At 71.6% G+C, this 89,716-nt stretch carries 80 protein-coding genes, 5 tRNA genes and 2 pseudogenes; 64 read left to right on the forward strand and 23 right to left on the reverse strand.

Going from position 1 to position 89,716, the window contains the following annotated elements; genetic code table 11:
- The first annotated feature begins 137 nt into the window (after positions 1–137).
- From ACZ4NT_RS27085 to ACZ4NT_RS27095, 3 genes and pseudogenes are all read left to right on the forward strand, one after another.
- Positions 138–2,473: pseudogene (locus ACZ4NT_RS27085) on the forward strand (polysaccharide lyase 8 family protein).
- 154 nt (positions 2,474–2,627) lie between these two features.
- Complete coding sequence (locus ACZ4NT_RS27090; RefSeq protein ID WP_121406156.1) at positions 2,628–4,220, forward strand: acyl-CoA carboxylase subunit beta; 1,593 nt, start codon at positions 2,628–2,630, stop codon at positions 4,218–4,220.
- Between the two features lie 57 nt (positions 4,221–4,277).
- A complete protein-coding gene (locus ACZ4NT_RS27095; protein WP_121406157.1) occupies positions 4,278–4,469 on the forward strand; it encodes an acyl-CoA carboxylase subunit epsilon in 192 nt (63 codons plus the stop codon).
- A 141-nt stretch (positions 4,470–4,610) separates the two neighbouring features.
- Here the strand turns inward: ACZ4NT_RS27095 and ACZ4NT_RS27100 are convergent, their stop codons facing one another.
- From ACZ4NT_RS27100 to ACZ4NT_RS27135, 8 genes are all read right to left on the reverse strand, one after another.
- Positions 4,611–5,192, reverse strand: a complete 582-nt coding sequence (locus ACZ4NT_RS27100; RefSeq protein WP_121406158.1) for a GTP-binding protein — start codon at positions 5,190–5,192, stop codon at positions 4,611–4,613.
- Positions 5,173–5,769 (reverse strand): DUF742 domain-containing protein, encoded by a 597-nt coding sequence (locus ACZ4NT_RS27105; protein ID WP_121406159.1) that lies wholly within the window; start codon positions 5,767–5,769, stop codon positions 5,173–5,175. The genes ACZ4NT_RS27100 and ACZ4NT_RS27105 overlap by 20 nt, the downstream gene beginning before the upstream one ends.
- Before the next feature lie 94 nt (positions 5,770–5,863).
- Positions 5,864–6,277, reverse strand: coding sequence for a roadblock/LC7 domain-containing protein (locus tag ACZ4NT_RS27110; RefSeq protein WP_030948713.1), 414 nt, complete (start codon positions 6,275–6,277; stop codon positions 5,864–5,866).
- A gap of 10 nt (positions 6,278–6,287) precedes the next feature.
- On the reverse strand, positions 6,288–9,500 hold the full coding sequence (locus ACZ4NT_RS27115) for a nitrate- and nitrite sensing domain-containing protein (RefSeq protein WP_467728063.1): 3,213 nt from the start codon (positions 9,498–9,500) through the stop codon (positions 6,288–6,290).
- A gap of 365 nt (positions 9,501–9,865) precedes the next feature.
- Positions 9,866–10,441, reverse strand: a complete 576-nt coding sequence (locus ACZ4NT_RS27120; RefSeq protein ID WP_121406161.1) for a GTP-binding protein — start codon at positions 10,439–10,441, stop codon at positions 9,866–9,868.
- Positions 10,422–10,820: a DUF742 domain-containing protein gene (locus ACZ4NT_RS27125; RefSeq protein ID WP_059131717.1), complete on the reverse strand. Its 399-nt coding sequence runs from the start codon at positions 10,818–10,820 to the stop codon at positions 10,422–10,424. Before ACZ4NT_RS27125 ends, ACZ4NT_RS27120 begins: the two co-directional genes overlap by 20 nt.
- Positions 10,821–10,930: 110 nt before the next feature.
- Entirely contained in the window at positions 10,931–11,344 is a 414-nt protein-coding gene (locus tag ACZ4NT_RS27130) for a roadblock/LC7 domain-containing protein (protein ID WP_010984127.1), read from the reverse strand.
- Between the two features lie 9 nt (positions 11,345–11,353).
- Positions 11,354–15,148, reverse strand: a complete 3,795-nt coding sequence (locus ACZ4NT_RS27135; RefSeq protein ID WP_121406162.1) for a nitrate- and nitrite sensing domain-containing protein — start codon at positions 15,146–15,148, stop codon at positions 11,354–11,356.
- A gap of 597 nt (positions 15,149–15,745) precedes the next feature.
- Here ACZ4NT_RS27135 and ACZ4NT_RS27140 point away from each other — a divergent pair.
- The 9 genes from ACZ4NT_RS27140 (at position 15,746) to ACZ4NT_RS27180 (ending at position 19,844) form a co-directional block, all read left to right on the forward strand.
- Positions 15,746–15,934 (forward strand): hypothetical protein, encoded by a 189-nt coding sequence (locus ACZ4NT_RS27140; RefSeq protein ID WP_183117016.1) that lies wholly within the window; start codon positions 15,746–15,748, stop codon positions 15,932–15,934.
- A 203-nt stretch (positions 15,935–16,137) separates the two neighbouring features.
- A complete protein-coding gene (locus ACZ4NT_RS27145) occupies positions 16,138–16,926 on the forward strand; it encodes a fumarylacetoacetate hydrolase family protein (protein WP_121406163.1) in 789 nt (262 codons plus the stop codon).
- Positions 16,919–18,394 carry a glutamate--tRNA ligase gene (gene gltX / locus ACZ4NT_RS27150; protein WP_467728064.1) on the forward strand — a complete coding sequence of 492 codons (1,476 nt, stop codon included), beginning with the start codon at positions 16,919–16,921 and terminating at the stop codon, positions 18,392–18,394. Before ACZ4NT_RS27145 ends, gltX begins: the two co-directional genes overlap by 8 nt.
- A gap of 118 nt (positions 18,395–18,512) precedes the next feature.
- Complete coding sequence (locus ACZ4NT_RS27155) at positions 18,513–19,247, forward strand: HAD family hydrolase (RefSeq protein WP_121406165.1); 735 nt, start codon at positions 18,513–18,515, stop codon at positions 19,245–19,247.
- 90 nt (positions 19,248–19,337) lie between these two features.
- A tRNA-Gln gene (locus ACZ4NT_RS27160) sits at positions 19,338–19,409 on the forward strand.
- A gap of 42 nt (positions 19,410–19,451) precedes the next feature.
- Positions 19,452–19,524 (forward strand) — tRNA-Glu (locus ACZ4NT_RS27165).
- A gap of 62 nt (positions 19,525–19,586) precedes the next feature.
- A tRNA-Glu gene (locus ACZ4NT_RS27170) sits at positions 19,587–19,659 on the forward strand.
- Positions 19,660–19,680: 21 nt separating this feature from the next.
- Positions 19,681–19,752, forward strand: a tRNA-Gln gene (locus tag ACZ4NT_RS27175).
- A 19-nt stretch (positions 19,753–19,771) separates the two neighbouring features.
- Positions 19,772–19,844 (forward strand) — tRNA-Glu (locus ACZ4NT_RS27180).
- A 115-nt stretch (positions 19,845–19,959) separates the two neighbouring features.
- Here ACZ4NT_RS27180 and ACZ4NT_RS27185 read toward each other — a convergent pair.
- Positions 19,960–20,604 carry a MerR family transcriptional regulator gene (locus tag ACZ4NT_RS27185; protein WP_467728065.1) on the reverse strand — a complete coding sequence of 215 codons (645 nt, stop codon included), beginning with the start codon at positions 20,602–20,604 and terminating at the stop codon, positions 19,960–19,962.
- Between the two features lie 79 nt (positions 20,605–20,683).
- Here ACZ4NT_RS27185 and ACZ4NT_RS27190 point away from each other — a divergent pair.
- Positions 20,684–21,178: pseudogene (locus ACZ4NT_RS27190) on the forward strand (DUF4188 domain-containing protein); the annotation flags it as partial.
- 203 nt (positions 21,179–21,381) lie between these two features.
- Here ACZ4NT_RS27190 and ndgR read toward each other — a convergent pair.
- Positions 21,382–22,098, reverse strand: a complete 717-nt coding sequence (gene ndgR / locus ACZ4NT_RS27195) for an IclR family transcriptional regulator NdgR (protein WP_028806673.1) — start codon at positions 22,096–22,098, stop codon at positions 21,382–21,384.
- A gap of 190 nt (positions 22,099–22,288) precedes the next feature.
- Between ndgR and leuC the strand changes: the two genes are divergently transcribed.
- The 4 genes from leuC to ACZ4NT_RS27215 all read left to right on the forward strand — a co-directional run bounded on the left by leuC (position 22,289) and on the right by ACZ4NT_RS27215 (position 25,635).
- Entirely contained in the window at positions 22,289–23,722 is a 1,434-nt protein-coding gene (leuC, locus tag ACZ4NT_RS27200; RefSeq protein WP_121406168.1) for a 3-isopropylmalate dehydratase large subunit, read from the forward strand.
- A gap of 6 nt (positions 23,723–23,728) precedes the next feature.
- Positions 23,729–24,322 (forward strand): 3-isopropylmalate dehydratase small subunit, encoded by a 594-nt coding sequence (gene leuD / locus ACZ4NT_RS27205; protein WP_121406169.1) that lies wholly within the window; start codon positions 23,729–23,731, stop codon positions 24,320–24,322.
- A 278-nt stretch (positions 24,323–24,600) separates the two neighbouring features.
- Positions 24,601–24,831, forward strand: a complete 231-nt coding sequence (locus tag ACZ4NT_RS27210) for an SCO5555 family protein (protein WP_121406170.1) — start codon at positions 24,601–24,603, stop codon at positions 24,829–24,831.
- Positions 24,832–24,969: 138 nt separating this feature from the next.
- Complete coding sequence (locus ACZ4NT_RS27215) at positions 24,970–25,635, forward strand: HU family DNA-binding protein (RefSeq protein WP_121406171.1); 666 nt, start codon at positions 24,970–24,972, stop codon at positions 25,633–25,635.
- A gap of 85 nt (positions 25,636–25,720) precedes the next feature.
- Here the strand turns inward: ACZ4NT_RS27215 and ACZ4NT_RS27220 are convergent, their stop codons facing one another.
- Both ACZ4NT_RS27220 and cofC read right to left on the reverse strand, forming a co-directional pair.
- Positions 25,721–25,924 (reverse strand): hypothetical protein, encoded by a 204-nt coding sequence (locus tag ACZ4NT_RS27220; protein ID WP_121406172.1) that lies wholly within the window; start codon positions 25,922–25,924, stop codon positions 25,721–25,723.
- Between the two features lie 99 nt (positions 25,925–26,023).
- Positions 26,024–26,692, reverse strand: coding sequence for a 2-phospho-L-lactate guanylyltransferase (cofC, locus tag ACZ4NT_RS27225; protein WP_121406173.1), 669 nt, complete (start codon positions 26,690–26,692; stop codon positions 26,024–26,026).
- Positions 26,693–26,835: 143 nt separating this feature from the next.
- Here cofC and ACZ4NT_RS27230 point away from each other — a divergent pair, with 143 nt between their 5' ends.
- The 3 genes from ACZ4NT_RS27230 (at position 26,836) to ACZ4NT_RS27240 (ending at position 29,906) form a co-directional block, all read left to right on the forward strand.
- Positions 26,836–27,606: a lysophospholipid acyltransferase family protein gene (locus ACZ4NT_RS27230; RefSeq protein ID WP_121406174.1), complete on the forward strand. Its 771-nt coding sequence runs from the start codon at positions 26,836–26,838 to the stop codon at positions 27,604–27,606.
- A complete protein-coding gene (locus ACZ4NT_RS27235) occupies positions 27,603–28,613 on the forward strand; it encodes an NAD(P)H-dependent glycerol-3-phosphate dehydrogenase (protein WP_121406175.1) in 1,011 nt (336 codons plus the stop codon). The genes ACZ4NT_RS27230 and ACZ4NT_RS27235 overlap by 4 nt, the downstream gene beginning before the upstream one ends.
- Before the next feature lie 135 nt (positions 28,614–28,748).
- A complete protein-coding gene (locus ACZ4NT_RS27240; RefSeq protein WP_121406176.1) occupies positions 28,749–29,906 on the forward strand; it encodes a D-alanine--D-alanine ligase family protein in 1,158 nt (385 codons plus the stop codon).
- A 15-nt stretch (positions 29,907–29,921) separates the two neighbouring features.
- Here ACZ4NT_RS27240 and ACZ4NT_RS27245 read toward each other — a convergent pair whose 3' ends face one another.
- Together ACZ4NT_RS27245 and ACZ4NT_RS27250 are read right to left on the reverse strand one after the other, a co-directional pair.
- Positions 29,922–30,413: a DUF3515 domain-containing protein gene (locus ACZ4NT_RS27245; protein WP_121406177.1), complete on the reverse strand. Its 492-nt coding sequence runs from the start codon at positions 30,411–30,413 to the stop codon at positions 29,922–29,924.
- A 20-nt stretch (positions 30,414–30,433) separates the two neighbouring features.
- A complete protein-coding gene (locus ACZ4NT_RS27250; RefSeq protein ID WP_121406178.1) occupies positions 30,434–30,667 on the reverse strand; it encodes an Lrp/AsnC family transcriptional regulator in 234 nt (77 codons plus the stop codon).
- Positions 30,668–30,873: 206 nt separating this feature from the next.
- On the opposite strand from ACZ4NT_RS27250, the gene ACZ4NT_RS27255 reads away from it, so the two are divergent.
- Positions 30,874–31,839 carry a thiamine-phosphate kinase gene (locus ACZ4NT_RS27255; protein WP_121406179.1) on the forward strand — a complete coding sequence of 322 codons (966 nt, stop codon included), beginning with the start codon at positions 30,874–30,876 and terminating at the stop codon, positions 31,837–31,839.
- Between the two features lie 186 nt (positions 31,840–32,025).
- Here the strand turns inward: ACZ4NT_RS27255 and rpmB are convergent, their stop codons facing one another.
- Positions 32,026–32,211, reverse strand: a complete 186-nt coding sequence (gene rpmB / locus ACZ4NT_RS27260) for a 50S ribosomal protein L28 (RefSeq protein WP_003993230.1) — start codon at positions 32,209–32,211, stop codon at positions 32,026–32,028.
- Positions 32,212–32,469: 258 nt separating this feature from the next.
- On the opposite strand from rpmB, the gene ACZ4NT_RS27265 reads away from it, so the two are divergent.
- Positions 32,470–34,296, forward strand: a complete 1,827-nt coding sequence (locus tag ACZ4NT_RS27265; RefSeq protein ID WP_467728117.1) for a DAK2 domain-containing protein — start codon at positions 32,470–32,472, stop codon at positions 34,294–34,296.
- A 9-nt stretch (positions 34,297–34,305) separates the two neighbouring features.
- Here ACZ4NT_RS27265 and ACZ4NT_RS27270 read toward each other — a convergent pair whose 3' ends face one another.
- A complete protein-coding gene (locus ACZ4NT_RS27270) occupies positions 34,306–37,398 on the reverse strand; it encodes a tetratricopeptide repeat protein (protein WP_467728066.1) in 3,093 nt (1,030 codons plus the stop codon).
- Positions 37,395–39,239, reverse strand: coding sequence for an HSP90 family protein (locus tag ACZ4NT_RS27275; protein WP_121406182.1), 1,845 nt, complete (start codon positions 39,237–39,239; stop codon positions 37,395–37,397). The genes ACZ4NT_RS27270 and ACZ4NT_RS27275 overlap by 4 nt, the downstream gene beginning before the upstream one ends.
- 162 nt (positions 39,240–39,401) lie before the next feature.
- Here ACZ4NT_RS27275 and recG point away from each other — a divergent pair, with 162 nt between their 5' ends.
- The 8 genes from recG (at position 39,402) to mutM (ending at position 46,774) form a co-directional block, all read left to right on the forward strand.
- The gene (gene recG / locus ACZ4NT_RS27280; protein ID WP_121406183.1) at positions 39,402–41,612 is read left to right on the forward strand and encodes an ATP-dependent DNA helicase RecG; all 2,211 of its coding nucleotides are present in this window, start codon (positions 39,402–39,404) and stop codon (positions 41,610–41,612) included.
- A gap of 91 nt (positions 41,613–41,703) precedes the next feature.
- Positions 41,704–42,291 (forward strand): 16S rRNA (guanine(966)-N(2))-methyltransferase RsmD, encoded by a 588-nt coding sequence (gene rsmD, locus ACZ4NT_RS27285; protein ID WP_121406184.1) that lies wholly within the window; start codon positions 41,704–41,706, stop codon positions 42,289–42,291.
- A 26-nt stretch (positions 42,292–42,317) separates the two neighbouring features.
- On the forward strand, positions 42,318–42,797 hold the full coding sequence (gene coaD, locus ACZ4NT_RS27290) for a pantetheine-phosphate adenylyltransferase (protein ID WP_183117046.1): 480 nt from the start codon (positions 42,318–42,320) through the stop codon (positions 42,795–42,797).
- A 110-nt stretch (positions 42,798–42,907) separates the two neighbouring features.
- On the forward strand, positions 42,908–43,984 hold the full coding sequence (locus ACZ4NT_RS27295) for an ATP synthase F0 subunit B (RefSeq protein WP_121406186.1): 1,077 nt from the start codon (positions 42,908–42,910) through the stop codon (positions 43,982–43,984).
- 132 nt (positions 43,985–44,116) lie between these two features.
- Positions 44,117–44,770, forward strand: coding sequence for a DUF177 domain-containing protein (locus tag ACZ4NT_RS27300; protein ID WP_121406187.1), 654 nt, complete (start codon positions 44,117–44,119; stop codon positions 44,768–44,770).
- Between the two features lie 2 nt (positions 44,771–44,772).
- A complete protein-coding gene (gene rpmF, locus ACZ4NT_RS27305; RefSeq protein ID WP_006139588.1) occupies positions 44,773–44,946 on the forward strand; it encodes a 50S ribosomal protein L32 in 174 nt (57 codons plus the stop codon).
- Between the two features lie 19 nt (positions 44,947–44,965).
- Positions 44,966–45,850 carry a ribonuclease III gene (gene rnc / locus ACZ4NT_RS27310; protein WP_467728067.1) on the forward strand — a complete coding sequence of 295 codons (885 nt, stop codon included), beginning with the start codon at positions 44,966–44,968 and terminating at the stop codon, positions 45,848–45,850.
- Positions 45,851–45,910: 60 nt separating this feature from the next.
- Positions 45,911–46,774, forward strand: coding sequence for a bifunctional DNA-formamidopyrimidine glycosylase/DNA-(apurinic or apyrimidinic site) lyase (mutM, locus tag ACZ4NT_RS27315; protein WP_467728068.1), 864 nt, complete (start codon positions 45,911–45,913; stop codon positions 46,772–46,774).
- A 61-nt stretch (positions 46,775–46,835) separates the two neighbouring features.
- Here the strand turns inward: mutM and ACZ4NT_RS27320 are convergent, their stop codons facing one another.
- A complete protein-coding gene (locus tag ACZ4NT_RS27320) occupies positions 46,836–47,261 on the reverse strand; it encodes a winged helix-turn-helix transcriptional regulator (RefSeq protein WP_467728069.1) in 426 nt (141 codons plus the stop codon).
- Positions 47,262–47,400: 139 nt separating this feature from the next.
- Here ACZ4NT_RS27320 and ACZ4NT_RS27325 point away from each other — a divergent pair, with 139 nt between their 5' ends.
- Together ACZ4NT_RS27325 and ACZ4NT_RS27330 are read left to right on the forward strand one after the other, a co-directional pair.
- Positions 47,401–47,991, forward strand: coding sequence for a flavodoxin family protein (locus ACZ4NT_RS27325; RefSeq protein WP_121406191.1), 591 nt, complete (start codon positions 47,401–47,403; stop codon positions 47,989–47,991).
- A 194-nt stretch (positions 47,992–48,185) separates the two neighbouring features.
- Positions 48,186–48,434 carry an SCO4226 family nickel-binding protein gene (locus tag ACZ4NT_RS27330; protein ID WP_121406192.1) on the forward strand — a complete coding sequence of 83 codons (249 nt, stop codon included), beginning with the start codon at positions 48,186–48,188 and terminating at the stop codon, positions 48,432–48,434.
- Between the two features lie 262 nt (positions 48,435–48,696).
- Here ACZ4NT_RS27330 and ACZ4NT_RS27335 read toward each other — a convergent pair whose 3' ends face one another.
- Positions 48,697–49,647, reverse strand: coding sequence for a CAP domain-containing protein (locus tag ACZ4NT_RS27335; RefSeq protein WP_467728118.1), 951 nt, complete (start codon positions 49,645–49,647; stop codon positions 48,697–48,699).
- A gap of 142 nt (positions 49,648–49,789) precedes the next feature.
- Here ACZ4NT_RS27335 and ACZ4NT_RS27340 point away from each other — a divergent pair, with 142 nt between their 5' ends.
- The 4 genes from ACZ4NT_RS27340 to ACZ4NT_RS27355 all read left to right on the forward strand — a co-directional run bounded on the left by ACZ4NT_RS27340 (position 49,790) and on the right by ACZ4NT_RS27355 (position 56,510).
- The gene (locus ACZ4NT_RS27340) at positions 49,790–50,071 is read left to right on the forward strand and encodes an acylphosphatase (RefSeq protein ID WP_121406194.1); all 282 of its coding nucleotides are present in this window, start codon (positions 49,790–49,792) and stop codon (positions 50,069–50,071) included.
- Positions 50,072–50,452: 381 nt separating this feature from the next.
- Positions 50,453–50,653 carry a hypothetical protein gene (locus ACZ4NT_RS27345; RefSeq protein WP_121406195.1) on the forward strand — a complete coding sequence of 67 codons (201 nt, stop codon included), beginning with the start codon at positions 50,453–50,455 and terminating at the stop codon, positions 50,651–50,653.
- Positions 50,654–50,866: 213 nt separating this feature from the next.
- Positions 50,867–54,715 carry an AAA family ATPase gene (locus tag ACZ4NT_RS27350; protein ID WP_467728070.1) on the forward strand — a complete coding sequence of 1,283 codons (3,849 nt, stop codon included), beginning with the start codon at positions 50,867–50,869 and terminating at the stop codon, positions 54,713–54,715.
- Positions 54,716–55,097: 382 nt separating this feature from the next.
- Complete coding sequence (locus ACZ4NT_RS27355; protein ID WP_121406197.1) at positions 55,098–56,510, forward strand: sugar porter family MFS transporter; 1,413 nt, start codon at positions 55,098–55,100, stop codon at positions 56,508–56,510.
- An 82-nt stretch (positions 56,511–56,592) separates the two neighbouring features.
- On the opposite strand, the gene ACZ4NT_RS27360 is transcribed toward ACZ4NT_RS27355, so the two are convergent.
- The gene (locus ACZ4NT_RS27360) at positions 56,593–57,573 is read right to left on the reverse strand and encodes an LLM class flavin-dependent oxidoreductase (RefSeq protein WP_121406198.1); all 981 of its coding nucleotides are present in this window, start codon (positions 57,571–57,573) and stop codon (positions 56,593–56,595) included.
- Positions 57,574–57,951: 378 nt separating this feature from the next.
- On the opposite strand from ACZ4NT_RS27360, the gene ftsY reads away from it, so the two are divergent.
- Positions 57,952–59,157, forward strand: coding sequence for a signal recognition particle-docking protein FtsY (gene ftsY, locus ACZ4NT_RS27365; RefSeq protein WP_121406199.1), 1,206 nt, complete (start codon positions 57,952–57,954; stop codon positions 59,155–59,157).
- A 157-nt stretch (positions 59,158–59,314) separates the two neighbouring features.
- On the opposite strand, the gene ACZ4NT_RS27370 is transcribed toward ftsY, so the two are convergent.
- Positions 59,315–59,977 (reverse strand): bifunctional DNA primase/polymerase, encoded by a 663-nt coding sequence (locus ACZ4NT_RS27370; protein ID WP_121406200.1) that lies wholly within the window; start codon positions 59,975–59,977, stop codon positions 59,315–59,317.
- Between the two features lie 448 nt (positions 59,978–60,425).
- On the opposite strand from ACZ4NT_RS27370, the gene nsdA reads away from it, so the two are divergent.
- From nsdA to ffh, 5 genes are all read left to right on the forward strand, one after another.
- Positions 60,426–61,901 carry a transcriptional repressor NsdA gene (nsdA, locus tag ACZ4NT_RS27375; RefSeq protein WP_121406201.1) on the forward strand — a complete coding sequence of 492 codons (1,476 nt, stop codon included), beginning with the start codon at positions 60,426–60,428 and terminating at the stop codon, positions 61,899–61,901.
- A 338-nt stretch (positions 61,902–62,239) separates the two neighbouring features.
- A complete protein-coding gene (locus tag ACZ4NT_RS27380; protein WP_121406202.1) occupies positions 62,240–63,580 on the forward strand; it encodes an ammonium transporter in 1,341 nt (446 codons plus the stop codon).
- Complete coding sequence (locus ACZ4NT_RS27385; protein WP_121406203.1) at positions 63,577–63,915, forward strand: P-II family nitrogen regulator; 339 nt, start codon at positions 63,577–63,579, stop codon at positions 63,913–63,915. The genes ACZ4NT_RS27380 and ACZ4NT_RS27385 overlap by 4 nt, the downstream gene beginning before the upstream one ends.
- Before the next feature lie 26 nt (positions 63,916–63,941).
- A complete protein-coding gene (locus ACZ4NT_RS27390; protein ID WP_121406204.1) occupies positions 63,942–66,395 on the forward strand; it encodes a [protein-PII] uridylyltransferase in 2,454 nt (817 codons plus the stop codon).
- Between the two features lie 227 nt (positions 66,396–66,622).
- Complete coding sequence (gene ffh, locus ACZ4NT_RS27395) at positions 66,623–68,173, forward strand: signal recognition particle protein (RefSeq protein WP_467728071.1); 1,551 nt, start codon at positions 66,623–66,625, stop codon at positions 68,171–68,173.
- Between the two features lie 122 nt (positions 68,174–68,295).
- Here ffh and ACZ4NT_RS27400 read toward each other — a convergent pair whose 3' ends face one another.
- Positions 68,296–69,147 (reverse strand): methyltransferase domain-containing protein, encoded by an 852-nt coding sequence (locus tag ACZ4NT_RS27400; RefSeq protein WP_121406206.1) that lies wholly within the window; start codon positions 69,145–69,147, stop codon positions 68,296–68,298.
- Between the two features lie 986 nt (positions 69,148–70,133).
- Here ACZ4NT_RS27400 and ACZ4NT_RS27405 point away from each other — a divergent pair.
- The 17 genes from ACZ4NT_RS27405 to ACZ4NT_RS27485 all read left to right on the forward strand — a co-directional run bounded on the left by ACZ4NT_RS27405 (position 70,134) and on the right by ACZ4NT_RS27485 (position 83,453).
- Positions 70,134–70,730 (forward strand): hypothetical protein, encoded by a 597-nt coding sequence (locus ACZ4NT_RS27405; RefSeq protein WP_121406207.1) that lies wholly within the window; start codon positions 70,134–70,136, stop codon positions 70,728–70,730.
- A gap of 435 nt (positions 70,731–71,165) precedes the next feature.
- Positions 71,166–71,594 carry a 30S ribosomal protein S16 gene (gene rpsP / locus ACZ4NT_RS27410; RefSeq protein WP_121406208.1) on the forward strand — a complete coding sequence of 143 codons (429 nt, stop codon included), beginning with the start codon at positions 71,166–71,168 and terminating at the stop codon, positions 71,592–71,594.
- Positions 71,595–71,596: 2 nt separating this feature from the next.
- Entirely contained in the window at positions 71,597–71,836 is a 240-nt protein-coding gene (locus ACZ4NT_RS27415; RefSeq protein ID WP_005479813.1) for an RNA-binding protein, read from the forward strand.
- 137 nt (positions 71,837–71,973) lie between these two features.
- On the forward strand, positions 71,974–72,582 hold the full coding sequence (gene rimM / locus ACZ4NT_RS27420) for a ribosome maturation factor RimM (RefSeq protein ID WP_121406209.1): 609 nt from the start codon (positions 71,974–71,976) through the stop codon (positions 72,580–72,582).
- Positions 72,582–73,415 carry a tRNA (guanosine(37)-N1)-methyltransferase TrmD gene (gene trmD / locus ACZ4NT_RS27425; protein ID WP_121406210.1) on the forward strand — a complete coding sequence of 278 codons (834 nt, stop codon included), beginning with the start codon at positions 72,582–72,584 and terminating at the stop codon, positions 73,413–73,415. The genes rimM and trmD overlap by 1 nt, the downstream gene beginning before the upstream one ends.
- A 132-nt stretch (positions 73,416–73,547) precedes the next feature.
- Positions 73,548–73,898: a 50S ribosomal protein L19 gene (gene rplS, locus ACZ4NT_RS27430; RefSeq protein ID WP_046258836.1), complete on the forward strand. Its 351-nt coding sequence runs from the start codon at positions 73,548–73,550 to the stop codon at positions 73,896–73,898.
- 45 nt (positions 73,899–73,943) lie between these two features.
- A complete protein-coding gene (lepB, locus tag ACZ4NT_RS27435) occupies positions 73,944–74,660 on the forward strand; it encodes a signal peptidase I (RefSeq protein WP_121406211.1) in 717 nt (238 codons plus the stop codon).
- Positions 74,653–75,729: a signal peptidase I gene (lepB, locus tag ACZ4NT_RS27440; RefSeq protein WP_121406212.1), complete on the forward strand. Its 1,077-nt coding sequence runs from the start codon at positions 74,653–74,655 to the stop codon at positions 75,727–75,729. The genes lepB (ACZ4NT_RS27435) and lepB (ACZ4NT_RS27440) overlap by 8 nt, the downstream gene beginning before the upstream one ends.
- Positions 75,617–76,576, forward strand: coding sequence for a signal peptidase I (lepB, locus tag ACZ4NT_RS27445; RefSeq protein WP_121406213.1), 960 nt, complete (start codon positions 75,617–75,619; stop codon positions 76,574–76,576). The genes lepB (ACZ4NT_RS27440) and lepB (ACZ4NT_RS27445) overlap by 113 nt, the downstream gene beginning before the upstream one ends.
- Positions 76,577–76,658: 82 nt before the next feature.
- Complete coding sequence (gene lepB, locus ACZ4NT_RS27450) at positions 76,659–77,402, forward strand: signal peptidase I (protein ID WP_121406214.1); 744 nt, start codon at positions 76,659–76,661, stop codon at positions 77,400–77,402.
- The gene (locus ACZ4NT_RS27455) at positions 77,392–77,922 is read left to right on the forward strand and encodes an NUDIX hydrolase (protein WP_121406215.1); all 531 of its coding nucleotides are present in this window, start codon (positions 77,392–77,394) and stop codon (positions 77,920–77,922) included. Before lepB (ACZ4NT_RS27450) ends, ACZ4NT_RS27455 begins: the two co-directional genes overlap by 11 nt.
- A gap of 55 nt (positions 77,923–77,977) precedes the next feature.
- Complete coding sequence (locus tag ACZ4NT_RS27460; protein WP_003965949.1) at positions 77,978–78,286, forward strand: DUF2469 domain-containing protein; 309 nt, start codon at positions 77,978–77,980, stop codon at positions 78,284–78,286.
- A 197-nt stretch (positions 78,287–78,483) separates the two neighbouring features.
- The gene (locus ACZ4NT_RS27465; protein ID WP_121406216.1) at positions 78,484–78,855 is read left to right on the forward strand and encodes a YraN family protein; all 372 of its coding nucleotides are present in this window, start codon (positions 78,484–78,486) and stop codon (positions 78,853–78,855) included.
- Positions 78,855–80,480, forward strand: a complete 1,626-nt coding sequence (locus ACZ4NT_RS27470) for a YifB family Mg chelatase-like AAA ATPase (protein ID WP_121406217.1) — start codon at positions 78,855–78,857, stop codon at positions 80,478–80,480. The genes ACZ4NT_RS27465 and ACZ4NT_RS27470 overlap by 1 nt, the downstream gene beginning before the upstream one ends.
- Positions 80,477–81,622, forward strand: coding sequence for a DNA-processing protein DprA (dprA, locus tag ACZ4NT_RS27475; RefSeq protein WP_467728072.1), 1,146 nt, complete (start codon positions 80,477–80,479; stop codon positions 81,620–81,622). The genes ACZ4NT_RS27470 and dprA overlap by 4 nt, the downstream gene beginning before the upstream one ends.
- Positions 81,623–81,893: 271 nt before the next feature.
- Positions 81,894–82,730 (forward strand): RNA polymerase sigma factor WhiG, encoded by an 837-nt coding sequence (gene whiG / locus ACZ4NT_RS27480; RefSeq protein WP_467728073.1) that lies wholly within the window; start codon positions 81,894–81,896, stop codon positions 82,728–82,730.
- Positions 82,731–82,895: 165 nt separating this feature from the next.
- Positions 82,896–83,453, forward strand: coding sequence for a TetR/AcrR family transcriptional regulator (locus ACZ4NT_RS27485; RefSeq protein ID WP_121406220.1), 558 nt, complete (start codon positions 82,896–82,898; stop codon positions 83,451–83,453).
- Between the two features lie 162 nt (positions 83,454–83,615).
- Here the strand turns inward: ACZ4NT_RS27485 and ACZ4NT_RS27490 are convergent, their stop codons facing one another.
- A complete protein-coding gene (locus ACZ4NT_RS27490) occupies positions 83,616–84,146 on the reverse strand; it encodes a murein hydrolase activator EnvC family protein (RefSeq protein ID WP_467728074.1) in 531 nt (176 codons plus the stop codon).
- A 748-nt stretch (positions 84,147–84,894) separates the two neighbouring features.
- Between ACZ4NT_RS27490 and rpsB the strand changes: the two genes are divergently transcribed.
- From rpsB to ACZ4NT_RS27515, 5 genes are all read left to right on the forward strand, one after another.
- Complete coding sequence (gene rpsB, locus ACZ4NT_RS27495; RefSeq protein WP_121406222.1) at positions 84,895–85,803, forward strand: 30S ribosomal protein S2; 909 nt, start codon at positions 84,895–84,897, stop codon at positions 85,801–85,803.
- Between the two features lie 96 nt (positions 85,804–85,899).
- On the forward strand, positions 85,900–86,736 hold the full coding sequence (gene tsf / locus ACZ4NT_RS27500) for a translation elongation factor Ts (protein ID WP_121406223.1): 837 nt from the start codon (positions 85,900–85,902) through the stop codon (positions 86,734–86,736).
- A 186-nt stretch (positions 86,737–86,922) separates the two neighbouring features.
- Positions 86,923–87,693: a UMP kinase gene (pyrH, locus tag ACZ4NT_RS27505; protein WP_121406224.1), complete on the forward strand. Its 771-nt coding sequence runs from the start codon at positions 86,923–86,925 to the stop codon at positions 87,691–87,693.
- 203 nt (positions 87,694–87,896) lie between these two features.
- Positions 87,897–88,454 (forward strand): ribosome recycling factor, encoded by a 558-nt coding sequence (gene frr, locus ACZ4NT_RS27510; RefSeq protein ID WP_121406225.1) that lies wholly within the window; start codon positions 87,897–87,899, stop codon positions 88,452–88,454.
- Positions 88,454–89,593, forward strand: coding sequence for a phosphatidate cytidylyltransferase (locus tag ACZ4NT_RS27515; RefSeq protein ID WP_121406226.1), 1,140 nt, complete (start codon positions 88,454–88,456; stop codon positions 89,591–89,593). Before frr ends, ACZ4NT_RS27515 begins: the two co-directional genes overlap by 1 nt.
- Positions 89,594–89,716 lie beyond the last annotated feature (123 nt).

Consider the following 89,716-nt stretch of genomic DNA (forward strand, 5'->3'; position numbering starts at 1 on the left):
CCCCCCCCCCCCCCCCCTCCCCCCCCCCCCCCCCCCCCCCCCCCCCCCCCCCCCCCCCCCCCCCCCCCCCCCCCCCCCCCCCCCCCCCCCCCCCCGCAACGCCCGGTTCCCCCGCGGGGGGTGAGGTGGTAGACGGCATGAGCATGACTTCGACTCGCCGCACGTTCCTGCTCGCGGCCGCCCTCGCGGCCACCGTCACCGCCGCACCCTCCGCGGCCGCGGCCGGCGCCGGCGCGACCGATGACGCGTACGGCGCCCTGCGGCTGCGCTGGCTGACCATCGCCCTCGGCGCGGGCTACGACGCACGGGCCGAGCCGTACGCCTCCCGGCTCCGCGAGACCGGTGGACTCGCCCGCGGATTCCGGGCGACGATGGCACCCACCCCCGCCTCCCTGTGGCCGGGACTCCCCTTCGACCCGCCCACGGGCATCACCCAGAGCTTCGGCAGGCTGTGGACGATGACCCAGGCCTTCGTCCAGGAGGGCACGGGCTCCACGGGCGACGAGACCCTCCTCGCGGACGTCCTGCGCGGCCTCGACCACGTCATGAGCACGGTCTACAACACCTCGACCACCCGGTACGGGAACTGGTGGGAGTGGCAGATCGGCAGCCCCCGGCTCCTCATGGACATCGTCGCCGCCCTGTACGAACGGCTGACGGACGTGCAGCGCACGGCCGCCTGCACCGCCGTCGACCACTTCGTCCCGGACGACATGCTCCGCGACTACTCGGGACCTCGACGGGCGCCAACCGCGTCGACCTCTGCCGTTCCGTCGCGCTCCGGGGCATCCTCGGCCGGGCCCCCGAGAAGATCGCCCTCGCCCGGGACGCCCTCTCGCCGGTCTTTCCCCACGTGACCCGGGGGGACGGGCTGTACGCCGACGGATCGTTCGTCCAGCACACCTGGGTCGCCTACTCGGGGACGTACGGGCAGGTCGTGCTCGACGGGCTCGGGCGGCTCTTCGCGCTGCTGGCGGGCTCGTCCTGGGAAGTGACCGACCCCGGTCGGCAGATCGTCCTCGACAGCGTCGAACGCGCCTACGCCCCGCTCATCCACGACGGCCTGGTGATGGACAGCGTCAACGGGCGGGCCGTCAGCCGCGGTTACCTCAAGAGCGACGACCGGCACGTCATGCGCAGCGACCACTTCCACGGCCAGGGACTCATCGCCGCGATCGCCCTGCTGGCGGAGGGCGCCGGACCGGCGGAGCGGGAGCGCTGGCACGCCCGGATCAAGGGCTGGATCGAGCGCGACACCGTCACCCCGCTCCTCACCGCCCCGCAGTTCGGGGTGGCCGACCTGGCGCGGCTGCACACCGTCGCCGCCTCCGCGGTGGAGGCCGCCCCCGAGCCCACCGGGCACCGGCTCTTCGCCGCCATGGACCGTGCCGTGCACCGCGGTCCCGGATTCGCCGTGAACCTCTCCATGGCCTCGGAGCGGATCGCGTACTACGAGTGCGGCAACGGCGAGAACCCGCGGGGCTGGCACACCGGCGCCGGGATGCTGCTGTGGTGGTCCGCGGACTCCGGGCAGTACACGGACTGGTACTGGCCCACCGTGGACTGGTACCGGCTGCCCGGAACCACCGTCTCCACCCGGCGGCTCGCCGACCGGGAGGGCGGCGAGTGGGGCGCGGCGCGGCCCCCGGCGGCCTGGGTCGGGGGCACGACCGACGGCGAGTGCGCGGTCGTGGGACAGCATCTGCTGGGCCTCGGCTCCACCCTGCGGGCCCGCAAGTCGTGGTTCTTCCTGCCGGACGGGGTGGTCTGCCTGGGCGCCGGCATCACCGCGGCGGACGGGGTCCCGGTGGAGACGGTGGTGGACAACCGGAACCTGGGGGAGGGCGGCACCCCGGAGTTCACCGTCGGCGGCGGCTGGGCGCATCTGGAGGGGCACGGCGGATGGGTGTTCCCCGGGCCCGGCGGTACGGCGGCGCTGCGCACCCTGCGCGAGGACCGCACCGGCGCCTGGTCCGACATCAACACCACGAGTACAACGGAACGGCGCACCCGGCGCTGGCAGACGCTCTGGCTCGACCACGGCACCGACCCGGTCGACGCCACGTACGCGTACGTGCTGATGCCCGGCGCCTCACGGCACGCCGTCGCCGCCCGCGCCGCCGACCGGCACCGGCTGTCGGTACTCGCCAACGACGCCGGGCGCCAGGCCGTGCACGTCGGCGCCCTCGGTCTGACGGCCGCGAACTTCTGGGCGCCGGGCACGGCGGGGCCGCTCACCTCCTCGGCCGGCGCCAGTGTGCTGGTCCGCCGCATGGGCCGCACCGCTACCCTCTGCGTGAGCGAGCCGCCCCGTACGGGGGAGCCGCTGGAGATCGTCTGGGACCGGCCGGTCCGCCGGGTCCTGAGAGCGGATCCCGCGGTCGAGGTCCTCGCGACAGGCCGCCGTCTGCGGCTGCGCGTCACTCCGGAGGGGGCATGTGCCACGCACAAATGTGAGGTGACTCTCAGCTGATGTCTTTGTGCGACCTCTACAAGCAGCAGGCCCCCTGAGCAGTCGGATTGCCTGCATCGGGCCAGGCTTCTGTTCGGTGGTACCAGGAAAACGGCCCGGAGACTGTACGGAGTCGACGGCCGCCTTTCCTTGGTGGACTTCGTAAGGTCGCTACATGACCGTTTTGGACGAGGCTGGACCTGCCGGGAGCGAACCCACTGACGCGCGCGGACGCGTGGCCGAACTGCACGCGATCCGTGCGGAGGCGCTGCGGGGTCCCAGCGACAAGGCGACCGAGGCACAGCACGCCAAGGGCAAGCTGACCGCACGGGAGCGCATCGAGCTGCTGCTCGACCCCGGGTCGTTCCAGGAGGTCGAGCAGCTGCGCCGGCACCGGGCGACCGGTTTCGGCCTGGAGACCAAGAAGCCGTACACGGACGGTGTGATCACCGGCTGGGGAACGGTGGAGGGCCGCACGGTCTTCGTCTACGCCCATGACTTCCGCATCTTCGGCGGCGCGCTGGGCGAGGCCCACGCCACCAAGATCCACAAGATCATGGACATGGCCATCGCGGCGGGCGCGCCGCTGGTCTCCCTGAACGACGGCGCGGGCGCCCGTATCCAGGAGGGCGTCTCCGCCCTCGCCGGCTACGGCGGCATCTTCCAGCGCAACACGCGGGCCTCCGGTGTCATCCCGCAGATCTCCGTCATGCTCGGCCCGTGCGCGGGCGGCGCGGCCTACAGCCCCGCCCTGACGGACTTCGTGTTCATGGTCCGCGAGACCTCGCAGATGTTCATCACCGGTCCGGACGTCGTCAAGGCGGTCACCGGCGAGGAGATCACGCAGAACGGCCTGGGCGGCGCGGACGTGCACGCCGAGACCTCCGGCGTCTGCCACTTCGCCTACGACGACGAGGAGACGTGCCTCGCCGAGGTGCGCTACCTGCTGTCGATGCTCCCGCAGAACAACCGGGAGAACCCGCCGACGACCCACTCCGAGGACCCCGCCGAGCGCCGCTCGGAGGTCCTGCTGGACCTGGTCCCGGCGGACGGCAACCGGCCGTACGACATGACCAAGGTCATCGAGGAGCTCGTCGACGACGGCGACTACCTGGAGATCCACGAGCGCTGGGCCCGCAACATCATCTGCGCGCTGGCGCGGCTCGACGGCCGGGTCGTCGGCATCGTCGCCAACCAGCCGCAGAGCCTCGCCGGTGTCCTCGACATCGAGGCGTCGGAGAAGGCCGCACGCTTCGTCCAGATGTGCGACGCGTTCAACATCCCGATCGTCACCCTTCTGGACGTCCCCGGCTTCCTCCCGGGCGTCGACCAGGAGCACGGTGGGATCATCCGCCACGGCGCGAAGCTCCTCTACGCCTACTGCAACGCCACCGTGCCGCGGATCTCGCTGATCCTGCGCAAGGCCTACGGAGGTGCGTACATCGTCATGGATTCCCAGTCCATCGGCGCCGACCTCACCTACGCCTGGCCGACGAACGAGATCGCCGTCATGGGCGCCGAGGGTGCCGCCAACGTCATCTTCCGCCGCCAGATCGCCGAGGCCGAGGACCCCGAGGCCATGCGGGCCCGCATGGTCAAGGAGTACAAGTCCGAGCTGATGCACCCGTACTACGCGGCCGAGCGCGGTCTGGTCGACGACGTCATCGACCCGGCCGAGACCCGCGAGGTGCTCATCCGCTCGCTGGCGATGCTCCACAGCAAGCACGCGGACCTGCCGTCCCGCAAGCACGGCAACCCCCCGCAGTAACCCCGCGGATCCTTCGCGGTACCACCGCGGAAACCTCTCTCACGGAGACTGACACCTATGAGTACCTCTGACATCCGCGTCGAGAAGGGCCACGCCGAGCCCGAGGAAGTCGCCGCCATCACGGCGATCCTCCTGGCCCGTGCCGCCGCCGCGCCGGCCGACGTCCCGGTCCACCGCGGTCGCGGCCGGGCCGGCTGGCGCCGCCTGGAGCGCGAGCCCGGCTTCCGCGCCCCGCACAGCTGGCGCTGAGCACGCGTCGTCCCACGAAGGGGCCCGTTCCGCACGGAACGGGCCCCTTCGCCGTGTCCACCACCGCGACGGGCACGCACACAAGGGGGCGCCCTCTCCTCGACGGAGAGGGCGCCCCCTTGATGCGCGGTGCGGGCGCGCCTACCGCAGGCGGGCCATCAGCGCGTGCTCCACAAGCGTGATGAGCGTCGACTTGGCGTCGGCGCGGTGCCGGGCGTCCGTCGTGATGATCGGGGTGTCGGGGCCGATCTGGAGCGCCTCGCGGACCTCGTCGGGTCCGTAGGGCTGGTTGCCGTCGAAGCCGTTGAGGGCGATGACGAAAGGCAGGCCGCTGTTCTCGAAGTAGTCCACGGCCGGGAAGCAGTCGGCGAGCCTCCGGGTGTCCACGAGAACCACGGCACCGATGGCGCCGCGGACCAGGTCGTCCCACATGAACCAGAAGCGGTCCTGGCCGGGCGTGCCGAACAGGTACAGGATCAGGTCCTGGTCCAGGGTGATACGGCCGAAGTCCATGGCGACGGTCGTCGTCGTCTTGTCTCCGGTGTGGGTGAGGTCGTCGATGCCCGCGGAAGCGGACGTCATGACGGCCTCGGTGCGCAGCGGGTTGATCTCCGAGACGGCGCCGACGAACGTGGTCTTGCCCACGCCGAAGCCGCCCGCCACCACGATCTTCGCGGACGTGGTGGAGCGGGAAGGCCCTCCGCTAGAGCTTGCGAAGTCCACTGAGCACCCTTTCGAGCAAAGTCACGTCTGGCTGACCGCCGGCGTTCTCGTCGCCGCCGGGCTGATGGATGGCGACCAGGCCCGCCTCCGCCAAGTCGGCGACGAGAATCCTGGCCACGCCGAGGGGGATCGTCAGGAGGGCCGAGATTTCGGCCACCGACTTGATTTCTCGGCAGAGATTGCAGATCCGCTGATGCTCGGGCAACTGGCCCTGCATCTGGTGCGGCTGAGCGGTGGTGTGCACCAGCGCCTCGATGGCGAGCTGGTAGCGGGGCCTGGTACGGCCGCCCGTCATGGCGTACGGGCGTACCAGCGGGTTGTTCGACGCCCCCGCGGGCGCCGGCTCCGGGGCGCGACGCTGCGGCTGCACGGGCTGGATGCGCGGCGCCGCCGGCTGGTCGTACGGCGAAGGCCCGGGACCCTGGGGGCCCTGGGGCGCGTACGGCTGACGCCGGTGGCTCGGTGCGGAGGGGAAGTTGTACCGGTTCGGGTTCTGCGAACCGTCACCCTGACCCTGCCCCTGGCCGGGGCCATAGGACCAGTTGCCCGAAGACGAACCGCCTGGGGGTGTTGCCACTTTCTCCTCCTCCGACTGTGCCGGGCACCCATCACTGTGGAGCCGCGTCCCGAAACCTTATGGCCTCGGGACGCCAAAACGCACCGTCTGTCTGCTAGTTGAGAAGGCTCCCCTGGAGCTCTGCACGAAGATCGGGGGTCAGGACCGTACCCGCACGGTCCACCAAAAGCGCCATCTCGTACCCGATGAGACCGATGTCCGCTTCGGGATGTGCGAGGACCGCGAGCGACGAACCATCGGAAATGGACATCAGGAAGAGGAATCCTCGCTCCATCTCCACAACCGTCTGGTTCACACTGCCACCCTCGAAGATGCGGGAGGCACCCGCGGTCAACGAGGTAAGTCCGGACGCGACGGCGGCGAGCTGGTCGGCGCGGTCACGCGGGAAGCCTTCGGACATCGCCAGAAGGAGTCCGTCGGCGGAGACCACCACCGTGTGCGACACCCCGGGGGTGTTGTCCACGAAATTGGTGATCAACCAGTTCAGGTTCTGTGCCGCCTGGCTCATCGGGCTCACACTAACGCTCCTGGTTGTAGGTGCTGTCAGGCCCACTGCGGTGATTCCCAGTGGCCTGGCCGTTCGTGTCACTACCTGCATTGCGTCCCCGCTCGACGCCCCGGCGCAGGTTGCTCAGCCTGCCCCGGACGTCCTCGGGGGCGCGGGAGACCTGAGGGCCGCCCTGGGGGGTCGATTCCGCGGTTCCCTCGACCAGGTTGGCCTTGGGGACCCGACGGGGCAGACCGGAGGACGTGACCCCGCCCGCCTTGGGCTTGCGGAGCTGCTCGGCGCGCTGCCACCGGTCGTCGTTCGACGAGCGCCAGTCACCGTTGCTCTGCGCGGCCGCGGGCGGATCCTGGTTCACGCGCTGCTGGCCGTCGTCCCCACCGGGGGTGGATCCGCGGCGGGGCAGCCCGGCGTCGGTCAGCTCGTGGACGGCGGAGGGGCCCGGTCCCGGACGTTCGAAGCCTACGCGGTCCCGCTCGCCCGCGTCAGCCTGTGAGGATTCCGTTTCCGGAGCGTACTCGGACCGGTATCCGCCCTGGTATGCGTCCTGCTGCGGCCAGTCGTCCTGGTAGGACTGCTCTTCGAAGGCCGAGAAGGTCTCCGAAGCGGTGCCCCTGGCGGCCGGCCGCTCCTCCTGGGCCGGCTCCTGGTACGCAGGTTCCGGATAGCCGCCGTTCGACGGGAAGTACGTCTCGTCGTACGCACCCTGCTGCCGGCCCTCGTACGACGTCTGCTGGTCGTACGTCGCCTGCTGGTCCTCGTACGTGCTCTGGCCGTCGTCGTAGCCGGGCTGGTTGTCGTACCCGGGCTGCCCGTTGTCGTACGGGTGCTGCTGGGCGTCGAAGCCGTCCTGGTACCGGGGGGCCTCGATGGCCTCCGGACCCTGTGCCTGGGCCTCCAGAGCCGCCCGGCGCTCCTCGCGCATCAGCGAGCGGCCCACCGGGTCCAGCTCCCTGATGTCGTCCGGGACCTCGTAGCGGCTGTCGTCGAAGCCCAGCTCGGCGGCCGTCCGCATCGGCTGGCCCTGGAAGGCATCGCCCTGGAACGTCTGCTGCTCCGGGATGATCTGGGAGACCGTGAACTCGTCGCGCTGCAGCTGCTGCTCGCCGCCGCCACCATGGGTGATCGCGTCGGGGAGCATGACGAGCGAGGTGGTGCCGGCCTGCTCGCCCGAGGGGCGCAGCTGGACCCGGATGCCGTGCCGGTCGGACAGCCGGCCGACCACGAAGAGACCCATGCGCTGGGAGATCGCGACGTCCACGGTCGGCGGGTTGGCCAGCTTGTGGTTGATGTCGGCGAAGTCCTCGGCGGTGAGGCCGATGCCCTTGTCGTGGATCTCGACCATGATGCGGCCGTCGGGCAGCCGGGTCGCGGTGACGCGGACCTTGGTCTGCGGCGAGGAGAACGTGGTGGCGTTCTCCAGCAGCTCGGCGAGCAGGTGCACGAGGTCGGTCACGGCGCGGCCGTGGATCTCGGCCTCCGGGACGCCCGAGAGCTCGATGCGCTCGTACTGCTCCACCTCGGAGGAGGCGGCGCGCAGCACGTCGACCAGGGGAACCGGCTGGTCCCAGCGGCGGCCCGGCTCCTCGCCGGCGAGGACCAGGAGGTTCTCGCCGTTGCGGCGCATACGGGTCGCGAGGTGGTCCAGGCGGAAGAGGTTCTCCAGCTGGTCCGGGTCGGCCTCGTTGTTCTCCAGGTCGGTGATCAGGGTCAGCTGGCCCTCGATCAGGGACTGGTTGCGGCGCGACAGGTTGGTGAAGATCGCGTTGATGTTGCCCCGCAGGAGGGCCTGCTCGGCGGCGAGCCGGACGGCCTCGCGGTGGACCTGGTCGAAGGCGCGGGCGACCTCGCCGATCTCGTCCGTGGTGGTGATCGGGATGGGCACGACGCGCGTGTCCACCCGGCCCGGGTCGGTCCGGGAGAGCTGGTCGACCAGCATCGGCAGACGCTGCTCGGCGACACCGAAGGCGGCGTTGCGCAGCTGGCGCATGGCGCGGCTCATCTGGCGGGCCACCATGCCGGCCAGGATGAACGCGGCGAGCAGGGCGATGACGACGGCGGCACCGGTGATGAAGGTGGACTGCTTGGCGTCGTCGGCGATGCCGGCGGCCTCGGTCACGGCCTTGTCGGCGAGATCCGACTCGATCGTGCGGTAGGCGTTGAACTTGGCCGTGTTGACCGCCCACCAGTTCTCGGCGGTGACGCCCTCCGCGGCGAGCGCCTCACGGGCGCTGGGGTCCGTGGACGACAGGTTCCGCAGCTTGCCGATCATCACGGCCGGGTTGGCCGGCGGCGGTACGTAGGTCTTGCCCTCGGCCTGGGCCGCCGCGGCGGCCTCCTTGGCCTGGGCCTCGCCGTCGATCTGCAGCTTCTTCTTGGCCGCTTCGAGCTTGGCCGCGTCGGCCTCGGTGCCGCCGCCGATGTACTCCTCGACGGCGATGCCCTCCAGGTACGCGTACGAGGAGAGGGCGACCCGCTGGCTGCTCAGGCTGCCGTTGCCCGGACCGGGCTTGACCAGCAGGTGCGTACCGATGGACCGCTCGAGCGAGAGGGCGGCCTTGGTGAGCGAGATCGCGTAGACGGTCCGGCCGTAGCTGGTGATGTTTCCGGTGCCCAGACCGAGCTCGTTGGCGAACTCCATCAGCGGGTGCTGGATCTGGACGTAGCCCTCTTCGGTCTTCACGCCGGAGAGCTTGGTCGTGTACGCGTTCTTCCGCAGGGAGACCAGACCGGGCTCGACCTTGCGGAACAGCGTGAGACGGCGGTTGAGGCCCGACTTGTCCGGCATGTTGCGCGCGGCCTCGTCGAAGGCGTCGGCGGCCTTGTCGGTGGCGGCGCGGGCCTTGACGACCGTGGCGTTCTTCTCGCCGGCACCGCCCAGCAGCGGGGCCGCGGTGACGTCGCGTTCCACGATGAGCTGGTTGGCGTAGGTCAGGGAGGCGCGCACGAGGCGTGCGGTGTTCTCCGCGTCCTCGGCCTCCTGCCAGGTGTCGATCGAGCTCTTCACCTGGAAGCCGCCCATGACCAGGCCGACCAGCACGGGTATGAGCAGGATCGCGTTCAGCCGGGTCGGCACGCGCCAGTTGCGCGGGGAGAAACGTCCGCCGCTCGGGGCGGGCGCCGCCGTCGGCTCCGGGCCGGACACTTGTGCGGGCGCCGCTCCGCGCGGCGGCGGGGTGAAGTTGCCCCGTGCCGACGGCTCGGGACCGTTCTTGCTTCGCCTCACTCGACCAACAACCTCTCGGCGTCGGCACCTACGTTGTGCCGCGGTGTCTCCAGCGCCCTTGTCTACTGGGCAGTTCAGGCATTCCAGCACGTCAGGCAGCGCTCTTCCAAACACTCGGAACCGAAGATTCCGTGTGATGTAAGCCCTAGATAAAACGGTCATAAAGAACGAGCCCCGTCAAATGGCGGGGCGTTCATGAGCACAGCGACACCAAGTGACCGCGACGCGTGGCGGCCGGACCGGATATCTCTGTCGAAACGTTATGAACACTGAGGCCGACCGTGTCAAAGGACACAGCCGGCTTCAGAGAATCTACGACAACTACCGTATGGCGCTTCCGACTTGAATGGTATGAGCCGGGACGGCTACCGGAGACGGGCCATGAGCGCGTGCTCCACCAGGGTGATCAGGGCACTCTTGGCGTCGGCGCGGTGCCGGGCGTCCGTCGTGATGATCGGGGCGTCCGGGCCGATCTGGAGCGCCTCCCGGACCTCCTCCGGCGAGTACGGCTGGTGCCCGTCGAAGCCGTTGAGGGCGATGACGAAGGGCAGACCGCTGTTCTCGAAGTAGTCGACCGCGGGGAAGCAGTCGGCGAGCCTGCGGGTGTCCACCAGGACCACCGCGCCGATGGCGCCGCGGACCAGGTCGTCCCACATGAACCAGAAGCGGTCCTGGCCGGGCGTGCCGAACAGGTACAGGATCAGGTCCTGGTCCAGCGTGATACGGCCGAAGTCCATGGCCACCGTGGTGGTGGTCTTGTCCCCGGTGTGGGTGAGGTCGTCGATCCCCGCGGACGCGGACGTCATGACGGCCTCGGTGCGCAGGGGGTTGATCTCCGAGACGGCGCCGACGAACGTGGTCTTGCCCACGCCGAAGCCACCTGCCACCACGATCTTCGCGGAGGTGGTCGCCCGGCCTCCGTCAGAGCTTGCGAAGTCCACTGAGCACCCTTTCGAGCAGTGTCACGTCCGGTGCACCGCCGTTGTTCTCGTCGCCGCCAGGCTGGTGAATGGCGACGAGTCCGGCCTCGGCGAGGTCCGCGACAAGAATCCTGGCCACGCCCAGAGGCATGGACAGCAGGGCCGACACCTCGGCCACCGACTTCACCTCTCGGCAGAGGTGGCATATTCGCTGGTGCTCGGGGAGCAGCCCCATCAGCTGCGCCGGGTCGGCCGTCGTGCTGATCAGTGCCTCGATGGCGAGCTGGTAGCGCGGCCGGGTCCGGCCGCCGGTCATCGCATACGGACGTACCAGCGGCTGGTCGCCCTCGTCCCCGTACGGCTCAGCGTACGGATCATGAGAGGCGGTGGGCGGGGTCATGAATCCTCCGGGCGGGACAGCAAGTCGGTCAGTCGTGCCGTCGGGAAGGGCCGGTGGGGGGATTGTGTCGGCCGGACGGTGATTGCGTGAGTTCGCTGGAACCAGGGCCGTCAGTGCAGCAGACTTCCCTGTAGTTCGGCGCGCAGGTCGGGCGTGAGCACGGCGCCCGCGCGGTCGACGAGCAGTGCCATCTCGTAGCCGACAAGGCCGATGTCGCACTCGGGGTGGGAGAGGACCGCCAGCGACGATCCGTCCGAGACGGACATCAGGAAGAGGAAGCCGCGCTCCATCTCGACGACGGTCTGGGCCACCGTGCCCCCCTCGAAGATCCGGGATGCCCCGGCCGTGAGCGAGGTGAGCCCGGACGCGACCGCCGCGAGCTGGTCGGCGCGATCGCGCGGGAAGCCTTCGGACATGGCCAGAAGGAGTCCGTCGGCGGACACGACGACGGTGTGGGACACCCCTGGGGTGTTGTCCACGAAGTTGGTGATCAACCAGTTCAGGTTCTGTGCCGCCTGGCTCATCGGGCTCAACTAGTGCTCCTGCTGGTGAGTGGGGCTGGGGAAGCTGCCGGTCTGGCCACTACCGGCCTGGCGACCCTGCTGGATGCCCCGTCGGAGATTGGTCAGCCGGCCGCGTACGTCATCGGGCGCACGCGATACCTGCGGACCGGGCTGGTGCTGTTGCTGCTGAGCCGTGCCCGCGACGAGGTTGGCGCGCGGGACGCGGCGCGGCAGGCCTGAGGTGGTGACCCCGCCTGCCGACGGTTGACGGACGCGCTCTGCCTGCCGGACGAGGTCGTCGTTCGGAGAGCTGCGCCAGGAGGATGCGGCCGGCGGGCCGGCCGGCCGCGAGGGGGCGGCCGGTGCCTGCGACTGCTGCTGGAAGGTCTGCTGGGAAGCCTGGGAGCCGTTGTGCCGACCGCCCTGGGCCTGCCCGCCCTGGGTCTGGCCGCCCTGAGGCTGAGCCGGACCGTTCTGGGGCTGCCCGCCCTGGGCCTGACCGTGGAACCAGTTGGTCTCCAGCGTGTCGTACAGCGGCGTGCGGCCGTCGCCCGGACCCGCCGGCGGCAGGGCCTCGGGCTCCTGCGGACGGCCGGGACGCTGCTGCGGCGCCTGCTGGCGCTGCGGGGCGGGCGGACGCGGGGCGCCGAAGTCGGAGGGCCCCCCGGCCCCGTTGACCTGCGGCCGCTCGAACTGGCCGGTGGACGACGGGTCCTGAGCACCGTAGCCGGGCATCGGGAACTGTCCCGTGGACGACGGCGACGCCGGGTTCGTGCTGCCGTAGTGGTCGGGGCGGGCGAAGGACCCGGTGTTCTGCGCGGGCGCCGTACCGGGACGCGGGGCGTCGTAGTCGGGACGGGCGAACTCGGAGGTGGAGCCGAGTCCCTGGCGGTCGTCGATCCGGGGGATCTCCGACGTCGCGCCGGGGCCCTGGCGGTCGTCGATCCGCGGCAGCCGCGAGGTCGAGGACAGCGGGTCCGGCTCCTCGTGGCCGCGCGGGGTGTCGAGCGAGGCACGCGGCACCGGCGGCTGGGCGTTCTCGTCGCTCCAGCTCGGACGCTGCTGGCTGTTGCCGCCCGGCAGCTCCGCACGTGCGCCGCCACCCCGCCCGGGGAGCTGCGGCCTGCGACGGCCACGGGACTCCTTGGGCTGCTGCTGCTGCGGCGGTACGGCCGCGGGTCCCGCCTGCTGCGAGCCGGAGCCCGCGTCGCCGAAACCGCCCTGGTGGGAGCCGGTCGCGGAGTCACCGAAGCCGCCCCGGCGGGTGCCGGTACCGCCCTCGTTGAAGTTCTGGGGCGCGCCGGTGCCGGCGGCCTGGAGGCCCTGGGGGGCGCCCGGCGCGCTCTGGCCGTAGCCGCCGGCACCGGCCGGAGCCGGCCTGCCCTGCGACGGGTTGCCCTGGTTGTGCTGCGGCGGGGCGGCCGGACCCTGCGGTCCGCGTGCTCCGCCCGGCGCCTGGGGGCGACCGCCCTGGTTGCTGCCGGGGAGTGCGGCGCGCGGCCCCTGGCCGGCGCCCACCTGCCCGCGCTGCGGGGCGGCACCGAGGAGTCCGCCACCGGAGGAGGGGGCACCGGCACCGAGGGCAGGTCCGCCCTGGCCGTTGCCGCGGCGGGCCGCGGCGACACCCGCGGCGGCCTGGGCCGCGGCGGGCCCGCCGGAGCCGGGGCCGCCCTGGCCGGGCTTGCCGGGGAGCTTCTTACCCTGGGCGACGTCGACGGGCAGCATGACGAGTGCCGTCGTACCGCCGGAGTCGGAGGGGCGGAGCTGGATGCGGATGCCGTGTCGCTGCGACAGGCGGCCGACCACGAACAGACCCATGCGGCGGGAGACCGACACGTCCACGGTGGGCGGCGACGCGAGCCGCTCGTTGATCTGGGCCAGGTCCTCGGGGGAGAGGCCGATGCCGGTGTCGTGGATCTCGATCAGCACCCGGCCGTCCGGCAGCGCGTGACCGGTGACCTTGACCTTGGTCTGCGGCGAGGAGAACGAGGTGGCGTTCTCCAGCAGCTCGGCGAGCAGGTGCACGAGGTCGTTGACGACCCGGCCGGCGACCTCGGTCGTCGGGACCGCGGCGAGTTCGATGCGCTCGTACTGCTCCACCTCGGAGGCCGCGGCGCGGAGCACGTCGACCAGCGGGACCGGACGGGTCCACCGGCGGCCGGGCTCCTCACCGGCGAGAACGAGGAGGTTCTCACCGTTGCGGCGCATGCGGGTGGCGAGGTGGTCGAGCTTGAACAGCGAGGACAGCTGGTCCGGGTCGGCCTCGCGGGACTCCAGTTCGGAGATGAGCGAGAGCTGACGCTGGATGAGGCCCTGCGAACGGCGCGAGAGGTTGGTGAACATCGCGTTGACGTTGCCTCGCAGGAGGGCCTGCTCGGCGGCGAGGCGGACGGCCTCGCGGTGCACGTCGTCGAAGGCCGCGGCCACCTGGCCGATCTCGTCCCGGGAGTGCACACCGACCGACTCGACGGAGGTGTCGACGTCCTGCGGGTCGGACTCGGAGAGCTGCTTGACCAGCTCGGGCAGGCGGTCCTGGGCGACCCGGGTCGCGGTGTCCTGCAGACGGCGCAGCGAGCGGATCATGGACCGGGCCACGACGAAGGCGCCGACGAGGGAGACGCCGAGGACGAGGAGGATCAGCACACCGGAGATGAGCGCCTCGCGCTCGGACTCGCTGCGCAGCTCACGAGCCTTCTGCTCCATCTGGTTGAGCAGGGTGAGCTCGATCTTGCCCATCTGCTCGATCTTCGAGGTGTCGGCGTCGATCCAGTCCTTGTACGAGCGCTTGTCCTGCGAGCGCATGCCCGCCTCGCTGCTCAGCACGCGGCTCGCGTACCGGTCGGCGGACTCGATCGTCGGGTTGTTCGCGTCGATCGGCTTCATGAGGTCTTCGGCGCCGTCGCCGTAGATGTTCTCGAAGCTGTCCAGCTCGGACTTCTGGCTGGTCTGGGCCGAGAGGGCGTACAGCCGGTCGTTCGGGGACAGCGAGCCGAAGGTGTTGTCGCTGACCGGCAGCGCCGCGGCGATGACGGCACGCTGGACGGACGCGTACTCCTTGGCGGAGGAGAAGGCCGACAGGGCGCGGGTGCGCTGGATCATCTCCGGGTTGCTGGTCGCCTCGGCCATGTCCTGGGAGAGGTCGAGCAGCTGGGTGATCAGGCGGTGGTAGGCCTCGACGGTCTGCGTCGAGTTCTTGCCGTCCTTGTAGGCGTTGTTGCGGATGGTGTTGAGCTTGCCCAGCTCGCTCGCGATGCCGACGATGCTGTCGCGGACGCCGGTGAGCTGGCCGTTGCCGCTCGCGTCGTCGATCTCCTGGGTGCCACGGAGGAACGTCTTGCTCGCGTCGTCCGTCTTGCTGCGGGCGCCCTTGACCGTGAAGTCGGTCGCCGAGCTGCCGTGGGCGAGGGGGCCGGCCGACTGGTCGCGTTCGTCCTGGAGCGCGGCGGCCAGCTCGGTCGCCTGCTTCGTCATCTCGGTCAGCAGCTTCATGTTGTCGAGCTGCTGGATGTCGTCCATGGACTGGTTGATGCGCAGCGCGCCGAGCGAGGTCGCGGCGACCACGGGGAGCGCGAGCAGCGAGACCAGGCGGGTCGAGATGCGCCAGTTGCGCAGCGCTATTCGCGAGCCGGGGCCCGTCGGTTCCTTCGGCTTCGCCGGAGCGCCCGAAGCCGTCGAGCCGGCGCGTGAGGAGCGGTCACCGCTGCCACCGCCGACCTCTGCCGGTCCCGGGTTCTGGGCGTGCTGGGGCGAGGAACCGCGGTCGGTCCCGCCGTGCGGCTCCGGCTCCGCCGAAGCGCTGCCATCCCTCTTGAAACGTCCCTGCACTAGCGTCGCAACCTCTGGACCAGGCGTCCCTCCGCACAGGCGGCGAGGACGGTGTCGGCGTCGTTCAAGGGCGCAGTGCGCCCCCTGGTGGTCGTGAGTGACCGGCGCTGGCTCCCCCTTCCCGCCGCCACTCGGCGCTGCGTTGCGCCCCTGCGCGCCGGTTCCATCCCGCGGCGGTCCGTGGAATTCCAGCACAGTGCCGGATCTCCAACAAGGCCCGAGTGCCAGCCTGTGACCACTGTGACACCTTGTGAGGGCCGCGTCACGAGACGTGCAAAGCGATCCCCTACATATGGGACGTATCCCCACGAGTCCAGGGGGTGGGCCCGGTGTCCCAGTCGCCATGATCAGGAGCGGAATACGCGCTTCAGTGGCGCAATGTCCGTTTCGCCGGTTGGGGTTGCCTGTCCACTTCGCCCCCTTTGCCCACTCCTCAGTGAGCAAACTCACACGGAAATCATGGCGTCTTCACGCCATCGCCAGGGAATTGCATGTTTAGCCTGACGCTTTACAGGGATGGCGAATCCGACAACCTGCGCTTCTGCGGCGCCCCTTGGGGCCCGCGCGGCGCCCGTACCGACAAGGTCACGAACAACAGTGAAGACCACGATGATGTTCCACAACATTGCCAACCCGCGACGCACGACGCTGGCGCACCTCGCCGACGCCGACGAGCTGCAGACGCCGGAACAGCAGGAGCACTCCGTGGAGCTTCCCGCGCAGACCGCCAACCCGCGGCGCACCGTCCTGATGGAGGCCCCGGTCGCGGCCGCCGTCGCCGAGTAGTACGCGGCGGGGCCGCCGTCCGCTCAACGGAGCCGGCCCGGGATCACCGAAGGTGTCCCCGGGAGCGCGGGCGAAGGCGCCGGAGCGAACCCGCGGCCCGGACCGGCCGGGGCACCGCTGACATGCGCGAGATGCCCGCCCCCTGCCGCGTTAGCCTGGAGCGTCAGACTTCAGCCGGCTCAGAAGAGGGGCGCCAGGATCCCGTGCGCATCGCCAGATTCTCCATCGACGGCAACGTCGCTTTCGGCGCGGTCGAGGGCGACAGGCCGGACGAGCTCGTCCTCGACATCATCAAGGGCATCCCGTTCGCGGACTTCGAGCTCTCCGGTACGAAGGTCCCGCTGAGCAAGGTCAGGCTGCTGCCGCCCGTGCTCCCGAACAAGGTCGTGGCCTTCGGCCGCAACTACACGGAGCACGCCAGGGAGCTCGGCAACGAGGTCCCCGAGGCGCCGTTCGCCTTCTTCAAGCCGTCGACCTCCGTCACCGGTCCGGGCGACGAGATCGCGTACCCCTCCTTCTCGAACGAGCTGCACCACGAGGCTGAGCTCGCCGTGGTCATCGGCCGCATGTGCCGGGAGGTTCCGCGCGAGCGCGTCAAGGACGTCATCCTCGGCTTCACCTGCGCCAACGACGTCACCGCGCGCGACGTCCAGAAGCGCGAGAAGCAGTGGGCGCGGGCCAAGGGCTTCGACTCCTCCTGCCCGCTCGGCCCCTGGGTGGAGACGGACCTGGAGCTGTCGGCGATCGCCGAGGGCATCACCATCCAGTGCACGGTCAACGGGCAGCAGCGCCAGCTCGGCCGTACCAGCGAGATGATCCACTCCGTCGAGGACCTGATCGTCAACATCACCGAGGCCATGACGCTGCTCCCCGGCGACGTGATCCTCACGGGCACCCCTGCGGGGGTCGGCCCCCTCAACGTCGGCGACGAGGTCGCCGTCACCATCGAAGGCATCGGCACTCTCACCAACAAGGTGATCAAGCGTGGCTAACGGCTCCGTCCGCGTACGTTTCTGTCCGTCCCCGACCGGCAACCCCCACGTGGGCCTGGTCCGTACCGCCCTGTTCAACTGGGCGTTCGCCCGGCACCACGAGGGCACCCTGGTCTTCCGCATCGAGGACACCGACGCGGCACGCGACTCCGAGGAGTCGTACCGGCAGCTGCTCGACTCGATGCGCTGGCTCGGCTTCGACTGGGACGAGGGCCCCGAGGTCGGCGGCCCGCACGCGCCGTACCGCCAGTCGCAGCGCATGGACCTCTACAAGGACGTCGCGCAGAAGCTCCTGGACGCCGGTCACGCGTACCGCTGCTACTGCTCCACGGAGGAGCTGGACACCCGCCGCGACGCCGCCCGCGCCGCCGGCAGGCCGTCCGGCTACGACGGTCACTGCCGCGACCTGACCGCCGAGCAGAAGGCCGCCTACGAGGCGGAGGGCCGTACGCCCATCGTCCGCTTCCGGATGCCCGACGAGCCGATCACCTTCACGGACCTGGTCCGCGGCGAGATCACCTACCTCCCGGAGAACGTGCCGGACTACGGCATCGTCCGCGCCAACGGCGCCCCGCTGTACACGCTGGTCAACCCGGTCGACGACGCCCTCATGGAGATCACCCACGTCCTGCGCGGCGAGGACCTGCTCTCCTCGACCCCCCGGCAGATCGCCCTCTACAAGGCGCTGCGCGAGCTGGGCATCGCCAAGGAGACCCCGGCCTTCGGCCACCTGCCGTACGTCATGGGCGAGGGCAACAAGAAGCTCTCCAAGCGGGACCCGCAGGCCTCGCTGAACCTCTACCGCGAGCGCGGCTTCCTCCCGGAGGGCCTGCTCAACTACCTCTCCCTGCTGGGCTGGTCGCTCTCCGCGGACCGCGACATCTTCTCCGTGGAGGAGATGGTCGCCGCCTTCGACATCGCGGACGTGAACCCGAACCCGGCGCGCTTCGACCTCAAGAAGGCCGAGGCGATCAACGCGGACCACATCCGCCTGCTCGACGTGAAGGACTTCACCGAGCGCTGCACGCCCTGGCTGAAGCCCCCCTTCGCCCCCTGGGCGCCGGAGGACTTCGACGAGGCGAAGTGGCTGGCCATCGCGCCCCACGCGCAGACCCGCCTCAAGGTCCTCTCCGAGATCACCGACAACGTCGACTTCCTGTTCCTCGCGGAGCCGGTCTTCGACGAGGCGCACTGGACCAAGGCCATGAAGGAGGGCTCGGACGCGCTGCTGCGCACGGCGCGCGCCCGGCTCGAGGCGGCCGACTGGTCCAGCCCGGAGTCCCTCAAGGAGGCCGTCCTGGCCGCCGGCGAGGAGCACGGACTCAAGCTGGGCAAGGCCCAGGCCCCGGTCCGGGTCGCCGTCACCGGCCGCACGGTCGGCCTGCCGCTCTTCGAGTCCCTGGAGATTTTGGGCAAGGAGAAGACCCTGGCCCGCATCGACGCGGCCCTGGCGCGGCTGGCGGCCTGACCGCACGGCGGACCGGAGGGGGCGGTGTCCTGGAGCGGACGCCGCCCCCTCCGGCGTCCCCGCGCCCTTTCGGTACGACCGACGGACACGTGCACCCGCCCGGAGTTACCGTCGGACCATGAGCATCAGGGCCGTGGTCTGGGACATCGACGACACGCTCTTCGACTACACGTCCGCGGACCGGTCCGGGATGCGCGGACACCTGGCCGCCGAGGGACTGCTCGACGCCTTCGGCACGGTCGAGCTGGCCCTCGCGCACTGGCGTGAGCAGACCGACGTGCAGTGGGCGCGGTTCGCGGCCGGGCAGGCCACCTTCGAGGAGCAGCGCCGGGACCGGGTACGGGCCTTCCTCGGCCGGGAGCTGACCGACGCGGAGGCCGACGCCTGGTTCCACCGCTACCTCGGGCACTACGAGTCGGTCTGGGCGCTCTTCCCCGACGCGCTGCCCGTCCTGGACGCCCTCGCCGCCAGCCACCGCCACGCGGTCCTGTCCAACTCCAGCCTGCACGTACAGGAGCGCAAGCTGCGCGTCCTCGGCGTGCGCGACCGTTTCGAGGCCGTGCTCTGCGCGGCCGAGCTGGGCGTCTCCAAGCCCGCCGCGGAGGCCTTCCACGCCGCCTGCGACGCACTGGGGCTGCCCCCGCACCAGGTGGCGTACGTCGGGGACCATCCGGAGATCGACGGCCGGGGCGCCGCCGAGGCGGGGCTGCTTTCCGTGTGGATCGACCGTGACGGCGCCCACACCGTCACGGCCGTGGCGGCCGCCGGGCCGCGCCGGATCGCCTCGCTGGCCGAACTCCCCGCGCTCCTCGGCGCCGATACCCGTTTTGGAGCGCCGTCCACCTTCGGGTAATGTTCTTCCTGCGCCGCCGGAGAGCGGGCCGAAAGGCCGGAACCCGGAGGCGCTAGCTAAAACAAAATCCCCACGGGGATTGCGTTTCAGTGGCCTATGGTGTAATTGGCAGCACGACGGTTTCTGGTTCCGTTAGTCTAGGTTCGAGTCCTGGTAGGCCAGCTCGCAGAGCTTATCTGCATCGCAGAGTCCAGTCTCTGCAAGGCCCCCGTTGTGTAGCGGCCTAGCACGCCGCCCTCTCAAGGCGGTAGCGCCGGTTCGAATCCGGTCGGGGGTACAGATCCTTCCCAGGGGGACAGTCCGGGTCGCACCCGCTGACTCTCATGCAGGATCGCTAGGGCCCCCGTTGTGTAGCGGCCTAGCACGCCGCCCTCTCAAGGCGGTAGCGCCGGTTCGAATCCGGTCGGGGGTACTCGGTGGTCTAGACCACCAGTGGGCTATGGTGTAATTGGCAACACGACGGTTTCTGGTTCCGTTGTTCTAGGTTCGAGTCCTGGTAGCCCAGCTGGATCCGCAAGATCCTTGCCCCCGTTGTGTAGCGGCCTAGCACGCCGCCCTCTCAAGGCGGTAGCGCCGGTTCGAATCCGGTCGGGGGTACGCAGACCGATGGGCCTCCACTCCGGTGGGGGCCCATCGGCGTTTTCCGTGGCGCCCGGCCGCCCGCCCCGCTGTCCGACGGGCGCGGCCCGCTCGCCCCGCGCGGGCCGGCTGCTCATTCGATGCCGTAGCGCCGGGCCGACTCCTCCTCCTGGGCCAGCCGGTGCAGCGCTTTCAGGACCGGCTCGAAGAGGATCGCGGCGGCGACCGCCGTCTCCACCTTCTCCGCCTCGGACGGATGTGTCTCCACGAAGTCCAGGTCGCGCACGGCAGCTCGGTGCATCAACTCCGCGTACGGCTCCATGAGTTGGGCGTCCCATGCGTAGCCGAGCCGGATGAGCGTGGCCACCGCCACCACCAGCGAGCGGTGCACGGGGGAGAGCGTGCTCAACTCCCGTGCCGTTTCCCAGCCGAGCATCTCCAGCAGCCGGTCCACCTCCTGCCGCGCGGTGACCACGGCCGGGTCCCGCTCGTCGGGCTCGGGTTCCTGCGGCAGCGCCCAGAGCGCGGCGCCCAGTCGGATCGTGCGGCCCAGGGAGTCGTCGTCGACATGGCCGAGGATCTCCCGGGCCGTCGCCACCGGGACCCGGCCGACCTGGATGAGGGCGCGGACCAGGCGCAGCCGGCGCAGATGGCTCTCGTCGTACTCGGCGGTCGTCGCGCCGACCCGGCGGCCCGGCGCCAACAGCCCTTCGCGCAGGTAGTACTTGATCGTCGCGAGGGAGACGCCGCTTCGCTCGCTCAGTTCGGTCAGCCGCATGTCTTGCGCCCCTCCATGGATAACGGCACTATCCAAGCATCGAGCACTTGGATAGTGCCGTTATCCAACGGGGGGCTTCATGTTCGCCAAGCCGATCGCGGGCCGGGTCACCGCAGCCACCGAGGGGGACGTGGTCGTCCTGCTGATCGGCATGCGGATCAACCACTTCCGGGCGGTGCACCACTGGCTGCCGGTACTGCTGGCGATGCCCCGCATGCTGCGGGAGCTGGCCCGTGACCGGAGCCGGGGGCTGCTGGGCCACGTCCTGCTGACCGCCTCCCCGCGGACGTACTACGTGGTCCAGTACTGGGAGTCCAAGGAGAAGCTCTACGCCTACGCCGCGGCGCCCGACATGTTCCACCACCGGGCGTGGACGATCATCAACCGCAAGGAGCGGGCGGGCAAGGTGCGCCAGCACGTGGGGCTCTGGCACGAGGCCTATGTGGTGCCCGAGGGGTCGTACGAGTCGATCTACGTCGACATGCCGTCCTTCGGCCTCGGGGCGGCGCACGGTGTCCTGCCGCTGGAGAAGCGGGGGCGGCGGGCGGCCGACCGGTTCGCGCACCGGTCGTCCGGTGCGGAGACGCCCGAGGCGGCCCGGGGCGGGGCGGCGGGGGCCGGTGAGCCGGAGGCGGCGGGGGAGCGCGGGCCGGAAGAGCGGGGGGCCGGTGAGCCGCGGGCGGCGGAGGCCTCGGCCGGTCGCGGTCCCGGGGAACGGGGTGCCTGAGTGGGGGAGGGCCTGCCGCGGCGTTGAGGCCGGCCCGCCCCCGGTTCGGGTCAGCCCGTGCGGCGCAGGGCCTCGGAGAGGCGTCCGGCGGCGTCGATGACCGCCTGGGCGTGCATCCGCCCCGGGTGGCGGGTCAGCCGCTCGATCGGTCCGGAGACCGAGACGGCGGCGACCACGCGGTTCGACGGACCGCGGACGGGCGCCGACACCGACGCGACGCCCGGCTCCCGCTCGCCGATCGACTGGGCCCAGCCCCGGCGCCGGACGCCCGACAGGGCCGTCGCCGTGAAGCGGGCGCCCTGAAGGCCGCGGTGCAGCCGCTCGGGCTCCTCCCACGCCATCAGGATCTGGGCCGACGAGCCCGCCTTCATGGTGAGCGTCGAACCGACCGGGACGGTGTCCCTGAGGCCCGAGAGGCGCTCGGCCGCGGCGACGCAGATGCGCATGTCGCCCTGCCGGCGATAGAGCTGCGCGCTCTCGCCCGTGATGTCGCGCAGATGCGTGAGCACCGGGCCGGCCGTCGCGAGCAGGCGGTCCTCGCCCGCGGCCGCGGCCAGCTCGGCGAGCCGCGGGCCGAGGATGAAACGGCCCTGCATGTCGCGCGCCACCATGCGGTGGTGTTCAAGTGCCACGGCAAGCCGATGTGCCGTGGGTCGTGCCAGCCCGGTCGCCGCGACCAGCCCTGCGAGGGTGGCCGGACCGGACTCCAGGGCGCTCAGGACAAGGGCTGCCTTGTCCAGAACTCCTACGCCGCTACTGTTGTCCATGAAACGATACTCGCGTCTCACTCTGTGAAACGCAAGTTCAATTTTCCGTGGAACGCGCCACCCTTGTAGACACAGCGGCCCGCAGACCAACGGGCCCGGTGGCAGACGTCCGGTACGAGGGGTACGCACGTTGCCGCCCCGGAGATCTCTAGTTGGGCCGGCGCCACACTGACCGGCCGGAGGGAAAGCGATGGGTAGGACACTCGCGGAGAAGGTCTGGGACGACCATGTCGTCCGGCGCGCCGAGGGCGAGCCCGACCTCCTCTTCATCGATCTGCACCTCCTGCACGAGGTGACCAGCCCGCAGGCCTTCGACGGACTCCGTCAGGCCGGCCGCCCCGTGCGCCGTCTCGACCTCACCATCGCCACCGAGGATCACAACACCCCGACCCTCGACATCGACAAGCCCATCGCGGACCCGGTCTCCCGGGCCCAGCTGGAGACGCTGCGCAAGAACTGCGCCGAGTTCGGCGTCCGGCTGCACTCGCTGGGCGACGTGGAGCAGGGCGTCGTCCACGTGGTGGGACCGCAGCTGGGCCTGACCCAGCCGGGCACCACCGTGGTCTGCGGCGACTCCCACACCTCCACGCACGGCGCCTTCGGCGCGCTGGCCTTCGGCATCGGCACCTCGCAGGTCGAGCACGTGCTGGCCACCCAGACGCTGCCGCTGGCCCGCCCGAAGACCATGGCCATCACGGTCGACGGCGAGCTGCCCGAGGACGTCACGGCCAAGGACCTGATCCTGGCGATCATCGCCCGGATCGGCACCGGCGGCGGCCAGGGCTACATCCTGGAATACCGCGGCTCGGCCATCGAGAAGCTCTCGATGGAAGCCCGGATGACCATCTGCAACATGTCGATCGAGGCCGGCGCCCGCGCCGGCATGATCGCCCCCGACGAGACCACCTTCGCGTACCTCGAGGGCCGCGACCACGCCCCCCAGGGCGAGGACTGGGACGCCGCCGTGGCGTATTGGAAGACCCTGAAGTCGGACGCGGACGCGGAATTCGACGCCGAGGTCGTCATCGACGCCGCCTCGCTGGCGCCGTTCGTCACCTGGGGCACCAACCCGGGCCAGGGAGCACCCCTTTCGGCGGCCGTCCCCGATCCGGCTTCGTACGAGGACGCTTCGGAGCGCGTCGCCGCCGAAAAGGCCCTGGAGTACATGGGGTTGACCGCCGGCCAGCCGCTGCGCGACATCAAGGTGGACACGGTCTTCGTAGGTTCCTGCACCAACGGCCGCATCGAGGACCTGCGCGCCGCCGCGGCGATCGTCGAGGGCCGCAAAGTCGCCGACGGCGTACGGATGCTGATCGTCCCCGGCTCCGCCCGGGTCGGCCTGCAGGCCGTCTCCGAGGGCCTGGACGTGGTCTTCAAGGAGGCCGGCGCCGAATGGCGGCACGCGGGCTGCTCGATGTGCCTGGGCATGAACCCCGACCAGCTGGCCCCCGGTGAGCGCTCCGCGTCCACCTCCAACCGCAACTTCGAAGGCAGGCAGGGCAAGGGCGGCCGTACGCATCTGGTCTCGCCGCAGGTCGCCGCCGCCACCGCCGTGCTGGGCCATCTGGCCTCCCCGGCCGACCTGTCCGACGCGCCTGCCGCCCGTACGCCCGCTGGAGTCTGAGACGTCATGGAAGCATTCACCACGCACACCGGCCGGGCCGTTCCGCTGCGCCGCAGCAACGTCGACACCGACCAGATCATCCCCGCCCACTGGCTCAAGAAGGTGACCAGGGACGGTTTCGAGGACGGGCTGTTCGAGGCCTGGCGCAAGGACCCGTCGTTCATCCTCAACCAGCCCGAGCGGGACGGCGCCACGGTGCTGGTCGCCGGACCCGACTTCGGCACCGGCTCCTCGCGCGAGCACGCCGTCTGGGCCCTGCAGAACTACGGCTTCAAGGCCGTGATCTCGTCCCGCTTCGCCGACATCTTCCGGGGCAACTCGCTGAAGAACGGCCTGCTCACCGTGGTGCTCGACCAGAAGATCGTGGACGCGCTGCAGGACCTCGCCGAGAAGGACCCCACGGCCGAGATCACGGTCGACCTGGAGGCCCGCGAGGTGCGCGCCGAGGGCATCACCGCCGCCTTCGAGCTCGACGAGAACGCCCGCTGGCGGCTGCTGAACGGCCTGGACGACATCTCCATCACCCTGCAGAACGAGGGCGACATCGCCACCTACGAGGCGAAGCGGCCCTCGTACAAGCCGAAGACGCTCCAGGTCTGACCCCGTGGACCGGATGAACGGCTGACACAAGACTGGTTTCGGCCACCCGCAACACCCCTCTGTACCCCCAATCGTGGACGGTTGGGGGTACAGCCGTGTCCGGACCCGATCCGCTGCGACGGCACCCTTGTGAGCTGCCAACTTCCCACGTTACGGCGGTGGTTGACGGGGTACGCGATCCTGGAACCCGCGCTGCGGCGGGGTGTTCGGGAGGCCGCCACAGGCCGCAGTTGCCCCCTGCGCAGGCGACAACTCGCCCCAGATGGCACAATCTGTGCATGGAACACGACGGCCAACTCGAGCTCTATACGGCGGTCGCGGCCCAACTCAAGGAAGCGCACACACAAGTGCGCGCACTGCAAGTCCCGGAGGGCGTACGGATGGCGCTGACCCGGAAGCTGCTGGTCATTACGGCCGCGGCCAAGCACGATCTCGCCGATGCGACAAGGCGTCTGGAGCGGTTCATGGCGGACCTCGACGAGGGTCGATTTCCGGAAGAGGAACGCTGAGGAACTCCGCGACAGCCCGAGTTCGTTGCGGCACAAGGGTGATTAGCCCGTTTCGTGTTTGATTTGCGGTATATATCTGCCTAACGTGCGAAAACGCCTGGACACTTTCGTTCGGGCAATGTCTCCGAAGGGGAAGACGTGAACAAGGCGCAGCTCGTAGAAGCGATTGCGGACAAGGTCGGCGGGCGTCAGCAGGCCGCTGACGCGGTCGACGCCGTACTGGACGCGGTCGTCCGTGCGGTCGTCAGCGGGGAAAGGGTCTCGGTCACCGGCTTCGGTTCGTTCGAGAAGGTCGACCGCCCGGCTCGCTACGCCCGCAACCCGCAGACGGGGGAGCGCGTTCGGGTCAAGAAGACCTCGGTGCCGCGCTTCCGCGCCGGTCAGGGCTTCAAGGACCTGGTGAGCGGCTCCAAGAAGCTGCCGCGCGGTGGCGAGGTCTCGGTCAAGAAGGCGCCCAAGGGCAGCCTGTCCGGCGGGGCTTCCGCGACGGTCAAGAAGGCCGCGGCCAAGAAGACCACCGCCAAGAAGGCCACGGGCGCCGCGAAGAAGACCACCGCCAAGAAGACGACGGCGACGGCGGCGAAGAAGACCACCGCCACGGCGAAGAAGACCACGGCGAAGAAGACCACCGCCAAGAAGGCCACGGGCGCCGCGAAGAAGACCACCGCCAAGAAGACGACGGGCGCCGCGAAGAAGACCGCCGCCAAGAAGGCCCCGGCCAAGAAGGCGACGGCCAAGAAGGCTCCCGCCAAGAAGTCGACGGCGCGCAAGACCACCGCCAAGAAGGCCACCGCCCGCAGGTAGCAGGGGCGCAGGGCACCTCACGCGCCGGGCCGGGCTCCCACCGGGAGCCCGGCCCGCGGCGTGTGCGCGGGCGGTCGGCGCGCGGTCAGAAGGTGTGCAGCGTGACGAGCGTGATCCGGCGGGACCCGCCCTCGCCCTCGACGTCGATGCGCACCCGCTGTCCCGGGCGCAGCAGCCGCAGGGCGCCCGCGTCGAACGCCGGTGCGTCGAAGGGCATCGGGGTGCCGTCGTCGAGCAGCACCTGGCCGCTGCGGGTCTCGGGGTCGTACGTGTACGCGGTCGCCTGCATGAGGGAAGCCTAGGGCCTGCACCGCACCTGCACTTCCCGAACCCGTACCGCACCGGGCGCCGCCGCCGGCCGGGGCGACCCGCGACCTGCGGTGCGGGGTCAGGGGATCAGCGGGCCCGGGAGCCCGGCGGGCCGGTCCGGGATCAGCAGCCGGGCCGCCGCCGCGGCCGTACGGGCGCCCACACCCAGTGCCAGCGCCGCCCGCAGGTCGTCGCCGGTGTCCACGTCCTGACGCACCGACTCCACCGCGTCGAGGCCCAGCTCCACGGCACCCGAGGAGCGGTGGCGCGCCCGGGAGGCGGTACCGAAGGCGGGCAGCAATTCCCGGCCCGGCGCCGCGGCCAGGAGAGTGGTGCCGATTGCCGCGGCATCGGCGAGAAATGCACGGGGGAATTCGGCGGCGGCGTCGAGTACCCGTTCCAATTCGGCGGGACGCAGCGCGGGGAGATCGGCGTTGAGTGCGGCCACCGCGCTGTCGGGACTTCGGGAACGCACGACCGCGGCCGCGTGCCCGAGGGCCGCGTTCAGGCCGCCCGCGGGTTCGTCGGGGACAATACGGGCCCCGAGCAGGGCCAGCTCGCGTCCGGCCAGGGGATCGTCCGTGACGACCGCCACATCCCCCACCGCGGCACAGGCCAGCGCGGCCGCCACGGTGTCCTGGGCGAAGGCGAGCGCGAGACCCGGGCGCAGCACGTCCCCTGCGGTGTCCGACAGCCTGCTCTTGGCCCTTGCCAGGGTTTTCAGCGGTATCACCAAGGTCCACTGCACGAGCGTTCCGTCCCCTCTTGTCGCGCCCATTGTGACCCGCGCCCCGGGGCGGGCCCGCGACCGGGGCGTACGGTGTTCTCGACAGACCGGCGGCCCCGGGTGACACTTGTGCGGGCCCCCAGGCCCTAGAGGAAGGTGTCCGCGTGTCCCGCCGCAGAATCGGCTTCTGGTACCGCTTCGCAGCGGTCCTGTGCAAACCGCCACTGGTGGTTCTGATCAAGCGGGACTGGCGTGGAATGGAGAACATTCCGGCCGAGGGTGGATTTATCACCGCGGTGAACCACAATTCGCACGTGGACCCGTTCGCCTACGCGCACTTCCAGTACAACACCGGACGGGTTCCTCGATTCCTCGCGAAGGCCGCGCTTTTCCGCAAGGGCTTCGTCGGTGCCGCGATGCGCGGCACCGGACAGATCCCCGTCTACCGCGAGAGCACCGACGCGCTGAGCGCCTTCCGGGCCGCGATCGAGGCTGTGGAGCGCGGCGAGTGCGTCGCCTTCTACCCCGAGGGAACGCTCACGCGTGACCCCGACGGCTGGCCGATGACCGGCAAGACCGGCGCCGCGCGAGTCGCCCTGCAGACCAAGTGCCCGGTGATCCCGGTCGCCCAGTGGGGCGCCAACGAACTGCTGGCGCCGTACGCGAAGAAGCCCGACATCCTTCCCCGCAAGACCCACCGGGTGCTGGCCGGACCGCCGGTGGACCTCTCGCGTTTCTACGGCAAGGACATGACCCCCGACCTCCTCAAGGAGGCCACCGAGGTCATCATGGCCGCCGTCACCGCACTGCTCGAGGAGATCCGCGGCGAGAAGGCGCCCGAGACGCCCTACGACCCGCGCCAGGTGCGCATCGAACAGCGCCGCAGGGCCGCGGCCAAGTCCAGAGCACAGCAGGAAGAGGGGCAAGGCGCGTGAGCAAGCCGGTCAAGGCGGCCGTCTTCGGGACCGGATCGTGGGGCACGGCCTTCGGCATGGTGCTCGCCGACGCGGGGTGCGACGTCACCCTGTGGGGGCGCCGCGCCGATCTCGCCGAAGCGGTCAACTCCACCCGTACGAACCCGGACTACCTGCCGGGCGTCGAACTCCCGGAGAACCTGCGGGCCACCACGGACGCCGCCGAAGCCGCGGACGGCGCCGACTTCACGGTGCTCGCCGTGCCTTCGCAGACCCTGCGCGGCAACCTCGCCGCCTGGGCGCCGCTGCTCGCACCGGACACCGTCCTCGTCTCCCTCATGAAGGGCGTCGAACTCGGCTCCGCGATGCGGATGAGCGAGGTGATCGAGGACGTCGCCAAGGTGGGCGAGGACCGGATCGCCGTGGTCACCGGACCCAACCTCGCCCGGGAGATCGCCGCGCGCATGCCGGCCGCCTCGGTGGTGGCCTGCCGCTCCGAAGCCGTCGCCCGCCGTCTGCAGACCGCCTGCCACACGCCCTACTTCCGCCCGTACACCATCACCGACGTGGTCGGCAGTGAACTCGGCGGCGCCGTCAAGAACGTGATCGGCCTCGCCGTCGGCATCGCGGACGGCATGGGACTCGGCGACAACGCCAAGGGCTCGCTGATCACCCGCGGCCTCGCGGAGACCACCCGGCTCGGCCTCGCCATGGGCGCCGACCCGTTCACCTTCTCCGGACTCGCGGGCCTGGGCGACCTGGTGGCCACCTGCTCCTCGCCGCTGTCGCGCAACCACACCTTCGGCACCAACCTGGGCAAGGGCATGACCCTGCAGGAGACCATCGCGGTCACCCGGCAGACCGCCGAGGGCGTCAAGTCCTGCGAGTCGGTGCTGGATCTGGCCCGCCGGCACGGCGTCGACATGCCCATCACCGAGACGGTCGTCGGCATCGTCCACGAGGGCAAGGCGCCGGTCGTCGCGCTCAAGGAACTGATGTCGCGCAGCGCCAAGCCGGAGCGGCGCTGACGGTCCCCGGACGGCTCCCGGGGCGACGCTCCGCTGTCACCGGCACGACGCTGAGCGACGGCCGCCGGACGGTGTCGGGCAACGCCGCCGTGGGGCGCTGACTCACCGCCTACCACCGGGTACTCTCAACGCGATATGAGCACCGAGAACCTCCCCCAGAGCCCCGGGCAGCCGCCTCGCAAGCCGCGTGTGGCCGTCGTCTTCGGCGGTCGCAGCTCCGAACACGGGATCTCCGTGGTCACGGCCGGCGCCGTCCTGCGCGCCATCGACCGGACCAAGTACGACGTCCTCCCGATCGGCATCACCCAGGACGGCCGTTGGGCGCTCACGGCGGACGAGCCGGAACGGATGGCGATCGTCGACCGGCGCCAGCCCAATGTCGACCAGCTGGCCGAGACCGGCGAGGGCGGCGTGGTGCTCCCCGTCGACCCCGCCAACCGCGAAGTCGTCTACAGCGAACCGGGTTCCGTCCCCAAGGCGCTCGGCGAGGTCGACGTCGTCTTCCCCGTGCTGCACGGCCCGTACGGCGAGGACGGCACGCTGCAGGGCCTCCTGGAGCTCTCCGGAGTCCCCTACGTCGGCGCCGGTGTGCTCGCCTCGGCCGTCGGCCAGGACAAGGAGTACATGAAGCGGGTGTTCACCTCCTTCGGGCTCAAGGTCGGCCCGTACGTGGTGATCCGGCCTCGGGAGTGGGACAACGACCGCGCCGCCGCCCGCAAGAAGATCATCGACTTCGCCGGTGAGCACGGCTGGCCGCTGTTCGTGAAGCCGGCCCGTGCGGGTTCCTCGATCGGCATCACCAAGGTCGACGGCCTCGCCGGTCTGGACGAGGCGATCGAGGAGGCCCGGCGCCACGACCCGAAGATCCTCGTGGAGGCGCTGCTGCGCGGCCGCGAGATCGAGTGCGGCGTCCTGGAGTTCGAGGACGGGCCGCGGGCCAGCCTGCCGGCCGAGATCCCGCCGGCGCAGTCGCACGCGTACTACGACTTCGAGGCCAAGTACATCGACTCCACGCCCGGCATCGTGCCGGCCCCGCTGACGCCCGAGGAGACCGCCGACGTCCAGCGGCTCGCCGTCGACGCCTTCGAGGCCGTGGCGTGCGAGGGCCTGGTGCGGGCGGACTTCTTCCTCACCGAGGACGGGGAGTTCGTGATCAACGAGGTCAACACCATGCCCGGCTTCACGCCGATCTCGATGTACCCGAAGATGTGGGAGGCGAGCGGCATCGGCTACGCGGAGCTCGTGGACCTGCTCATCGGGGCGGCGCTGCGGCGGCCGACCGGACTGCGCTGACCGTCCCCCCGTACGTCAGTCGGCGATCCCTTCGGGGATCGCCTTCTTGACGGGCTCGGCGAGGTCGACGAGTGCTCCCGCGCCCTTCTTGGACTGCTGCGTGCTGAGCCGCACCTCGACGTAGGCCCTGCGCAGGCTCGACGTGAAGACGTACGAACCGTCGTCCTGCTCCTGCACCAGCCAGCCCACTCCGTTCACCACGGTGGACGACGACTTCGGATCGAGCATCTCGGCGGGTCGCCCGACACCGCAGCGCAGTATGATCGCCGGGCCTCCCCAGCCCGCGGTCAACGCGGACCGGGGCTCGGGATCCCTACGCTCCAGACCGTCCACCCGCTTCGGCAGCACCTTGTCCAGGTTCCGGCACAACTCGGTGACCTTCGCGTCCGGGCTGGGAACCGCGGCGGCGGCGCTGTCGTCTGCTGAGGAGCAGCCAGTGGCGGCGATCAACAGGGCGAGCACGGACAGCCCGGGGGAAGCGTTGAGCCGGTGACGGGAGATGTTCACCGGCCAAGGGTAGACGGGGGCTACAGGTGCACGACCGGGCAGGTCAGGGTTCGGGTGATGCCATCCACTTGCTGGACCTTGGCGACCACCATGCGGCCCAGCTCGTCGACGGTGTCGGCCTGGGCGCGCACGATCACGTCGTACGGTCCCGTCACGTCCTCGGCCTGGATCACCCCCGGGATCTTGCTGATCGATTCGGCGACGGTCGACGCCTTGCCGACCTCCGTCTGGATCAGGATGTACGCCTGTACCACGGAACCTCCAGGGCGGCCACGAGGATCATGTGGGGAAAAGGAACGCCACGGTATCGCGTCGCCGCTCGCCACGGGGAGACCCGCGGGGCCTGGGGCTTGCGCGCCGGGGTGTACGGACTGCACAAGTTGACGGTCACATCGACCGTACCGAGTACAGAGACGGCTCGCGACCGGGCACCGGTCGCGGCAGAGGGAGCAGTACGACGATGAAGGGCACCGTGGGCGAGTTGGGGGAGTTCGGGCTCATCAGAGAGCTCACGTCGCGGCTTACCACCACCCCGGCGGTCCGGGTCGGTCCGGGCGACGACGCGGCCGTCGTCGCCGCGCCCGACCGCAGGGTCGTGGCGAGCACCGACATCCTCCTGGAGGGGCGGCACTTCCGCCGCGACTGGTCCACGGCGTACGACGTGGGACGCAAGGCGGCCGCGCAGAACCTCGCGGACATCGCCGCGATGGGCGCGGTACCGACGGCTCTGCTGCTCGGTCTCGTCGTCCCGGCCGAACTGCCCGCCACTTGGCCCTCCGAGCTGATGGACGGGCTGCGTGACGAATGCCAGGTCGCGGGTGCGGCCGTGGTCGGCGGCGATGTCGTACGGGGCGACACGATCACCGTGGCGATCACCGCGCTCGGCGACCTGCGCAACCACGAGCCGGTGACCCGGGCCGGTGCGCAGCCCGGTGACGTGGTCGCCGTGACGGGCTGGCTGGGCTGGTCGGCGGCCGGCTTCGCGGTGCTCTCCCGCGGCTTCCGGTCGCCGCGCGCGTTCGTGGAGGCCCACCGGCGCCCCGAGCCGCCGTACCACGCGGGTCCCGCGGCGGCCGGGCTGGGCGCGACCTCGATGACGGACGTCAGCGACGGGCTGATCGCCGACCTCGGGCACATCGCGGAGGCGAGCAAGGTGCGCATCGACGTCCGCTCCGGGGACATCGACGTTCCCTCGCAGATGAACGACATCGGGCAGGCCGTGGGCGTCGACCCGATCCAGTGGGTGCTCACCGGGGGCGAGGACCACGCCATCGTGGCGACCTTCCCGCCGGACGTGAAGCTGCCCGCCCGCTGGAAGGTGATCGGCGAGGTGCTCAACCCGTCGGCGCTGCCCCAGGTGACGGTCGACGGAGCGCCCTGGACGAACAAGGGCGGCTGGGACCACTTCGGGGACATCGAGTCGTGACGGGGAGGCGGTGCTCACCGAGGGGGCGGTGAGCACCGCGGCACTCCCGGCGGCGCCCCCGCGCGTGGGGACGGCAAAAAGCCGGCCCACTCGGAAGTGGACCGGCTCTGAGCAGCGAACCAGCAGTGGCCGCGCGCGACTGGGGTTCCCCCTGCCCCGGCAGGGCCGGAGCGTGGGGAAGATGCGTCAGCGCGAGACCTTGCCGGCCTTGATGCACGAGGTGCAAGCGTTCACGCGCTTCGGCGTCCCGCCCACCACGGTACGGACGCGCTGGATGTTCGGGTTCCAGCGACGGGACGTACGGCGGTGCGAGTGCGAGATGTTGTTGCCGAAGCCCGGCCCCTTGCCGCAGACGTCGCAGTTGGCAGCCACGGGTCACTCCAAAGACTTCAGATGCTCTTACGGTGGATCCCGGCATGCCGGGATCAAGATCTAGGATCTGAGTGGCGGTGCCAGGGGGAAGGCCCGATCGGATCGGGCAACCGGAGCAGCATACAACGACTGCGTCCGTACAACGAAACTACCATGGCCGCGCGACGCCCCTCCCCGGCCTCGGCAGGGCCCTCTTCCGCCGGGGACCCGTCCTGGGTCTACGCTGCGTCCCACGTCCGGCAGCTCAAGGAGGCGCAGGTGCCGCAGGTGCCGCAGACATTGGACGCATCCGCGGTGCGCACCTGGTGCGGTCTCGCGCTGGAGGCGCTGGGGCGGGCCCGCGAGGAGATCGACGCCATCAATGTCTATCCCGTGGCCGACGGTGACACCGGGACGAACCTCTATCTGACGATGGAGTCGGCCGCCACGGCGGTCGAGGCCGTCTTCGCCGGGCACGACGCGATGTCCGCGACCGGCAGGCCCCTCTCGGCCGGGGACGCGGCCACCGCCGGCGTCGCGGACCCGGCAGGGCGGCCCAGCCTGGCCGAGGCGGTACGGGCCATGGCGCACGGGGCGCTGATCGGGGCCCGGGGCAACTCCGGGACGATCCTCGCCCAGCTGCTCCGCGGGATGGCGCAGGTGCTCGCCGCCGACCGTGACCGCTCTCACACCGACGGGCGGGGACTGCGCCTCGCGCTGCGGCATGCCTCCGACTCCGCCCGCGAGGCCGTCGCCCACCCCGTCGAGGGCACGGTCCTCACCGTCGCCGCGGCCGCCGCCGACGCGGCCGCCGAAGCCGAGGGCGACTGCGGGACGGTCGCGAGGGCCGCGTACGGGGCCGCCCGGGAGGCGCTGGCGGCCACCCCCGGGCAGCTGGCCGTGCTGGAGCGCGCGGGCGTGGTGGACGCGGGCGGGCGCGGACTGCTGGCCGTCCTGGCGGCCCTGGTCGAGACGTTCACCGGAGAGCCGCCGGCCGGAGCGGCGATACCCGTCCTGGCGACGCGGACCGAGCCGGCACCGGGGGAGGACGCGGAGGCGGCGCGGACCGTCGCGGAACAGGTCGCGCGGGACGCCCTCCCCGCACGCGCGGACGACGGGGCAGCCGACCCGGAGGCCCCGCACGAGGTCTGCGCGGACGCGACGCCGGACGCGGGCGGACCCGCCTTCGAGGTGATCTACCTGCTGGAGGCCGAGGACGCGGCCGTCGCCCGGCTGCGGACGCGGCTCGACGGGCTGGGGGACTCCCTCGTCGTGGTCGGCGGCGACGGCCTGTGGAACGTCCATGTGCACGTCGACGACGCGGGCGCTGCCGTGGAGGCGGGCATCGAGGCGGGTCGGCCGTACCGGATCCGCATCACCCACTTCGGGCTGGGCGACGTCCACACGGGAGGCGCCGGGGCCGGACGCCCTCCACGGGAGCGCGCGCAGCGGGCCGTCGTGGCGGTCGTGCCCGGCGAGGGCCTGGCGGGCCTGTACGCGGAGGCCGGGGCCACCACCGTGCTCGCACGGCCGGGGGAGCCGCCGGCCAGCGGCGAGCTCGTCGAGGCGGTACGGCGGGCCCACGCGCTGGAGGTGGTGCTGCTGCCCAACGACGCGGAGCTGCGCCACACCGCGGCCGCCGCGGCCGAGCAGGCCCGCACGGAGGGCGTCCGCGTCGCGCTGATCCCGACCCGGTCCGCGGTGCAGGGCATCGCGGCACTCGCCGTCCACGAGCCGGACCGCCGTTTCGACGAGGACGTCGTCGCCATGACCTCGGCGGCCGGCGCGACCCGCTACGCCGAAGTCGCCGTCGCGGAGCGCCAGTCCTGGACCATGGCGGGCATCTGCCAGGCCGGCGACATCCTCGGGCTCATCGACGGCGACGTCGCCGTCATCGGCTCCGAGCTGACGGCCACCGCCGAGACCGTCCTGAACCGCATGCTGTCGGCCGGCGGCGAGATGGTCACCCTCGTGCTGGGCGACGACGCCCCCGAGACCATCGCCACCCACCTCGAGGCGTGCGTCCGGGAGTCGTACCTCGCGGTGGACACGGTCGTGTACCGGGGCGGCCGGCAGGGCGCGCTGCTGCTCATCGGCGTGGAGTAGCGGGCCTCCTCACCCGGCCGCCGCCATCAGCTCCAGCATCCTCTCCGCCTCGGCCCGCCGTGCCCGGGGCACCTCGCCGTCGAGCCCTTCGTACGCGGCCAGCACCTCACGCGCGCGGGCCGAAGCCGCCGCGGGGCGCCCCAGGTCGGCCTCCAGCCACCCGGCGGAGAGTTCGGCCCCCGTCCGGAGATCGCGTCCGCCCGCACCGAGCACGGCGAAGGCCGCGGCCGCCCGTGCGACCTGGTCCAGCGCCTCCTCGAACGCGGCCTGCGCCGAGTCCTCCGCCGCGCCGTCCGGGACGGACCGGGCGACGAGATCCCCGAACTGCCGGTGCGTGTGACCGAGTTCGGCCACCAGGCGGTGGTGGTTCTCCTCGTCCACCGCGGAACTCCCGGCTGCCGTGACGGCCGGGGAGGGGCCGTCCGCGCCGGACGCGGGGGAGTCGTCGGCGCCGGACGCGGCGGGGTGCGCAACGCCGGGGCCGGACGGGCCCGTGTCGGCGGTGCCGGGGCCGGACGCCGCGGTGACCTCCCGGAGGGCGCGCTCGCACTCCCGTACCGCCTCGGTCATCAGCTCCCGCGCGGCGTCGGGTCCCGCCTCGCCGCGCGCCGCGATCCACGCCCGGGCGCGCAGCGCGCGGACCAGGCCGTGGACGTTGCCCAGGGACCGCCAGAGGTCACCGGCGCGCTCGTACGCACGGTCGGCCTCGACGGGCAGTTCGGCGTGCCCGAGCGACTCGGCCGCGAGGTGGGCGAGCATCGCGTGATCGTGCTGATCGGGCCAGTGCCGGGCGATGTCGGCCGCCCGCAGCCGGCGTTCGGCCGCCTCCCGGTGCTCACCGAGCTCGGCGAGGCAGTCGCCGAGCCACCACTGCGTCTGCACGATCGCACCGTCGCCGTGCACCTCGGCCGTCAGGTCCGGCAGCGCCGACTCCAGCACCTCCGCGGCCTCCGCCCAGCGCTCCTCGCGGAGCAGGAAACCGCCCAGCTGGTGCCGCGCCCACGCGCCGAGGGTCTGCCCCTCGCCCCCTTCGTCGGCCCAGTGCGCCGCCTCCAGGGCGTGCTCCGCGGCGGGCCCGGCCCGTCCGGTGGCGTCGAGGATCTCCGCCAGTTGCAGGTGCAGCCGGGCGTGCCCGACGGCCTCCAGATGGGGGCCGCCGTCCTCCAGCGCGGCCCGTACCGCCCGTTCCGCCGTCTCCAAGTCCCCGAGGTGCCGCGCGATCCCGGCGAGCCGGGCCTGGTACTCCACCGCGAACCACGGCAGCCCGGCCGCCGTGAACTCCGCCACCGCCCGGGCGTACAGCTCGGCGGCCGTCCGTGCGTCCCCGTCGTGCGCGGCCAGTTCCGCGAGCATCGCCCGTGCCTCCGCGGCCCGCGCGGCGAGCCGGATCTCGCCGGTGTGCGGCTCGACGAGCGCCAGCAGCTCCCGTACGGCCGTCTCGGCGTCGACGGCGGCCGGGTCCGCGTCGCCGTCCCGCGCGCTCTCGCCGGGACCGGCGCCGGGTGCCGCCTCGTGCACCCGCTGCAGCAGGATGCGCGCGCGGGCCACCAGCACGGACGCCGTCTGGCGTACGCCCGTCCCGTCCGCCGCGAAGAGGGCGAGCACCTGCTCGTACGGCTCCCGGACGGCCGCCAGGGCCTCCTCGGTGCGGCCGGTTCCGGCGAGCGCGTACGCCCCGCGCGCGCGTGCGGCCAGCGCCTCGCCCGGGTCACCGGCCTCCGCGTACCACTCGGCCGCCCGCTCGAAGAGGGCGGCGCCCTCCGGGCCGCGGCCCATCGCCTCGTGATCGGCGATCTCCGCGCGGTCGCCGGGGCCCAGCTCCCGGCCCGCGGCAGCGCGGCCCACGGCGGCCCAGGCCTCGACGGCCTCGGGTGCCATCGCCGCGGACAGCCGCCGGGCCTCCCCGAGCAGCGCGGACAGGTCCGGCTCCGCGGACGACTGCGCGGACGGTCCGGCAGCGGGGACCGGCCGCGGTGCCGGGGCGGGACGGACGCTGCGTACGCCGAGGGGGAGCCGGTCCACCAGGGGGCGCCGGTCCATCCGGGCGCGGGTGCGGTCGCCGACGTGCGGGGTGCCGTTGCGTTCGTCGAAGCGCGCGGCCAGTGCCAGGGCCTCCTCGCGCGCGTGGACGGCGAGTTCGGCCGCCGTCCAGGTCCGCCCGGCCGGGCCGGGCACCGGCTGCCCGCCGAGTCCCAGCTCGGTCAGCCGGTCCATCAGCAGGGCCACCACGGCCATGAAGTCCAGCCGGCTGCGGGGTTCTCCGGAGTCCGTGAAGTACGCGGGACGCTCGGCGAGCAGTTCCAGGGCGCGCGCCTCGTTCCCGCTCAGCGCGCAGAACTCGACGTGGTCCGCGTAGGCGCCGCGCATGCTCTCCATGGCGCGCACCAGCCGCAGGCCCCTGAGGTGGTGGGAGCGCGCCTCGTCCAGGCGGCCCAGCCGCAGCAGCGGCAGCAGCGAGGACGCCAGGACGGCGTGCGGCTCGTGGGCGCACGTGTACGCGCCGTCCAGGACCGGCCGCCACGCCTCCAGCGCCGCGGCGTCCCCGTGGCGCGACACCTGCCACCACCCCTGGTCGTGCAGTTCGCAGGCGTGGCAGTCGGCCATGCCGTCCCGGTCGGCCGCCAGCCACGCGGTATACGCCCGCTCGGCGCGCTCCAGGTCGCCGACATGGTGCGCGACGCTGAACTCGGCGCTGCGCACGGCCCGTTCGGAGTGCCCGGCGAGGCGGTAGCGGTGCTCCATCTCGCCGAGCCACTTCTCGATGGCGGCGAGCGGGATGTGCGGCTGGCCCAGCATGCCGGCGGACATCCACTTGAAGACCCAGTGCAGCGAGTGCGTCTCGTACTCGTCGAAGTGCTCGGGGTGTTCGTCCCACATGCGCAGCAGGCGCGCGAAGGGGACGAACATCTTGTCCTTCTCGGAGCTGTAGTTGTAGACCTTCAGCTGGTGCCCGAGCGCCTCGATCACGGCGAGCGGGACGTTCAGCCCCTCGGCCTCGGCGAGCAGCTGCTCCGCACGCGCGTTGCGGGCGGGCCCCTCGGGCTGCGCCTGGTTCTCCGCCATCGCGTGGCGCAGCGCGTCGACGTCCGTGATCGGGCTCATCGGCGGCCGTCCTCCTCGGACTCGGGGTGCGTCGCCCATTCGAGGAGCCCGATGAACGCGCGGTTGAGCAGGGCGGAGTCCGCGGGCCGCAGCGGGCGCTGCGCCATCAGCAGGGCCTGGCCGTACAGGGACTCGGTGGCCGTGCCGATCAGTTCCGGGTCGCGCAGCGAACTGATCCGGCGGATCAGCGGATTGAGGTGGTTCAGCACCAGCCGGGCGCGCGGGGCGCTGCCGCGGAGCGAGCCGAGGATGCCCGCCCACAGGTCGTCGGCCTGCTCCTCGGCGTCGGCGCGGGCCTGTTCGTGGCGGGCCGCCCGGTCGTCCAGGTGGAGCGCCGGCACCGAGAGGGGGTGGAAGGACCGCAGGGCGACGTCGCAGCCCAGGGGGTCGAGCCTCGCCCGTGCGGCGGCCAGGAAGCCCGCCAGGGCCAGCTCCTCCGCCGGGTCGACGGTGTCCAGGTGCGCCGTCACGGTGTCCGCGTCCAGCTCGGCCACCACCGTGCCCGGACGCACCGACGGGAGGGCGGCGACGAGCTCGCCGTCGTACGTGTAGCCGCCGTTGACGACGCCCACGCCCTGCGCGGACGCGATGGGCGCGACCTGCCGGTACTCCTCCACGGTCCGCGTGAAGTGCACCACGGGGTGCCGCTGCGCGAACTCCTCCAGCGACAGCCGTCCGTCGGTCGTCTCGAAGGGCAGCCACGGCAGCATCGTGCGCAGCATCTCGCTGTCGTGCCGGGCCAGCGACTTCACGCCCAGGTGGTGCACCGAAAGGAAGGCGCCGAGCCGCTCCGGGTCGCCCGCGGCGAGACCGGTCAGCCACGAGCGGATCCGCTCGCCCAGCGCGTCCCGCACCCCCGCCAGCGTCTCGTCCTCGTACAGCGACTCGCGCGACGCCGTGGGCCGCAGGCTGTCCGTGTCCAGGACGCAGCGCACGAAGAACGCCCAGTCCGGCAGCAGGTGTTCGGCGCGCTCGGTGAGCAGCATCCCCTTCAGATGGACGCGGTGCCCGGCACGCTGGGCGGGGCTGACCGCCGACGGCAGCACGTAGGCGACCCCGCGGACCCCGGCGAGCGGCACGTCCAGGTCGATCGAGTCCAGCGGCGTGAACCCGAACAGGTCGTGGCAGTGCCGGGCCAGGGCGACCCTGCGGGCGGCGGGACTCGGGTGCGCCCGGTCCCAGGGGGCCGGCAGGTCCGTGACCGCCTCGTCGCCCACCCGGACGTCGTACGGCAGCAGCGACCCGAAGTCCCGGGCCAGCGTCCGCACCCGCTCCTCCGTCAGCCACTCGCCGGCTCCGGGGCGCGCCACCAGGTGCACGGTGGTGCCCGGTTCGGGCCGGGCCGCGTCGGGCAGCGTCCTGACCGTGTAGGACCCGTCGTCCGCCGCCGTCCACTCCACCGGCGGCGCCTCGGGCGTGCGGGCGCTGCGGCTGACGACGCGGATGCGCTCGGCGACGACGAAGCAGGCCAGCAGGCCGATGCCAAACTGCCCCAGGAAGTCGGAGCGGGCCGACTCCAGGCCCTCGCCCCGCTTGGAGCTGCGGCCGATCGTCGCCAGCAGGCTGTGCACGTCGGCCTCGGTGAGCCCGACGCCGGAGTCCTCCACCCGCAGGGCGCCCCCGTCGCCCTCGACGCGGAGCCGGATCACGGCCGGGGCGTCCGGCTGCTCGGCCCGGCGCGCGGTGACGGCGTCCACGGCGTTCTGCAGCAGTTCGCGCAGGTAGACCCGGGGGCTGGAGTAGAGGTGGTGGGAGAGCAGGTCCACGAGGCCGCGCAGATCGACCTGGAACGTGTGAGGCGACCGCGGTGCCTGGGATGACTGAGAAGTCTGTGAGTCCATCGTCGCAGCGCCGGTGGGGGGACGGGCGACGGCGCGGGGTCGGGCGGTCCCGGGGCACGGTGACCGCGAACAGGGCGGGGCGCGTCATCCTAGGCCGCGAACGACCCGCCTGACCAGCGGATTTCCCGGACGTTTGCGGCATTGTCGGTGCCGTGGTGTGCAATGGATCTCGTGCCCGCGCTCGAAGAACCACTGAAGAAGGTGCTCGGCCCCGCCACCGCGAAGGTGATGGCCGAGCATCTCGGCCTGCACACCGTCGGCGACCTGCTGCACCACTACCCCCGCAGGTACGAGGAGCGCGGCCAGCTCACCCACCTCGCCGACCTGCCGATGGACGAGCACGCCACCGTGGTCGCCCAGGTCGCCGACGCCCGCCTGCTCACCTTCGCCTCGTCCAAGGCCCCGCGGGGCAAGGGACAGCGCCTGGAAGTGACGATCACGGACGGCAGCGGCCGCCTCCAACTGGTCTTCTTCGGCAACGGCGTGCACAAGCCCCACAAGGAGCTCCTGCCCGGCACGCGCGCGATGTTCTCGGGCAAGGTCTCCGTCTTCAACCGCCGCCTCCAGCTCGCCCACCCGGCGTACGAGCTGCTGCGCGGCGACGGCGACGAGGCGGCGGAGACGGTCGACACCTGGGCCGGATCGCTCATCCCGCTCTATCCGGCCACCGCGAAGCTGGAGTCCTGGAAGATCGCCAAGGCGGTGCAGACGGTGCTGCCGAGCGCCCAGGAGGCCGTCGACCCGCTGCCGGAGTCCCTCAGGGAGGGCCGGGGCCTGGTCTCCCTCCCCGAGGCCCTGCTGAAGATCCACCGTCCGCAGACCAGGGCGGACGTCGAGGACGCCCGAGCCCGCCTCAAGTGGGACGAGGCCTTCGTCCTCCAGGTGGCCCTGGCCCGCCGTCGGTTCGCCGACGCCCAACTCCCCGCCGTCGCCCGCAGGCCACGGCCCGACGGCCTGCTCACTGCCTTCGACGCCAAACTGCCCTTCACCCTCACCGAGGGACAGCAGAAGGTCTCCGGGGAGATCTTCGACGACCTCGCGACCGAGCACCCGATGCACCGGCTCCTCCAGGGCGAGGTGGGTTCCGGAAAGACGATGGTCGCCCTGCGCGCCATGCTCGCCGTCGTCGACGCGGGCGGCCAGGCGGCGATGCTGGCGCCCACCGAGGTCCTCGCCCAGCAGCACCACCGCTCGATCACCGAGATGATGGGCGAGCTGGCCGAGGGCGGCATGCTCGGCGGGGCGGACGACTCGACCAAGGTCGTGCTGCTCACCGGCTCCATGGGCACGGCCGCCCGCCGGCAGGCCCTGCTGGACCTGGTCACCGGAGAGGCCGGGATCGTCATCGGCACACACGCGCTGATCGAGGACAAGGTGCAGTTCCACGACCTGGGCCTGGTCGTGGTGGACGAGCAGCACCGCTTCGGCGTCGAGCAGCGCGACGCCCTGCGCGGCAAGGGCAAGCAGCCCCCGCACCTTTTGGTGATGACCGCCACCCCCATCCCGCGCACCGTGGCGATGACCGTCTTCGGCGACCTGGAGACCTCGGTCCTCGACCAGCTCCCGGCCGGGCGTTCGCCCATCGCCAGCCATGTCGTCCCGGCCGCCGACAAGCCCCACTTCCTGGCGCGCGCCTGGGAGCGGGTGCGGGAGGAGGTCTCGGGCGGCCACCAGGCGTACGTGGTCTGCCCGCGCATCGGCGACGAGGAGGAGGGCGGCAAGGCCGGGAAGAAGTCCGCGGAGGACGACGCGGAGAAGCGTCCGCCGCTCGCCGTGCTCGACATCGCCGACCGGCTCGCCAAGGGCCCGCTCCAGGGGCTGCGGGTCGAGGTCCTGCACGGCAGGATGCCCGCCGACGACAAGGACGCCGTGATGCGCCGCTTCGCCGCCGGCGAGACGGACGTCCTGGTCGCGACGACGGTCATCGAGGTCGGGGTGAACGTGCCGAACGCCACCGCCATGGTGATCATGGACGCCGACCGCTTCGGCGTCTCCCAGCTGCACCAGTTGCGGGGCCGCGTCGGCCGTGGCTCCGCACCCGGCCTCTGCCTGCTGGTCAGCGAGATGCCCGAGGCCAGCCCGGCCCGCCAGCGGCTGACCGCGGTGGCGTCCACGCTCGACGGCTTCGAGCTGTCCCGCATCGACCTGGAACAGCGCCGCGAGGGCGACGTCCTCGGCCAGGCCCAGTCCGGCGTCCGCTCCTCGCTGCGCATGCTCACCGTCATCGACGACGAGGAGATCATCGCCGAGGCCCGCGAGGAGGCGGCCGCGGTCGTCGCCGCCGATCCGGAGCTGGCGCGCCTTCCGGGACTGCGCACCGCGCTGGACGCCCTCCTCGACGAGGAGCGCGAGCAGTACCTGGACAAGGGCTGAGCGGGGTGAGGGAGCGCGTCTCCGGCCGGGGCTGACAGACTGGAGCGGTCACCCCAGCCCCCGCAGGCCCCACGCACGAAGGACAGAAGAGATGACCCGCGTGATCGCCGGCCGGGCCGGCGGACGCCGTCTGGCCGTCCCGCCGGGCACCGGCACCCGCCCCACCTCCGACCGGGCGCGCGAGGGCCTCTTCTCCACCTGGCAGTCCCTGCTGGGCGGCCCCCTGGACGGTGAGCGCGTTCTCGACCTGTACGCCGGCTCGGGCGCCGTGGGCCTGGAGGCGCTCAGCCGCGGCGCCGGGCACACCCTCCTCGTCGAGGCCGACGCCCGCGCCGCCCGGGTGATCCGGGAGAACGTCGCATCGCTGGCGCTGCCCGGCGCCGAGGTGAGATCGGGCAAAGCGGAGCAGATCATCCGGGGTGCGGCTCCGGACGACCCCTATGACCTGGTCTTTCTCGATCCTCCGTACGCCGTCTCGGACGACGATCTTCGCGAGATCCTGCTCACACTCCGCTCTGGGGGCTGGCTCGCGGACGATGCGCTCGTCACCGTGGAGCGCAGCACCAGAGGCGGCGAATTCGGGTGGCCGGACGGCTTTGAAGCGCTCCGGGCCCGTCGCTACGGCGAGGGAACGTTTTGGTACGGTCGCGCCGCCTCTACGTGCGAAGACGCACGATGACCGGACCGGAGAGCGAGGGACCTCAGTTGCGCCGCGCCGTCTGTCCCGGGTCATTCGACCCGATCACCAACGGACACCTCGACATCATTGCCCGCGCCTCCAAGCTGTACGACGTGGTGCATGTCGCGGTGATGATCAACCAGTCCAAGAAGGGCCTGTTCGAGATCGAGGAGCGGATCGACCTGATCCGCCAGGTCACCGCCGAGTTCGGCAACGTGGAGGTCGAGTCCTTCCACGGCCTGCTCGTGGACTTCTGCAAGCAGCGCGACATCCCGGCCATCGTCAAGGGACTGCGCGCCGTCAGCGACTTCGACTACGAACTGCAGATGGCCCAGATGAACAACGGCCTGTCGGGCGTCGAGACCCTGTTCGTCCCCACGAACCCCACCTACAGCTTCCTGTCCTCCTCGCTGGTCAAGGAGGTGGCGGCCTGGGGCGGCGACGTCTCGCACCTGGTCCCGCCGCTGGTCCTGGAAGCCCTCACCGAGCGCCTCGGGCACAGCTGAGGCACCCTTCGGGGACTGACGGCCCGTCACCCGGTGTCGGACGCGGCGGGAGTGGTCGTACAGTCGACCCGTCCGTCTCCATCACAGCTGTAGAGAGTGGCGAGCACACGGTGGACGTGCAGAAGAAGCTCGATGAGATCGTCGCGTCGGTCTCCGGCGCCCGTTCCATGCCCATGTCGGCCTCGTGCGTGGTGAACCGCGCCGAGCTGCTCTCGATGCTCGAAGAGGTGCGCCAGGCGCTGCCCGGCTCCCTGGCCCAGGCCCAGGAGCTGATCGGCGGCCGCGAGCAGCTGGTCGAGCAGGCCCGCCAGGAGGCCGAGCGCATCATCGAGAACGCGCACGCCGAGCGCGGCTCCCTGATCTCCGACACCGAGGTCGCCCGCCGCTCGCAGAACGAGGCGGACCGCATCCTCGCCGAAGCCCGCCAGGAGGCCGAGGAGATCCGCGCGGAGGCCGACGACTACGTCGACTCCAAGCTCGCCAACTTCGAGGTCGTCCTCACCAAGACCCTCGGCTCGGTCGGCCGCGGCCGCGAGAAGCTCCTCGGCACCGGACCGGGCGTCGACGAGCAGGGCTACGAGGACGAGGACGCCCCCGAGCGCAGCCACGACCCGGAGACGCTGCGCCGCAACGCGGACGAATACGTCGGGGTCAAGCTCGGCGCCTTCGAGGCCGTCCTCGCCAAGACGCTGGAGGCCGTCGGCCGCGGCCGGCAGAAACTCCACGGCCGGATCGCCAGCGACGACCTGGGCTCCCTCACCGACGACGGGACGGGCGTCCAGCACACCAGCGACGAGGACTACCTGGCGGGCCTCGCGGACCTCTCCGGCGCCCCTGAGCAGCCCGCGCCGGCCCCCGAGGTACCGGCCCAGCCGTCCTACCAGCAGCAGCAGGAGGCCTACGCCTACCAGCAGCAGCAGGCCGATCCGTACGGCTACCAGCAGCAGTACGCGCAGCAGGACGCCTACGGCTACCAGCAGGCCGACCCCTACGCCTACCAGCAGCAGGGCTACGACCAGCAGCCCGCCTACGACCAGGACCAGCAGCAGCCCGGGTACGACCAGGACCGGCAGCAGGCCTACCAGCAGCCGCAGGCCCAGGCGCTCGACGAGACCAGCCTCTTCGACACCGGCATGATCAGCGCGGAGCAGCTGCGGGCCTACGAGCAGGGGCGCGGCGGTCACTGAGGGGCCCCGGGCACCGGATTGGGCCGAGAGCGAAAGGTCCAGTATCCTGGCTCTTCGGTCGCGCGTACATCCGCGATCACCGCTGCCCGGAAGGCCAGGGCGGCGCCCCCACATCGAAGATCGAAAGCAGGAATGGCTCTGAACGCCCGCCTCGACCACCGCAACCCTCTCGTGTTCGACACACACGAGCTGGGGCGGCGTCCTGGCGCGCTGCAGCGCCTGACTCGCTCGATCGACGCTCCCGCGGATCTGGGGATCCAGGGAGTCATCGGAGTGCCGGAAGGCGCCCCGGTGGAGCTCGACCTCCGTCTGGAGTCGGTCATGGAAGGGGTGCTTGTCACAGGCACCGCCCGTGCATCGGCCAAGGGGGAGTGCGTAAGGTGTCTGGAGCCGCTCGAGCTGGAGCTCGACGCGGATTTCCAGGAGATGTTCTCGTACCCTGACGCCGACGACCGGGGCCGTGTGAAAGCGGAGCCGGCCGACGACGCCGAGGAAGACGAGGACACTCTCTTCATCGAGGACGGCCTGTTCGACCTCGAGCCCGTGCTGCGTGATGCGGTGGTGCTCGCACTGCCGATGCAGCCGGTGTGCCAGGACGACTGCCCAGGCCTGTGTTCCGAGTGCGGAGCGCGGCTGGCGGACGACCCGGGGCACCACCACGACGCCGTCGACATCCGTTGGGCGGCACTGCAGGGACTCGCCGGTTCACTCGAAGATGGCGAGAAGGACGAGATGAGCGGCGGCGCGCCTCGATCAGCACGCGCCGACGAGAAGCAGGAGAAGTAGCCGTGGCTGTTCCGAAGCGGAAGATGTCGCGCAGCAACACGCGCCACCGCCGGTCGCAGTGGAAGGCTGCGGTCCCCACCCTGGTTGCGTGCGAGCGCTGCCACGAGCCCAAGCTGCAGCACATCGCGTGCCCGGCTTGCGGCACCTACAACAAGCGCCAGGTCCTCGAGGTCTGAGCGGCTGGTGAGAGGTCTGATGTCTGACGCCAAGGCGGATTCAAACGCCAAGAAAAAGGCGGACAACACAGCCTCGTCCCACACGCTTCTGGAAGGGCGGCTCGGCTACAAGCTGGAGTCCGCCCTTCTGGTGCGTGCACTGACGCACCGTTCCTACGCGTACGAGAACGGCGGCCTGCCCACCAACGAGCGCCTGGAGTTCCTCGGGGACTCCGTTCTCGGCCTCGTGGTCACGGACACGCTGTACCGCACCCACCCCGACCTGCCCGAAGGCCAGCTGGCCAAATTGCGGGCCGCGGTGGTCAACTCGCGTGCGCTGGCCGAGGTGGGCCGCGGCCTCGACCTCGGCTCCTTCATCCGGCTCGGCCGGGGCGAGGAAGGCACGGGCGGCCGGGACAAGGCATCCATCCTCGCCGACACCCTTGAAGCGGTGATCGGCGCGGTCTACCTCGACCAGGGTCTCGAGGCGGCGGGCGAACTCGTCCACCGGCTCTTCGATCCCCTGATCGAGAAATCGTCGAACCTGGGCGCCGGCCTGGACTGGAAGACCAGTCTCCAGGAGCTCACCGCGACCGAGGGACTCGGTGTTCCCGAGTACCTGGTCTCGGAGACGGGCCCGGACCACGAGAAGACCTTTACTGCTGCCGCCCGCGTCGGAGGCGTCTCGTACGGCACCGGCACCGGCCGCAGCAAGAAGGAGGCGGAGCAGCAGGCCGCGGAGTCCGCGTGGCGCTCGATCCGCGCCGCCTCGGACGAACGCGCCAAGGCGGCGGCCGAGGCTCAGGCCGAGGTCGTCAAGGCCGAGGCCGCAGCACAGGCCAAGGCCGCCGAGGCCCGGGTGACCGGGACCGAGGCCGCCGAGCATGCCGAGGGGAACGCCGACGCCTCCTCGGCGTCCGCCTGACAAGTCGACCGAGCGCCCGCCCCTGTCAGGGGCGGGCGCTATGGTGTGCGGGGAGCCGACATGCCCGAATTGCCCGAGGTAGAGGTGGTCCGGCGAGGACTGGAGCGGTGGGTCGCCCACCGGACCGTCGCCGAGGCCCACGTGCTGCATCCGCGTGCCGTGCGGCGCCACACCGCCGGCGGTGACGACTTCGCCCACCGCCTCAAGGGGCAGCGCATCGGTGTCCCCAGCCGCCGCGGCAAGTACCTCTGGCTCCCGCTGGAGACCACGGGGACCGCGATCCTCGCGCACCTCGGCATGAGCGGCCAGCTGCTCGTGCAGCCGCACGAGACCCCCGACGAGAAGCATCTGCGCATCCGCGTCCGCTTCGCCGACGCCCTCGGCACCGAACTGCGCTTCGTCGACCAACGCACCTTCGGCGGGCTCTCGTTGCACGAGACGTCCCCCGACGGGCTCCCCGACGTCATCGCCCACATCGCGCGCGACCCGCTCGACCCCCTCTTCGACGACGCCGCCTTCCACGAGGCGCTGCGCCGCCGCCGTACGACCGTCAAGAGGGCCCTGCTCGACCAGTCGCTGATCAGCGGAGTCGGCAACATCTACGCGGACGAGGCGCTGTGGCGCGCCCGGATCCACTACGAGCGTCCGACGGCCGGCTTCACGCGCCCACGCACGGCCGAACTCCTCGGCCACGTACGGGACGTGATGAACGCGGCCCTCTCCGTCGGCGGCACCAGCTTCGACAGCCTCTACGTCAACGTCAACGGGGAGTCCGGCTACTTCGACCGGTCGCTCGACGCGTACGGGCGCGAGGGCCTGCCCTGCCGCCGCTGCGGCACCCCGATGCGGCGGCGCGCCTGGATGAACCGGTCCAGCTACTTCTGCCCCACGTGCCAGCGGGCCCCGCGTCCCACCACGCGCTAGGCATCCTCCCGAGGGCCGCCGGAAACGCCCCGACGCGTGACCGGTGCGGCGCCGTGCGGGCTCAGACCGCGGCGGCGCCCCGCGTCTCGTCGTAGCGCTCGCGCGCCTGCAGTACGTCGTCCATGCGGCCCTCCACGAAGCGGATGAGGCCCAGCAGGCGCTCGGCGACCTCGCGGCCGAGCGGGGTCAGTTCGTAGTCCACGCGCGGCGGGTTCGTCGGCTGCGCGTCGCGGAGCACCAGGCCGTCGCGCTCCAGGGCGTGCAGCGTCTGGGACAGCATCTTCTCGCTCACCCCGTCGACGCGGCGGCGCAGCTCGTTGAACCGGAACGAGCCCTTGTGGAGCGCGCCGAGCGTCAGTGCGCCCCAGCGGCCGGTGACGTGCTCCAGCGTGCCGCGGGAGGGGCAGCTGCGGGCGAACACGTCGTACGCGAGACCCGCACTCGCGTCGCACTCCGCGCTCGTGACGGACCGGTCCAGGGATTCCATGCGCCCAGCATACTGCGCCGCAGCGCTAACGCATGGGTTGCGCTAACTAGAAGTTAGTGCTTTCCTTTCGTCATCGCCGGGGCGGTGCGGATGACGGCCGCCCCCTCTCCCCTTCTCCCTCCCTTCAGGAGCACCCACCGTGACGAGCCCTGTTGTCTCCATCGCCTACCACTCCGGATACGGCCACACCGCCGTCCTTGCCGAGGCCGTCCGCGCCGGTGCCGCCGACGCCGGCGCGGAGGTCCACCTGGTCAAGGTCGACGAGATCACCGAGGAGCAGTGGGCGCTGCTCGACGCCTCGGACGCGATCGTCTTCGGCTCTCCCACGTACATGGGCACCGCCTCCGGTGCCTTCCACGCGTTCGCCGAGGAGTCGTCCAAGCGCTGGTTCGGGCAGGACTGGAAGGACAAGCTGGCGGCCGGCTTCACCAACTCGGCGTCCAAGAGCGGCGACAAGCTGCACACGCTGCAGTTCTTCCAGACGCTCGCCGCGCAGCACGCCATGAACTGGGTCAGCCTCGGCCTGCTGCCGGGCTGGAACAGCACCACGGCCTCCGAGAACGACCTCAACCGCCTCGGCTTCTTCGCGGGCGCCGCGGCCCAGTCGAACACCGACCAGGGGCCGGAGGGCGTGCACAAGGCCGACGTGGCGACCGCCGAGCACCTCGGCCGCCGGGTCGCGCAGACCGCTCGGGTCTTCGCGCTGGGACGGGCGGCCGCCGCCGCGTAAGGCCGCCGCCCAGCCGGTACACCGAGGTCCTCGCCCTTTGCCGGCGGGAACGCCGTGTGCACCCGCCGCCCCGCCCGCGCCCGGCCGCCGGGACAGCCGGTGCGGGGCGGCACGGTCGCCCTCGCCGTCGGACAGGCGCAGGATGGATATGACGCAACCGGCGTGCTCAGAAAGCCGGGAGGAGGCGCGACACCATGCCCCAGTTCATGGACGTCCACCACGGGATGAAGGGCCTCACGGCCGACCAGCTCAAGGAGGCCCACCAGGCGGACTTGGCGATCGAGAAGGAGGAAGGCGTCCACTTCGAGAAGGCCTGGGCGGACCCGGAGTCAGGCACGGTCTACTGCCTCTCCGAGGCGTCCTCGGCCGAAGCGGTCCAGCGCATTCACCACCGGGCGGGCCACCCGGCCGACGAGATCCACCCGGTCCCCCTGACAGTCTGAAGGCCCCCGGGCGCCGCCCGGCCCGACAGCCGGCCGCGCAGGGCCGGTTTCTCGGCCCGCTCGCGGCGGGCCGTGCGCGTTCGCGGAAGAGGGATGCGGCTCCGAAGCCGGAGGGTGCTGCGCACATACCGCGCCGCCACGACCCCGGCCGTCGTCCGCAGCCCGGCGCAGGAGGCCGCGCGGGGGTGCAGGTCGCGCACCCGATGGCGCGAGCGAAAGCGGACCAGGGCCGTCAGCGAAAGGGCCCCGGTCCGCGGTCGGCTCAGTAGCCGAAGTCCTGCGTCCACCAAGGGCCGCCGGAGCCGAAGTGGGCGCCGACACCGAGCGTTTTGAAGTCGCAGTTCAGGATGTTGGCGCGGTGGCCGGGGCTGTTCATCCAGGCTTCCATGACCGCCTCGGCGGTGGCCTGGCCCCGGGCTATGTTCTCGCCGCCCAGGTCGGTGATGCCGGCCTTCGCGGCCCGGTCCCAGGGCGAGGCCCCGCTCGGGTCCGTGTGGTCGAAGAAGCCGCGCGTCGCCATGTCCTCGCTGAACGCGGCGGCGAGCTCGGACAGGCCGCTGTTCGCCGCCACCGGGCTGCAGCCGACCTTGGCCCGCTCCTCGTTGACGAGCTTCAGCACCGCGGTCTCGGCGGCGGTCTCGGCCGACACCGTCGCCGGAGCGGGCTTCTTGGGCGCCTTCGTGGCGGCCTGGCCGGGCTTCTTCGTCGCCTGGGACTTGCCGGGCTTCTCGGAAGGCTTCTCGGAGGGCGTCGCCGACGGCTTCTCGGAGGTCTTGGAGGGCGCGGGGGAGGGCGACGCCGAGCGCTCGGCGTCGCGGCTCGTGGCGCTGTCGTCGCGTTCCTCCGCGGCGCCCGTCGAACCGCCCTGCTCGGTCTCCAGGCCGGACGGCGAGTCGACGGCCTGGACCTTGTCCGAGGCGTTGCCGCCGCCGACCGAGTAGTTGTCGCTGCCCGGCAGTACGCCGGTGGCCACCGCGACCGTGCCCAGCGCGACGGCCGCCGAGACCCCGAGCAGGCCGGTGCGCACGGGCGTCGCGGCCTTCTTCTTGCGGTGCGAGCGGGCGGCGGCGTTCTGCGGGAGGTCGGCCAGTGCGGCGTAGCCGTACAGGTTCTCCGGCCCGTAGCTCTCCGTGGGTACCCGGTGTGCTTCCGTGACACCGGTGGCGCGGCCTGTGGCGGCGCGGCCGGCGGCAGCGCGTCGGTGGCGTCCCATCTCCTGGCCTTCCTCGTCCTTGCGGTCAGCATCACTCACTCGAACGAGTGAGTTTCACATGAGACTCATTGGGTCGGGACGGTACCCCATGGCGCAAGGGGAGGAAGTGCTCCAGGGGACATTGTCCGGTTAGCGTGCACCCATGAACGAGGATGTACGGCTCGTCGCGTGGGTCCGCGGCAGGGTCCAGGGCGTGGGTTTCCGCTGGTTCACGCGGGCCAGGGCGCTGGAGATCGGCGGGCTGAGTGGTTTTGCTCTCAATTTGGAGGACGGACGCGTCCAGGTGGTCGCCGAGGGCCCCCGCAAGGGCTGCGAGAGCCTCCTCGACTGGCTCCGCGGTGACGACACACCCGGACGCGTGGACGGAGTCACTGAGATATGGGACACGCCCCGCGGCATCTACGACGGCTTCGCCATCCGCTGACGGTGACGGCGGCGATCTTCGTGACAGGGCGTCGCGGAGTGGCCGCCGAAGCCCGTCCGGTGCGGAAACGACCAGGTGGTTGCCAAGAACGGCTCGTCATGGCAGGCTCCGCGGTTAACGATGATCTCCACGCCCTGAGGGCCCCGCAGGAGTCGCAGCGCCGCCCGGTCCGGGCCGCGCGCCCCCGGGTTGCCCGCCAATACGGGGCGTGATCGTGTTGACCGTCAAACTTTTTGGTGAGACTCTGAAAGCCCCGCGCACCTTAGCTGTTTGGCATGTAGGAACGGCAGCAAGAACTCAAGAGTGTCAAGCATCGCGGGTGCGATTCCCTCACGACCCACACCGCTTCGGTCGGTCACTCAGTGTGGAGGACCATCCATCATGGCAAAGGCGCTTCTCGGTTACGTCGGCGGCTCCGACCCGCGGCTCATCGCCGAGATGCGACGGCTCCAGCAGCGCGTCCAAGACCTCGAATCCGAGCTCGTACGGATCCAGGCCGAGAACGACGCGCTCGCGGCTGCCGCTTCTCACGACTCCTTCGAGAGCATCGACGTACCCCAGGCGGAGCCTGCGCTCACCTGATCGCTGGACCGCACTACGGCAGCAGGGGCCGGAGCACTCCGGTCGGTCACCGCGCTGTCAGAATTGCAAGGGACGCCTCTTCGGCGTCCCTTCTTTTTGCCCCCCGGCGCACACCCGCCCCCCTCTCGTTAACGGATGGTGTGCCCTGCACGTTCATGGGTGAAACCGCGCGTTCATGGAGTGAGACGGGCGTGAAAGGTAGAGTCCGGCGGCGTGCACCTCAAGGCCCTGACCCTCCGCGGGTTCAAATCGTTCGCCTCGGCGACCACGCTGCGGTTCGAGCCGGGCATCACCTGCGTCGTGGGCCCCAACGGCTCGGGCAAGTCCAACGTCGTGGACGCGCTCAGCTGGGTCATGGGCGAGCAGGGCGCGAAGTCGCTGCGCGGCGGCAAGATGGAGGACGTCATCTTCGCCGGCACCACCGGGCGTCCGCCGCTCGGCCGGGCCGAGGTGTCCCTCACCATCGACAACTCCGACGGTGCGCTGCCCATCGAGTACGCCGAGGTCACCATCACGCGGATCATGTTCCGCAACGGCGGCAGCGAGTACCAGATCAACGGGGACACCTGCCGGCTCCTCGACATCCAGGACCTGCTCTCCGACTCCGGTATCGGCCGCGAGATGCACGTGATCGTCGGCCAGGGCCAGCTGGACTCCGTGCTGCACGCCGACCCGATGGGCCGCCGCGCCTTCATCGAAGAGGCCGCCGGCGTCCTCAAGCACCGCAAGCGCAAGGAGAAGGCGCTGCGGAAGCTGGACGCGATGCAGGCGAACCTCGCCCGCGTGCAGGACCTCACGGACGAACTGCGCCGCCAGCTCAAGCCGCTGGGCCGGCAGGCCGCCGTCGCCCGCCGCGCCGCCGTCATCCAGGCCGACCTGCGCGACGCCCGCCTGCGCCTCCTCGCCGACGACCTCGTACGGCTGCGGCAGGCACTCCGGGCCGAGGTCGCCGACGAAGCCGCGCTCAAGGAACGCAAGGACGCCGCCGAGGCCGAACTGCGGAAGGCCTCGCAGCGCGAGGCCCTCCTGGAGGACGAGGTCAGACGGCTCGCCCCGCGCCTGCAGCGCGCCCAGCAGACCTGGTACGAACTCTCGCAGCTCGCCGAGCGGGTGCGCGGCACGGTCTCGCTGGCCGACGCGCGCGTGAAGAGCGCCACCTCCGCGCCCGCCGAGGAACGGCGCGGGCGCGACCCCGAGGACCTGGAGCGCGAGGCCGCCCGCATCCGCGAACAGGAGGCGGAACTCGAAGCGGCGCTGGAGGCGGCCGAGCACGCCCTGGAGGACACGGTCGCGCACCGGGCCGAGCTGGAGCGCGAACTCGCCGTCGAGGAGCGCCGTCTGCGGGACGTGGCCCGCGCCATCGCCGACCGCCGCGAGGGGCTCGCCCGCCTCAACGGCCAGGTCAACGCCGCCCGTTCACGTGCGGCCTCCGCCCAGGCCGAGATCGACCGGCTCACCGCCGGGCGCGACGAGGCGCAGGAGCGTGCGGTCGCCGCTCAGGAGGAGTACGAGCAGCTGAAGGCCGAGGTCGACGGCCTCGACGCGGACGACGCGGAACTGGCCGAGCGGCACGAGGCGGCCAAGGCCGCGCTGGCCGAGGCGGAGGCCGACCTCACCGCCGCCCGTGAGGCGCTCACGACCGCGGAGCGCAGGCGCGCCGCCACCCAGGCCCGCCGGGACGCGCTCGCCCTCGGGCTGCGGCGCAAGGACGGCACGGGCGCGCTGCTCGGCGCGAGGGACCGGCTGGGCGGACTGCTCGGCCCCGCCGCCGAACTGCTCACGGTGACCCCCGGCCACGAGATCGCGCTGGCCGCGGCCTTCGGCGCGGCGGCGGACGCCATCGCGGTGACGACGCCCGCCTCGGCGGCCGAGGCCATCCGGCTGCTCCGCAAGCAGGACGCGGGCCGGGCGGCCCTCCTCCTCGCGGACGCCCCCGACGAACAACCACCCGCCGGCCGCCCGGCCCACCAGCCCGCGGCCCACGCCGGCGCGGCTCACGGCAGCACGGTTCACGGCTCCGCAGGGCACGTATCCGAGGCGCTCCAGCCCGCCGCTTCCGACAGCGCGGCGCATCGGTCCGCGGCCGGGCACTCCGCGGCACACCACCCCGGCGGCTTCCCGGCCGCCGCCCCCGGTGCGCACGGTGCCGTGGCGGACGGGCATGTACGCGCGGACGCCTCGCCGGAGGGCGCGGGCAGCGGCGGGAGGTCCGCGAACGCGTCCGACGGGGACGAGGGGTTCCCGGAGGCGGGCCACGGAGGGCCTCCGTGCGCCGCCGATCTCGTCCGCGGCCCCGCCGAGTTGATGCCCGCGGTACGGCGGCTGCTGCGCGGGATCGTCGTCGTGGGCACGCTGGAGGACGCCGAGGATCTCGTCTACGCGCGGCCCGAGGTGACCGCGGTCACCGCCGAGGGCGACCTGCTGAGCGCGCACTTCGCGCACGGCGGGTCGGCCGGGGCGCCCAGCCTGCTGGAGGTGCAGGCGTCCGTCGACGAGGCGGCGGCGGAGCTGGAGGAGCTCGCCGTGTGCTGCGAGGAACTCGGCGAGGCACAGCGTCGCGCCGCCGAACTGCGCAAGGAACGGGCCGCGTTCGTCGAGGAGTCGGGGGAGCGGCGGCGGGCCGCGGAGCGGGAGAAGTCGTCCGTGGCGCAGGCCCTCGGTCGCCTGGCCGGCCAGGCCCGCGGCGCCGCCGGCGAGGCCGAGCGCAGCGCCGCCGCGACCGCGCGGGCGCAGGAGGCGCTGGACCGGGCCGTGGAAGAGGCGGAGGAGCTCGCCGAGCGGCTCGCCGTCGCCGAGGAGATGCCGGTGGAGGAGGAGCCGGACACCTCGGTGCGGGACCGGCTGGCCGCCGACGGCGCCAACGCGCGGCAGACCGAGATGGAGGCCCGGCTCCAGGTGCGTACGCACGAGGAGCGGGTCAAGGGGCTCGCCGGACGGGCGGACGGACTCGACCGGGCGGCGCGTGCCGAGCGGGAGGCACGCGCGCGTGCCGAGCAGCGGCGGGCCCGCCTGCGGCACGAGGCGGCGGTCGCCGAGGCCGTCGCGTCGGGAGCGCGCCAGTTGCTGGCGCACGTCGAGGTCTCCCTCGCGCGGGCCCAGGCGGAGCGCACCGCCGCCGACGCCGCGAAGGCCCGGCGCGAGCAGGAGCTGGCCGAGGCCCGCACCGCCGGCCGCGACCTCAAGGCCGAGCTCGACAAGCTGACGGACTCGGTGCACCGCGGCGAGGTGCTCGGCGCGGAGAAGCGGCTGCGGATCGAGCAGCTGGAGACCAGGGCGCTGGAGGAGCTCGGCGTCGAGCCGGAGGGACTGGTCGCCGAGTACGGGCCGCAGCAGCCGGTGCCGCCGTCCCTTCCGGCCGAGGGCGAGGAGCTTCCCGAGGACCCCGAGCACCCGCGCAACCAGCCCCGGCCCTTCCACCGGGCGGAGCAGGAGAAGCGGCTCAAGTCCGCCGAACGGGCCTATCAGCAGCTCGGCAAGGTGAATCCGCTCGCCCTGGAGGAGTTCGCGGCGCTGGAGGAGCGCCATCAGTTCCTCAGCGAGCAGCTGGAGGACCTGAAGAAGACGCGCGCCGACCTCCTTCAGGTGGTGAAGGAGGTCGACGTGCGCGTCGAGCAGGTCTTCACCGAGGCCTACCGGGACACGGCCCGCGAGTTCGAGGGTGTCTTCAGCCGGCTGTTCCCGGGAGGGGACGGGCGGCTGATCCTGACCGACCCCGACAACATGCTGACCACGGGAGTGGACGTCGAGGCCCGGCCCCCCGGCAAGAAGGTCAAGCGCCTCAGCCTGCTCTCGGGCGGTGAGCGGTCGCTGACCGCGGTGGCGCTGCTGGTGTCGATCTTCAAGGCGCGGCCCAGTCCGTTCTACGTGATGGACGAGGTCGAGGCGGCGCTCGACGACACCAACCTGCAGCGGCTGATCCGGATCATGCAGGAGCTGCAGGAGGCCTCGCAGCTGATTGTGATCACGCACCAGAAGCGCACGATGGAGGTCGCCGACGCGCTGTACGGCGTCTCCATGCAGGGCGACGGTGTGTCGAAGGTCATCAGCCAGCGGCTGCGCTGACGCCCGTCGGCTGCCGTCCGCCGACGCATCCCCCGCAACGGTCTCCTGGGCGGGCGATGCCCGGGGCCGCCCCGCTCCGTCGCCGGTTCGCCCGTCCCGTGCGGCCGGGGTGCTCTCCGGCAGGTGGTGGGCTTGCCCTCAGCGAGTCGGGTAGACGAATCATGCCGCGGAGTTGAGTTCAACTCTTGAATGCAAGCGCGACACGCACCGGGGAAAAATTCACAGCAGGCGAGTATTGACTTCGAAACTTGAAGGCATAGTCTCTGCAACGTTGCTTTTACCTTCAGGTGGTGGGCGGCGCGAAGGTGTGCGCCACTGGTAGGACCACTGAAGGGCTCGCCCCCCACCCCCGGCAGTGAGGCCGGTGGCCCGAGGAGTTCACGTGACCAGCACAGCGCAGTCGTCAGGAGCCAGGGCGGCTCACCCCGAGCATCTCGGGCACGTCATCTTCATCGCGGCGGCGGCCGCGATGGGCGGTTTCCTCTTCGGCTACGACAGTGCCGTCATCAATGGCGCCGTCGAGGCCATCCGCAGCCGCTACGACGTCGGCTCCGCGGCCCTCGCGCAGGTCATCGCCATCGCCCTGATCGGCTGTGCCGTCGGCGCCGCCACCGCCGGCCGGATAGCGGACCGCATCGGCCGCATCCGCTGCATGCAGATCTCGGCGGCGCTGTTCATCGTCAGCGCCGTCGGGTCCGCGCTGCCCTTCGCCCTGTGGGACCTGGCCTTCTGGCGCATCGTCGGCGGCTTCGCCATCGGCATGGCCTCCGTCATCGGCCCCGCCTACATCGCCGAGGTCTCCCCGGCCGCCTACCGCGGACGGCTCGGTTCGTTCCAGCAGGCCGCGATCGTCGTCGGCATCGCCATCTCGCAGCTCGTCAACTGGGGCATCCTGAACGCCGCGGGCGGCGACCAGCGCGGCGAGCTGATGGGCCTGGAGGCCTGGCAGGTCATGCTCGGCGTCATGGTCATCCCGGCCGTCCTCTACGGCCTGCTCTCCTTCGCCATCCCCGAGTCCCCGCGCTTCCTCCTGGAGGTCGGCCGCCGGGACCGCGCCCGTGAGGTGCTCAAGGAGGTCGAGGGCGACAAGATCGACCTGGACGCCCGGGTCGCCGAGATCGAGCTGGCCATGAAGCGCGAGCACAAGTCGAGCTTCAAGGACCTGCTGGGCGGCAGCTTCTTCTTCAAGCCGATCGTCTGGGTCGGTATCGGCCTCTCGGTCTTCCAGCAGTTCGTCGGCATCAACGTCGCGTTCTACTACTCCTCGACGCTGTGGCAGTCGGTCGGTGTCGACCCGACGGACTCCTTCTTCTACTCGTTCACCACGTCGATCATCAACATCGTCGGCACCGTGATCGCCATGATCTTCGTCGACCGCATCGGCCGCCGTCCGCTCGCGCTCATCGGCTCGGTGGGCATGGTCGTCGGCCTCGCCCTGGAGGCCTGGGCCTTCTCCTTCGACCTCGTCGACGGCAAGCTGCCGGCCACCCAGGGCTGGGTCGCCCTGATCGCCGCCCACATCTTCGTCCTCTTCTTCGCCCTCTCGTGGGGTGTGGTCGTCTGGGTCTTCCTGGGCGAGATGTTCCCGAACAAGATCCGCGCCGCCGCCCTCGGTGTCGCCGCCTCCGCGCAGTGGATCGCCAACTGGGCGATCACCGCGAGCTTCCCGTCGCTGGCCGACTGGAACCTCTCCGCGACCTACGTGATCTACACGATCTTCGCCGCACTCTCCATCCCCTTCGTGCTCAAGTTCGTGAAGGAGACCAAGGGCAAGGCGCTGGAGGAGATGGGCTAGGCCCCGGGCCCCGAAATCTCGGGGAGAAGGGCCAAGTCCCCGCTGCCCCTCTCCTCGTATCCGTAAGGCGTACCGCCCCGGCTCAGACCGCCAGGTCCTCGAGCCGGGGCAGTACGTTTTCGCAGAACAGATGCAGACTGCGCCAGCCCTCGTCGACCGGCATCCCGCCCGACAGCGGATGCAGCACGAGACTGTCCAGCCGCTGCCGCACGCACTCGTCGGGCGTGAGGATCCGGTACACGCCCTCGGCCCGCAGCTCGTCCACGGTCGTGGCCGCGGACTTCACCGCCGAGCGGATGTCGCCGGACTGCCAGGAGGCGTACGTCCGGGCCTCGTGCAGGAAGTGCCCGCCGTACTCCGCCCAGACCTGGTCCGGGTCCTCGGCGATGTGCAGCAGCGGGGTCACGGCCGACGGCATCATGGTCCAGCCCTCGGTGCCGTACTCGATCAGCCGCTCCTTGTAGTACGCCTCCAGTTCCGGCAGGTGCGCGCTCGGGAAGAACGGCAGCCCCAGCCGGGCCGCCCGCCGCGCCGCCGCCTTCGAGGAGCCGCCGACCAGCAGCAGGGGGTGCGGATCGGAGAACGGGCGCGGGGTGACCCGTACCGTCCGGCCCCGGTAGGCGAACTCCTCACCCGTCCACGCCTTCAGCACCGTCTCCAGCAGCTCGTCCTGGAGCGCGCCGCGCCGCTTCCACTCCACGTCGAAGAGGGCGTACTCCTCCGGCCGGTAGCCGATTCCGGCCACCGTCACCAGGCGGCCGCCGCTGAGCAGATCGAGTACGGCGATGTCCTCGGCGAGCCGCAGCGGGTCGTGCAGCGGGCCGATGACCGCAGAGACGGTGACCGCGATGCGCCGGGTCGCGCCGAAGACCGCGCCCGCGAAGGTGAACGGCGAGGGCAGCCAGTTGTTGGCGACGCCGTGGTGCTCCTCGGTCTGCACGGTGGAGATCCCGCGGTCGTCGGCGTACGCGGCCATCTCGACCGCGGCGCGGTAGCGGGCGCTCAGGGACGCGGGCGTCGCGTCGGGCTCGACGAGGTTGAAGCGTACGACCGTGACGGGCATGGAGAAGTCCCCCTTCGCCGGACGGGCGGGGTGCCGGTGAGGGGGGACGGTAGCTGACGGAGCGTCAGACGACCAGGGGTGCGGTACACCCCGGCGGGGTCCGCCCCCGTACGGGGCCCGCCGCAGCGCGGGGCGACCGCGGGTCCCGGCGCCGCGGCTCCGCGGTCACGGTCCGTACGGGCCGGCGTCCGGGGCGGCACGCCGGGCACGGGGCCGTCCGCACGCGGTCCCGGACGACGGGAGCAGCTGCCGTCCTGTCCGCTGAACCGGAGTGATGGCCCGCAGCGCGCCGGGCGTGCGGCCCCGGACCGGCTCGTGATCCGCGGCGGGCATCACATGCTGGGCGCCCGGAGGGCCATGGCCGATACTGAGGGGGTTATGGAAACCGTCATCCTTGCTGTAATCATCGCCGTGGTCGTGATCGGCGCGCTCGGCGGGCTTGTCGTCGGCAGCCGCAAGCGGAAGCAGCTGCCCCCGCCGCCCCCCTCGACGCCCGACATCACCGCCCCTCCGGCCGAACCGCACGTCGGCGACGAGGCCGAGACGCCGCGCGACGAAACGCGCCGAACGATAGAGGAGGTGGACCTCCCGGACGGCTCGGCGCCGGTTGTCGTCGAGGAGCCCCCGCCGGCCGCCGAGGCCCCGCCGATCGAGGTCCCGGAGCCGACCGCCGGACGCCTCGTACGGCTGCGCGCCCGGCTCTCCCGCTCGCAGAACGCCCTCGGCAAGGGGCTGCTCACGCTCCTCGCGCGCGAGCACCTCGACGAGGACACCTGGGAGGAGATCGAGGACACGCTGCTCACCGCCGACGTCGGTGTGCAGCCCACCCAGGAGCTGGTCGAGCGGCTGCGCGAGCGCGTGAAGGTGCTCGGCACGCGGACGCCCGAGGAGCTGCGCGGCCTGCTGCGCGAGGAGCTGCTGACGCTCCTCGTCCCCGAGTTCGACCGCGCCGTCAAGACCGACTCCAACCTGGACACCCCGGGCATCGTGATGGTCGTCGGTGTCAACGGCACCGGCAAGACCACCACCACGGGCAAGCTCGCCCGGGTGCTCGTCGCCGACGGCAAGAACGTGGTGCTCGGCGCGGCCGACACCTTCCGCGCGGCCGCCGCCGACCAGCTGCAGACCTGGGGAGAGCGCGTGGGCGCCCGCACCGTGCGCGGGCCCGAGGGGGGTGACCCGGCCTCCGTCGCCTTCGACTCCGTCAAGGAGGGGATCGAGGCGGGAGCCGACGTCGTCCTCATCGACACCGCCGGACGTCTGCACACCAAGACGGGGCTCATGGACGAGCTCGGCAAGGTCAAGCGCGTCGTCGAGAAGCACGCGCCGCTCGACGAGGTGCTGCTCGTCCTCGACGCGACGACCGGCCAGAACGGTCTCGTGCAGGCCCGGGTCTTCGCCGAGGTCGTCGAGATCACCGGCATCGTGCTGACCAAGCTCGACGGCACCGCCAAGGGCGGCATCGTCATCGCCGTCCAGCGCGAGCTGGGCGTGCCGGTCAAGCTGGTGGGCCTCGGCGAGGGTGCCGACGACCTGGCGCCGTTCGAGCCGGAGGCGTTCGTTGACGCCCTCATCGGCGAGTGACCACCCGCTGAGACCGGCAGGTGGACCCTGCGCGCCCGCTGCGGCGGATGCGCGAAGAAGCGCCCGTTCCCCGGCTGCAAGGGGGGACGGGCGCTTCGCTGTGCGGTGAGTGGACGGCCGGGGGGACGGGAGGGGCGCCTCGCCGTGCGGTGGCGCCTCAGACGCGGGAGCGGTGCGCCACGTAGGCCAGGGTTCCCAGGAGCAGCCGGGCCTGCGGCGGCCGAGTCACCGAGTCCAGCGCGGGCGGACGCAGCCAGCGGACCGGGCCGAGGCCGCCGCGGTCGGAGGGCGGAGCGGTGACGTACGTACCTGCGCCCAGGCCGTGCAGGTCGAGCGCGGCGTCGTCCCAGCCCATGCGGTACAGCAGCCGGGGCAGTTCGGCCGCGGCGCCGGGGGCGACGAAGAAGTGGGCGCGGCCGTCGGGGGTCGCCGTCACCGGCCCGAGGGGGAGTCCCATCCGTTCGAGCCGGGCGAGGGCGCGGCGCCCGGCCGGTTCGGCGACCTCGATCACGTCGAAGGCGCGTCCCACCGGCAGCATGACGGCGGCGCCGGGGAACTCGGACCAGGCGTCGGAGACCTCGTCGAGCGTGGCGCCGGCCCGGATCGGCGGGGCGAAGTCCAGGGGGTGGGCGCCGGGGGCGCCGCAATCGGCCCTGCCGCACGAGCAGGCGCCCGCGGCGGCCCGGGCGCCGGGAATCACGTCCCAGCCCCAGAGTCCGGTGAATTCGGCCACGGCGGTGCACTCCGAAGTGCGGCCGCGGCGCCGCGCGCCAGTCCGGATTTCGCGCATCCCACGAGTGCCGCCGATCGTGAAGCCCATGCCCCCTCCAACGGGTCCAGCGCGCCGGTGGTTACGAAGCGAATCCGGAATGTGACTCTCTGTTCCGCTGCTTCCCCGGCTCTGCCCGGTTCAGGCGGCGCGTCGACGTACTCCGGGTGGTGCGCCCGGCTCCGTGCGCCCCCGAGTACACCGCTCCACCTCGTACCGGTCGTGCTGTGTCAAGTGAATCGTGCGACGGCGACCGGGAGTTCATTCGAAGGGGTGGCGAATGGTGGCGTTTCCGGGATCGCCATGGCTGGACGGGTGATCGTAGGATTACTTTGAGTGCACAAGCCCCGAGGGTGCGCGTACTCGTGGGTATGCCGGAGGCAAGTCGGTTTCCCGTTCGAAGGGTGAGAACCGCCGGACGCGCGGCTCCAAGTACCGGCATTCTGATAGGGCTTGGCGCACGCAGCGTACAAGTGGTCGTAGGGATGGGGGCGTTCCAGTGGGCGGCAACGGCGGAGGCGGGACGAACGCTGAGAAGCGCCCCAACGAGCTGCTCGGCTCGTGGTTCGTGCGCAGTGGCTGGTCCAAGGGCGAGCTCGCCCGGCAAGTGAACCGCCGGGCCCGCCAGTTGGGCGCCAACCACATCTCCACGGACACCTCGCGGGTCCGCCGCTGGCTGGACGGCGAGAACCCCCGGGAGCCCATTCCCCGGATCTTGTCGGAGCTGTTCTCCGAGCGGTTCGGCTGCGTCGTCGCCGTCGAGGACCTGGGGCTGCGGACCGCTCACCAGGCACCGTCCGTGTCGGGCGTGGACCTGCCCTGGACGGGCCCGCAGACGGTGGCCCTGATCAGTGAGTTCTCGCGCAGCGACCTGATGCTGGCGCGGCGCGGCTTCCTCGGCAGCTCGCTGGCCCTGTCCGCCGGTCCCACCCTCATCGAGCCCATGCAGCGCTGGCTCGTGCCCTCTCCCGCGGCCCCGCGCGCCGAGCCCGAGCCGCCCGCCGCCGCGCGCCGCGGCGGCCGGCTCTCCAAGCCCGAGCTGGACCTTCTGGAGTCCACCACCGTGATGTTCCGGCAGTGGGACGCCCAGTGCGGCGGCGGCCTGCGCCGCAAGGCGGTGGTCGGGCAGCTGCACGAGGTGACCGACCTGCTCCAGGAGCCGCAGCCCGAGACCACCACGAAGCGCCTGTTCAAGGTCGCGGCCGAACTGGCCGAGCTGGCGGGCTGGATGAGCTACGACATCGGGCTCCAGCCCACCGCGCAGAAGTACTTCGTGCTCGCCCTGCACGCGGCCAAGGAAGCGGGTGACAAGCCGCTCGGCTCGTACATCCTCTCCAGCATGAGCCGCCAGATGATCCACCTGGGGCGGCCCGACGACGCGCTGGAACTCGTCCACCTCGCGCAGTACGGGAGCCGTGACTGCGCGAGCCCGCGCACCCAGGCCATGCTGTATGCGATGGAGGCCCGCGCCTACGCCAACATGGGCCAGCCAGGGAAGTGCAAGCGGGCCGTCCGGATGGCGGAGGACACCTTCGCCGACATTCACGAGTGGGACGACCCGGACCCGGACTGGATCCGCTTCTTCTCCGAGGCCGAGCTGTACGGCGAGAACTCGCACTCCTACCGCGACCTCGCCTACGTCGCCGGCCGCAGTCCCACCTACGCCTCGCTGGCCGAGCCCCTGATGCAGCACGCCGTCGACCTGTTCGCCAAGGACAGCGAGCACCAGCGTTCGTACGCACTGAACCTGATCGGTCTGGCCACCGTGCACCTGCTCCAGCGCGAGCCCGAGCGCGGCGCGGTCCTGGCCAAGGAGGCGATGGCGAGCGCCAAGAGGGTCCGCTCCGAGCGCGTCAACACTCGTATCCGAAAGACCGTGGACACGGCTGTACGCGATTTCGGGGACCTCGCCGAGGTCGTCGACCTCACCGACCAGCTCTCCATCGACCTGCCCGAGACCGCCGAAGCGGTCTGATCCGGGGCCGCGGTCGCGGCCCCGCCCCGTGAACCCCGGCCGCGGCCGGCCGTCCCGAACTGCCCGACTCGGCTCCCCCATGCCAGGTCATCGGACGGCCGACCGCGGCCGGTCCTGTCACCTTCACAGAAGGTTGCGCCACGATAACGATCGCCCGGCCCGACATCAGGCAGTTCATGGACGCGTAACACACAAGGTGCCTTCGTCACTGGGGCGAAACATCGAGGGGCGTCGACGGAAACCGCGCTGCGCCAATCTCATGGCGCATAACCGGCCCACCCCTCATGACCGCTCAGGCTTCGCCCGCACGGGGCCGTACCAACGACGAGGAGACGCCGATGGCACCAGCCATCATGCTTGCGGCGGACGCACCGAAGCTGTCGTCCGCCAACACAGGCTTCATGCTCATCTGTTCCGCCCTGGTGATGCTCATGACACCGGGCCTGGCCTTCTTCTACGGAGGCATGGTCCGCGTCAAGAGCACCCTGAACATGCTGATGATGTCCTTCATCAGCCTGGGGATCGTCACCATCCTGTGGGTGCTCTACGGCTTCTCGCTCGCCTTCGGCACCGACTCGGGCAGCATCATCGGCTGGTCCTCCGACTACGTGGGCTTCAGCGGTGTCGGACTGACGCAGCTGTGGGACGGCTACACCATCCCGGTCTACGTCTTCGCGGTCTTCCAGCTGATGTTCGCGATCATCACGCCCGCCCTGATCAGCGGCGCCCTCGCGGACCGCGTCAAGTTCACCGCATGGGCGCTGTTCATCACCCTGTGGGTCACGATCGTCTACTTCCCCGTCGCCCACTGGGTGTGGGGCACCGGCGGCTGGGCGTTCGAGCTCGGCGTCATCGACTTCGCCGGTGGCACCGCGGTCCACATCAACGCGGGTGCCGCGGCGCTCGGCGTGATCCTGGTCATCGGCAAGCGGGTCGGCTTCAAGAAGGACCCGATGCGCCCGCACAGCCTGCCGCTGGTCATGCTCGGCTCCGGCCTGCTGTGGTTCGGCTGGTTCGGCTTCAACGCCGGCTCGTGGCTGGGCAACGACGACGGCGTCGGCGCGCTGATGTTCGTCAACACGCAGGTCGCCACCGCCGCCGCCATGCTGGCCTGGCTCGCCTACGAGAAGATCCGCCACGGCGCGTTCACCACCCTCGGTGCCGCCTCCGGCGCGGTCGCCGGTCTGGTCGCGATCACCCCGTCCGGCGGCGCGGTCTCCCCGCTCGGCGCGATCGCCGTCGGCGCCATCGCCGGTGTGCTGTGCGCCATGGCCGTCGGCCTCAAGTACAAGCTCGGCTACGACGACTCCCTCGACGTCGTCGGTGTCCACCTCGTCGGCGGTGTCGTGGGCTCCCTGCTCATCGGCTTCTTCGCCAGCGGCGGCGGCCAGTCCGACGTCCAGGGCCTCTTCTACGGCGGCGGACTCGACCAGTTCTGGAAGCAGTGCGCCGGTGTCTTCGCCGTCCTCGGCTACTCCCTGGTGGTCTCCGCGATCCTCGCCTTCCTGATCGACAAGACGATGGGGATGCGCGTCGCCGACGACGAGGAGGTGGCGGGCATCGACCAGGCCGAGCACGCCGAGACCGCATACGACTTCAGCGGTGCCGGCGGCGGTCTGGACCGGACCGCCGTGGCCGCCCCGGTTCAGGACTCCGCGAGCAAGAAGGTGGACGCATGAAGCTCATCACCGCCGTCGTGAAGCCGCACCGGCTCGACGAGATCAAGGAGGCCCTCCAGGCCTTCGGCGTGCACGGTCTCACCGTCACCGAGGCCAGCGGCTACGGTCGGCAGCGGGGCCACACCGAGGTCTACCGTGGAGCCGAGTACACGGTCGACCTGGTTCCCAAGATCCGTATCGAGGTACTGGTCGAGGACGACGACGCCGAACAGCTCATCGATGTCGTCGTGAAGGCCGCGCGTACCGGCAAGATCGGTGACGGCAAGGTCTGGTCCCTCCCGGTCGACACCGCCGTCCGGGTCCGGACCGGCGAGCGCGGCCCGGACGCGCTGTAGAAGCGAAGAAAGACAGGAGTCGCTGGGTGACGAGTACGGACATGCGTACGGAAGCAGAGGACTCGGGACCCAGCGGCTACGCGGCGGCCCGGCTGCGCCTCCTCCAGGAGGGGGCGCAGTCCGGGCCGCCGCGCCGTGCGGCCCTCGCCGAACTGACGGACGACTGGCTCACCGGTCTCTTCGACGCCGGCGCCGCTGGTCTGCGCGGCGTCTCCCTGGTGGCCGTCGGGGGCTACGGCCGCGGCGAGCTCTCCCCGCGCAGCGACCTCGACCTGGTGCTCCTGCACGACGGCGGCGACGCCAAGGAGATCGCCGCCCTGGCCGACCGCATCTGGTACCCCGTCTGGGACCTCGGCCTGGCCCTCGACCACTCCGTGCGCACCCCCACGGAGGCCCGAAGGACCGCCGGCGAGGACCTCAAGGTCCAGCTCGGACTGCTCGACGCCCGCCATCTCGCGGGCGACCTCGGCCTCACCGCGGGACTGCGCACCGCCGTCCTCGCCGACTGGCGCAACCAGGCCCCGAAGCGGCTCCCCGAACTCCAGGAGCTGTGCGCCGAGCGGGCCGAGCGGCAGGGCGAACTGCAGTACCTGCTGGAACCGGACCTCAAGGAGGCGCGGGGCGGCCTCAGGGACGCCACGGCCCTGCGCGCCGTGGCCGCCTCCTGGCTGGCCGACGCGCCCCGCGAGGGCCTCGCCGACGCCCGGCGCAGGCTCCTCGACGTCCGCGACGCCCTCCACCTCGCCACCGGCCGCGCCACCGACCGCCTCGCCCTGCAGGAGCAGGACCAGGTCGCCGCCGAGCTCGGACTGCTCGACGCCGACACCCTGCTCCGCCAGGTGTACGAGGCCGCACGCGTCGTCTCGTACGCCAGCGACGTGACCTGGCGCGAGGTCGGCCGCGTCCTCAGGTCGCGCGCCGTACGGCCACGGCTGCGGGCGATGCTCGGCGGCGGCGGCAAACCCGCTCCCGAACGCTCGCCGCTCGCCGAGGGAGTCGTCGAACAGGACGGCGAGGTCGTCCTCGCCCGCGCCGCCCGGCCCGAGCGCGACCCCGTGCTCCCGCTGCGCGCCGCCGCCGCGGCCGCCCAGTCCGGGCTGCCGCTCTCCCTGCACGCCGTACGCCGGATGGCGGCCGCCGCCCGCCCGCTCCCGACGCCCTGGCCGGCGGAGGCCCGCGAACAGCTGGTCACACTCCTCGGCTCGGGCCGGCCGACCATCGACGTCTGGGAGGCGCTGGAGGCCGAGGGGCTGATCACCCGGCTCCTGCCGGACTGGGAAAGGGTGCGCTGCCGGCCGCAGCGCAACGCCGTCCACATCTGGACCGTCGACCGCCACCTGATCGAGACGGCCGTCCGCGCGTCCGAACTCGCGCGCCGCGTCGGCCGGCCCGACCTGCTGCTGGTCGCCGCGCTGCTGCACGACATCGGCAAGGGCTGGCCCGGCGACCACTCCGTCGCGGGCGAGATCATCGCCAAGGACGTCGCCGCCCGCATCGGCTTCGACCGCGCCGACGTGGCCGTGCTCGCCACCCTCGTACGCCACCATCTGCTGCTCGTCGAGACGGCCACCCGGCGCGACCTGGAGGACCCGGCCACCGTGCGCTCGGTCGCCGAGGCGGTCGGCTCGCAGGGCACCCTCGAACTGCTGCACGCGCTGACCGAGGCGGACGCCCTGGCCACCGGGCCGGCCGCCTGGTCCTCCTGGCGCGGGTCCCTCGTCGCCGACCTGGTGAAGCGCGTCGCCGCCGTCCTCGCCGGGGACGCCCCCGAGGAACCGGAGGCCGCCGCGCCCACGGCCGAGCAGGAGCGGCTCGCGATCGAGGCGTTCCGCACGGGGGGCCCGGTCCTCGCGCTGCGCGCCGCGCAGACGGAGGCGCCCGCCGAGGAGGAGCCCTCCGGCGACCCGGAACCGCTGGGCGTGGAACTGCTCATCGCCGTACCCGACCAGCCCGAGGTGCTGCCCTCCGTGGCCGGAGTCCTCGCCATGCACCGCCTGACTGTCCGCACGGCCGAACTGCGGGCCCTGGACCTGTCCGAGTCCGTGCAGGGCTCGGTGCTGCTGCTCAACTGGCGCGTCGCCGCCGAGTACGGCTCCCTGCCGCAGGCCACCCGGCTCCGCGCCGACCTGGTCCGCGCGCTCGAAGGCTCCCTGGACATCGCGGGCCGGCTCGCCGAGCGCGACGCCGCGTATCCCCGGCGCCGCGGGACCGTCGCACCGCCCGCCCGGGTCACGGTCGCCCCGGCGGCCTCCCGGCACGCCACGGTCATCGAGGTGCGCGCCCACGACGCCCCCGGCCTGCTGCACCGCATCGGCCGCGCGCTGGAGAAGGCGAACGTCCGGGTCCGCAGCATGCACGTGTCCACCCTCGGCGCCAACGCCGTGGACGCCTTCTACGTGACGGCGCCGGACGGCACGCCCCTGCCGGGGGAGGAGGCGGCCACCGTCGCCCGGGCCCTGGAGGAGACGCTGCGGGGCTAGGAGCAGGGTCTGCGGTCCGGGGATGCGGCCGGGGCCCCGGCTCCCTGCGCAGCGTGCCTGGGCCGGGGGCGTCCCCGGTTCCCCGGCGTGCCGGGGGAGTGGGCCGCCCCGGTTCGTACCGAGGCGGAGCGAGCCTTGTACGAACGCGGTGGAGACCCCACCGCGCCCGGCCGGATACCCTGGAGGGCGATTCCCTCGCCCCCGACCCCTGAGGACAGACGAGCGCCGTGTTCGATACTCTCTCCGATCGCCTCTCAGCGACGTTCAAGAACCTGCGGGGCAAGGGCCGGCTGTCCGAAGCTGACATCGACGCCACCGCACGCGAGATCCGTATCGCCCTCCTCGAAGCCGACGTGGCGCTGCCGGTCGTGCGGACCTTCATCAAGAACGTGAAGGAGCGGGCCCTCGGCGCCGAGGTCTCCAAGGCGCTGAACCCCGCCCAGCAGGTCCTCAAGATCGTCAACGAGGAACTCGTCACGATCCTCGGCGGGGAGACGCGGCGCCTGCGCTTCGCCAAGAACCCGCCCACCGTGATCATGCTCGCGGGTCTGCAGGGTGCGGGTAAGACCACGCTCGCCGGAAAGCTCGGCAAGTGGCTCAAGGACCAGGGGCACTCCCCGATCCTGGTGGCCGCCGACCTCCAGCGCCCCAACGCGGTCAACCAGCTCAGCGTCGTCGCGGAGCGCGCGGGCGTCGCCGTGTACGCCCCCGAGCCGGGCAACGGCGTGGGTGACCCGGTCAAGGTCGCCAAGGACTCCATCGAGTTCGCGAAGGCCAAGGTCCACGACATCGTGATCGTGGACACCGCCGGCCGCCTCGGCATCGACCAGGAGCTGATGCAGCAGGCCGCGGACATCCGCGACGCGGTCTCGCCGGACGAGATCCTCTTCGTCGTCGACGCGATGATCGGACAGGACGCGGTCAACACCGCGGAGTCCTTCCGCGACGGTGTCGGCTTCGACGGTGTGGTGCTCTCCAAGCTCGACGGCGACGCCCGCGGTGGTGCCGCGCTGTCGATCGCCTCGGTCACCGGCAAGCCCATCATGTTCGCGTCGAACGGCGAGAAGCTCGACGACTTCGACGCCTTCCACCCTGACCGGATGGCCTCCCGCATCCTCGACATGGGTGACCTCCTCACCCTGATCGAGCAGGCGGAGAAGACGTTCAGTCAGGAAGAGGCCGAGAAGATGGCCTCCAAGCTGGCGTCCAAGAAGGGGCAGGACTTCACGCTCGACGACTTCCTGGCCCAGATGGAACAGGTCAGGAAGATGGGCAGCATCAGCAAGCTGCTCGGCATGCTTCCCGGCATGGGCCAGATCAAGGACCAGATCAACAACCTCGACGAGCGCGACGTCGACCGCACGGCCGCGATCATCAAGTCGATGACCCCGGCCGAGCGCCAGGAGCCGACGATCATCAACGGCTCGCGTCGGTCCCGGATCGCCAAGGGTTCCGGTGTCGAGGTCAGCGCGGTCAAGAACCTGGTCGAGCGCTTCTTCGAGGCCCGCAAGATGATGTCCCGCATGGCGCAGGGCGGCGGCATGCCGGGGATGCCCGGGATGCCGGGCATGGGCGGCGGCCCCGGCCGCGCCAAGAAGAAGCAGAAGCAGGCCAAGGGCAAGCAGCGCTCCGGCAACCCGATGAAGCGCAAGCAGCAGGAGCTGGAGGAGGCCCAGCGCCGTGAGGCGGGCGCCCAGCCGGGCGGCGCCTTCGGCCTGCCGCAGCAGGGTGCCCAGGACTTCGAACTGCCCGACGAGTTCAAGAAGTTCATGGGCTGACGGTTCTTCTCCGTACGGGCGCGGTCGCCCGTACGGCACTGGGGGCGTCCCTCGCCGAGGGGCGCCCCCAGTCGCATGCCGGCGGTGTGCCGGCCGGGCCTCACCCGTGCCGGCTCGTCACCTCACGGCACCCGGGCGATCAGATACCGGAAGATGTTGGTCATCCACACCGTCCCGTCCGTCCGGCGGTGCGGGTGCAGCGCCTCTCTGAGTTCCTTGTCGACCTGTACCCGGTCGGTCGTGGCGATCGCCGCGTCGAACAGTCCGGTGGACAGCAGGCCCCGTACCGCGTTGCTCTCGTCGGGGTACCCGAAGGGGCAGGCCACCCGCCCGGACCCGTCCGGCTTCAGCCCGGCCCGCTGCGCGACGTCCTCCAGGTCGTCGCGCCGGGCGGGCCGCCAACCGGCCCGGCGGCGCAGCGGATCGGCCAGTTTGGTGGCCACCCGCAGCACGGAGGACGTCGTGCACCGCTCGGGAGGACCCCAGCCGGCCAGCACGACCGATGCCCCGCGCGCGGCGAGCGGTGCCGCCGACTCCAGGAGGTCCTCCAGTCCCTCCGCGTCCCCGGCCGCACAGCCGATCGGCTCGAACGCCGTCACCACGGTGTACGCGGGGGAGTCCGGCTCCGTCAGATCGGCGAGCGCTCCCTCGACGATGCGGGCCTCGCCCCGGCCGTGGGTGTGTGCCTCCGGCAGCATGCGTTCCCGTGCCAGCGCGAGGCGTTCGGCCGAGGAGTCGACACCGGTGACCGAGGCGCCGCGCGAGGCCGCCATCAGGAGCGCGAGTCCCGAACCGCAGCCGAGGCCGAGCAGCCGCGTTCCTTCACCCACTTCGAGTCGCTCGTAGACGGCCTCGTAGAGCGGGACCAGCATCCGCTCCTGGATCTCGGCCCAGTCACGCGCGCGAGCACACCGATCGACGCGAGGAGGGTGTCCCGCGTGAGCCGGTTGCTGCCGCACGAGCGTAGGTGTCATCGAAAGCGCCCCAATCCGCCGAGAGTTGTCGCCGTGCCCCGTTTCCATGGCCCCCGTGCAGTGCGCCGCACTCCCCCCGTATGCCAGATAACTCCGCGCTCGTCCTCGCGTCCAGGGGTTGTGGGGCTTTGCTTGTGTGCCGCTCGTACGCGTCGTCGTCCTCCGCCGGATCCCCTCCGGCCCGAGGTTTGATCCACGGTGCTGCGGGACACCGCCGCCGGCGAAAGGCGGACGTCGGGGCGAGCGGGGCGATGCGGAACGGGGCCCTCGACGGCACGGCGAGTGGCCTGATCGCGTCGTCCGGCGACCACGGCGGGCGCGGGGCGCGGTCGGGCGTCGTGCCCGTGCCGCCCCTCGTCCCGCGGCCGAGGAGGACGGCCCGGTTCCGGCCAAGGTCGCCGCACCGGCGCTCTGCCGAGGGCGGGGCGCGTCGCCGTCCACGTCGACGACCGGCACGGACCGCGGCTTCGGTCGTTGCGCCGCCGGACGGCGATCCCGGGGGCACACCCGTACGGGGCGAGGGGAGCGCCGAGACCCGGCGACGGCGCCGCTCTGCCGACCCGCCGGTTCCGGGTGGGCCGAGGAGGCCCTCGCTCCGGGCCGACCTGGGAGAAGCGCGCGGGAGCCGGTTCGCCGAGCCCTTCCTGCCCCGCGGTGTCGGGGGCGAAGGGCGGGGCGGTGCCCGACGGCGGCCGCGCACCCGGTAACCTCGCCGTCGTGGCGCGGGTCCACCAGCCCCTCTCCGAGGGCGGCCGAAAGGCCCCTTGCGCATCTGATGACCTCGGGTCCCCCGGCGCGCGGACCTCGCCTACACGCCGGGGCGTACGCATCACTACGTACCGGCAAGGTGTGAACTGTGAGGCTTCTCCGCAGATCAGCGCACCCGTACTCGTCAGGACGCATCAGCGGCAACTGACGGGTACGTGCAAATTATTTGGGATGCCCCGGAATAGGAACACAGAGGCACCCCGGCTCGTTGTCACGACGTGAGCACGACACCACCTGTTCTCGCCGCAGAGCTGGCAGGGGCGTGGGCCGACATTCAGCGGCACCACTCCGAACTGCCGGATCTCGCCGCGCCCGAATCCCTGATCGGGGAGTCGTCGTCCGCCTGCGGACACGAACTCTCCTTCGAGCGACTGCTTCACGAGGCAGTCCATGGCATCGCCGCCGCCCGCGGAGTCCGCGACACCTCGCGCGCCGGCCGGTACCACAACCGCAGATTCCTCGCGATCGCCGAGGAGTTGGGCCTGGACCACCCCGAGGAACCGCATCCCAGCAGCGGATTCTCACTGGTCACGCTCAACCCCGAGGCGAAGCGCCGCTACCGGCCGACGATCGAGCGGCTCCAGCGCGCCCTCAAGGCGCACTCCGCAGCGACCGCCGCGGACACGGCGCGCAGCTTCCGGGGCCCGGCCGCCCGGCACGGCTCCTCCGGGGGAGGCGTCCGTGTCAAGGCGGTCTGCGACTGCGGGCGCAACGTCCGGGTCGTCCCGTCGGTCCTCGCGCAGGCGCCGATCGTGTGCGGGGGGTGCGGCAAACCCTTCCGGATCCCGGAGGCCGTGGGCGCGGCGGCGGGCTGAGGCGCGGCGTCCCGCGCAGTCGTGCCGCAGGGGCGGCGCGGGCGGGCGCGGACGAGGGCTCCGTGGGCGCAGGACGGCGGTCGGCTTCGGCGGTGAGCGGCGGCATCTCGTGGGTGCCGGGCCGCACCCCGGCGCCGGCTGCCCGTGCCCTGCGGTCGGGCCCGCACGACGCCCGCCCCCGGTCCGGCATGCGCGGCCGCCGGTGGTTCAGGGCCGTGGCGGACGCCGGGGCCCGGTCAGGCGTGGGCCGAACGGGGTGCGTCCCGGCCGGTGAAGCCGGGCCGTGGGGATGTGGCACAATGGCTAGCTGTACTCGACAGTCGCACAGGACCCCTCTCTCCTCCGGCTGACGCGTCCATCGGGCACTCGGGTACCGCAACCCCACGCGGCAATCTGCCGTGCCCAACCACGTCAAGACCAGGAGACACCACTTCCGTGGCAGTCAAGATCAAGCTGAAGCGTCTGGGCAAGATCCGTTCGCCTCACTACCGCATCGTCGTCGCCGACTCCCGTACCCGCCGTGACGGCCGGGCCATCGAGGAGATCGGCCTGTACCACCCGGTGCAGAACCCCTCGCGCATCGAGGTCGACTCCGAGCGTGCGCAGTACTGGCTGGGTGTCGGCGCGCAGCCGACCGAGCCCGTGCTCGCCATTCTCAAGCTGACCGGCGACTGGCAGAAGTACAAGGGCGAGCCCGCCCCGGCGCCGCTGCTCGTGGCCGAGCCGAAGGCGACCCGCCCCTCGTTCGACGCCCTCGGTGGCGACGACGAGAGCAAGGGTGAGGCCATCACCCAGAAGAAGAAGGCTGAGAAGAAGGACGACGCTCCGGCCGAGTCCTCTTCGTCTGAGTCGACCGAGGCCTGAGCATGCTCGAGGAGGCTCTCGAGCACCTCGTGAAGGGCATCGTCGACAACCCCGACGATGTGCAGGTCGCCTCGCGCGACCTGCGCCGGGGGCGCGTTCTCGAGGTTCGGGTCCACCCCGACGACCTCGGCAAGGTGATCGGTCGCAACGGCCGCACCGCACGCGCTCTGCGCACCGTCGTGGGCGCCATCGGCGGACGAGGTGTCCGCGTCGACCTCGTCGACGTGGACCACGTCCGCTGACGTAGCAGACAGCACCGGCTCGGGCCGGGGAAGGCCGATCCGGCCGTCCCCGGCCCGTAGTCGTCTGTGCCGTACCGCCGCGGGCGGACGGCATCCACGAACATCCGCCGTAGGCACACGACAGGAGATCGAAAGAAGTGCAGCTGGTAGTCGCTCGCGTCGGCCGTGCCCACGGCATCAAGGGCGAGGTCACCGTCGAGGTACGCACCGACGAGCCGGAGCTCAGGCTGGCGCCGGGCGCCGTCCTGGCCACCGACCCCGCCTCCACCGGCCCGCTGACCATCGAGACGGGCCGGGTGCACAGCGGCCGTCTGCTGCTGCGCTTCGAGGGCGTACGCGACCGGAACGCCGCCGAGGCGCTGCGCAACACCCTCCTCATCGCCGAGGTCGACCCGGACGAGAAGCCCGAGGACCCGGACGAGTACTACGACCACCAGCTCATGGACCTGGACGTCGTCACCGCGGACGGTGTCGAGGTCGGCCGGATCACCGAGATCTCGCACCTGCCCTCCCAGGACCTGTTCGTCGTCGAGCGGCCCGACGGCACCGAGGTGCTGATCCCGTTCGTCGAGGAGATCGTCACCGAGATCGACCTGGCGGAGCAGCGGGCGGTCGTCGACCCGCCGCCGGGGCTCATCGACGACCGGGCCGAGATCGCCTCCGCCCGGGACGCCGGCGAAGAGGGCGACACCGCGGAGGCGGCCGACGCCCCGGAGCAGGACGCCGCGTCCGGGGACGACGCCTGATGCGACTCGACGTCGTCACGATCTTCCCCGAGTACCTGGACCCCCTGAACGTCTCGCTCGTCGGCAAGGCACGCGCGCGCGGTCAGCTGAACGTCCACGTGCACGACCTGCGGGAGTGGACCTACGACCGGCACAACACGGTCGACGACACCCCGTACGGCGGCGGCCCCGGCATGGTCATGAAGACCGGGCCCTGGGGCGACGCCCTGGACACCGTCCTGGCCGACGGATACGAGACGGGCTCGCACGGCCCCGCCCTGGTCGTGCCCACGCCCAGCGGACGCCCGTTCACCCAGGAACTCGCCGTCGAGCTCTCCGAGCGGCCCTGGCTGGTCTTCACGCCCGCCCGCTACGAGGGCATCGACCGCCGCGTCATCGACGAGTACGCCACCCGCATGCCCGTCTACGAGGTCTCCATCGGCGACTACGTGCTGGCCGGCGGCGAGGCGGCCGTCCTCGTCGTCACCGAGGCCGTGGCCCGGCTGCTGCCCGGCGTCCTCGGCAACGCGGAGTCCCACCGGGACGACTCCTTCGCCCCCGGGGCCATGGCGAACCTCCTGGAGGGCCCCGTCTACACGAAGCCGCCCGAGTGGCGGGGCCGCGACATCCCCGACGTGCTGGTCAGCGGTCACCACGGGAAGATCGCCCGCTGGCGCCGGGACGAGGCCCTGCGCCGGACCAGCGCGAACCGGCCGGACCTCATCGAGCGCTGCGCCCCCTCGGCCTTCGACAAGAAGGACCGCGAAATGCTCTCCATCCTGGGCTGGGCGCCGGACCCGGACGGGGAGCGGCACGGCCGATTTTGGCGCAGGCCCCAGGCCGTGGAAGAATAGGCCGCTGCTGTACGTCGTCCGACGCGCGCCCCTGCCACAGGGGGACACGACGCCCGCCCCGACGCGGCAGCCCACCTTCTGGAAATCAACGTCCGTTGATGACCTGTGGCATCAACGAAGAAAGCAGACGAAATGTCTCACCTGCTCGACTCCGTCGACAGCGCCTCGCTGCGCACCGACATCCCGGCCTTCCGCCCGGGTGACACCGTCAACGTCCACGTCCGCGTCATCGAGGGCAACCGCTCCCGTGTGCAGCAGTTCAAGGGCGTAGTCATCCGCCGCCAGGGCGCCGGTGTCCGCGAGACCTTCACGGTCCGCAAGGTCTCCTTCTCCGTCGGCGTCGAGCGCACCTTCCCGGTGCACACCCCGATCGTCGAGAAGATCGAGCTCGTCACCCGCGGTGACGTCCGTCGCGCGAAGCTGTACTACCTCCGTGAGCTGCGCGGCAAGGCCGCGAAGATCAAGGAGAAGCGCGACAACTGAGCTCGCGTACGGGGTCACGGAGGGGCCGGATAGCATCTGGCTCCGATGGACACCGAAGCACAGCCTGTGGAGCGCGACCGCTCCTCCCGCCCTTCCGGGCCCGAGACGACCTCGGACACGGAGGGCCCGGAGGGGCGGTCGCGTTCTGCGTTGGTGGACCGGGTGGCCGACTGGCTCCCGGGCGGCCGGATCACCCTCACCCTGCTCGTCTGCCTGCTGTTTCTGTTGCTCCTGAGCACGTTCGTGATGCAGCCGTTCCAGATTCCGAGCAGTTCCATGGAGCAGGGATTGAGGATCGGGGACCGCGTTCTCGTAAATAAGTTGGCGTACCGTTTTGGTGCCGAACCGCGGCGCGGCGACGTGGTCGTGTTCGACGGCACCGGGTACTTCGGGGACGCCGACTACGTGAAGCGCGTCGTCGGGGTGGGCGGTGACCACGTGGTCTGCTGCGACAAGGAGGGGAGGGTGGAGGTGAACGGCCGGTCGGTCGACGAGTCGGCGTTCCTCTATCCGGGGGACGACCCGTCCGACGTCTCCTTCGACGTCGTCGTGCCCGACGGCACCCTCTTCCTGCTGGGCGACCACCGCGGCCGCTCCAGCGACTCCCGCGACCACCTGGGCTCCCCGGGCGGCGGCATGGTCCCGGTCGGCGACGTGATCGGCCGGGCCGACTGGGTCGCCTGGCCCGCCGGCCACTGGACCCGGCTGGAGCGCCCCGGCGCCTACGCGCGCGTGCCCGCCGCGGACGGTGCCCATGGGTAACCGTGGGAGACCGCGCGGAGCCCCCAGCACCGCCGCCGACAACCTGCTGCCCACCGGATCCCGGCGGGCCGGCGGCGCCGCCCGCCCCGGCCGCGCCGAGCGCCGCAAGCTGGCCCGCAAGGTCAAGCGGCGCCGGCGCCGCTCCGCCGTCAAGGAGATCCCCCTCCTCGTCGGCGTGGCGGTCCTCATAGCCCTGGTCCTGAAGACCTTCCTGGTGCAGGCGTTCGTGATCCCGTCCGGCTCCATGGAGAACACGATCCAGATCGGGGACCGGGTCCTGGTCGACAAGCTCACCCCCTGGTTCGGCTCCAAGCCCCAGCGCGGTGACGTCGTCGTCTTCAAGGACCCGGGCAACTGGCTCGAAGGGGAGCAGACCACCCCCAAGAACGACCCCATCGTCGTCAAGCAGGTCAAGGAAGGCCTCACCTTCATCGGGCTGCTGCCCTCGGACAACGACAGGGACCTCATCAAGCGGGTCGTCGCGGTCGGCGGCGACACCGTCAAGTGCTGCGACAAGCAGGGCCGGGTGACCGTCAACGGGATGCCGCTGGAGGAGCCCTACATCCACCCGGACAACAAACCCTCGGCGTTCGCCTTCTCGGTGACCGTGCCGCAGGGCCGCCTCTGGGTGATGGGCGACCACCGGGCCAACTCGGCCGACTCCCGCTACCACCGGACCGAGAAGTACGGCGGCACCGTCTCCGAGGATTCCGTCGTCGGACGCGCCATGGTCATCGCCTGGCCCGTCGGCCACTGGACCCGGCTGAAGGAGCCGGACACGTATGCCTCCGTGCCGACTGCGTCGACCACCGCTCTCGGCCCGTCGCATAGGGTGGCTCCCGCGGATCGATACGGATTGATCCCGCTCCCGAGCCCTGCGGAACTCCCGCTCGTTATGGGAGTGGTGGGCCTGCGCCGGATGCGACGCGGGCGGCGGCACGGACTGAGGAGTGGATGTGGGGGACTTGGCGGTCGGCGCACGATCCGGACACGAGGGCCCGGAGGAGCGACCGGAGCGGCCCGGCGACACGGCTTCCCCGGCAGACGACGTCGCAGACTCCGGGAGTGATTCCGCGGAGGGCGGCGCCCCGAGCACGCGGGACGGCGGGGCGGACGGCCGGTCCCGGTCCCGGTCCAGGAAGCAGCGTTCCTTCTGGAAGGAACTCCCCCTCCTCATCGGCATCGCCCTGGTGCTCGCGTTGCTGATCAAGACCTTCCTGGTGCAGGCGTTCTCGATTCCCTCGGACTCGATGCAGAACACCCTCCAGCAGGGCGACCGGGTCCTGGTGGACAAACTGACGCCCTGGTTCGGCTCCGAACCCGAGCGGGGCGAGGTCGTGGTCTTCCACGACCCCGACAAGTGGCTGGCGGGCGAGCCCACGCCGAATCCCAACGCCGTGCAGAAGGCCCTGAGCTGGATCGGTCTGATGCCGTCGGCGGAGGAGAAGGACCTCATCAAGCGCGTCATCGGTGTCGCCGGCGACACCGTCGAGTGCAAGGGCAGCGGCCCCCTCAAGGTGAACGGCAAGGCGCTGAACGAGGAGTCGTACGTCTACGCCGGGAACACCCCGTGCAGCGTCGACGACCAGGGCGGCCAGTTCAAGGTGAAGGTGCCCAAGGGCAAAATCTGGGTCATGGGTGACCACCGCCAGAACTCGCTGGACTCCCGCTACCACCAGCAGGACGAGAACGGCGGCTTCGTCCCCGTGGGCAACGTGGTCGGCCGTGCCATCGTGATCGCCTGGCCGCCCACCCGCTGGGGCACCCTGCCGATCCCCGACACCTTCGACCAGAACCTCAGCGCGGCCGCTCCGGCAGCGCTCGGCCTGGCGGGCGCCGCTCCGCTGGTGCTGTGGCGCCGGCGCCGTCTCACGGTGGCGGACGCCAGGGTTTCTGGGCGGCGTACCGCCGGGTAGGGTGCCGTCCCAGATCGCCGATCTTCCGCGGCCCGCACCCCGGGCCCCGAGATCGAATTCTCCGAGTTGGGGGAGCACTGGGATGAGCAGGACGACAGGTCGTACGGACGAGGGCCACGGACGGCTCGGCAGCACGCTGTCGGGGCTGGCCGTGGCCCTCGGCTGTGTGCTCTTCCTCGGAGGATTCGTCTGGGGCGCCATCGTCTACCAGCCGTACACCGTGCCCACCGAGTCCATGACGCCGACCATCGCGGCCGGTGACCGCGTCCTGGCCGAGCGCGTGGACGGCGGGGAGATCGAGCGCGGTGACGTGGTCGTCTTCAAGCAGAAGACCTGGGGCGACATGCCCATGGTCAAGCGGGTCGTGGCGGTCGGCGGCGACACGGTCGCCTGCTGCACCGACGACAAGCTGACGGTCAACGGGAAGCGGATCGACGAACCGTATCTGCCCAAGGGCCAGGCCGCCGAGTCGAAGAAGATACCGACGATCAAGGTTCCCGAGGGGCGCCTGTTCCTGCTCGGCGACGAGCGCAGCGGTTCCCTGGACTCGACGGCCCATCTGACCGAGGCCTTCAGCGGCACGGTCCCGCGCAGCGCGGTGAAGGGGCGCGTGGACTCCGTGGTCTGGCCCATGAACGGCATGCTGGAGCGGCCCACCGGATTCGAGACCCTCGGGCCGATCTCGTCGCCCGGCCCGCTGCGGCTGGTGCTCGCCGCGGTGGTGGCCGGCGCGGTCCTGGTCCTCGGAGGTGCCGCCTACGGCCCGATCGCCAACCGCGCCTCCCGCCGCGGCCGGCCCCGGACGGAGCCGGCCGTTGCCCGCTGACCCGTCCTCGGCCGGACCCGCTCAGGACGCCTTCGAGGGCGGGCTGCGCAAGGTCGCCCGGGTGGTGCTGCTCGACCCGCAGGAGCGCATTCTGCTGCTGCACGGCCATGAGCCGGGCGACCCCGCCGACGACTGGTGGTTCACGCCCGGCGGCGGTCTGGAGGGCGAGGAGACGCGCGAGGAGGCCGCGCTGCGGGAACTCGCCGAGGAGACCGGCATCACCGAGGTCGAACTGGGGCCGGTGCTGTGGCGGCGGACCTGCTCGTTCCCGTTCGCCGGGCGCCGCTGGGACCAGGACGAGTGGTACTTCCTGGCCCGGACGACCCAGACGGAGACCGTCGCGGCCGGGCTGACGGAACTGGAACGGCGCAGTGTCGCCGGAGCGCGCTGGTGGACGTGCCGGGAACTGACCGAGGCACATGAGACGGTGTATCCGACCAGACTCGCCGGGCTGCTGCGCAGGCTGCTCGACGAAGGTCCCCCGGCCAGGCCCGAGGTCCTCGACACCGAAATCGTCTAGGGGCTCGCGGTGCTGGCGCACAATGGGGGGACGCACGGCTGAAGGGGAACATGCCATGAGCGCCGAGGACCTCGAAAAGTACGAGACCGAGATGGAGCTGAAGCTCTACCGGGAGTACCGCGATGTCGTCGGTCTGTTCAAATACGTGATCGAGACCGAACGGCGCTTCTACCTCACGAACGACTACGAGATGCAGGTGCACTCGGTCCAGGGTGAGGTCTTTTTTGAGGTATCCATGGCGGATGCCTGGGTGTGGGACATGTACCGGCCTGCTCGTTTCGTGAAGCAGGTACGGGTCCTCACCTTCAAGGACGTGAACATCGAAGAGCTGAACAAGAGCGATCTGGAGCTGCCCGGCGGCTGAAGACCGGGGCCGGTCGACTGACGCGGGCCCGCTGTTCCGGTGGTGGAGCCAGTGGAGCCGCGGGACTGGTGCGGTGGTGAGACCTGCGTGGGGTCGCTCGTGTGGGTGACGACGTTGTCCACAATCGAGCGGCCGTCCACCAAGATCCAATAGTGGACGGTCGCGGCCGCACTGTGGGCACCGGAGGTGGTGCCGACATGAACGCACAGACGGCTCGCAGTGCACTCGGCAGGTACGGCGAGGACCTGGCCGCGCGGCGGCTGACCGAGACCGGGATGACGGTCCTGGCGCGCAACTGGCGCGCCGGCCGGACCGGCGAGATCGACATCGTGGCCCGGGACGGCGACGCCCTCGTCGTCTGCGAGGTCAAGACCCGCAGGGCCGGGGCTTTCGAACACCCGATGGCGGCCGTGACGCCGGTGAAGGCGCGGCGCCTGCGGAGTCTGGCCGAGCGCTGGGTCCAGGGACACGGAGGCGCGCCGCCCGGCGGCGTCCGCATCGACCTCGTGGGTGTCCTCCTGCCCCTCCGCGGCGCCCCCGTCGTGGAGCACGTGCGGGGGGTGGCCTGATGGGATTCGCGCGTACGTGCGCGGTGGCCCTCGTCGGTGTGGAGGGCGTCGTGGTCGAGGTCCAGGCGGACCTGGAGCCGGGCGTCGCGGCCTTCACCCTGGTCGGCCTTCCGGACAAGAGCCTCACCGAGAGCCGGGACCGGGTGCGGGCCGCGGTGGTGAACTCGGGCGGGGCCTGGCCGCAGAAGAAGCTGACGGTCGGCCTGAGCCCGGCGTCCGTACCCAAAGGCGGTTCGGGCTTCGATCTGGCCGTCGCCTGCGCCGTGCTGGGCGCCGCGGAGCGGATCGATCCCCGGGTGCTCTCCGACATCGTCATGATCGGCGAACTGGGCCTCGACGGGCGGGTGCGGCCGGTCAGGGGCGTGCTCCCCGCCGTCCTCGCCGCCGCCGACGCGGGGTACGAGCAGGTGGTCGTCCCGGAGTGCGCGGCGGCGGAGGCCTCGCTGGTGCCCGGGATCTCCGTACTCGGGGTCCGCAGCCTGCGCCAGCTCATCGCCGTCCTCACCGACGAACCGGTGCCCGAGGAGGATCCGGACGAGCAGGGCCGCCCCGACCCGCTGCTGGCGGGACTGCGGGTCCCCGGCACGGGCGAGGCCACAGGGCTGTGCGGGATCGCCGTGCCGGAGCACGACCAGGGGCACGACCTGGCCGACGTCGTCGGCCAGATGTCGGCGCGCACCGCGATGGAGGTCGCGGCGGCCGGCGGCCACCACGTCTTTCTGCAGGGACCGCCCGGCGCGGGAAAGACGATGCTGGCCGAGCGGATGCCCGCCATCATGCCGCGCCTGGGCCGGCAGGAGTCCCTGGAGGTGACGGCGATCCACTCGGTCGCCGGCCTGCTGCCACCCGGCAAACCGATGGTGGACGCGCCGCCCTACTGCGCGCCCCACCACTCCGCGACGATGCAGTCGCTCGTCGGCGGAGGGAAGGGGCTGGCCCGGCCCGGAGCCGTGTCGCTGTCCCACCGAGGGGTGCTGTTCCTGGACGAGGCCCCCGAGTTCAGCGGTTTCGTGCTCGACGCCCTGCGCCAGCCCCTGGAGGCCGGGCACGTCGTCATCGCCCGGAGCGCGGGGGTGGTGCGCTTCCCGGCGAAGTTCCAGATGGTGCTCGCCGCCAACCCCTGTCCCTGCGGCCGCTTCACCGTCGGGACCGACTACTGCGAGTGCCCGCCCTCCGCCATCCGCCGCTACCAGTCCCGGCTCTCCGGCCCGCTCCTCGACCGGGTCGACCTGCGCGTCGAGGTGGAGCCGGTCACCCGCTCCGAGCTCACGGCGCGCGGCGCCCGGGGCGAGACGACGCGGACGGTCGCCGACCGGGTGCGTGCGGCCCGGGAGCGCTCGGCGGCGCGGCTGGCCGGGACCCCGTGGCGCACCAACAGCGAAGTGCCGGGACGCGAGCTGCGCGGCCGCTGGCAGGCCGTGTCCGGAGCCATGGACGAGGCCGAGCGGGGCCTGGAACGCGGAGTGCTGACCGCACGCGGCCTGGACCGGGTGCTGCGCGTGGCCTGGACCGTCGCCGACCTGTCGGGACACGACCGGCCCGACGCGGGAGACGTGGCCCTGGCCCTGCAGCTGCGCACCGGCGTACCCCGGGGCGTGCCCATGGTGATCGGCGCGCGGTCGTGACGGACGACGACCGGCTGGCCCGGATCACCCTCTCCCGGGCCGTCGAGCCGGGTGACGAGACCGCCGGGCGCTGGGTGCGCGCATTCGGGGCCGCGGAAGTGGCCCGGCGGCTGGTCGACGGAGGGGAGCGGCTGCCGGGGGTCACGCCCACGCGGTGGGAGGGGCTGCGGGGCAGGGCCGCCCGCGCCCGCCCCGAGCAGGATCTGCAGCGGGCCCGGGAAGCGGGGGTGAGGTACGTCTGCCCCGGCGACGGCGAGTGGCCCGCGCAACTGGACGACCTGGGTGACGGCCGCCCCGTCGGACTGTGGGTGCGCGGCGGGCCCCACCTGCGGATATGGGCACTCCGGTCCGTCGCCGTCGTGGGCGCCCGCGCCTGCACCGAGTACGGCGCGCACATGGCGGCCACCCTCGGCGCGGGTCTCGCGGAGCGGGGCTGGGTGGTCGTCTCGGGCGGCGCGTACGGCGTGGACGGTGCCGTGCACCGGGGCGCACTCGGGGCGGGTGGCGCCACCGTCGCCGTGCTGGCCTGCGGGGTGGACCGGCCCTACCCGCGCGGACACACCCAGTTGATCAGCAGGATCGCCGAACAGGGACTGGTCGTGGGGGAGTTGCCGCCCGGTGATCATCCGACGCCCAGCAGGTTCATCCTCCGGAACCGGGTCATCGCCGCGCTCACTCGGGGCACCGTCGTCGTCGAGGCCGCCCACCGCAGCGGCGCGCTGGTCACGGCGCGCGCGGCGCAGCGGCTCGGCCGGTTCACGATGGGCGTGCCGGGCCCCGCCACCAGCGGACTCTCGGCGGGGGTGCACGAACTCCTGCGCGGGGAGGCGGTCCTGGTCTCCGACGCCGGAGAAGTCGTCGAGCTGGTCGGTGACATGGGCGAGCTGGCCCCGGACCGGCGCGGGCCGGTGCTGCCCCGCGACCTGCTCGATCCGGCCGCCGGACGGGTGCTGGCCGCGCTGCCCGGCCGGGGCGCCGCCGCGGTGGATCTCGTCGCGCGCGGCGCCGGCACGACACAGGACGACGCGATCGGGAGACTGTACGAACTCCGAGCACTTGGATTCGTCGAACGACACGGCGACGGCTGGAAGTTGACACGCCAGGCGATGACCTCCGTTCACGAAGGTCACGGTCGGTGCTGACCGAGCGCGTTCGGCCGTCCGGGCGACCCCCGACAGCCTTGGCAATTCCCGCAGTTGACGCTTCCGGGTGATCACGGAGGGCGACGAACGCGACTCGGCGAGCGCCCGGAGTGTCGGGCTTCGCGTCCGGGTGATCCCCGGCCCTTCGCTCACTGCGACTCCTCAGTCACGCTACGCTCACGAGGATTCCGACGCAGACAGGCAACTCGACATCAGACCGACGGTTCACCCCCGCTCACCCAGTTCACGGCAGAACGGCACAAGGCGACGAATGCCCCAGCACACCTCCGGGTCTGACCGGGCGGCGGTTCCCCCCGCCGCCCGCGGCAGCGTGCGGCCGCCCGCACCCTCGACGGTCGAGGAGTTGTGGCGGTCGTACAAGACATCCGGGGACGAGCGGCTGCGGGAGCAGCTGATCCTGCACTACTCACCCCTGGTGAAGTACGTGGCGGGGCGGGTCAGTGTCGGGCTGCCGGCCAACGTGGAGCAGGCCGACTTCGTGTCGTCCGGGGTGTTCGGGCTGATCGACGCGATCGAGAAGTTCGACATCGAGCGGGAGATCAAGTTCGAGACGTACGCGATCACGCGGATCCGGGGCGCGATGATCGACGAGCTGCGGGCTCTCGATTGGATCCCGCGGTCGGTGCGGCAGAAGGCGCGCAGCGTGGAGCGGGCCTACGCCACGCTGGAGGCCCGGCTCAGACGGTCGCCCTCCGAGGGCGAGGTCGCCTCGGAGATGGGTATCGCCGTCGACGAACTCCACGCCGTTTTCAGCCAGTTGTCGCTGGCGAACGTGGTCGCCCTGGAGGAGCTGCTGCACGTCGGGGGCGAGGGCGGCGGCCGGCTCAGCCTGATGGACACCCTGGAGGACACGGCGGCGGACAACCCCGTCGAGGTCGCCGAGGACCGGGAGCTGCGGAGGTTTCTGGCCAGGGCCATCAACACCCTGCCGGACCGGGAGAAGACCGTGGTCACCCTCTACTACTACGAGGGGCTCACGCTCGCCGAGATCGGGAACGTCCTCGGGGTGACCGAGAGCCGGGTGAGCCAGATCCACACCAAGTCCGTGCTCCAGCTGCGGGCGAAGCTGGCGAGCTTCGGCCGCTGACGCGCGGCGGGGCCACCGCTGAATCGTCCCTGCCCGGCTGCCCGGCCGGGGCGGCGGCGGGGTCCGGAAGGAGACTGCTGCGCTCGGCCGGGTGGGCGGAGTGACTCCCGTCCGCGACGGTCCGTCCGTAAAGTGGTTGACGTGCCAAGGATTCGAGCGGCCTCCGTGGCCGAGCACCGGTCGATGCAGCGAGCCGCCCTGCTGGACGCGGCGCGGTCCCTGCTGTCCGAGGGCGGGACGGAGTCGCTGACCTTCCCGGCCCTCGCCGAGCGGACCGGCCTGGCCCGGTCCTCCGTCTACGAGTACTTCCGGTCCCGGGCGGCCGTCGTCCAGGAGCTCTGCGAGGTCGACTTCCCGGTCTGGGCGGCCGAGGTCGAGGCGGCGATGGCCGCGGCGGACGGACCCGAGGGCAAGGTGGAGGCGTACGTCAGGCAGCAGCTGGCCCTGGTCGGCGACCGGAGGCACCGGGCCGTGGTCGCCATCTCCGCGAGCGAACTCGACGCGGGTGCCCGCGAGAAGATCCGTGCGGCGCACGGCGGACTCGTCGCGATGATCGCGGAGGCGCTGCGGGCCATGGGGCACGCGGAACCCCGGCTCGCGGCGATGCTGCTCCAGGGGATCGTCGACGCCGCGGTGCGCCGCATCGAGCTCGGTGCGGCCGAGGACCCGGGGGCGATCACGGACGCGGCGGTGGGGATGGCGCTGCGGGGCGTGCGCGGCTGAGGTCCGCCGGACGGGCGGGTGTCCGGCGGTGATCCGGGGAGGGTCTCCTGCCGGCGATGACGGCTTCCCCGCCTTGGGCGTCACCCGGCTCGTTCGGTCTGTTTACAGCCCTCCTCAGGGTTCCGGTCGGGCCGTCGTCCCTGTTCGTCCCCGGCTGCGTGGTCACGGGAATGACCTGACGGAGGGTGTCCCGAGGACCGGGAGCAGGCGGGACGGGCCGTGGTGCAGGAGCCAGGGCGGCAGCAGGGAGAGCGGGTCCAGGTAGGTGTCTCCTCTCCGCAGGCCCCGGTGCAGGCAGGCGGCCGGGCAGTGGGCGCCCGTCGGTTCCAGGCTCCCCAGCGCATCTCCCGCCGCCACCTCGTCGCCCTTCTTCACCGACGGGCGGACCGGTCCGTACGTCGTCCGCAGCGGCGGGTCACCCGTCCCCGTCAGCTCGACCGAGACGACTCCGCGGCCCGCCACCCGGCCCGCGAAGGACACCCGGCCGGAGGCGACCGCGAGCACGGGCGCGCCGGGCGGAGCGGCCAGGTCGACGCCTCGGTGGCCGCGGCCGTACGCCGTGACCGGGGGTTCCCAGCCCCGTACGACCAGGGGGTGTGCGCCCGGCGCCGCGCGGACGGGCCAGGTGCGGCCCACGGCAGGCACCGACATGTCGGCGCCGGGCAGGCCGGGCGTGCCCGGCAATCCCGGCAATCCCGGTGACCCCGGCGGCCCTGATGGCCCCGGTGGCCCTGATGGCCCCGGTGGCCCCGATGACCCCGGCGGCCCTGATGACCTCGGCGGCTCGGAGGGCCGCGGTGACCCGTCCGGCCCCACCTGTTCCACCCGCCCCGTCCGAACCGCCCGCCCAGCCGGCTCGGTCGGCCCCACCCCTTCCCCCCGCCCCGTCCGAACCACCCACCCAGCCGGGTCGGTCGGCCCCGCCCGGTCGGTCGGCTCCGCTCGGTGGGCCGCAGGCCGTCCGCTCGCTTCCACTCGTCCGGGCGGGGCCTGACTCTCCGTGGCGAGAGCGAGGGCGAGACCGGTCGGGCCCACGGCCCCGAAGACCGTCGCCGTCAGGATCAGGCGGGACAGGAGAGACAGGAGGGACAGGAGGGCCGGCCGGGCCGGCAGGACCCGCGGCGCCACCGGCCACGTACGGTCACGTCGTTTCGCTCGCATGCGAGAACCGTCCCGCACCGCGCCCGTCCCCGCCGGGATCTGTGGAGGACCCACCGGTTGTGGACATCGGCGTCACCCGGCGCTCCGCGGGTCCCGTACACTTCTTGTGGCGATCCGGGTCACCGGGTCGACTTCGCACGCCCCGGCATCCGGCCCACGTCCTTCGACGAAAGCCGGTGTCAGCGCCCCTCGGTCCTCTGTGGCAAGGCGCATCGCGGGCGTCAGGCGCGAGTGCCGTCCGGCACGCGCGGCACAACCGAGAACCTCAAGGAGAACGGCCATGGCCGTCGTCACGATGCGGGAGCTGCTGGAAAGCGGCGTCCACTTCGGTCACCAGACCCGTCGTTGGAACCCGAAGATGAAGCGCTTCATCTTCACGGAGCGCAACGGCATCTACATCATCGACCTGCTCCAGTCGCTGTCGTACATCGACCGCGCCTACGAGTTCGTCAAGGAGACCGTCGCCCACGGCGGCACGGTCATGTTCGTCGGCACGAAGAAGCAGGCGCAGGAGGCCATCGCCGAGCAGGCCACCCGCGTCGGCATGCCCTACGTCAACCAGCGCTGGCTGGGCGGCATGCTCACCAACTTCTCGACCGTCTACAAGCGTCTGCAGCGCCTCAAGGAGCTCGAGCAGATCGACTTCGAGGACGTCGCCGCCTCCGGTCTCACCAAGAAGGAGCTTCTCGTGCTCTCGCGCGAGAAGGCCAAGCTGGAGAAGACCCTCGGTGGTATCCGCGAGATGCAGAAGGTGCCCAGCGCCGTCTGGATCGTGGACACCAAGAAGGAGCACATCGCGGTCGGCGAGGCCCGGAAGCTCAACATCCCGGTCGTCGCCATCCTCGACACCAACTGCGACCCCGACGAGGTCGACTACAAGATCCCGGGCAACGACGACGCGATCCGCTCCGTCACCCTGCTCACCCGCGTGATCGCCGACGCCGTCGCCGAGGGCCTCATCGCCCGCTCCGGCGCCGGCAAGGCCGAGGGTGACAAGGCCGCGGGCGAGCCGCTCGCCGCGTGGGAGCGCGACCTGCTCGAGGGCGAGAAGAAGGCCGACGACGCCGAGGCCCCGGCCGCCGAGGTGCAGACCTCCGCCGAGACCGAGAAGGTCGCCGACGCCGAGCAGGCCGAGGCTCCCGCCGAGGCCGCCGCCGAGGCCCCGGCCGCGGACGCCGAGCAGGCCTGACCCCTCACCCCTTCGGGTTGTCGAACGGCGGGGGCCCACGAAGCCCCCGCCGTTCGGTCCGTAGATCTTCAGACTTCGAGAGAGATTCCAGGAATCATGGCGAACTACACCGCCGCCGACGTCAAGAAGCTCCGTGAGCTCACCGGCGCCGGCATGATGGACTGCAAGAAGGCGCTGGACGAGGCCGACGGCAACGTCGACAAGGCCGTCGAGGCGCTGCGCATCAAGGGCCAGAAGGGCGTCGCCAAGCGCGAGGGCCGCTCCGCCGAGAACGGCGCCGTGGTCTCCATCATCGCTGACGACAACACCTCCGGTGTGCTGGTCGAGCTGAAGTGCGAGACGGACTTCGTCGCCAAGGGCGAGAAGTTCCAGGCCGTCGCCAACCAGATCGCGCAGCACGCCGCCGCGACGTCCCCCGCCGACATCCAGGCGCTGCTCGCGTCCGAGATCGAGGCCGGCAAGACCGTCCAGGCGTTCGTCGACGAGGCCAACGCCAACCTGGGCGAGAAGATCGTCCTGGACCGCTTCGCCCAGTACTCCGGCGCGTACGTCACCGCGTACATGCACCGCACCATGCCCGACCTGCCCCCGCAGATCGGTGTCCTGGTCGAGCTGGACAAGGCCGACGCCGACCTCGCCAAGGGCATCGCGCAGCACATCGCCGCCTTCGCGCCGAAGTACCTCTCCCGTGAGGACGTCCCGGCCGAGGTCGTCGAGTCCGAGCGCCGCGTCGCCGAGGAGACCACCCGCGCCGAGGGCAAGCCCGAGGCCGCCCTCCCCAAGATCGTCGAGGGTCGCGTCAACGGCTTCTTCAAGGAGGCCACCCTCCTCGGTCAGCCGTACGCGCTCGACAACAAGAAGTCCGTCCAGAAGGTTCTGGACGAGGCCGGTGTCACCCTGAAGCGCTTCACGCGCATCAAGGTCGGCATCTGAGTCCGTACCGCGATCGACGCGCGACCCCGCTAGGGTCGACAGCAGTCGTCCGCGTACGCCGGCACGCGTGCGTGCGTGACGGGCGACAGCAGATCTGACGAGGAGGCCATTGCCGCGTATGGGAGCCAACACCCCACCGGCAATGGCCTTCTTCGTATGTGCGACACGTAAAGAGGCGAGATCTTCATGACCACCACCCAGGCCGACCAGGGCGAGAAGACCGACGACGGCAAAGGTGCCGGACGCTTTCTGCTGAAGCTTTCCGGCGAGGCGTTCGCCGGCGGCGGCGGACTGGGCGTCGACCCCGACGTGGTGCACAAGATCGCCCGTGAGATCGCGGCCGTCGTGCGGGGCGGCGCACAGATCGCGGTCGTCATCGGCGGCGGCAACTTCTTCCGCGGTGCCGAGCTCCAGCAGCGCGGTATGGACCGGGCCCGCTCCGACTACATGGGCATGCTCGGCACGGTCATGAACTGCCTGGCTCTCCAGGACTTCCTGGAGAAGGAGGGCATCGACAGCCGCGTGCAGACCGCCATCACCATGGGGCAGGTCGCCGAGCCGTACATCCCGCTGCGCGCCGTGCGGCACCTGGAGAAGGGGCGCGTGGTCATCTTCGGTGCGGGCATGGGCATGCCGTACTTCTCCACGGACACCACCGCCGCCCAGCGCGCCCTGGAGATCGACGCCGAGGCCCTGCTGATGGGCAAGAACGGTGTGGACGGGGTCTACGACTCCGACCCCAAGACCAACCCGACGGCCGTCAAGTTCGACGGGCTCAGTTACGGCGAGGTCATCACCCGGGACCTCAAGGTCGCGGACATGACCGCCATCACGCTCTGCCGGGACAACAAGCTCCCGATCCTGGTCTTCGAGCTCCTGGCGGAGGGCAATATCGCCCGGGCCGTCAAGGGTGAGAAGATCGGCACACTCGTGGGTGACGACGACAGCCGGGCCTGACCGGGGACGGACCCCGCAGGGGTACGCGCCCCGACCGGGACGGACCCCGCAGGGGCAGCCCCCTGACCGGGACGGACCCTGACCGGGGGATGGACAATGTCCTGCCGGTCCGGAACCGTGCAGGAACAAGACGCGACGCAGCCGGCCGCCGACCCCGACGAGGAACAGCTGCCGGGCCTACTCAAGACACGCAGGAGCAAGTGGTGATCGAAGAGACCCTCCTCGAAGCCGAGGAGAAGATGGAGAAGGCCGTCGTGGTCGCCAAGGAGGACTTCGCCGCGATCCGCACCGGTCGTGCGCACCCGGCGATGTTCAACAAGATCGTGGCGGACTACTACGGTGCGCTGACGCCGATCAACCAGCTGGCCTCGTTCTCGGTGCCGGAGCCGCGCATGGCCGTGGTGACCCCGTTCGACAAGAGCGCGCTGCGCAACATCGAGCAGGCGATCCGCGACTCCGACCTCGGTGTCAACCCGAGCAACGACGGCAACATCATCCGGGTGGTGTTCCCCGAGCTGACCGAGGAGCGCCGCAAGGACTACATCAAGGTCGCCCGGACCAAGGCCGAGGACTCCAAGGTGTCCATCCGCTCCGTGCGCCGCAAGGCCAAGGACGCCATCGACAAGCTGGTCAAGGACGGCGAGGTCGGCGAGGACGAGGGCCGCCGTGCGGAGAAGGAACTCGACGACACCACCCACAAGTACGTGGCCCAGGTGGACGAGCTCCTCAAGCACAAGGAAGCTGAGCTGCTCGAGGTCTGATGAACGACTCTTCCTGGGGAGCGCCGCCACAAGCCGGGTACTGGGGGCCGTCCGAGCAGGGGCCTGTCCAGGGGGCAGCCCCGGCGGGTCCCACGTACGATGCGCATGACGCCCAGCAGACTCGCCCCATGCCCATCGTGCCCGAGGTGCCCGCGTACGGCGGAGACCAGGATGACGACCGGGGGGCCGCTCGGCTGAGCGGCCCCTTGTTCCGCGACGAGACACCAGCGGCGGCGCCCTACGCGGGGCCGTCGTACCACCCGCAGAGTCCGCAGGAGCCCATGCCCAGCGCCGCCCACCCGCCAGCGCCCGCACCTCAGAAGAAGAGTGCGGGCCGGGACCTGGGTGCGGCCATAGGGGTGGGTGTCGGACTCGGTGCGGTGATCATCGCGTCGTTGTTCGTCGTCAAGGCCGTGTTCATCGGGGTGATAGCGGTCGCCGTGGTGGTGGGCCTGTGGGAGCTCACGTCACGGCTCTCGGAGCGCAAGGGCATCAAGGCGCCGCTCGTTCCGCTGGCGATCGGTGGTGCGGCCATGGTCGTCGCCGGTTACGTGCGGGGCACCGAGGGTGCCTGGGTGGCGATGGCGCTCACCGCGCTCGCGGTCCTCGTCTGGCGGATGACGGAACCGCCCGAGGGGTACCTCAAGGACGTCACGGCCGGGGTCTTCGCGGCCTTCTACGTGCCGTTCCTCGCCACGTTCGTCGCCCTCATGCTGACAGCCGACGACGGTCCCTGGCGCGTCCTGACGTTCCTGCTGCTCACCGTCGTCAGCGACACCGGTGCGTACGCCGTCGGCTGGCGCTTCGGCACGCACAAGCTGGCGCCGCGCATCAGCCCCGGCAAGACCCGCGAGGGTCTCGGCGGCGCCATCGCCTTCGCCATGGCGGCCGGCGCGCTGTGCATGCAGTTCCTGATCGACGACGGGAGCTGGTGGCAGGGGCTGGTCCTCGGCCTCGCGGTCGCCGCCAGCGCCACGCTCGGCGATCTCGGCGAGTCCATGATCAAGCGTGACCTCGGCATCAAGGACATGGGCACGCTCCTGCCGGGCCATGGCGGCATCATGGACCGGCTCGACTCCCTGCTTCCGACGGCGCCCGTGGTGTGGCTGCTGCTGGTGCTCTTCGTGGGGTCCGGCTGACCGGCACGTCGCCGGCCCGCTGTTGCGTACGGGAGGGGGGGGGGGGGGGGGGGGGGGGGGGGGGGGGGATAGGGGGGGGCGGTCCGATAGCGGGGAGGAGAGAGGAGAGCGAGGGAGAGGGAG

This window comes from Streptomyces sp. NPDC026417, assembly GCF_055567695.1.

Bases quoted from the DNA above. Each gene is read 5' to 3' on its own strand.
- trmD (WP_121406210.1), top strand. From the start codon at position 72,582: ATGCGACTCGACGTCGTCACGATCTTCCCCGAGTACCTGGACCCCCTG.
- ACZ4NT_RS27220 (WP_121406172.1), bottom strand. From the start codon at position 25,924: ATGCAGGCGACCGCGTACACGTACGACCCCGAGACCCGCAGCGGCCAG.
- ACZ4NT_RS27465 (WP_121406216.1), top strand. From the start codon at position 78,484: ATGAACGCACAGACGGCTCGCAGTGCACTCGGCAGGTACGGCGAGGAC.
- ACZ4NT_RS27240 (WP_121406176.1), top strand. From the start codon at position 28,749: ATGAGCACCGAGAACCTCCCCCAGAGCCCCGGGCAGCCGCCTCGCAAG.
- ACZ4NT_RS27275 (WP_121406182.1), bottom strand. From the start codon at position 39,239: ATGGACTCACAGACTTCTCAGTCATCCCAGGCACCGCGGTCGCCTCAC.
- ACZ4NT_RS27125 (WP_059131717.1), bottom strand. From the start codon at position 10,820: ATGACCCCGCCCACCGCCTCTCATGATCCGTACGCTGAGCCGTACGGG.
- recG (WP_121406183.1), top strand. From the start codon at position 39,402: ATGGATCTCGTGCCCGCGCTCGAAGAACCACTGAAGAAGGTGCTCGGC.
- ACZ4NT_RS27400 (WP_121406206.1), bottom strand. From the start codon at position 69,147: ATGACACCTACGCTCGTGCGGCAGCAACCGGCTCACGCGGGACACCCT.
- leuD (WP_121406169.1), top strand. From the start codon at position 23,729: ATGGAAGCATTCACCACGCACACCGGCCGGGCCGTTCCGCTGCGCCGC.
- ACZ4NT_RS27340 (WP_121406194.1), top strand. From the start codon at position 49,790: ATGAACGAGGATGTACGGCTCGTCGCGTGGGTCCGCGGCAGGGTCCAG.
- ACZ4NT_RS27370 (WP_121406200.1), bottom strand. From the start codon at position 59,977: ATGGGCTTCACGATCGGCGGCACTCGTGGGATGCGCGAAATCCGGACT.
- pyrH (WP_121406224.1), top strand. From the start codon at position 86,923: ATGACCACCACCCAGGCCGACCAGGGCGAGAAGACCGACGACGGCAAA.
- lepB (WP_121406214.1), top strand. From the start codon at position 76,659: ATGAGCAGGACGACAGGTCGTACGGACGAGGGCCACGGACGGCTCGGC.
- ftsY (WP_121406199.1), top strand. From the start codon at position 57,952: ATGGAAACCGTCATCCTTGCTGTAATCATCGCCGTGGTCGTGATCGGC.
- rnc (WP_467728067.1), top strand. From the start codon at position 44,966: ATGTCTGACGCCAAGGCGGATTCAAACGCCAAGAAAAAGGCGGACAAC.
- ACZ4NT_RS27320 (WP_467728069.1), bottom strand. From the start codon at position 47,261: ATGGAATCCCTGGACCGGTCCGTCACGAGCGCGGAGTGCGACGCGAGT.
- ACZ4NT_RS27130 (WP_010984127.1), bottom strand. From the start codon at position 11,344: ATGAGCCAGGCGGCACAGAACCTGAACTGGTTGATCACCAACTTCGTG.
- ACZ4NT_RS27335 (WP_467728118.1), bottom strand. From the start codon at position 49,647: ATGGGACGCCACCGACGCGCTGCCGCCGGCCGCGCCGCCACAGGCCGC.
- ACZ4NT_RS27210 (WP_121406170.1), top strand. From the start codon at position 24,601: ATGGAACACGACGGCCAACTCGAGCTCTATACGGCGGTCGCGGCCCAA.
- ACZ4NT_RS27470 (WP_121406217.1), top strand. From the start codon at position 78,855: ATGGGATTCGCGCGTACGTGCGCGGTGGCCCTCGTCGGTGTGGAGGGC.
- lepB (WP_121406212.1), top strand. From the start codon at position 74,653: ATGGGTAACCGTGGGAGACCGCGCGGAGCCCCCAGCACCGCCGCCGAC.
- ACZ4NT_RS27330 (WP_121406192.1), top strand. From the start codon at position 48,186: ATGCCCCAGTTCATGGACGTCCACCACGGGATGAAGGGCCTCACGGCC.
- rplS (WP_046258836.1), top strand. From the start codon at position 73,548: ATGTCTCACCTGCTCGACTCCGTCGACAGCGCCTCGCTGCGCACCGAC.
- ACZ4NT_RS27515 (WP_121406226.1), top strand. From the start codon at position 88,454: ATGAACGACTCTTCCTGGGGAGCGCCGCCACAAGCCGGGTACTGGGGG.
- ACZ4NT_RS27345 (WP_121406195.1), top strand. From the start codon at position 50,453: ATGGCAAAGGCGCTTCTCGGTTACGTCGGCGGCTCCGACCCGCGGCTC.
- ACZ4NT_RS27185 (WP_467728065.1), bottom strand. From the start codon at position 20,604: ATGCGGCTGACCGAACTGAGCGAGCGAAGCGGCGTCTCCCTCGCGACG.
- ACZ4NT_RS27095 (WP_121406157.1), top strand. From the start codon at position 4,278: ATGAGTACCTCTGACATCCGCGTCGAGAAGGGCCACGCCGAGCCCGAG.
- mutM (WP_467728068.1), top strand. From the start codon at position 45,911: ATGCCCGAATTGCCCGAGGTAGAGGTGGTCCGGCGAGGACTGGAGCGG.
- ACZ4NT_RS27155 (WP_121406165.1), top strand. From the start codon at position 18,513: ATGAGCATCAGGGCCGTGGTCTGGGACATCGACGACACGCTCTTCGAC.
- leuC (WP_121406168.1), top strand. From the start codon at position 22,289: ATGGGTAGGACACTCGCGGAGAAGGTCTGGGACGACCATGTCGTCCGG.
- rsmD (WP_121406184.1), top strand. From the start codon at position 41,704: ATGACCCGCGTGATCGCCGGCCGGGCCGGCGGACGCCGTCTGGCCGTC.
- tsf (WP_121406223.1), top strand. From the start codon at position 85,900: ATGGCGAACTACACCGCCGCCGACGTCAAGAAGCTCCGTGAGCTCACC.
- ACZ4NT_RS27360 (WP_121406198.1), bottom strand. From the start codon at position 57,573: ATGCCCGTCACGGTCGTACGCTTCAACCTCGTCGAGCCCGACGCGACG.
- ACZ4NT_RS27255 (WP_121406179.1), top strand. From the start codon at position 30,874: ATGAAGGGCACCGTGGGCGAGTTGGGGGAGTTCGGGCTCATCAGAGAG.
- whiG (WP_467728073.1), top strand. From the start codon at position 81,894: ATGCCCCAGCACACCTCCGGGTCTGACCGGGCGGCGGTTCCCCCCGCC.
- ACZ4NT_RS27300 (WP_121406187.1), top strand. From the start codon at position 44,117: ATGGCTCTGAACGCCCGCCTCGACCACCGCAACCCTCTCGTGTTCGAC.
- ACZ4NT_RS27110 (WP_030948713.1), bottom strand. From the start codon at position 6,277: ATGAGCCAGGCGGCACAGAACCTGAACTGGTTGATCACCAATTTCGTG.
- ACZ4NT_RS27385 (WP_121406203.1), top strand. From the start codon at position 63,577: ATGAAGCTCATCACCGCCGTCGTGAAGCCGCACCGGCTCGACGAGATC.
- rpsB (WP_121406222.1), top strand. From the start codon at position 84,895: ATGGCCGTCGTCACGATGCGGGAGCTGCTGGAAAGCGGCGTCCACTTC.
- lepB (WP_121406211.1), top strand. From the start codon at position 73,944: ATGGACACCGAAGCACAGCCTGTGGAGCGCGACCGCTCCTCCCGCCCT.
- ndgR (WP_028806673.1), bottom strand. From the start codon at position 22,098: ATGGACAACAGTAGCGGCGTAGGAGTTCTGGACAAGGCAGCCCTTGTC.
- ACZ4NT_RS27460 (WP_003965949.1), top strand. From the start codon at position 77,978: ATGAGCGCCGAGGACCTCGAAAAGTACGAGACCGAGATGGAGCTGAAG.
- ACZ4NT_RS27090 (WP_121406156.1), top strand. From the start codon at position 2,628: ATGACCGTTTTGGACGAGGCTGGACCTGCCGGGAGCGAACCCACTGAC.
- ACZ4NT_RS27380 (WP_121406202.1), top strand. From the start codon at position 62,240: ATGGCACCAGCCATCATGCTTGCGGCGGACGCACCGAAGCTGTCGTCC.
- ACZ4NT_RS27270 (WP_467728066.1), bottom strand. From the start codon at position 37,398: ATGAGCCCGATCACGGACGTCGACGCGCTGCGCCACGCGATGGCGGAG.
- ACZ4NT_RS27415 (WP_005479813.1), top strand. From the start codon at position 71,597: ATGCTCGAGGAGGCTCTCGAGCACCTCGTGAAGGGCATCGTCGACAAC.